We start from the raw sequence: 81829 nt of genomic DNA, 5'->3' as shown, positions 1-81829 counted from the left end.
GACCGAGTTCACATCCAGAAACTCACCCTGACGATCCGGCTCACCCTGCATACCCACCAGGATCCCAGCCCACCAGGCAAACCCGCTCACCCCACACCGAAACGACACCGACTATTTCAGCAGTCTCCTAGGGGGTGGGCGAGCCCAACCCCTGCTCCCTGAGGTGCGAGCGAAGCGAGCTTAGCCCCTGCTCCCTGGGGTGCGAGCGAAGCGAGCCTCGAAGGGCTCGTAGCGCGCCTCACCAGCCCTTCGAGGCTCGTCGCTTGCGCTCCTCGCACCTCAGGGAGCAGGGGTTATGCGGTTCTTTCGGTCAACGACGGCCGCGAGGCCGCAGGTACTAAGGAGCGAGCTTGCGAGCCGACCCCATGCTCCCTGAGGAGCGAGCTTGCGAGCGTCACGAAGGGTCAGGCCCGCAGCACCCCGACGAGATGAACGCCGAGGCCGACCAGGGGTCCGACGACGAGGGCGACGCAGGTCCGGGTCGCGACGTCGAGCGGCAGCAACAACATCGCGATCGCGACCAGGGTCGACACCCACCATCCGGCCGCGTACCAGCGGTGGGCGCCCGCGGCGATCGCGGCGGCGCCGGTCACCGTCAGCAGCGCCAGGCACGTCGCGCCGAGCGTCAGCATCGCCACGACCACACCGTCGAGATCGAAGTCGGCGCCGAACACCGATCGCAGCAACCACGGGCCCACCAGCCACGCGGCCGTCACCCCGACGCCACCGACCGCGGTGACGATCCCGAGGGGAGCACCCAGCGCGGCAAGGCGATGGTCCCGGCGGTCGACGAACCTCGAGATCAGCACACCCTGAAAGCTGTTGAGCGGCACCAGTAGCGGTGCGCGGGTCAGGGTGACGGCGAGGATCAGCGCGCCGATCGTCCGGACGTCGTCGGCGTCGGGGCCGCCACGCAGGTCGGTGGTCAGGTTGATCAGAACGGGGAAGCCCATGACGAGGACGGCGCTCGCGGCGGCGGCGGCCATCGCGGTCAGGGTGTTGCCCGTCAGACGTCGGGGCGCGACGTCGCCGGCGACGTCGATGGCACGGCGGGCCGAGGCCGACACCACGAGCAGCAGGCACCACGACACCGACCCGACGACGGTGACGACCAGGAACGCGGTGACGCCCCAGCCGGCCGCGACCGCGATCCCCGCACCAGCGAGCCGGATCAGCGCGTCGACCGACAGCAGCACCGCGAACGACGACCAGTCCAGCCGCCCCGACAACGCTCCGCACAGGTGCGCGTACACCGCGAAGCTCGCCACGCCGACGGCGAGCAGCAGCACCGACAGGCCGCGATCCGCGGTGAACACCCGTGAGCTCCACAACGGTGACGTCGCGACGACCAGAACGGCCAGGCCGAGCCCGATGCCCGCGTTGACCAGCAACGGGCGTGACCGGGCGAGCCCCTCCGATGCGGCGGTCCGGACCGCCCGCGTCGTCTCCTGCAGTTGCCCGTTCTGCGCCCCGGTCACCAGGCCGTAGGCAGCCCAGAACACGGCGAACACGCCGTAACCGACGGCCCCGAGATGCCTGGCCGCCAAGAGCAGGACGACATATCCCGACGCGGCCGCGACGATCGTCGCCATCGTGACCCGGCCCAGTGAACGTGCGTCGGTGTCGCCTGCCGAACCTGCCGAACCGGCGTCCGGACCCGGCGTCGTCGGATCGGTCGTCATCGAACGGTTCAGGAAGGACCCGGGAACGGCGGCAACTCGGGCGTGAACAGCCAGTCGTCCCAGAGATCCTTGAGCGGCTTCGACGAGTGGGTGGCGGCGAGCGCCATGAAGTCCTCGGTGGTCACCGAGCCGTAGCGGTACTTGTCGGTCCACCGCTGCAGCAGGGCGAAGAAATCGCCGTCACCGACGGTCAGCCGCAGGGCGTGCAGGGTGAGTGCGCCGCGTTTGTAGATCCAGTCGTCGAACATCTTGCGCGGACCGGGATCGGCGAGTGGCACACGCACCGGCGACGATTCGAGTTTCGCGTAGTAGTGACGCGCCCATTCGTCGGCGCTGCGGCCGCCCGAGTGCTGACTCCACAGCCATTCGGCGTAACAGGCGAAACCCTCGTGGAGCCAGATGTCGCGCCAGCGGGCCGCGGTCACCGAGTTGCCGAACCACTGATGCGCGAGTTCGTGGGCGATCAACCGCTCCGCGTGCCGGCTGCCGTCGCAGTGATTGGCCCCGAAGGTGGAGAAACTCTGTGCCTCGATGGGGATCTCGAGTTCGTCGTCGGTGACCACGACGGTGTACTGCGGGAACGGATACGGCCCGAACATCTCGACGAACGCCGCCATCATCTCGGTCTGCTGACCGAAATCGACCCCGAAGTTCTCCTCGAGTCGCGAGGGGACGAGGCCCGAGACCGGAATCGGTTTGGACGCCAACGAGATCTGCTTGTACTGACCGATCTGGATCGACGCCAGGTAGGTGGGCATCGGTTCCACCTGCTCGTAGACCCAGGTGGTCTGCGCGGCGCGGACCCGCTTGGACTCCAGGACGCCGTTGGCGAGCGCGTGATACGGGCTGTCGGTGGTGATCGAGATCCGGTACGGCGCCTTGGCGCTCGGGTGGTCGTCGCAGGGGAACCACGACGCCGCCCCGTTGGGCTGGTTCGCACAGAGCGAGCCGTCGGTCAGTTCCTCCCAACCGACCTCACCCCACGGGCCGCGGATCGGATGCGGACTGCCGTGGTATCGGACGGTGACGGTCATCGCCCCGCCCGGGGGGAGTGGAGTGTCGGGGGTGATGGTCAGCTTGTGCCGACGATGCGAATAGCGGGCGCGCTTGTCGTTGACCGACACCCGTTGCACCGACAGCGAGCTCGCCAGGTCGAGGGTGAAACGCTTGAGCTCGGCATACGACGTCGCGGTCAGGATCGCGGTGCCCTCGAGTCGATTGCTCGACACCTTGTACTCGAGTTCCAGATCGTATCGAGAGATGCGATAGCCCAGATTGCCGTTGTCGGGCAGATATGTATCGAGGACGTCGGCGGGTGCCCCCAGCACGGGTTGCCCGGAGTTGCCACGTGAACCCAGCCCAGACTTTCCCGGCACTCTCGACTCCTACTCCGTTCTGCCCCGGCGGGCTGACGTGCGGCGGCGCGCCTCGACGAGTCGCGTCGGCGACGCGCTGCGACCGGTCACGAAGCGGTTGCGGTTCGGTGGTGACGTCTCGATTCGGCTGTTCACCCGCGACGGGGCGATGCTGTCCCGGACACTGAGAGAGTACCTGGCGGCGGCACAGCCGGCCCGCCCGATCGATTCGAGGAGTGCGGAATGAGCGGATTCGGTAGTGTGGCGCAGTTTCTCGCGCGCCTGATACTCGGCATCATCTTCATCGCCCACGGGTGGCAGAAGCTGGTCACCCAGGGTATGGACGCCACCAAGGCGGCATTCGGCCCGGCCGGCATGGACATCCCCTACCCAGAGCTCGCCGCGTACTACGCGACATGGGTCGAGCTGATCGGCGGCATCCTGCTGATCCTCGGACTGCTGCTGCCGATCGTCGCGACCCTGCTGATCGCCGACATGATCGGCGCGATCGTGTTCGTGCACTGGGACGCCGGGTTCTGGAACATGGACGGCGGTTACGAGTGGCCGCTCGCGCTGATCGCGGGCCTGCTGGCCGTCGGCTACACGTCGGCCGGCCGGATGGGCGCCGACAGCTACATCATGCGACGCCGACGCCGAGACGTCGTCTGACGGCTCACACCAGAGCCAGACCGTCGATGGTGGCCGCGCTCGCCGGAGCGCCGCCACCATCGGCCAGCCTCTCGACCAGGCGCGTGAGCAGTTCTCGCTCCTCGTCGGCATGACGGAGTCCGACACCGTCGATGAGCCCCGGCGAGATCAGTGCGAGGGGATCGGTGTCGTGCCGGTGGACCACCGCCGCGCCGAGCAGACGTTGCGCCTGGGCGGGATCGGACTCCCAGAGCGCGTCGGCGGTCAGCAGGTACAACCGGACGGCCGGCGAATAGTCGTGCAGGTGCACGAGCGCCCAAGCCCAGTGCTTCGCGACGTCGACCGTGTCGGCTTCGGCGCGCCCGTGCGTGCGCACGTACTTGCCGTGGAGTTCACGACACAGGTGGCTGGCGTCGGACCACAGCATGAGATGGGACATGCAGCGGACGCAGTCGTGCAGATTGGACAGGTACATCACCGAATACGGTCCCTCGCGGCGCGATCTGATCTCGCGGAGCACGGAGAACTCGGCCAGCGCGTGGTCGTATTCACCGGCCGAGAGCAGCGCCCGGGCCTCGGCCTGCATTTCCTCGATCACCCTCGACATTGTCGCCGATCCGGCACCCCGGCATCGGCGATTCGGCCGAACCGGGTGAGCACGACCGACACCGGCCGGCCAAGTGGCACCGTCGGGTCGTCCTGGCGGGACTCCCGGCGGGCTGGCATCGTGGCAAGGATGAAGGACGACATCGGTAGCACCCCGGAGGGTTCGGACGGCGAGTACAGCCTGGACGAGGACGACCAACTGCAGCCCGAGGACACTCTGGACGACCGCGGCGTCGACGACGTCCTCGACGAGGGGTACTCACCGCCCGACTATGAGCCCAAGGGTGCCGTCCACGGGCTGACCCCCCGCGAGCAGGCCGAGGGCGAGACGCTCGACGAGCGGCTTGCCGAAGAGGAGCCCGACGTCGGGGCGGTCGATCCGCTCGACGAGATCACCGCCGAGGAACGTGCGCGGACCGACTGGCGCGCACACGATTCCGACCGCGACGAAGAGTTCGAGGAGGACGACGAGGTCGGCGACCGCCGCGCCGGACGACTCATCGCCCCGGACGCCGGGTCGGGCATCGACACCGAGTCCGACGCCGTGGCCGAGGACGCCGGGATCGACGGTGCCGGGGCCTCCGCGGAAGAGGCTGCCGTGCACTACATCTCCGATTCGGACTAGTCGGTCTGACCCGGCCCGCTCGCTTCGCTCCCGGCGCCGGTCTGTTTCGGCCCGCTCGCTTCGCTCCCGGCGCCGGTTTGATTCGGCCCGCTCGCTTCGCTCCCGGCGCCGGGTTGCTCCATCACCTGCGCCAGCGTCGCGACGATGGTCGAGCGGACGGCGTCGGCCGTGAGACCCAGCCCGCTCATCGCCTCGGCGAGCGTGGCATCGGCGAAGAAGCCGAGCAGAAGATGCTCCGTGCCGATGTAGTTGTGCCCGAGATCGAGGGCGGCAGCGACGGTCGACTCCAGGACCGACTTCGACGCGTCGTCGTAGGGCACCACGCTCGTTGCTTCGTCGTCGGCGATGTCCCGCGGTGCCGGGAGCAGCGGCGCGATGGCTGCACGCCAGGCGTCGGCGTCGACGCCGGAGTCCCGCAACACATGGAACACGAGGGACTTCGGTTCGGCCGTGAGGGCCTGCGCGATGTGGGCCGGGGTCACGTGCTCGGCGCGGCCTGCGGCCGCTGCCGCGTTCGCGGCCATCAGTACGTTCGCGGCCCGGGGCGTGAAACGCGAGAACGGGTTGTCCGCGCCGGGTGCATCGTTCTCGCCTGCGGACGACACGCGGTCGACGAACCGCTTCTGAGCGGCCTGTTTGCTCACGCCCATGCTGGTGCCGATCGCGGTCCACGATGCCCCCGAGCGACGGGCCTGGTCGACGAAGTGACCGATCAGGCTGTCGGCGATGTCGCCCAGGTGCTGCGCGGCGACCACCGCGTCGGAGAGTTGGTCCAACGGGTCGTCGTGGACCTTGCGGATGGCATGGATCAGGTCGTCGAGGCGGATGGAGACTGAATTCTGGGGCATGCGTCAACCGTAGGTTGACGAGTTGATCGCGTCAACCCCGAGTTGACGACGACACGTCGAGGCCGATCAAGCGCGTGTGCGTTGACAGGAACGGCAAGCGTCATGACGATGGATGCGGAGATCGGCGAAGTCGTCGCCGGCCGCTCCAGGCTTTGCCACGGGAGGTTATCCAGTGAGCATCACCGAACCGTCGGTTCGTCCCCAGTCCACAGACACCCGGTCCGCCGAGAGCCCGCCGGCGAACGGGGTCGTCACCGATGTCGCGCGTCGCTACCTCGACGTCCGCGCCCTGACCGACACGCTGTCCGAACGGCTTTCGCCCGAGGACCAGACACCGCAGTCGATGACCGAGGCGAGCCCGGCGAAATGGCACCGGGCGCACGTCACCTGGTTCTTCGAGGAGTTCATCCTGCGGCGTGACCCCGCGTACAAGGTCTACGACGACACGTTCCGGTACCTGTTCAACAGCTACTACGAGGCTGTGGGAGAACGGCATCCACGACCTGATCGCGGTCTCGTCACGCGGCCGGGTGTCCGCGATGTGACCCGCTATCGCGAGCATGTCGACGCCGCGATGGTGGATCTCCTCGAGCGCGGCGACCTCGACGAGGCCGCACTCGAACTCGTCGAACTCGGCTTCAATCACGAACAGCAGCACCAGGAGCTGCTGCTCATGGACATCAAGCATCTCTTCTCCACCAATACGTTCGGGCCGGTGTACGTCGATCGCGAACCCGACGAACCGGGCATCGCGAAAGCGTTGGGCTGGCGGCAGTTCGAGGGCGGCGTCAACGAGATCGGCGCGTTGGGCAGCGGATTCTCCTACGACAACGAGGGCCCCCGACACCGGGTGTATCTCGAGGACTTCGAGATCGCCGACCGCGCGGTCACCAACGCCGACTGGCTGGAGTTCATGGCCGACGACGGTTACCGGCGCGCCGAATTCTGGTTGTCCGACGGGTGGGCGACCATCCGCCAGACCGGATGGGACGCACCGGGATACTGGCGCGACGAGACCGGTGCGCGCTCCACCGACCCGTCGGACTGGACGACGTACACCCTGTCCGGTCGGCGGCGCATCGTGCCCGACGAGCCCGTCCTGCACGTCTCGTTCTACGAGGCCGACGCCTACGCCCGCTGGGCGGGGGCCCGGTTGCCCACCGAATTCGAGTGGGAGATCGCCGCCGGCTCACTGGGTACCGAGCGCGGGGCCCTGCTCGACCCGGACCGATGTCATCCCGGCCGCGTCGGTGCGGCGATGATCGGGGATGTGTGGGAGTGGACGGCCAGTGCGTACCTGCCCTATCCCGGCTTCGTGCCCGCCAACGGCGCGGTGGGTGAATACAACGGCAAGTTCATGTCCGACCAGCATGTGCTGCGTGGGGCGAGCGCGGTGACGCCTGTGGGTCACGAACGACTGACGTACCGGAACTTCTTCCCGGCGCCGTCGCGCTGGGTCTTCTCGGGACTCCGGCTGGCCCGATGAGCCTCGACAGCGACACCCCGGTGACGGCGACCACCGGGGACACGGCCATCGGGGGCCTTGCCGCAGACGCACTCTCGGGATTGTGGCAGCAACCGCCGGTCCTCCCGACGAAGTGGTTGTACGACGAGCGCGGCAGCAAGCTCTTCGACGAGATCACCCGTCTGCCCGAGTACTATCCCACCCGCCGCGAGACCGCGATCCTGCGCGCGCGGTCGGCCGAGATCGCCTCGACGACCCGTGCCGACGTCATCGTCGAACTGGGCTCGGGCACATCGACCAAGACGCGTCTGCTGCTCGACGCCTTCGTGGACGCGGCCGCCGACGGTGAGCGTCCGACCTACGTCCCCGTCGACGTCAGCACCGAGGTGCTCACGACGACAGCCGAAGTGCTCGCCGTCGACTATCCCGGGATCGACGTCGTCCCCGTGGTCGCCGACTTCACCGAGCCCGACCTGGATCTCCCGCCCGCCGACGGCCCGCGCCTCGCGGTGTTCCTCGGTGGCACGATCGGCAACTTCGATCCTGCTGCGCGCGCGGAGTTCTATCGTTCGATGGTCGGCTCGTTGTCCCCGGGTGACTACTTCCTCCTCGGTACCGACCTCGTCAAGGACACCGGGCGGCTCGTCGCCGCCTACGACGACAGTGCCGGTGTGACCGCCGATTTCAACCGGAACATGATCGAGGTGCTTCGTGCCGGCCTCGACGCTCGCGGGCTCTACGCCGACGACTTCGAACACATCGCCCGCTGGAATCCGGGCGAGCACCGCGTCGAGATGTGGCTACGTGCCCGGCGGGACGTCGACGCGTACTTCGGTGTGCTGGGCCGATCGTGGCGGGTGCCCGCGGGAACCGAGATCCACACCGAGATCAGCACCAAGTTCCAGCCCGGGGCGCTCGCGGAAGAACTCGAGTCGGCCGGACTGTCCGTCGTGTCGGCGTGGACCGATCCCGCAGGCGACTTCCAGCTCACCCTGACCCGACGCTGAGCAGTTCGCGCACCCGCGGGATGACCTTCGTTCCATAAAGTTCGATGCTGCGCATGAGCTCGGGGTGGCCGAGTGTCCCGTGCGAATACTTCAGGTCGAATCGGCTCAGTCCCAGTGCTTGGACGGTCGACGCGATCTTGCGGGCAACGGTGTCGGGCGACCCGACGTAGAGCGAGCCGCCGGGTCCCGTCGACCGCTCGAACTCGATGCGGGTCGGCGGCGGCCAACCGCGTTCGCGACCGATGCGTCCGACGTACTCGCGGTAGTGCGGCCATAGGGCGTCGCGTGCCTGCGCGTCGGTGTCGGCGACATGTCCCGGTGAGTGCACGCCGACGGGCAACAGCGGCTTGTCCATCTCGCGCAGGGCGCGGTGATAGAGATCGACGTACGGCTTGAAGCGCAACGGGTCGCCGCCGATGATCGCGAGCATGAGTGGCAGGCCGTACGACGCGGCACGCACCACCGACTCCGGGCTGCCGCCGACCGCGATCCACGTCGGCAGGGGAGGGTTCTCGAGTTCGGGGTAGACCGTCTGGGACTGCAGCGGACTGCGCGTGGAACCCGACCAGGAGACCGGTCGGCCGGTGCGCAGTTCGGCGAACAGGGCCAGCTTGTCGCTGAACAGTTCCTCGTAATCGGAGAGGTCGAAACCGAACAGCGGAAACGACTCGGTGAACGACCCGCGCCCGAGGATCACCTCGGCACGACCCGACGACAACGCATCGACTGTCGAGAACCGCTGGAACACGCGGATCGGATCATCGGAACTCAGGACGGTGACGGCCGAACCGAGACGCATCCGGGTGGTGCGCGCCGCGATCGCGCCGAGTACGACCTCGGGTGCCGACACCGCGTAGTCGTCGCGGTGATGCTCACCGACACCGAGGAAGTCGACGCCGACCGTGTCGGCGAGGATGGCCTGCTCGAGCAGATCGCGCAGGGTCTGCGACCCCGAGCGCAATGTGCCGTCGGGTTCGGCGGTGATGTCCCCGAACGTGTCGAGACCGAGCTCGACCTTCTCGATACCTACCGGGTGAGATTCCATGTCGCCCTTCGCGAAGTTGTGATCGTGTGGGGCGAAATCGGAGGAATTGCGCCCGCATTGGTCTCTTCACACGATTTCACGAACATCTTTCCAGTTCGTCACGGTGTCGAGGTCGGTGCTGTGTAATGCTTCATATCGGTTCATGTGCTCGGCGTGCGAGCGCCGATTCTTCTAGACAAGGGAGACACTCCGATGTGGGATTCATTCTGGGACTTCATCTGGTACACGATCGTCATCTTCGCGTTCGTCGCCTACCTGATCGTCCTGTGGCACATCATCAGCGACCTGTTCCGCGACAAGGCGGCTTCGGGGTGGGCGAAGGCGGCGTGGGTGGTCTTCCTGATCATCTTCCCGTACATCACCGCCATCGTGTACCTGCTCGCGAAGGGCAAGGGGATGGCCGAGCGTCAGCGTGAGGCGTACAGCGAGGCCAAGCAGGCGTCCGACGAGTACATCCGGTCCGTCGCAGGCACCTCGCCGACCCAGCAGATCGCCGACGCGAAGAACCTGCTCGACTCGGGCGCGATCACACCCCAGGAGTTCGAGCACTTGAAGAGCAAGGCCCTCAGCGGAACCGCCTGACGGTCCCTCGACACAGACAACGCTCCCCGATGGCGCCGGTCGCCGTCGGGGAGCGTTGTCTGTTTCTCGTGTTCGCGTCAGTCCGCCGACCCGACGCCCACACGCCACAGCGGATTGACCGGACCGTGGCCGGCGCCCAGTGGATACGCAGCGGCCAGGCAGCGGGTCACCCAGTCCTTGCCGAAGCCGACCGCCGCGGGAACGTCGTGCCCGTGGGCCAGCGCGCATGCGATCGCGGCGGCGAGGGTGTCGCCGGCGCCGTGGTCATGCGGGGTGTCGATGCGTTCGTGGCTGAGCTCGATGAACTGGTCGCCGTCGTAGAGCAGATCGGGGGAGTGGTCCGAGCTTCGCAGGTGCCCGCCTTTCACCAGCGCCCAGCGCGGCCCGAGATCGAGCAGCGCCCTGGCCGCGTCGCGTTGCGACGCGGTATCGGTGACCTCGATCCCGGTGATCAGGCGAACCTCGTCCAGGTTCGGGGTCACCACCGTCGCGAGGGGAAACAGGCTGTGCCGCAGGGTGTCGAGTGCCGAGTCGGCGAGCAGCTGGTTGCCGTGCATCGACGCGCACACCGGATCGACCACCAGCGGAACGGATGTGTCCCGGCCGATACCGCTCGTGCGGCACTGCTCGACGATGGCCTCGATGATGGGCGCCGACGCGAGCATCCCGGTCTTCGCCGCGGCCACACCGATGTCACCGGACACGGAGTCGATCTGCGCCGCCACGGTCTGCGGTGAGATCTCCTCGAACCCGCTCACGCCCACCGAGTTCTGGACCGTCACCGCGGTCACCGCGACACACCCGTGCACCCCGAGCAGGGCGAAGGTGCGCATGTCTGCCTGTATTCCCGCGCCCCCGCCGGAGTCCGAACCAGCGATGGTCAGGACCCGTACCGGGGCCGTTCCGGGCGGTGACAGCGGGAGTCCCGTGTAGGCCTGTTCGTCGACCGTGCGCTGATTCGCGTCGACTGTGCGTCGTCGTGCGTCGTCTGTGCGCATCAGGCGCCGCCGGTCGTCTGGAGCGGGAGGTACACGCGGTTACCGGCCTCGGCGAACTCGGCCGACTTCGCGGCCATGCCCTCGGCGATAGTCCGGTCGATGTCGTCCGCGGTGACGAGACCGTGCTCTTCGGCGTACGCACGGACATCCGCCGAAATCCGCATCGAACAGAACTTGGGCCCGCACATCGAACAGAAGTGGGCCGTCTTGGCGGGTTCGGCGGGCAGTGTGTCGTCGTGGTAGGCGCGGGCGGTGTCGGGGTCGAGCGCGAGGTTGAACTGGTCGGTCCAGCGGAACTCGAAGCGCGCCTTGCTGAGTGCGTCGTCGCGCTCTTGTGCCCGCGGGTGGCCCTTGGCGAGGTCGGCCGAGTGGGCGGCGATCTTGTAGGTGATCACGCCGACCTTGACGTCGTCGCGGTCCGGAAGTCCTAGATGCTCTTTCGGAGTCACGTAGCAGAGCATCGCGGTGCCGGCCTGGGCGATCATCGCGGCGCCGATGGCCGAGGTGATGTGGTCATAGGCAGGTGCGATGTCGGTGGCGAGCGGACCCAGGGTGTAGAAGGGGGCCTCCTCGCACAGCTCCTCCTCCAGGCGCACGTTCTCGGCGATCTTGTGCATCGGGACGTGCCCGGGGCCTTCGATCATGACCTGCACACCATGCGATTTGGCGATCGCGGTCAGCTCGCCGAGAGTGCGGAGTTCGGCGAACTGGGCCTCGTCGTTCGCGTCGGCGATCGATCCGGGGCGCAAGCCGTCGCCGAGGGAGAACGTGATGTCGTAGCGGCGGAAGATCTCGCACAACTCGTCGAAGTGCGTGTACAGGAACGACTCCCGGTGGTGCGCGAGACACCAGGCCGCCATGATCGAACCGCCGCGCGAGACGATGCCCGTCACCCGCTTCGCGGTCAGCGGAACGTAGCGCAGCAGGACACCGGCATGGACGGTCATATAATCGACGCCCTGCTCCGCCTGCTCGATGACGGTGTCGCGATACAGTTCCCAGGTCAGCGAGGCGGGATCGCCGTTGACCTTCTCCAGCGCCTGGTAGATCGGAACCGTCCCCACGGGGACCGGCGAGTTACGCATGATCCACTCGCGGGTGGTGTGGATGTCGGCGCCGGTCGAGAGATCCATGATCGTGTCGGCGCCCCAGCGGGTGGCCCACACCATCTTCTCGACCTCGTCGGAGATCGAGCTGCGCACCGCCGAATTACCGATGTTCGCATTGACTTTCACCGCGAAGTTCTTGCCTATGATCATCGGTTCGGACTCGGGGTGGCGGTGGTTGGCCGGGATGACCGCGCGGCCGATGGCGACCTCCGACCGGACCAGTTCGGCGTCGACGCCCTCCCGGGCGGCGATGAACCGCATCTCGTCGGTGATGATGCCGGCACGCGCCCAGGCCAGCTGGGTGCTCGCGCCGTCGATCGGGTCGGGCCGATGCCAGCTGTCGCGGGTGGGGGTGAGGCCCTTCTCGACGTCGATGTGCGCCGCCGTATCGGTGTAGGGGCCGGAGGTGTCGTAGACGTCGAGGTGTTCGCCGTTGGTGAGCTGGATTCGACGCTGCGGCACACGCAGGTCGTCGACGGCGAGGTAGTGCTTGGCGCTGCCCTCGATCGGGCCGAGGGTCAGGAACCCGGAATCGGCGGGTGCGCTGCTGTTGCGGGTGGTGGATACACGTGTGCCCATGGCTGGTCTCCCTACGCCGGCATTACCCGGACAGGTTCGAGCGGTCGGCGACCGCCCGTCGCCATCTCAGCCCTCGGTCATCGTGAGAGCCCCCGCGGTGTAGTTGTCGTGCGTCCGCCACCCTACAGCGCGGAGTTCGTTCGGGTCGTAGGGGTGCGCGCGACCGTCTCGATGTGCGACGACCGGACGATCGGGGTCATCAGTTACGGTTCCGTAAGGTACCGTGTGACCCGGATCACAAGCGGGGCCTATGCCGAGGTTCGGACGGCACATGTCAGTGGTCCGATGTCCACGATCAAGAGGTGAGGAGGGTCGGGTGCTACGCAAGCATCGTCAGCGACCACCACAGTCGGCGAAGTCGATCCTGCAGCAGATCTCGCAGGTGGTGCACAATCCCGACCGCGACCGGTTCGAGCTGTGGGTCGCCGGCGACCTGGTCGGCGTGCTCGGCTATTCGACCGAGACGGTCGACGGTCAGACCACCATCACCGTCCTACACACCGTGCTCTACGACGAGTACACCGGACATGGTCTCGCCACCCGACTCACCCGCACCGTCGTGCACTTCACCCGCGAGCAGGGCGCCCGCCTGCGGCCCGTGTGCACCTTCACCAAGCACTATCTCGACGGCCATCCCGGGATCGTGACCCTCGCGCCGGTGTGATCCGAAGGTAAGCCTCGGCGGCTCCGGAACATTCCTCGCCGGACCCTTCGAGGCTCGTCGCTATCGCTCCTCGCACCTCAGGGAGCAGGGGTTATGCGCTTCCTTGGGATTATGGTGCGGTGGTCGCGCTCCTCGCGCCGGTGTGAGGAGCGGGCTCCGACTCGGCTCAGCCTGCCGACGGCTCCGACAGCAGTGTCTCGCGGAGCACCTTTTTGTCGATCTTGCCTACTGCGGTGACCGGGAGCGTGCGCACGACGCGGACCACGTCGGGCAGTTTGAAGGAGGCGAGTCCGCGGTCGGCGAGGAAGGTGCGGATCGCGGCCAGCTCGAGTGGTCGGGCCGGGGGGTGTTCGTGCGAGAGCACGACTGCCGCACAGATCTTCTCACCGAGCGCGTCGTCGGGCAGCCCGACCACCGCGACCTGCCGGACCGAATCGTGGGCGAGGAGGTTCTCCTCGACGTCGTCGGCGGCGACGTTCTCCCCGGCGCGCACGATGGTGTCCTTGATGCGGCCGGTCACGGCCAGGTGCCCCGACGGCAGCCGGGTGACCTTGTCCCCGGACCGGTAGAAGCCGTCCGGCGTGAAGGACTTCTCGTTGTGCGCCGTGGCGCGGTAGTAACCGCGGATCGTGTAGGGCCCCCGCACCAGCAGTTCACCTTCTTCCCCGTCGGGGACATCGGCTCCGCCCTCGTCGACGACCCGCACCTCGTCGAGCTCCGACATCGGTGCCCCTTGCACTTGGTGCACCAAGTCACGCGGGTCGTCGGTCCGGGTGTAGCAGATCAGCCCCTCGGCCATGCCGAAGACCTGCTGGACGACGGGGCCGAGGGCCGCGTCGAGGGCGACGGCGTCGGACTGTGCCAGCTTGGCGCCGCCCACCTGCAGCAGGCGCAGGGAGCTGATGTCCGCCGGCTCCCACTCGGTCGCCGCGCACCAGAGTTGCGCGAGCGCGGGGACGAGCGCGGTCACCGTGACGCGGTGCCGCTCGATGAGGTCGAAAGTGTTGTCCGGACTGGGGTTGTCGGCTAAGACGACGTGGCCGCCCGCACCGAAGACGCCCAGGATTCCCGGGCAGCACAGCGGAAAGTTGTGCGCGGCCGGCAGGGCGACGAGGTAGGTGTCGTCGGCGGTGAGGCCGGCGACGTCCGCGGACAGCCGGGCGTTGAGGTCGTAGTCGTCGTGCGTGCGCGCGATGAGTTTCGGCAGTCCGGTGGTGCCCCCCGACACGAGGAACAGGGCGGGTAGCCCGGCGTCGGGGGCAGCCGGGAGCTCGACCGAGGCGGGGTCGGCGTCGGGGAGCGGTGTGAATCGACCAGGTTCGCCGGAGATGAAGACCTGCGCGACGTCGGGCACCCGTGACTGCAGCTCGGTCGCGAGCTCGCGATAGTCGAACCCCCGGCGGCCGTCCTCACCGATGTAGGCGACCGCGCCGGCACCGGCTGCGAGATGGGCGATCTCGGTGATCCGGTGCGCGGGCAGCGTCATCACCGGAACGACACCCGCGCGTAGGAGGCCGTACAGGGTGACCGCGAAGTCGAGGGAGTTGTTCAGCTGCAACACGACCCGTTGCGTCGGCCGCAGTCCGGCCGCGACGAAACCGGCGGCACGACGGAGGGTGGCGTCGCGGAACTCGGCATAGGTGAGCGTGCGCGGCCCGTCGGTGGAGGCATCGGTCAGCGCAGGGGAGTCGGGAGTTCGCTCGGCGGCCAGATCGAGGCCGGCGAACAACGGGCGGTCGAGGAAGACGCCGGCGTCGCGGTACTTCTGTGCCTGTGCGTCGGTGTGGGGAGCGAAACCGTCGAGCAGATCGGTCGCGGGGTCGAGATGCGTCGGCATGAGTTCATTCAAACACAGGCAGGATAGGGTAACCTTACCGGTCGATGCAGGGCGGGAGGTCGGCTGTCGACCCGCGGGGGATTGTTTGATTAGGCTGCCCTAAGATTCCCTATGATCATCGGTGCTCGAGTGCATCACGACCGGAGGAACGAAGGACATGTCGCTGACAACCGAATCGCACGCCGCGCAGTTCGTCGACCTGCTCGCGCCGGCCTCGCCGCTGAGCGAGTCCGACGCCGCGCGGATCACGGCCGCCTGGGCCGGCTCCGGCGAATTCGGCGACCATGTCGTCTACGAGCGTGACCGGCGCTGGACCTTCGCGGCGGGTGTCCGCGCCCGCGTGGTGATCACACGCAGTGAGGTCATCGTCGACGATCAGGGCGACCGCACGACGACGTCCTGGCATGGCGACCCCGCCGATGCGCTCGCCGCCGCGACCGCGTCGCTGTCGATTCCCGACTGGCGCGTCTACGGCTGGGTCGGTTTCGACTTCTGCGCGCCCTATCACGGCATACTCGAGCGCGTTCCCGAGGACACGGTGCTGGCGCACCTCATCGTTCCCGAGTTCGAGGCGACCGTCGATGCCGACGGGGTCGACACCGGGTCGCTCGACGCCGAGCGTGCCGGTCGTCTCCTCGAGATCGCTTCGCGAGCAACCGTTTCCGTCGAGTCACGGCCGGTGGACGTGCAGTCCGACCCGGACGACTACCGCGGCCGTGTGGCCACGGCTGTCGCCGAGATCGAAGCCGGCCGGTACCAGAAGGTGATCCTCTCGCGCGCCGTCGACATCCCGTTCGACGTCGACATCCCCGCCACCTACGCCCGCGGCCGTGCCGACAACAACCCCGCCCGGAGCTACCTGCTCTCGCTCGGTGACCTGCAGGCGGCCGGGTTCAGTCCCGAACTCGTGGTCGCGGTGCACGACGACCGGACCGTGGTCACCGAACCACTTGCCGGCACAAGGGCTTTCGGGATCTCCGCGGAGCAGGACGCGGCGGCCCGCGCCGACCTGCTCTCGGATGCCAAGGAGATCGCCGAGCACGCCATGTCGGTGCGCGCGTGCTTCGACGAGATCTCCTCGATCGCCGCTGCGGACACCACGGCCGTGAGTGAGTTCATGGAGGTTCGTGAGCGCGGGAGCGTCCAGCATCTGGCCTCGACCGTGCGCGGGACCCTCGCCGATCATGAAACGCCGTGGCGTGCACTCGAGGTGGTGTTCCCGTCGATCACCGCGTCGGGCATCCCCAAGACCCCGGCCGTGGAGGCGATCGACCGTCTCGAGCCCCGACGCCGCGGCCTGTACTCCGGCGCGATCCTCACCGCCTCGTCGACGGGCGAGCTCGAGGCGACCCTGGCCCTGCGCACCATCTTCTCGTCCGGGCAAGGCGCATGGCTGCGTGCCGGTGCCGGGATCGTCGCCCAGTCCACGCCGGAGCGCGAGTTCACCGAGACCTGCGAGAAGCTGGCCAGCGTCGCCCCGTACGTGGTCCCGCGCTGACCGACCGATACTTTCGACCGAACATCACCACCCCAGGAGCCACCACATGTCCGACCACATCACCGAAGCCCTGCGCGGCATCCTCGAAGAGGACCTCGACCTCGCGCTCGGCGACATCAGCCGCGACTCGAAGCTGATCGACGACCTTGGGCTGGACTCGGTGGCGTTCGCCATCGGCGTGGTGGCGATCGAAGAGCGTCTCGGCGTGAAGCTGTCGGAACGGGAGCTCTTCGAGTCCAAGACCGTCGGCGACCTCGAGGACCTCATCCGGTCGAAGGCCGGCACCCCGGCCTGAGAGGACCCGGACCCGACATGACTGTGGAGACCCCAGTGCAGACGTACGCCGAACTGCTCGACGCCGCGTTCGACGAGCAGGTGACGGCCTGGACGGCGCAGGCCGAGCGGGATCACCGATTCCCGCGGCCACTGCTCGAACACCTCGGTGCCGAGGGCGTCTTCGTCCGCAAGTGGGAGGACCGCAAGGTCACCGACCTCCACGACCATTTCGCCCTCGGCGCACATCTCGGCGCGCTGGGTTCCGCGGCCATCGGAGTGGGTGTGAGCCTGCACGATTCGGCCATCGCCATCCTCCGCCGCTTCGGCCGCAACGACTACCTCAGAGACCTGGCCCAGCGGGCCCTGACCGCCGAGACGGTGCTGTGTATCGGGGCCTCCGAGGAGCGGGGCGGGTCGGATCTGCAGAACTCCGAGACCCGGATCCTGCCGGAGAACGGCGGGTTCCGCGTCGTCGGGCACAAGAAGTTCGTGTCTCTCTCGCCGATCGCGGACCACGTGTTCGTGGTCTGCCGGGGCGTCGACGACGGTCCCGACGTGGGCGGCAACGTGGCGCTGGCCGCCGTCCCGATCGAGTCGGTGACGGTGGGGAAGCCGTATGCGAAACTCGGCGCCGGGCCCCTCGACACCGCGCCGGTGACCATCGACGCCTGGATCCCCGACGAGGCGCTGATCGCCCGGCCGGGGACGGGCCTCGCGATCATCAGCTGGGGATTGGCGCACGAGCGGTACTCGGTGGCCGCCCAGATCGCCGCCGCGTGCGACGTGATGATCGGCGTGACGCTTGCCCGGATGGTGGAGCGCACCCAGTTCGGCAAGAAGCTCTACGACCATCAGGCGCTCCGGCTGCGCGTCGCCGATCTGCAGGCCAGGGTCGACGTCCTACGCTATTCGCTGGCCGGAGTCGCCGCGGAGGGCAAGATCAACCTGCGCACCGCCGCGGCGCTGAAGGCCACCGCTGCCAACCTCGGGGAAGAGGTCGCGTCGGAGTGCCTGCACATCTTCGGCGGGATCGGTTACCTCGAGACCGGATCGCCGATCGGTCGCTGGTGGCGGGACATGAAACTGGCCCGCGTCGGCGGCGGCACCGACGAGGTGCTGTGGGAACTGGTCGCCGCGGCGATGAAACCCGACACCGAGCGGTACCAGGCCATGTTCGTCGACTCCGAACTCCACGGCACCGGCTCGCCGGTGTCCTGAAGCGCTCGAGCCATCGTCCCTCTCACCCAGGCGGTCATCCCATGAACAGCCCAGCCAGCCAGGCACCGGCCGACGCGCGTGTCACCGAACTCGCGCCGCCCGACCACACCTACCTGCACATGGACAAAGACAGCGCGCCCATGCACTGGTCGATGATCCTGCAGCTCGAGAGCAACGGGGCGTTGCTCGGCCTCGACGAGGTGCGGACGCGGGTCCGGGAGCGGGCCGGGCTGTTCGAGATCTTCCGGCTGGGCATCCGCAACGGCCGCTGGCGCAAGCCCGAAGTGGTGCTCGCCGACGACAGCTGGGATGCCGGCGAGCACGTGACCGAGTTCGGGTTCACCGACCGCGCCCATCTCCAGCGACGGGTGACGAAACTGCTCGAGTCGCCGCTGCCGCGCCCGCGCCCGTTCTGGGACATCACCCTCTTCACGCCGTCGGCGGGTGCCGAAGGTGTCGGACAGTGGGTCCTGCTCCGGGTGCACCACAGCATCTCCGACGGCATTGCGGGCGCGGCCTTCGCCGCCCTCCTCGCCGACGGGGAGCCCGACGATCTCGCGGAGTTCGAGCGATTCGCCACCAGTCCGCGCTTCCGGATCAGCGGCATCGATCCCGAGGAACTCAAAGAGGCGAAGGCTGCCTATGGCGACCAGCACGCGGCGGGCGGTGGCAAGAAACGGGCCTGGCCCGCACTGACGAAGTCGGGCGAGCGCGAGTACGCCCTGTTCTCCGCGTCGACCCGGACGCTGCGCAAGGCTGCCAAGGGCAATGGCGCGACCGTTCACGAGTTCCTCCTCGCCGCCATCGGCCGGGCGATCAGCCTCAACCCGCCCGCGTCCCCACAGGCCGACGTCGTCCGCGTGACACTGCCGGTGACCCTCGACGACGAGTTCCGGCACACCGGCAACGCGGTATCCGTCGCGCTCCTCAACCTGCTCGGCAACGAGCCCGATCTGTCGCGTCAGATCGGCCGTGCGCGAAGCGAACTCGAGGCGATAGCAACGCGCAAGCCGGAGCTGTACCTGGCCGCCGCCGACGATCTGCCGCGCGCCCCGCTGTGGGGTCTGCAGCGCGCGATCGTGAACGCGTCGATGTCCCACATGCACCCCGACATCCACATCGGCATCAACCCCGGGTTCTCGCGGGTCCGGTCGGTGCTGGGGCGTTCGATCGTCACCCTGACACCGTTGTCGCCGCTCGCAGGCTACTCACTGTCGGTGACGACCCTGATCCTCGGACACACCACCACGTTCGGCGTCGTCACCGACGCGCAGGCGCTACCCGGATACGCCGAACTATTTGTGTCCGCGCTCGACGAAGTACTTCAGGAGGCCCTCCCGTCGACCTGACGGGGGTGCGAGCTTAGGCTTGCCTTGTAATCCGGGGTCCGAGGGCTGCAATATACAGGTGGCCGTCGGCTCGGCGGGGGCGAAGACATACACGGAGAAAGAACAACATGAGCAACGACGTCAACTACCAGGACCCGGCCGGGGCCGATTACTACTCGGGGGTCGATCACCGCGAGTCGGAGACCGGTTCGTCTCGCCGATCGGGCGGAGTCAGCGTCCCGACCGTCCTGGCGTCGGCAGGCGTCGCTGCCATCATCTCCGCGATCGTCGTGACGATCGGCGTGGTGGGCATCGTGGTGAGCGAGCGCAACGACTCCGCCACCGCCGCACAGCCGACCGTCGTCAACCTCGGTGCCGCGCAGACCGCGCTACCGCAGCAGGGCATTGCCGGCCAGCAGCCCGTCCCGGGTCAGCCCGCACCCGCCGGCGCACCGGCCGGAGCGCCGGCGGCGGCCCCGACGGAGAACGTGCCCGAAGGCGGCGGAGCGATCGGTGGACCGGTCGGTCCTCCCGGTGAAGGAGCCGCGCCGGCTCCGGGTGCGGCCCCCGCACCTGCTCCCGCGCCGGGCACCACGGCCGCCCCGCAGCAGAGCGTTGCCGCCGGCCCGGCCGCGCTGACGCCCGGACAGCTCAACACCAAAGTCCGCATCGTCATGAACTCCAACGCCAGCCGCGCCGCACGCGCCGCCGAACTCGAGGGCGGTGAGCGTGCGCTCCGTCAGATCGACCTCGTCGCCCGCGCGATCACGACCTACGGCAATGTCGGGCTCAGCTACCAGATGGTGGGACCCGTCCAGGTCAGCGGCAACACGCTGACCGCTCCGCTGCAGATCAGCGTGGTCGGCCGCGGTAGCCAGAATCGCTCGATGACGTTCGTGTGGAGCGGCAACAAGTGGAAGCTCTCCAACCGAAGCGTCTGCACCATCGCGGGATTCGTCCTGCTGCCCTGCTCGCTCTGACCGCGCGGGGTGACACGGTCCGGTCCGCCGGACGACACCGACAACCCATTGGGGGATCTTCACGTGATTTCACGACCACGCCTGGGCGCACTCGCCGCGAGTGCACTCCTGTTCGCGGGCCTGCTGGCCGGTTGCTCGAGCTCGGATGACGAATCCGCCGGTGGCACCGTTCAACTCAACTTGCCGGACGGCCGGTCGGTGACGATCCCGGACACCCCGGAACGGATCGTGACCCTGGGAGACCAATGGACCGACGTCGTGCTGTCGTTCGGTGAGACGCCGGTCGGGTACTACGACTACTCGAAGTCGGCGACCGGCGAGATGCAGCCGTGGTACGGCGAGAAGCTGGCCGACGCGACGTTCGTCGACCCCACCAAGGGCGACGACGCGACGACCATCGCCAAGCTGAACCCGGACCTGATCTTCGCACCCGGCTTCGCCTCGGACAGTCCGGAGTTCCAGCAGATCTCGAAGCTGGCCCCGACGGTCAACGCCATCAGCGACCAGGAGATCGATCCCTGGCAGGACATGGTCACGGTGATGGGCACCGTGCTGCACGACCCGGAGAAGGCGAAGTCGATCATCGACGACACCAACGCGAAGATCGCGGCGGTGGCGCAGGAGTACCCGGATCTGAAGGGTAAGACCTACGCGTTCGCGTTCATGTACGGCAACGACCAGCTGTCGGTGCTCGGTGACGAGAACGACGGCGCCGGAAAGCTGTTCACCTCGCTCGGGATGAAGATGGCTCCCAAGCTGGTCGCCGAGTACCAGCGGACCGGCCAGCCGCGGTTCGGGCTGAGCACCGAGAACATCCCGATGCTCGACGCCGACGTGCTCGTCGTGGCCACGGCCACCCCCGAGCAGGCGGAGACCCTGAAGTCGCTGCCCGGGTACAAGAACCTGAAGGCGGTCAAGGACAACGCCGTCACGTTCATGACCCAGTCGCAGATCACGGGTCTCAACGCGCCGACGCCGAACTCGATCCCGTACGTCCTCGACCTGCTGAAGCCGTCGTTCGCCGCGGCGTCCAACTGAGCTCGGTCTGGAACGAACTCGCCCTCCGCGGAATGCGGAGGGCGAGTTGGTTTTCGGGGGCACCGGACCCTTCGTGGCTCGTCGCTATCGCTCCTCACACCTCAGGGAGCAGGGGGTGCCCGTCGCTATCGCTCCTCGCACCTCAGGGGGCAATGGTTATGTCGTTCTTTCGGATTAGGGAGCAGGGGGTGCCCGTCGCCATGGGCTCCTCAGGGAGCGGGGGCCCACCGCTGGTTGAGCAGGCGACGAGCGCAGCGAGGAGCCGTGTCGAAGCCACTTGGCAACAACGACAACGGCCCGAGCCGCACGTGGCGGATCGGGCCGTGAGCCGGCTAGCGGGTTACGGCGCGACGATGTCGTCGTCGTCCGACGCGCCGAAGCTGGTGAACGCGGTGTGCTTGGGCAGGCGGTAGGCCTCGCGGCCCAGCACGGTGTTCAGGATGCGTGCGTTGCGGACCGCGCCGATGTCGAGGTTCGGGGCCGAGACGCCGTGCGCGTGCTCCTCGGCATTGGCGACGAAGATCCGGTTGGTCAGGGCGTCGTCGGTCTCGATCTCGTGGTTGGCGCCGATGACCAGGCGCCCGCGCGAATCCCGGTGCAGCGCAGACTCGATCGGGGCCAGGAAGTCCGCCCTGCGGGCCTGGTAGCCGGTACTGGCGATGACCATGTCGGTGGTGTGGGCCAGCTCGGAGCCGGTGTCGAGGTGACGGCCGCGGACCCGGAGCTTGCCGTCGGCGAGGGTGTCGATGCCCTCGACCTCGACCGAGATCCGCAGCTGCACCGGGTTGAGCTTGTCCTGCAACTGGCGCCGGTACAGCAGGTCGTGCAGGCGCTCCAGGGTGTCGGTGGAAATGCCCTTGTGGAACTGCCAGTGCTGCGGGCGAACCCGATCCCGCGCGGCCTCGGGAAGGCTGTGGAAGTAGTCCATGTAGGCCGGCGTGGTCATCTCCAGCGAGAGCTTCGTGAAGTCCAGCGGCGCGAACCACGGTGTGCGCGTCCACCATCGGACCGCGGGGCCGCCGCGTAGGTTCGCCTCCAGCAGATCGATGACGATCTCGGCACCCGACTGGCCGGAGCCGATGACCGTGACGGTTTCGGCGGCGAGCGCCTTCTCCTGGTTGAACAGGTAGTCGGAGCTGTGGACCACCGCGGGCGAATCCGACGAGAGTGCCTGCGGGACGAGCGGTTCGGTGCCGATGCCGACCACCACGTGTCGTGCGATCACCGTCGAGGAGGTGGTGCCGGTGTGCGTGGTCACCCGGAACGCGTCGGCCTCGGCGTCCCAGGCCACCTCGTCGACGGTGGTGCCCCACCGGAGCGAGTCGAGCCGGGACACGCACCAGAGCAGGTAGGCCTCGTACTCGATGCGGGTCGGGAAGAAGTCCTCGCGCACCAGGAACCGGTACATGCGATCGATGTCGGCCATGTAGTTCAGGAACGACAGCGGATGGGTCGGGTCGACGAGCGTCACCAGGTCCGACAGGAAGCTCACCTGGAGGGTGGCGTCGTCGAACATCAGGCCCGGATGCCACCGGAACTCGTCTCGCGAGTCGACGACCAGGAGGTTCACGTCGTCGAGCGTCGAGGCGAGCGCGGCGAGGCCCAGATTGAATGGGCCGCAACCGATCGCGAGTACGTCTACGTTCTCGACAGTGGTCTTCTCTTCTGGGGTCATTCGGACACTCTCACCATTTCTTCACTGTGGACTTCCGCGCCGGGTGCGGCGGTGCCTTCCGACTCCACCTCGAGCGCGACGCGCAACAGTTCGTCGAACAGCTCGTCGATGTCGCTCTCCGAGGTCTCCGGGTTGAGGAGGGTCAGCTTCAGGCAGGTCTGGGGCTCTTCCTCACCGGGCACCCGGACCTGGGTACGGCCGATGAGTGCCTTGCCGTCGGCGATCAACCGACGCCGCAGTTCGCCGTTGACCGCGTCGAGATCGGTGCACCGATACCGGAACACGACGGTGGTCAGCGTGACCGGTGCGATGAGCTCGAGCTGCAGTTCGGTGGCGATTCGCTGTTCGGCGTACACCGCGAGGTCGTTGCACTTGTCGAGCATGTCACCCAGAGTGCGGCGTCCGTAGGCGAGCAGGGTCGCCGCGACCTTGAGGACGTCGGGTCGTCGCGTCGTCTGCAGCGTCTGACCCAGGAGGCCGCTGTACCCGGCCTCCACGTCGTCGTCGGGGTTGAGGTAGGCCACCGAACGGTTCAGGGACACGAAGCGATCGGCGTCGGACAGCAGCATGAGGCTCGCGGCCGCCGGCTGCCAACCGACCTTGTGCAGGTCGAGGGTGACCGAGTCGGCGCGTTCGACGCCGGTGAGCAGACCGGCGAGACGGTCGGAGAACAGCGAGCCGAATCCGTAGGCGGCGTCGACGTGCATCCAGATCTCGTGCCGCTCGGCGATGTCGGCGATCTCCCCGAGCGGGTCGACGGTACCGAAGTCGGTGGTGCCCGCGGTGGCGACGATCGCCAGCGGGGTCGCCGCGCCGGCCTCGCGGATGGCCGTCTCCAGCGCCTCCGGGATCATCCGGTGATGCGAGTCGACCTCGACCGGGATGACCGCGGTCTCGCCCAGCCCCAGTGCCGCACAGGAGCGGTGGACCGAGAAGTGCGCCACGCGCGAGCAGAAGACGACCGGGCGGTGCAACGCGCCGACGCCGTCGTGCCGCACGTCGATGCCCCGCCGGGCAGCGGTGTGGTCGCGAGCGATCATGAGCGCCAGCAGATTCGAGATCGATCCACCGGGACTGAAGACACCGCCGGCATGTTCGCCGAACCCGGCCATACGAGCCAGCGACTGGACGGTCCAGGTCTCGAGCGCCAGCGTGGCCGGGCCGGAATCGTAGGTGTCGAGTGAGGCATTGGTGGCCGAGGCCAGGGCGTCGGCGGCGACCGCGACCGACAGGGGAGCGGGTTGCAGATGCGCCGCGGCCATCGGATGGGTGAGGTCCAGTCCGAACTCGGCCACCAGGCGGGCGAGCCGGGTCAGCGCCTCGGACTCGCCGATCCCGTTCTCCGGGACTCCGTGCGGACCGAGTAGTGCCGTCACCCCGCCGAGCACGGCGACGGGGTCACCGCTCGGCAGCGGGGCGCCGTGGTGATCGTCGCCGACCGCGGCCGCGACCTCGGCCAAGCCGCGCCCGACGTCGGCCCAGCCATCGCCGGGACGGGCGAATCGCGAGGCACCCCATACGGACTGGCGGTCTTCGGACACTGAGTTCCCCCCTGTTGACTCTGGTGCGCGGTGGCGCGGTGGCAGGCCGGTCATCCGGCGCTGCCCTTCTGTGGTGCGCTCTCGGCGAGGGTTTCGACGAGTGCGGAGACGTTCTGGTGCAACGACGTCGGAATCAGATCGACGAGTGCGGTGAGTACTGCGGTGGCGCGGTCGGCCACCGTGTCGGGGACGATCCCCGGTTGGTGGTCGACCTCGACGCGGGTGCTCTCGTCGTCGGCCTCGAAGGCGATCGAGAGCGGGTAGTTGGCGATCCCGTTGAACACCGACCGGCAGGTGACCGGGGCGTCGGCGGGTTGCGGGATCCCGCGCAGCGGTGCGGGCCGGACCGACGCCATGATCTCGATGACGGGAAAACGGCCGCCTTGCTGTCGCAACGCGGTGAGGATCGGCCCGAAGTCGGTGCCGGAGTGTTCCATCGATCGGTAGATGACTGCGCCCGCGTCCCGGAGAGCCTGCTCGACGGTGGCGTCGGGGTCGATGCGGAACCGCATCGGGATTATGTTGCCGCAGTATCCGACGTTCTGGGGTGACTGCGTCCGACGACGGTTGTCGGCCGGCACCACCAGGACGTGATCGGCGGCGCCGGTCAGGGCATACGCGGCCAGCGAACACACGCCGATCAGCAACGCGTTCGGGGTGGCCCCGACGGTCTGGGCGACTCGGCCGAAAGCGGCCAGCGAGTCGGCCGCAACCAGGGCGGCGACCTTGATGCCGTCGCGGTCGTCCATCGGCGAGAGCCAACTGTCGGCGGCACTCTCGGTGGGCAACTCGCCGCTGAGCGGATAGCGGACGTCCTCGGCGGCCCAGGTCGTGAGGGCGTGGCGCACCGCGTCGTCGGCGGCCGCCGCGACGGCCGCGGAATCGGGTGTGACCGGGCGGGAGTCGGCGGTGACGTCCCCGGGCCACGAACCCGAGACCAGGGTGCCCAGCAGCAGCGGCCATGAGGTGTCGTCGACGGCGAGATGGTGGACGACGAGGATCATCGTGACGTCGCCGTCCGAACCCGAGACCCGAAGCCGGAGCGGCACATCCGACGTCAGATCGAATGGCGTGCGGGTCAGCGAGGTCGCGATCGCGTCGGCATCGTCGACGGGTCCGGTTGCCTCCGCGTCCGGCAGGCCCCAGGTCCACACCGTGCCCGATGCGTCCCACGATCCCGCGTGCGACACGACGCGGCGACGCGGCGTGCCCTCGTTGTCGACCTCGACCACCGATCTCAGGACCCCGAAGCGCTCGACGAGTAGTTCGGCGGAGTCGACGACCGATCGGAGCGTTCGCGTCCCGCCGAACTGCAGGACGAGTCCGATGTTGTGCGACACCGATTCCGGATCCAGGTCGTAGATCCGCCACATCCGCCGTTCGGCGGTGCCGAACTCGCCGAACGGCACGGAGGTCCTTGGTTCGTCAGCTGCGGCCGTGCGGGCGGGTTCGCCGGTCTGCGCGATTCGACGACGCAAGAGCGTCAGTCGCGCTTCGGTCAACGCGGGCATGGCTCCCTCTCGGTCGATGTGGCGGTGGACGGCGTCGACGCTGCTGCGGTCGTGCCACGCAACACATCCCAATCGCGGACGACCTCGATCAGCTCGCCCGCCGCCCACCGCGGCGCCTGGTCCTGGAAGTGATCGGAACGGGGATCACCGCTCACGCCCAGCGGGACGATCCAGCGGCTCGCCCCGCGGTCGGCGAGGTCCCACACGTAGCGTGCGGCGGCACCCGTGATGCACAGGTGGGTGCCGACCGCCGCGGCGTTGGCGAAGACGCACTCGGCGTCCCCCGCCAGGGGCAGGGGAGTCGGACGAAGGTTGGCGAACAGATCCGGGTGCTGCGGCGACGCGCCGACCAGGTCGAATCCGTGGATCGGTGCCAGGCGATGGACGCTGCCCCACGTGGGCGTCGAACCGAAGGTCCCGATCCGGGCCACCACGGCATCGAGGGCGGCGACCGCCACGGCCTCGATGTCGATGCCGATCCCCGCCGTGTTGGCGGCGACGGAGGTCAGCGCGGTCGCGAGACGGGGCTCGGGCACGAACCACGGCTGGAACACCGCCGGGAACCCGTGCGGCCCGCGCAGCGGCGCGAGCACGTCGGTACTCGCGACCCCGAGGACCAATTGGGTACGGAACTCGGCATAGAGGTAAGCGTCGGTGCTGTCGGCGGTCATCGACCGGTCCCACGCCACCAGGCGCTCCCGGATGCCTTCGGCCTGGGCGTCGGCGCCGCGTACACGTGACAGCAACTCCTGGACGACGGTCGCCTGCTCGAGCCGGACATCGGTGTGGATGTCGGCGCAATCCGCCGGAGTCACCGAACCGAGACCGTCGAGTCGCGCGGTGATCCGGTCGGCGCGGAACGGTTCGACGCACTCACTCGTGAGCGGTTGCAACGCAGGCACATCGGACATCCGCTGGTTGGCGGTGACGGTGATGTTGCTGCGGAGGGTCGCGTCGAAGCCGGGGTCACCGAGCGAACCCGCCTCGTATCCGCGCCACTGGTAGCGCTCGTCCCAGCCCGGGACCGGCAACCAGTAGTTCTCGGGCGCGCGGACCGGCACCCGGCCGGCCACGTGGGTGGCGACGGTGCCGTCGGCGTGGGCGATGACCGCGCGGTTGACCGGCTCGACCCACTTCGTCAGGGCTGCTTCGACATCGGCGACGGTGCGCACGAAGAGCAGGTCGATCGGCGCGTCGAAGGTGACCTCTTCGGTGAGCAGCGGGGACCGGATGCTCATCGCGAACGACTCGTCGGGGCCGCCGAAGACGACGGCACCGTTCGGGGTGGTGACGAGCTGCACGGCAACGGGTTCGGCATCCCGGACGAGGATCGTCTCGGTGCTCACCCCGGCCGGCACCCGCCCGCCGCCCGGTACCTCGACCAGGAGCGTGCCGGCCTCGTCGCGCGTCAATCGCTCGAGGTACAGATCCTGATAGTCACCCATGGCATTCGTGATGCCCCAGGCGATGTCGTCGCCCTGACAGAAGTGCGGGACTCCCGGGACGCCGGCAAAGGCGAACCCGGCCATGTCGAATGCTTCGTGCGGACCTGTCGAGGCGAGGTGGAACTGCTGATAGATGCCCGGCAGTTCGAGGAATCGATGCGGGTCGCCGGCGACGATGGGCGCACCGGTCGAACTCCGCTCGGCGGACACACCCCAGGCGTTGCTGCCCGACATCGGATCGCCGAGGTCCACCGCCGGGGCGGGTTGCTCGGGCGACGCCGGGCGGGTGATTGCGAGGATCTCCCCCAGGAACGCCTCATCGGGCATCGCAGGCACCGTGGGGTCGGTCTCCCGCGTCTCGAAGTCCCAGAACCGCAGCGCATCCTGACCGAGCGTGCGGCAGGCATGCAGGCGGAAGAGTTTCGTGGTGAACCGCCCGAAGAGCACGTGATGCATGATGAACACCGAGATCGGCGTCCACGGCCGCCACGGCAGCGGACGATGCGCCAACGCCTCGAGTTCCGGTGCGGCAGCCGGCGTCTCGAGGTCGCCGAGGGTGCTGTTCACGCCGTCGGCGTAGGCGGTGACCAGTTCCCGGGTGCGGGTGGACGATGCGTCGAAGATGCGTTTTGCCGCCACGTCGAGCTGGGCGCGGCGGGCGAAGGTGTCCCATTCGACGCAGCCGGCCCCGAAGACCTCGGCGGTACGTCCCTCGGCGCGCAGCCGCATGAACTCGATCTGCCAGCGCCGGTCCTCGCCGCATGCCCGGCCCTGTCCGTACAGAGCGCCGCGCGGCGTCGAGGCGAGGACGTGCGGGATGCCGTGGTCATCACGCAGGATCTCCACGTCGTCGGGTGCGTGGGTGCGGGTGGTGGTCATCTCCGTCACCGGTCCCTCGGCGGCGCAATCGGATTGACGAGCCGGTGACCCGCGTCGATCAGCGATGCGTAGGAGTCCTCGATGTCGACCATGCGCTTGTTGTTGCGCAGTTGCAGCCCGTTCATGTGCACCGCCCCGAACTCCGGTGCGAACAGATCCCAGCGAGCGAACCTGTCTTCCAGATCGGGGTGGGCGGCGACGAACTCACGCAGGCTCTCGGCCACCAGTGACCAGAACTCGTCGTCGCCGATGATGCCGTGCGTGTGCAGGATCTCGGCGAGTGGACGTAGGAAGTCGTCGAAGACGTCCGACAGCACACCCAGGTTGCGGATCTCGTCCGGTTCGGTGGTCCGGACGCGGGCGCAACTCTCCGGGAGTCCGTCCGCCTCGCCGAACACCGATACCTCCTCGCCGATGTCCTTGAGGATCGCTCGCACCGGGATGCCCTCGGCGAGAACGAGGATGAGGTTCTCCCCGTGCGGTGAGAACTTCAGCTCGTATCGGTAGAGCAGGTAGGCGATGGGGTGCAGATAGGTGCGCAGGTAGCGACGGATCCACTCGGTCGCGGGAACACCCGAACGGTCGATGAACGCGCCGACCAGTGGCTCCCCCAGGTGGTCGACGTGAAGCAGCGCGGCCATGGTCGACAGTTGCTCGTCGGCGGCTGCCAGCGGCACCGGGCTCTGTCGCCACAGCGCGGACAGGATCTTGCGGTACTCCGACCCCGGCTGCGTGATCGGCGTGAACGTCGGACTGCGGTAACCGATCGCCGCGACCTCGAAGATCATCTCGAAGCCGATCGCGGCGAGGTACTGGTCGTCGGCGACGAGTCCACGGACCCAGTTGTTGATCAGCGGCGTCGTCCGCATGTAGTCGGCCGACATCCCGCGTGTGAAACCCATGTTCACGATCGACAGTGCGACCTTGACGTAGTTGCGGGTCGGGGTGGTCGCGTTGAACACCGTGCGGATCGACTGCTGTGCCTGATAGAGGTCGGGGCTCGTGCCGACCTCGACGATGCGCTGGTCGGCGATGTCGGCGGAGTAGAGCTTGCGTACTTTCTCGACCCACTGCCAGGGATGCACCGGGAGGTACCGGTAATCGGCCGGGTCACAACCGACTTCGCGCAGGGCGTCCCCGAAGTCGGACAGCGTCTCGGGTCCGAGCTCGTCGAGGAGCAGCGCGTCGTAGTCGACGTCGCTGACGGTGGCGACGTCACAGTCCTCGCGACGGACGGCGAGCCAGACGAGTCGGAAGTGGTTGCCCACCTCGGGGGCGTAGCGCTCGATGTCGTCCGCGCTGAAACCAAGACGGCCGGCGTTGGCGACGATGCACGGGTGCCCCTCCGTCATCGTCGCCTCGATGGTCTGGAAGTCGGCGTGAGCGAGATCCGTTGCCGGGATGCGTCGTTCGTCCGGACGGTCGGCGCTGATCGCCAGGGTGTTGATGAACTCCTCGAGGTACTCCGGCAGCGCCTGGGGACCGATCCCCAGGAACGGGGCGAGGTCGACGATCATCGCCACCGCGTCGACGGGGAGTTCGGCGCCGTCGCGCACACGACGCAGCGTCGACTCGTCGATCGCCCAGCTGTCCAGGGCGAGTCGGTCGGCGCGGAAGTGGTAGTCGGTGCGGCCGTCGGCGGAGGAGACGACGTACCCGTCGCCACTCGCCACCGGGGCGAGTGCCCGCTCGTGGGAGAACTCGGCGAGGATCTTCTTCGCGATCCTGGTGTGGTACGTCTGGCGATGGCTTCGCGCACCCGACCCCCCGGCCGTGCGCGTCGCGAATCCCGGAATGGTTCCGATGTCCTGGAGAGTCAACGATCTACGCCCCCAGGTCCGTGACCTCGACGGGTCCGACGGACTTGCCGTTGTCGGTCACCTCGAGAAAGTCGGCTCGGGTGCAGTAGCTCAGGTGCGCGGTCTTGTTCCCGACGGGGTAGTCGCCGTCGACGCGGAAGCCGACACTCGCGTTGAGGCGGTGCACGGCCTTGTTGCGGACGTCGGGCTCGACGACGACGCGCGCGGCGCCGACCTCCAGGATCGCGGTCCGCATGATGTGCAGCATCACCGCGCCGGTGAAGCCCGGCAGGGACTGTTCGGCGTGGGCGACCAGCAGGTGCATGCCGATGTCACCGTCGGCGGGTACGTAACCGCTGGCGGGGGCGGCGAGTTCGCTGGTGGCCGGGTCGTAGAGCTCGAACAGGAACTGCGGGCGCCCGTCGTGGTAGCCCAGGCGCATTCCGTGGGGCGTGCCGGCGGTGGCCTCGGCCGACTCGCGAATCATCTTCTCCACGTCGGCAACCGAGCTGTCGAGCATGTCCCAGTACTTGGCCTTGGGATGGGTGAGCCATCCGTGGACCGTCGCGGCGTGCGATACGTCGTCGAGGTCGACCGAGGTCAGGTCGTAGGTCGGGGCGGAGGAAATGGTCATGATGCCTTTGCTCTGGGTGGTGGTCTGTTGGGGTGCCGGAGAAGGTGCCGGATGCTCTCAGCCGCGCGCGATCTCGGCCTCCACCTGTTCGTCGGTGAGTTGCAGGACGTCGAGGAAGGTCTGTGCCACGAACTCGGCGCGTTCCCCGCCGAGTTCGGTGAGTCGTCCGGCGAGCCCCGCGATCGTCCGCCGGGAGAAGATGTCGGCGACCGAGAGGCCGGGTGCGTCGAGCCACTGGCGCGTCAGTGCGACCACCCGGGTGGCCTGGACGGAATCGCCGCCGAGGGAGATGAAGTCCTCGGTGACGTTCACGGGCGGGGTCGGCAGGACCTCGCCGAAGATCAGGGTGAGGGCCTCTTCGACCGGGCCGCGCGGCGCGACGGCCTCGACGGCGTCGTCGTCGGACCGGACGCCGGCGGCGATGGCCTTGCGGTCATGCTTGCCGTTCGGAGTCAGCGGGAACCGGTCCAGGACCGTGATGGACCGCGGGACCATGTGCGGTGGAAGGGCTTCCGACAACCGGGCGCGCAGGTCGGCGTCGTCCTCGGTCGATCCGTCGGTGAGTACCACCGCGGCACGCAGGTCGCGACCGTCGGACCAGGCGACGGCCGAGCCCACCCCGGTCAGACCCAGCAACCCGGCCTCGACCTCACCGAGTTCGACGCGGTACCCGCGGATCTTCACCATGTGGTCGGCGCGGCCCAGGAAGTCCAGGAACCCACCCGGGAGGTAACGCGCGAGATCGCCGGTGCGGTACCAACGCTGTCCCTCGTGCTCGACGAAACGATCGGCGGTGCGCTCCGGGTCGCCGCGGTAACCGTCGGCGACGCCGGCTCCGCCGATCCAGAGTTCACCCGGCACGAGGTCGGGACGGTCGCGGCCGGCGTCGTCGACGACCCGGCAGCGGACGCCGCGGAGCGGAATCCCGTACGGCACGAACGCCATTCCGGCCGGGACGGCATCCGCTTCGCAGATGGTGGAATGGATCGCCGTCTCGGTGGTCCCGCCGAGGCCGGCCACGCGACAATCGGGCAACTGTGCGCCGACGCGCTCGAGCAGCGACACGTCGACCTTGTCGCCGCCCATGATGATCATCCGTAGCGACGCGGGCAGGGGGGCGAGATCGAGGAGCATGCCGAGGATCGACGGCACGCAGTTGAGCACGCTCACCGAGTGCTGGGTGAGCAGCCGCGCCCAGTCGTCGACCTTGGTCTGCTCGTCGTCGCCGGGCACGACGACGGCGCCGCCGACGGCGAGGAGGCCGAAGATGTCGAAGACCGAGAGGTCGAACTCCAGCGAGGACACCTGCAGGCTGCGATCGTCGGCTCCGATCGCATACCGGTCGACGAGGTCGGTGATCGTGGCGACCGCGGCCCGGTGCGGAACCTGTACGCCCTTGGGCAATCCGGTGGAGCCCGAGGTGAACAGGACGTAGGCGAGGGCGTCGCCGCCGATCGCGACCGGGTCGACCGGATCGGTGCGTCGGGCGTCGTCCACCTCGAGCACGGTGGCTTCGGCAGAGGTCCAGGCGGAGGGTTCGGAGGTGAGAATTGCGGCCGGGGTGGCGACGTCGACGATGCGCTCGCGGCGCGCCCGGGGCTGGGTGGGGGCGATCGGGACGTAGGCCGCGCCGGCGGCGAGCACTCCGAGTGCGGCGACGACCTGGTCGCCGCCCTTGGGGAGGTGCACGACGACCGTGTCACCCGGTGTGACCCCGGCTGCGACCAGGGCTCCGGCGACTCGGCGGGCCTCGTCGGCCAATTCGGCATGGGTCCAGGTGCGTGCGTCGGACACGACTGCCGGTGTCCCGGCACGCTCGGCGGCGCGGGCGAAGAAGGTTCCGTGCAGGGTGCCGTCGAAGGTGTCGGTGGCCGGTAGTGGACTCTCCACCGAAAGGCGCTGTGCTCGAACCTCGGCCGTGATCGGGTCCGGCGCGGGCGCATCCCATTCACCGTCGACGAGGAGCCCGAGCAGACGGACATAGTGGTCGAACATCGAACGTGCGGTGGTGAGTTCGAGGTCGGAGGCGCGGACGTCCCAGTTGAGGAGCAGCCCGCCGGCCACCTCGGTCACCTGTGCGTCCAGCAGCACCTGCGGACCCTGCGAGACGATCCACGACGGATCGCCCAGCACGTCGGTTGCCTGTTGCGAGAACAGGTCTCCCAGTCCCAGCGCGCTGGTGAACACGATCGGCGAGACCACCGGTTCGCCCCGGTGGCGACTCAGTTCGCGAAGCACGTCCAGTCCGTTCATCGAACCGTGCGCGGCGGCCTCGTGCATCGATGTCCGCATCGATCGCGCACGTTCGGCGAGCGTCGCCGGCTCACTCAGGTCGACGCCCACGAGGATCGACGACGTGAAGTCGCCCACCACCCGCTCGACGTCCGGATGGACCTGTGGACGATCGAACAACGGCACGGTGAGCAGGAATCGCGATGTGGCCGAATGTGTTCCGACGGCTTCGGCGAACACTGCGGCCACCGCGGCCGCGGGGGTGACGCCGCGCCGGTGCGCGTGCTCCTCGAGTCGCTTCCAGTCCGACGCGGACACCGAATGGTGGAGGCGGACGCTGTGCGGTTCGACATCGCCGCGCATCGCACGTTCGTCGAGCGGGAGTTCGGGCGGGCCGGGGAGTGTGGGAATCCTTTCGCGCCACCAGGTCACGTCGTCGTCGCGGATCTCCCGCGACGTGCGATCCGCGGTGATCGTCGCGAAGGTGACGCCGAGTTCCGGCAGGGACTCGCCGCGGTACAGGCGAGCGAAGTCGTCGACGAGGACGCGGTAGCTCATCGCGTCGGCGGCGATCATGTCGACGTCGAGATGGACACGGGTCGAGTTCCCCGGCAGCAGACTCAGTTCGGCGCGGATCACCGCTCCCTCGTCGACCGGCAGGGCGCGGTGGGTGCCGTCCGCGCGGCGGGCCGCCAGGACCTGCTCGACCGTCTCCGGTGAGTGTTCCCGAAGGTCGTGCACCGCAATGGCTTCGGGGTGTGCCGGGCCGATCTCCTGGGTGCCGTCGGGAAGTACTCGGACGCGCAGCATCGGGTGGCGTTCCAGCAGCGCGGCCATCGCCGAGGTGAAGCGGTCGCGGTCGACGTCGGAACCGTCGAACTCGATGTAGAGGTGAGCGGCGACATTGCCGAACGCGTGGCTGTCCGACCTGCCGATCCAGTAGGCGTGCTGCATCGGAGCGAGGGGGAACGGTCCTTCGGTCGGTTCCGATGACGAAGGTGCGAGGTCGTCGGTGGTCGGCGCGGGCGTGCCGCCCAGCAACGCCGCCCACGCGGTGATGGTCGGTTGCGCGGCGAGGCGGGCGAAGTCGACGTCGAGGCCGCGTTTGCGCCAGGTGCCGGCCAGTCGCATCATCCGCAGCGAGTCGAGTCCCTGTGCGATGAGGTCCTGCTCGGGGTCGATCGACTCGGGGGTCACGCCGAGCGCCGTGGCCACCTGGTCGCGGATGTCCGAAGTCGCGGCGGCGGCCGCGCCGGCACCGGCCGGGTTCGCGTCGCTCGGCCGACCGGCCGAGGAGCGCAGAAGTGCCGCCCAGGCCGTGACCGTGGGTTGTGCGGCGAGGCGGGCGAAGTCGACGTCGAGGCCGCGTTTGCGCCAGGTGCCGGCCAGTCGCATCATCCGCAGCGAGTCGAGTCCCTGGGCGATGAGGTCCTGCTCCGGGTCTATCGACTCGGGCGTCAGGCCGAGGGCCTCGGACACCTCGGCGACGATGTCGGCCGCGGTGACAAGATCCGTGGTCTGGGAATTCGTGGCCATCAGCCGGCGTGCCTCTCGCAGTTCGGTGAGATGTTTACTCAGTCCGGGGAACCCGCATTTAGGGTAGGTTATACTAACTAACCGCTCCGCCCAATCTCTGGGCAATGTCGGCGAGGGCCCCGCGAGCCGACGCGAATTAGGTTAGCCTAAGTTTCACGTATTGGTCTCATCGGATGACGCGGATCACGTAGTCGCGATGATCGACTCGGGGTCTTGTGTCCGAGAAAGATTAGGCTACCCTACCCAAATGGTGCGAGCAGTTGTGTTCGCCGAGACCAGCGGTCGGGGACGACCCGCGGTATGACCACTCGGTCGCTCACACGACCGGAAGACGATCAGACGACCGACGCCAGGTGCTGGCGAGAACGGGAAACGAGAATGTCGCAGAACAGCGTGATCCTGGAGGAAGCGGGCTCGACCAATGCGTTGGCGGCCACCGTTCGTGAGGCGATGCTGGCGGGGGATACGAGTCTGTCCGTCCTGGACTCCGACACCGGCGAGTGGGTGACGGCGCCGTGGCGCGAGGTCCATGCCCGCGCGGAGCAGATCGCGGTCCAGTTGCTGGCTGACAGCGAACTGCACGAGCCGCAGGCGCTCGGCCTCATCGGGGACCCCACGGTGGACCTGATCGCCGCCATCCAGGGCGCGTGGCTCGCCGGTGTTCCGGTCACCATCCTGCCGGGCCCCATCCGGGGGGCCGACGAGGAGCGATGGGCGCAGAACACCTACCACCGGTACGTGTCGATCGGCGTCGGCACCGTCCTCGGCAGCGGAGCCCAGCTCGACCTGCTGTCGAAGGTCGAGGGACGGCTGCACATCGCGCGAGTGGGCGAGTACGGCCTCGGCGCCGACACCACCGACTTCGTCGCCCGTAACGTCAACGGCAACACCATCGCCGTCCTCCAGGGAACCGCCGGATCGACCGGAGACCCCAAGACCGTCGCCCTGACGGCCTCGGCCGTCTACTCGAACGCCATCGAACTGGTCAGCCGGCTCGGCCTCCACCGCACCCGCGACACCGGGTTCAGCTGGCTGCCGCTCTACCACGACATGGGTCTGATGTTCCTGCTCGCCGGGATGACCACCGGCATCCCCGCCTACATCGTGCCGAACACCGCCTTCGCGGCGGCGCCCTTCAAGTGGATGCAGTGGCTCACCGAGACCAAGACGACCGTCACCGCGGCGCCGAACTTCGCCTACGACATCCTCGGCCGCTACGGCAAACTGCTGCGCGACATCGACCTCTCACACCTGCGCGTCGCGATCAGCGGCGGTGAGCCGATCGACGCCGATGCCTTCGACAAGTTCCTCGAGGCGACCGCGCCGTTCGGATTCGATCGTTCCGCCGCGGCACCCGCCTACGGTATGGCCGAATCCGCCTGCGCGGTGACGATGCCCGCGGTCGGCGAGGGGGTGCACTACGACGAGGTCACCGTGACCCCGCCCGGCGGTGGCGAGCCCATTCGCCGCCGGTACGCGATCCTCGGTAAGCCGCTGGGCGGCATGCAGGTTCGCATCGTCGAGCCGAATGTCGACGTCCCGGTCATCGACGGGCGCAACGTCGGACACGTGGAGATCCGCGGCGCGTCGATGATGCGCGGCTACCTGGGCGACGCCGATCTCGGTGCGGGCGAATGGTTCTCGACCGGCGACCTCGGTTACCTGATCGACGATCGGCTGGTGATCTGCGGCCGGGCCAAGGAGGTCATCATCGTCGCGGGCCGCAACCTGTTCCCGATCGAGATCGAGCGCGCGGCCGCCGAAGTCGCCGGTGTGCGTCGCGGCGGCGTCGTCGCCATGGCGCGGGGGGAGGGTTCGGCCCGGCCGGGCCTGGTGATCCTCGCCGAGTACAAGGGGTCCGATCCCGACCAGGCGCGTGCAGAGGTCAACTCCGAGGTCGCGTCGGCGTGCGGGATCATGCCCGCCGAGGTCATCTTCGTCGCGCCGGACTCGGTGCCGCGCACCACATCCGGCAAGATCCGTCGCCTCGAGGCCCGTCAGATGGTCGAGAACGGCACCTTCCAGTAGGTCCGGTTTTCCGTGGTGCGTCGTGTCATGCCGACGGTCACGAGAATGACAGTGTCTCCCCGGCCCGGACCCCGGGCCGGGGAGGCACTGTAGAGAGGTTCAGACATGAGCGAGGTATCCACGAAGGGGCGCGGCTGGCAGGGCGCCGTCATGAAGATCCTGGGCGGTGACGACTTCACCTTCACCCTCACCGGCAAAGAGGCGGTGACGGATCACTATCTGCGACTGCGCTTCCACGGTGGCGGGCTCCTCACCGGTTCCGCGATCCACCCGACCATGTGGGTGCGCCTCTGGTTCGCCGACGGCGGCAAGCTGCATCAGCGCGGGTACACGCTCGTCGATCCCGACCCGGCGACGGACACCTTCGACATCGAGTTCGCGATCCACGACGGCACCGCCGCCCGATGGGCTCAGGACGCACATGTGGGTGACGCCATCGGCGCGACCCTGATGGGCTCGAAGTTCGCGATCCCCGACCCCGCGCCGGCGGGATGGCTCGTCGCCGGCGACACCGCCTCGCTACCGGCGATCAATTCGCTGCTGGACTCGCTCGGCGACTCCGGGGCGGGTGCGACGATCTGGTTCGAGTATCAGCACGAGAGCGACAGGTTGCTGCCGCTGCGCGCCCGCGCGCAGGACACGGTGCACTGGCTTCCGCGTGAGCGCGACGGCGCGGCCCTCGTCGACGCGGTCCGATCCGCCGCCTTCGATGCCGCCGACCACTTCGGTTGGGTCGCACTCGATTCGACGAGCACCCGTGCAGTCGCGGGACTGTTCAAAGGCGAGTACGGGATCCCCAAGAAGTCGGTGAAGTCGCAGGCCTACTGGATCGTCGGGAAGTCGTTCGCCTGACGATCAGTCGGCGACGTCGAAGACCACGGGGGCGTGATCGCTGGCGCCCTTCGCTTTTCGCGCGGCGCGATCGACGACGGCGCCCATGATGCGGGTGTCGAGAGCGGGTGAGCAGAACGCGTAGTCGATGCGCATGCCCTCGTTCCGGGGGAACCGCAGCTGGGTGTAGTCCCAGAAGGTGTACCCCGGGGCGTACGGAAGGGCCGAGTCGACGAGGCCGGCCTCCAGGAACCCCTGCACTGCGGCGCGTTCGGGTGGGGTCACGTGTGTGCGTCCCTCGAAGTACTCGCGATCCCACACGTCGTCGTCGGTCTGGGCGACGTTCCAGTCGCCGGCGAGCATCATGTCCGCGGCGGGGTCGTGGGCCAGCCGCAGGGAGATGTGATTCCGCAGCGCGTCGAGCCAGGCGAGCTTGTAGGTGTAGTGCGGGTCGTCGGGTGTCCTGCCGTTGGGTACGTAGAGACTCCAGACGCGAACGCCGTTGCAGCGCGCGGAGATCGACCGCGCCTCCCGGATCGGCTGGCCGTCGACCGGGTGCGTCGGCACGCCGTCGAAGGAGATCTCGACCTCGTCGAGCCCGACCCGTGAGGCGATCGCGACACCGTTGTAGGCGCCTTGCCCGACGTGCGCGACGTCGTAACCGGCGGCGAGGAAACTCATCAGCGGGAACGCGTCGTCGTGACACTTGGTCTCCTGCATCGCGAGAACGTCGATGCCGGCGGTCTCCGCCCAGGCGACGACGGACTCGGACCGGGCGCGAATCGAGTTGACGTTCCAGGTGGCGATCCTCATCGGATGTCCTCCGACGCGGCCGGCACGTGCGGTGTCACATAGCGATAGGTGTGATGCAGCCAGAAACCCAGGCGGCGATACCACGATCCGGCCAACCGGTTGGTGGACTCGACCTGCAGGTAGACCGAGTCGGCGCCCTGCTCGACCCCCCACGCCGTCAGCGCCGCGACCACCGCGGAGGATAGCCCGCCCCCGCGCGAGCCCGGGTCGGTCCACAGGGCGGTCAACCCCAGCCACCGGTGTCCGTCCGGCGACTCGGTCACCGAACCCCGCCCGATCGCTGCTGCGTCGTCGACGGTCGCGAAGGTCATCGGGCCGTCCCCGGCGGTCACGACGCCGGCCACGGTGTCGAGTCCGCGCGACGCGCGCCCACCGGCGTATGCGCTCAACCAGCGGGTGTCCGGTTGCGGATCGAGTTGTACTGTCCGTCCGTGCATCTCGCCGGTGCGCGCGCGGAGCCCCGGCAGGTCGGCGGTCAGCATCTGTACCTCGACCCCGGGGTCTCCGGGAACGGAGCCCGACGGGATGAGGCGATCCGGGGAGGCGAGGAGCGGAGGGAGGCCGCGGTCGGCGTACCACTCACCGATATGTCGCAGGGTCGCGGCGTCGGGACGTGCGTGGCGTTCAAGGGGCACAGCTGAGTTGGCGCGTCTGCTGAATCCGTGACCGGCCCGCAGGAGCCAGCCGTCGACCCACTCCGTCTCGACACCGGGCCAGGCGAGGGCGACGGCGTGCTCGAGCGCGCGGATCTCGCTGTTGCGCAACGGTTTCGCGGACAACAGACGGACCGAGGTGATCGCCGCGAACGGGATCGACAACTCCTCGTCGTCGCGTCGTATCCGCAGCGGGTCGGAGTCGTCGAGCAGGACGCCCGTCACGTCCAACCGGGCGGCCGCGGGATCTCCCCGCCAATCGGCGGGGGTCGCATCGCCCAGCAGATAGCGAACGACGACGCGGTCGCCCGCGACGGCACCCGACAATGAGACCTCCACGCGGAAGCGAGATCAGTCGTCGTCGTGCCCGAACGGGTCGGCGACCTCGCCGGGCGTCCACGTCAGACCGGGGACCCCCCACTTGTTGCGTTTGATCGCCTTCTTCGCGGCCCGGGCGTTGCGCCCCACGAGCACGTCGACGTAGAGGAAGCCGTCGAGGTGGCCGACCTCGTGCTGGAGCATCCGGGCGAAGAACCCCTCGCCCTCGATGACGACCTCGGCGCCGGTCCGGTCGGTGCCGGTGACGCGGGCCCAGTCGGCACGGCCGGTGGGGAACTGCTCACCCGGCACCGACAGGCATCCCTCGTCGTTGTCGTCGGGATCCGGCATGGTCTCGGGGATCTCGGAGGTCTCGAGGACCGGGTTGATGACCTCGCCGCGGCGGCGGGCCGCCGAGCGGTCGCCGTCGGGGCAGTCGTAGACGAACACCCGGGACCCGACGCCCACCTGATTGGCGGCCAGGCCCACACCGTGGGCGGCGTCCATGGTCTCGTACATGTCGTCGATGAGGCCGACGACCTCATCGGACGGACGGCCGTCCGCGTCGAGGGGGACCGGAGTGGTCGGCTGGTGCAGGACCGGCTCGCCCACGATGCAGATCGGGAGAATCGCCATGGCGATCACCTTAGCGCTGCTCAGGGCGCAGGAACGACGCCGGGTACGGCGTCGCGGATGGCGTCACCGGCAGGGCCGGGAATGCCGGGGAACAGCGTCGACTGCCAGTCGAAGCTGTCGACCGGCTCGGTCACCACCGAGCCCGCGCACGACCCGCGCAGCGACGTCCGCACGTTGGCGATGATCGTCGGGTCGCGCATCTCGATGACGTGGTCGTACCCGGTGTTCGCCAGGGGGACGGGGGAGTATGCGCGGCACTGTGCGGTTCCGTCGAGGCGACCGCCGGTCCATTCGCCGTCGCTCTGCACCACCGAGTACCGGGTGGGGCCGGGGGCGTCGGGACCACGGTTGAGCTCGGTGACCGCGTCGGCGTACATGCAGGTGTCGTAACCGCCGTCGCGCGGCTGCGCGCAACCGCCGGGCGAGCCGTACTGGGCGGTCCCGATCGCGACGTACTCGTCGACGACGTCGGACCCGCCGAGGAACTTCAGGTAGTGCCGGGCGCCGAGCCCGCCCGCACTGTGGGTGACGAGCCCGATCGACTTCGCGGTGCCGGCGAAAGGTGCGATCGTCCGCTGGATCAGCCGGGCGTCGGACGCCACGTCGCGTCCCCCGGCGTGCGCGTACACCACGGTGTTCCCGTCGGCGCGGATCGCCTCGGCCAGCGGACGGAACGTCTCCTCGTTCTGTGCGTTGCCGGCGTAGAGCTGCTGGCCGGGCACGATGACCACGACGCGCTCGGCGGGCGCGGCGGCAGCGGGCGCGGCGAGTGCCGCGGTCGCGCCGGCGGCCGTGGAGGCCAGCGCCGCGATGGCTCCCAACACTGCTCGCCGGGTCCTCGCCACCCCGGATCCGGTTGTCGTCATCCCGACCGTCGTCATCTCTGTCCCCCGCCTCGACCCATCCCGGACGGGGATGAGTGAGGGCAGCCTAACAGCGGCCGCCGTCCGACGGAATGGTCGTGATGCGCGCCGTGGCGAGTCACACCGCGATCGGACCGGCCCGCCGTGGTTAGATTGGCTGCGAACCACACCGCTGTCATTCGTCTCCGTGAGGAGACGTCCGCGCCCGCGTCGCATCGCGAATAGGTGCACGTCAGCGGTGGTGTGAGGTCGTCGACTGGTATCTGAGGGAGTGAGATGGACGGCGCAGCTGCGCGTAGCCAGAAACAGGGCGATCAACCCACCCCCGGCCAGGAAGCAGAGGCCGGGGCGGCCGGCCGGCCGGTCGATCCGCACGAGGTCGGCGCGGACGGTCTGACCCGCCGCGAACACGACATCCTCGCGTTCGAGCGCCAGTGGTGGAAGTACGCCGGCGCCAAGGAAGAAGCGATCAAAGAGCTGTTCGGTTTGTCGGCGACCCGGTACTACCAGGTGCTCAACGCGCTGGTCGACCGGCCGGAGGCGCTCGCGGCCGATCCGATGCTCGTCAAGCGGCTCCGGCGCCTGCGCGCGACCCGTCAGAAGGCCCGTGCGGCGCGCCGTCTGGGCTTCGAGATCACCTGAGACGCTGAACCCGTTCGCCCTCGCGCGGTGCGTTAAGGTCGTCGGTGATGAATGCAGATCGTGAGCCCAATCGCCTGCCGCTTCGTGCGGGGGCGATGATGCTCTTCGCAGTCGCCGTGGTCTTCATCGGCCTCGGCTGGCATTCCGCGGCGACCGCCGGGAACGACGCCCCGACGACCGAGGCCGCGACGACCGTGAGTTCGTCGCCCACGTCGACGCCGGCGTCCACGAGCGCGGCGTCGACCGACAAGCGGCTCTGCGTGATCAACGCCGGCCAGGTCGCGGGCCTCGCCTCGGACGTCACCGATCTGCTGGAGGCCAGGGGCTACCAGATGGCGGAGCCCGGCAACTACACCGCGGGCGGGTTCAGCGAGAACACGGTCTTCCACGAGGACGACACGGACAAGGCCCAGGCCGACGAGGTCGCCGAGGCACTCGGCGGCCAGGTCGCGGTCGAGGAGCGGCCGGCCTCGTTCACCCGGTGCCGCGGCGGCATCCCGGTGGTCGTGGTGACCGCGGTCAGCGGCGCATGACCCGGGCCGAGCCGTGAACCTCTGAATCACGAAACAGCTGAACCGAGAATTACCGAAAACCACTGTCCGCCAACCAAGGAGTGACATGTCCGGACGTTCCACACTCGCCGCGCCCCGCGCTCTCGCCGCGTTGTTCTCCGCAGGACTGATCGGCGTGACACTGGCCGGGTGCAGCCCCGACCAGGAGCCCACGGACGTCCCGGGCACGACGCCGCCCGTCGTCAGCGATGCGCCGCTCCCGCCGGGCGCCGAGGACGACGTCGACGGCGAGCCCAGCGGCCAGATCGCCGTCGCCGAGATCAAGGACACCTCCGGCGAGGTCGTGGGCCAAGCAACCTTCACCGCGGCCACCGAAACCGCCGAGCCGGTCACCATCAACGTGCGCGTCACCGCCGGTGAGCTGCCGGCCGGGTTCCACGGCATGCACATCCACGAGACCGGCACCTGTGACGCGGGCGCCGGCGGCTCGCAGGCGTTCACCTCGGCGGGCGGACATCTGCAGGTGGACGGCAACACCGATCATCCCTCGAGCGGAGATCTGATCTCGATCAACATCCTCGAGGACCACACCGGCCGGACGGTCACCACGACCGACGCGGTGACCATCCAGCAGCTGATCGGCAAGTCGATCATGATCCACGAGAAGCCCGACAACTTCGGGAACATCCCGGCTGACAAGTACCCGGGCGGCCCGAACCCCGACACCCTGCGGACCGGCGACGCCGGCGCACGCATCGCGTGCGGTGTCATCGAAGAGGAGAGCTAGGGGTTCTGGCGCCGTCCGACGCCACCTGAGCACATGACACCGATCGAGTTCGACGGGTCACCGACCCCCACCCTCGGGGTCGAATGGGAGTTCGCCCTGACCGACAAGGGAACCGGCGATCTGTCGAACTCGGCGGCGGCGCTCTTCGCCGCCGTCGGCGAACACCATCCCGACTTCGCGGGCAGAATCCACAAGGAGCTGCTGCGCAACACCGTCGAGTTGGTGACCGGCATCTGCCGGACCGCGGGCGAGGCGATCGCCGACCTCACGGGCACGCTCGGCGTGGTGCGGGGGCTGACCGAGGACCTCGGCGTCGATCTGTACGGCGCCGGTACGCATCCGTTCGCGGAGTACTCGACCCAACTGCTCACCGAGGGTCACCGATACGCGGAGCTGATCGAGCGCACCCAGTGGTGGGGGCGGCAGATGCTGATCTGGGGCGTGCACGTCCACGTCGGGATCAGCCACCGCGACAAGGTGTTACCCGTTCTCGACGCGCTCCTGAACTACTATCCGCACCTGCTCGCGCTGTCCTCGTCGTCGCCGATGTGGGCCGGTCAGGACACCGGATACGCGAGCAATCGCGCCATGATGTTCCAGCAACTCCCGACCGCCGGGCTGCCGTTCCAGTTCGAGACCTGGGAGCAGTTCGAGGCCTTCGTCGCAGACCAGAAGACGACCGGGATCATCGACCATCTCAACGAGATCCGCTGGGACATCCGGCCTTCCCCGCATCTGGGGACCATCGAGGTCCGCGTGTGCGACGGCATGACCAACCTCGGCGAGCTGTCGGCGATCGTCGCGCTCATCCACTGCCTGGTCGTCGACCTGGACCGGCGGTTCTCGGCGGGCGAGAAGCTGCCGACGATGGCGCCCTGGCTCGTCCAGGAGAACAAATGGCGGGCAGCCCGCTACGGACTCGACGCCATCGTCATCCTCGACTCCGACTGCACCGAGAAACTCGTGACCGAGGACCTCACCGCTCTGCTCGAACGACTCGAACCGATTGCGCGCGAACTCGATTGCGTCGACGAGCTGGCCGGCGTCGAGCGCATCATCGCCCAGGGCGCGAGCTATCAGCGGCAGCGTGACGTGCATCGTCGCACCGGGTCGCTACGCGAGGTGGTCGCGTCGGTGGTCGCCGAGCTGGACGCTCCCTGATCTCGGTCGGCGCGAGATCCGGGAGGCAGGGCCCGGGCTCAGAGGGCCAGACCAATGGCGAGCACGACGATTCCGAGAGCGGGAACCACACCCTGCTTCAGTGCGGCCGCGATCTTGTCGGGGCTCGACAGCGCCAGCACAAGTGCCGCGGCCGCCATCGAGGCCGTGCCGGTGATGACGAGTGTTGCGCCGATCGCGATGGATCCGCCGATGACAAAGGCGATCCCGACGAACACGGCGATCGCGAGGAACAGGTTGTAGAACCCCTGGTTGAACGCCAGTTCCTTTTGTGCGCTCGCCTGTTCCACCGTTCCGGTGCCGAACGTCGCGCGTGCGCGCGCGCTCGTCCATGCGATGGACTCCAGATAGAAGATGAAGACGTGGACGAGCGCCGCGATCGCGGCGAGCACCAGACCTGCGATGACCATTTCGTACTCCTCGTTGTCGACGGGCCCGTCGGAGAATAGCGTTCCGACCTTCGGATCGAAGCGAGGTCTCTTCGACGCGGCCGTACACAGTTATCTCGACGAGGTAGTCCGCCCGCGGCTGCGTCCACTGACCGCCGGCATCGTCGCGGCCGATGCCGCCGAGAACTACCTGAACGGGCTGCGATCGGCGCCGACCGATGACACGTCTCCGGCTCGCGAGGGCTGTCTGCTCATCAACACCGCCGGTGCCCCCATCGGGCGCGACGCTGCTGTCGCTCGGCGAGGGGCGTCGGACGATCGGTCCGCAGTCAGTCCCGGTCCGGTGACTCCATGTCCCGCTGATCCATGAGCCCGTCGCGGGCCCGTTGCTCCTGGTATGCGAGCCGGCCGATCCGATGCGCCACGACGGGCGCGGTGATCAGGGCGAAGAGCCCGGCGAGAATCAGCATCCCGCTGTCGACGTTGTCGCCGAGCCGGAGCACGGCGCCCAGCAGGATGAGGAGCAGGCCGAAGGTCTGCGGTTTGGTGGCCGCGTGCATCCGGCTCAGGGTGTCCGGGAACCGGACGAGTCCGATGGCGGCGGTGACCGCCATCAGGCATCCGAGGAGCAGCAGCGTCGCGCTGACGATGTCGATGATCATGTCTGGTCGTCCCGGACTCGGAACCGCGCGATCGACACCGACCCGACGAAGCTGAGGAGGGCCAGGGCCACGATCGCCGGGACCACCGTCGAATCACGGCTGAACGCCGCCCAGGTCCCCAGGCCGCACATGCACAGCGCGATGAGCACGTCGAGTGCGACGAGTCGGTCGAGCGTGGTCGGGCCGCGCAGGATGCGGATCATCGTCAGCACCGCGGCGACGAGCAGCATGGCGGAGGCGATCGTCCAGACGTAGCTCATGAGTCACCTCGTTCCCGCTCGGGCTCGCCCTGTCGACGTTCCGGTTCGGTGTCGTCGATCGACCGGGCGTTGTCCACCGACCGGTCCACCGTGCGGACGTGGTGGAAGTCCTCGTCGATGCCGTGGAACGGACTCGGATGCCATTCGCTGTCCCGCTCGAACGCCTTGATGAACATCCGCTCGACATAGGCGACCTGATCGTAGAAGGCCCGCACCTTCTTCTCCGAACGGACGTCGAAGACGTGCACGTAGAGCATCCGGCGTCGATGGTCGATCTCCAGGACCATGGTGCCCGGCACCAGGTTGAGGTAGTCGACGGCCAGGGTCAGCACCATGTCGGACTTGATCGCGACGCGCACCCGTACCACGGCGCCCAGCGGTGGCCGGCCGGGACGGATGGCCATCCAGCCGATCTGCACACTCGACACGAAGAAGTCGACGATCAGACGGCCGACGAGCTGCAGTACCGACAGGGGATGGATACGGCCCTCGACCGGGACCCGCGGCAACGGCAGCACGGTCAGCACGAGCATCGCCAGCACGATCCCTGCGATCACATTGGCCCAGGACAGCGTGCCCCACAGCAGGACCCAGACGAACGTCAGCCACGCGATGGTCCACAACCGGACCGCGACCTCGCGGCCGTCGCTGCCCAGCCACCTGGGCACACGGGTGTGCGTGCGCAACCACACCAGCGCGCCGACGAAGTGCCAGAAGACGAACAGGAGCGACACGCGCCAGACGTTGATGACCAGGGACAGGACCGGTCCCTTGGTCGAGACGACCGGCGGCCGCCGCTTGGGCGCCGCGGATGCTCCGCGGGCGCGGTCGTCGGCCCGATCCTGCGCGCTCATCGGGTACCACCCACTCCCAGCACGGCGTCGACGTAGACGGCGCGGTCGACGACGTCGGTCGCCGCATGGTCGGTGAAGTCGAAGATCGGCCCGGCCCAGAGGGTGAGCACGAGTCCCGCGGCCACCATCGCCATCGTCGGCAGCACCATCATCACGGGCATCCGACCGACGTCCTCACGGTCGGAGAACGCGGCGTCGTCGGCGCTCTCGTCGATCAGTGCGGACGGGCCCTTGTCGGCGAGATCGCCTTCGGGGGCGTCGGCGCGCGGTCGCCAGAATCCCTTGGTCCAGATGCGGGCCATGACGTAGAGGGTGAGCAGGCTGGTGACCACCGACCCGGCGACGAGGATCCAGGCCAGCACGGACCCGTCCTGGGTGCCCGCCTCGAGGAGGGCGACCTTGCCGATGAAACCGGAGAACGGTGGGATGCCGCCGAGATTCAGCGCGGGTACCAGGAACAGGACGGCCAGCAGGGGGCTGGCGATGAGCCCGCCCAGGCGGCGGAGCGAGGCCGAACCGGCTTGACGTTCGATCAGGCCGACGACCAGGAACAGCGTCGTCTGCACGAGGATGTGGTGGGCGACGTAGTAGATCGCCGCCGACATCCCGAGGTCCGACGACAGCGCGATGCCGAAGATCATGTAGCCGATGTGGCTGACGAGGGTGAACGACAGCAGTCGCTTGATGTCGGCCTGGGCGATCGCGCCGAAGATGCCCACGAGCATCGTCAACAAGCCGGCGACCAGCAGCACCGCGTCCATCGTGCCGCCGGGGAACAGCAGCGAGTGGGCGCGCACGATCGCGTACACACCGACCTTGGTGAGCAGGCCGGCGAAGACCGCCGTGACGGGTGCCGGCGCGGTGGGGTAGGAGTCGGGTAGCCACGTCGACAGCGGGAACACCGCCGCCTTGATGCCGAACGCCACGAGTAGCACCGCGAACAGCGCGTTGCGGGTCCCGTCGGGGACGTCGTCGAGGCGCACGGCCATCTCGGCGAGGTTGAGGGTGCCGGTCGTCGCGTACGCGAACGCGATGCCCGCGAGGAAGATCAGCGACGACACCATCGACACCATCACGTACGACGCGCCCGCTCGGACACGTTCGGCGCTCGCCCCGAGGGTCAGCAGCACGTAACTCGCGGTCAGCAGGATCTCGAACGAGACGTACAGGTTGAACAGGTCGCCGGCGAGGAACGCGTTGCAGACACCCGCGGTCAGGATGAGGTAGGTCGGCAGGAAGATCGACGTCGGCTGCTGGGCCGTGCCGTCACGGATACCCTGCCCGATCGCGTACACGACGACGCACAGCAGCACGATCGTCGAGACGACGAGCATCAGGGCCGCGAGCTGGTCGACGACCAGCGTGATCCCGAGCGGTCCGTTCGGGTAGCCCTTGTCTCCCCAGCCGCCGATCGCGACCGCGAAGGTCCCGTGGCGGTCGGTCAGGTACAGCATCAGGCACGACGCGACGAACGCGACGGTGATGGCGACGATCGACACCGCCCGCTGGATCTTGGGGCTGCGGCCGAGCAGCAGCGAGACGGCGGCAGCGCCCAGCGGCACCAGCGTCGGCAGCGTGATCAGGACGGGGATCCACGACTCCTGCGGGGTCATCGGTCACCCCCGTTCTCGTCGCCGTGCTTCTTCTTGTCCGGCCCGACCACGTCGCGGTCCGGCATCTCGCGCTGGTCGATGACGTCGGGGTCGGCGTCGTCCTCGCCGGACCCGTCGGGAGGTGCGACGGCCGACTTGGGACCTACCTCGTCGGGACCGAGTTCGCCCGGCCCGTACACGTCCGGCCCGTCCTCGCGGGCGGCGGTCTGCGCCGAGGTCTCGGGGTCGGGCTCCTCCTCCGCGCCGCCGATCTCGTCGACGACGTCGGAGTCCGTCGGCATGATGTCGGTCTCGTAGAGCGCGGCGTGCCGGGCGGCGGCCTCCTCCGCGGTGAGCGGATTGCCCTTGTCGTCGAAGTGATCGCCGGTCGGGGTGTCGGAGAGGGTCAGTGGATCGTCGCTGCGATCGCGGTCGGGTGCCGTCCCCAGCGATCCGCTCAAGATCTTGACGTCCTCCTCGTCGTCCTCGACGTCGTCGTCGTCCCGATTGATCACGAACAGCCGGTAGACCAGCGCCAGGACGAACGCGGCGACGCCCATCATGATCACGATCGCGGTCAGGACCATGCCCTGCGCGAGGGGATCGGCGTCGGACGCCCGGTTCTCCGACGACCGGCCCATGATCGGCGGGTTCCCCATGCCGCCCGACACGACGATGATCATCAGGTTGAGCGCATTGCCGACGAGCAGGAGCCCGAACAGCATCCGGACCAGACTGCGTTCCATCAGCAGGTACACGCCGCACGCCGCCATCGCGCCGATGACCAGCATCAGCGAGAGATTGGTGGTCATCGGCTCACCTGCTCGCCGGTGGTGCTCGCGGCGTCGTCCGCCGCGGTGTCGCCACGCGAGTTCTCGATGCGCGCCGCGGTGCGGGCGATCGTGGTCTCCACATCGAGACGCGCGCCGAGACTTCGCAGCACGTCCAGGACGAGCCCGACAACGATCAGGTAGATGCCGAGGTCGAAGAACAGGGCGGTCACGAACTTGATGTCGCCGAGGACCGGGACGGTGACCTCGAAGACCGCCGACGAGAGTGCGGGGGCGCCGAGGAACATCGAGACGATCGCCGTGGTCGCCGAGACGGCCAGGCCGGCGCCCAGGATGCGGCCGGGCTCGATCGGCAGCGCCTCACCGAGTTCGTAGCGTCCGCCCGCCAGGTAGCGGAGGACGAGCGCGAGACCCATCGTCAGGCCGCCGGCGAAGCCACCGCCCGGCGCATTGTGGCCGGCGTAGAAGAAGTAGATCGACAGCACGACCATCGTCGGGAACAGCAATCGCGTCGTGGCCTCGAGAACCATCGACCGGTGGCGCGGGTCGCGCAGTCCGGAACCGAGGAGCCACGTGGTGCGGTCCGGTGGGACGTGATCGTCGTCGTCCCCGTTGTCGCCGGCCTGCAGCCGGGCGGCGTCGGCCACCCGCGGCGCCGCCCCGAAGCGGCGGTTGCGGAAGACCATCGACGCGACGCCGGTGGCGGCCGCGATGAGCACCGACACCTCGCCGAGGGTGTCCCAGGCGCGGATGTCGACGAGCAGGACGTTGACCGCGTTGGCGCCGTGGCCGTACTTGTAGGCGGCCTCGGGCAGGTCGACGTGCAGCGGTTCGGTCGAGCGGGCGGACGCCGCGAACAACCCGATCAGGACCAGCATCGCGCCGAAGGCGAGTCCGATGAGGGCGCGCAGCGGCTTGAACCCGGTGGCGTGCCGCTTCTCCGGTTCGGCGGGCAGCTTGCGCAGTACCAGCACGAAGATGACCAGGGTGAGCGTCTCGACGAGGAACTGGGTGAGCGCGAGGTCGGGGGCGCCGTACAGCGCGAACAGCATCGCGCAGCCGTAGCCGGTGATCCCGACGACGAGCGTCGCGGCGAGGCGGTTGCGCAGCAGCACGGCGGCCAACGACGCGGCGACGATGCACCCGCCGATCACCAGCTGGACCGGCTTGGCGTCGTAGTCGATCTCCAGTCGGTCGCGAGCGCCGGCGAACAGCACGACGGTCGGCAGCAGGATCGCGGTGCACAGGATGACGCCCTGCGTCACCGGCAGTGACCCGCGCTGGGTGTTGCGCGTCAGCAGCAGCGACAGGGTGTCGGCTCCGCGCAGCGTTGCGTCGTAGATGCGGTCGGCGTTCACCAGCGGGCGGAAGCCGAAGACGCGGTCGCGGACCCGGCGGATACCGAGGAACAGCAGGGCGCCGCCGACGATGACGATGATCGAGAACACGACGGGAAGGCCGAACCCGTGCCACAGCGCGAGATGCTCGAGTTCGTGCCCGTACCCGTCGAGGGTCTCGGCGTACGGCTCGAAGAGAGCGCCTAGCTGCGGGCTGAACACGCCGGCCGCCACACCGGCCGCGGCGAGCGCCACGGGCGAGAAGTAGAAGGGCCACTTCGGCGGGTGCATCTTGGCGACCGCCGGACTCGGGGTGCTGCGCACCTTGCGGCCGAACGCGCCCCACAGGAAGCGGAGCGTGTAGGCACAGGTGATGATCGAGCCGACCAGCAGGATGATGTCGACGGCGTGGGCCTGCCACGAGACGAACGCCCCGGTCTCCCACACCGAGGCGAAAGCTGTTTCCTTGCCGACGAATCCGAGGGTGACGGGGATGCCGGCCATGCTCGCCCCGGCGACCGCGGCGGTGATCGCCAGCCCCGGGAGACGATGGCCGAGCCGGGCGAGTTTGCGGACATCGCGGGTGCCGGTGGAGTGGTCGATGATGCCGACGACCATGAACAGCGACGCTTTGAACAGCGCGTGCGCGACGAGCATCGCGATGCCCGCCATGGCGACGTTCGCGTCGCCGATGCCGACCAGCACGGCCATGAAGCCGAGCTGGGACACCGTGCCGAACGCGAGGATGAGTTTGAGGTCGAGCTCGCGCAGCGAGCGCCATCCGCCGAGCACCATCGTCACCAGGCCGAGCCCCACCACGGCGATCTGCCAACTGATCGTCACCGAGAAGGCGGGGGCGAGACGTGCGATGAGGTAGATGCCGGCCTTGACCATCGCGGCCGCGTGCAGGTACGCGCTGACCGGGGTCGGTGCGGCCATGGCGCCGGGCAGCCAGAAGTGGAACGGGACGATGGCCGATTTGGTGAGCGCGCCGATCAGCAGCAGGACCACCGCGATGTCGACGTAGACGCCGGTCGGCGGTGCCGAGACGATCTCCGACAGCAGGTAGGTGCCCGACCGCTCGCCCAGCATGATGATGCCGACGAGCATGGCCAGACCGCCGAACGTGGTGACCAGCAGCGCCTGGGTGGCGGACCGTCGAGCCGTCGCGCGCACCCCGTAGAAGCCGACCAGCATGAACGAGAGCACGGTCGTGAGCTCCCAGAACACATACAGCACCAGCATGTTGTCGGAGATGACGAGGCCGAACATGGCCGCGGCGAACGCGACCATCTCGCCGCCGAACACGGCGACGCGGGGACGGGCGTCGTCGAAGTAGTGGGCGCAGTAGCAGAGGACGAGCGCACCGACCCCGAGGATCAGCACCGACAGGATCGCGGTCAGGGTGTCGAAGCGGGTGGCGATGTCCATCTGGAGTGATGGGACCCAGCTGACCGTCTCGACGCGGGCGGCAGCCGCATCGGCCGGCGGCCAGTTGAGCACGACCCAGATCAGCGCGCCGAGGGGCGCCAGTGCGAGAACGTAGAAACCGCGGGTACCCATCCAATGGATGACTGCGGGCGCGACGAGTGCGCACACTGCCAACGCAGCCAACACAGAGATCAAAAGGGCACTCCGTCTTTCTCCCGGCGGGGTGTCACGGGCGAGCACCCGCGGTGGCTACTTTACCGTTGCCCGTATGTTCCGGTTCGACTGGCTCCGGCGTACCGCCGTCAGCATCGCCGCTGTCCTGCTGGTGTTCGGCCTCGTCGTGGGTTGTGCGGACGAGGAGCAGGCCGGACCGGACGGCGTCCCGTTGCCGTCGGATTTCCCGGCCGCGCAGGTCCCGCTCATCGACGGTCACGTGCTCTCGGCGAGCGGCAGTCGCTCCGACGGTTGGGAGGTCGCGGTGCAGGGCCCGGCCAACGCGGGCAATCAGCTCGAGGCCGCGACCGAGACGCTCACCGAGGCCGGTTACGTCGAATCGCACCGTTCGACCGAGGGTGGACAATCGGTCGTCGTGCTGTCGGCGACCAAGGAGGGTTCGACCTACTGGGTCCAGATCGGCGCGTCCCCGCAGGCCGCGGGCGGTGGGTCGTCGGTCTTCTATCTGGTCAACGTGGAGTAGTCGCACCCCTAGCCTGTCGATCGACGGTCGTACCGATCGGGGCGGCCGTGGTCCACGATCGCTATCGGGCACCGCGTGTGATGCTGCGCTGCGCGTGCCACCGAGCCCGCCCAGGCGGTGAAGGTGCTCCCGGCCCGGGGGCGGGTCACGACCAGAAGCGAGGCCTGCGGAACCGCCTCGCCGACGGCCCTCGACGGGTTGCCGTTCACCAACTGCAGCGTCGTGTCGCGGTCGGGGAAGCGTCGGCGCCAGGGGTCGAGCAGCGCGTCGGCTCGCGCGTACAGCGCTTCGATCCGAGCGGGCGGGGCGTCGTCGGGGATCGCGCACACGATCGCCACGGGGTTGCCGGTGGCATCGGCGTACTCGAAGGCGGTCGACAGCGCGAGGTCGGACGGGGCGTCGGCATCGATGGCCGCGACGACCGGACCGCCCGTCGCGAGGTTGCCGTACGGAACCGTCACGACCGGGCATCGCGACCGGGCCGAGAGCGCGGAGCTGATGCTCCCGGTGGTGAGGCGTTCGATGAGGCCGGGTCGATGATGGCCGAGGACCATCAGATCGACCTGACCCGACAGCCTGGTGAGCAGGGGTATCGCGAAGTCGTGTTCGACGACGGTCTCGATGCGCAGGCCCGGACGCCGGGTGCCGAGACGGCCGGCCAGCGCGGTCAGGTGGGCGGCCGCTGCCTGCCGCGTGGCGGTGACGTCGAAGTCGAGTTCGAACTCGCTGAGTGGTTGCAGCGCAACGGCTGCCGCGAATCCGTGGATCAGTAGCAGGCGGTCCCTGTCGCGGGCCGAAGCGGCCGCCCAGTGAGCGGCCGCCTCGGATTCGGGACTCAGATCGACCCCGACGGCGATGGTGTTCATCGGGCGCGGGTGGCGTCGCCCGTCCGCGTCTCGCCGGCGATGGCGTCGTCCGCGACGGGACCGACCGCCGCCGGTGCCACGGCTGCGGGCACGGCGACGTCGGCGACCGCCGCCTCCTGCGCGCGGCGCTCCTCGTCGCTGCTCATCGTCTTCAGCGCAACCTCCTTGATGAACGCGATGGCGATGAAGCTCAGGGCCGCCATGACCGCCGCGACCAGGAACACCCGGGCGGTGCCGTCGCCGTACGCGCCGCGCACGATGGCCGCGATCGGGGCGGGCAGTTCGTTCAGGTTCGCCAGCCCGGCACTGCCGCCGCTCGACGCACCGGCGCCGATGCCCAGCGCGCCGAGCCCCTTCGCGATGAGGTCGGTGACGTGGTTGGACAGGACCGCGCCGAGCACCGACACACCCGCGGCGCCGCCGAGTGAGCGGAAGAAGGTGACCGTCGAGGTCGCCGCACCGAGGTTGTCCGGGCTGACGTTGTTCTGTACCGCCAGCACGAGGTTCTGCATCGTCATGCCCATGCCGCAGCCCAGGATGAAGAGGAACACGCCGACCACGACCATGTCCGTGTGTGCGTCGATGGTCGCGAGCAGTCCGAAGCCGATCGTCATCATCGCGGCACCGGCCACGAGGAATCGCTTCCACCGCCCGTACCGGGTGATCAGGTTGCCCGACACGGTCGCCGACAGCATCGAACCGATGACCATCGGCAGCGTCAGCAGGCCGGCCGCGGTGGGGGAGTAGCCACGTGCGATCTGGAAGTACTGGCCGAGGAAGACCGCACCGCCGAACAGCGCGACGCCGACGCCGACGCTGGCGAGGGTGGCCAGGGTGGTGGTGCGGTCGCGGAAGATGTGCAGCGGGATGATCGGGCTGGAGACCTTCGACTCGACGAAGATCGCCAGGGCGAGGAGCACGACACCGAGTGCGACGAGACCGTACGAGGTCAGCGAGGCCCAGTCGAAGTTCTTACCGGCCAGCGTCACCCAGATGAGCAGGGTGCTGACGCCCGAGGCGATGAGGGCGGCACCGAGGTAGTCGATGCTGACCTTCTTGCGGACCACCGGGACGTTCAGCGTGCGCTGGATGACGAGAAGGGCGATGACGGCGAGCGGGACGCAGACGTAGAACGTCCAGCGCCAGCCGAGCCAACTGGTGTCGACGATGACGCCGCCGATGAGCGGACCGGCGACGGTCGCGACGGACATCACCGCGGCCATCGGGCCCTGGTAGCGGCCGCGTTCGCGCGGGCTGAACATCGTCGCGACGACGATCACGACCAGCGCCTGCAGGCCGCCGAGGCCCAGACCCTGGATGACGCGGAAGCCGATCAGCATGTCGACCGAGGTGGAGAGCCCGGCGAGGACCGAACCCAGGGTGAACAGGAACAGCGCGCCCTGCACCAGGAGTTTCTTGCTGACCAGGTCGGCGAACTTGCCCCAGATGGGCGTGGTCGCGGTGGACGCGAGTAGGGTCGCGGTGATGACCCAGGTGTACTGGTCCTGGGTGCCATGCAGGTCGGTGATGATCGTCGGCAGGGCGTTGGACACCACGGTCGACGACAGGAACGCGACGAACATGCCGAGCAGGAGGCCGATGAGGGCCTCGATCTTCTGACGATGCGTCATCGGCACGTCTTCGGCCGGCGCCATCGCGGACGCGGGTGCACTCATATGGCGAACCTCCGAGAAAGAGAGCTGCCCGCGACGAGGAGACGGGCGGGCGGCGAATAGGCGCGCGCGGTGGCGCACCCGATTGGTTGATTGATGCAACTATAAGTCGTGATGGTTGCAACCAACAACTATCGGAGGTTATTCCGGGTGTGTTCCGGGACTCACCCGGACGCAGCGGGGAGCGCAGCGGTGCTCAGTCGAGCCGACGCTCGGCGTAGGCCTTGAGGTCGGCGACCTGCGCGGGATCGAGCGACGGCCGAACCCGCTTGCGGGCCTCCTCGACGTCGGCCACGGTCACCGCGGCGGCGTCGATGTCCCGGCGCATCGCCGACAGGGCGGCCTCGCGCAGCAGGGCCGAACAGTCGGCCGCCGAGTAGCCCTCGAGGTCGCCGGCCAACTCATCGAGGTCGACTCCGTCGAGTGGGACGTCGCGCCCGGTGGCGCGCAGGATGTCGCCGCGGGCGTCGGCGTCCGGCGGCGGCACGAAGACGAGCCGTTCCAGTCGCCCGGGCCGCAGCAGCGCCGGGTCGATGAGGTCGGGTCGGTTCGTCGCACCGAGCACCACGACGTCCTGGAGCGGTTCGACGCCGTCCAGTTCGGTCAGCAGCGCGGCGACCACCCGGTCGCCGACACCGGAGTCGGTGGACTGACCGCGGCGCGGTGCCAGCGCGTCGACCTCGTCGAGGAAGATCAGCGAGGGCGCCGACTCGCGGGCACGGGCGAACAGATCCCGCACCGCCTTCTCCGACGACCCGACCCACTTGTCCATCAGCTCGGCGCCCTTGACCGTGTGCACCGACAGCTGACCCGACGCCGCGAGCGCGCGGACGACGAAGGTCTTGCCGCAGCCCGGCGGGCCGAACAGCAGCACCCCACGCGGCGGGTCGACGCCGAGCCGGGCGAAGGTGTCGGGGTGTTGCAGCGGCCACAGGACCGCTTCGGTCAGAGCCTGTTTCGTCTCGACCATGTCGCCGACGTCGGCGAGGGTGATCGAGCCAAGCGCGACTTCGGGGGAATCCGAGCGGGACACCGGCCGGATGACGTCGAGGGCGCCGACGAGATCCTCGGTGCGCAGCGACGGCGCGGACTTCTCGGCACTCGCACGCGTCGCGGCGCGCAGTGCGGCCTCGCGGGCCAGCGCGGCGAGATCCCCGGCGACGAAACCGGGGGTGCGCGAGGCGACCGACGTGAGGTCGAGGTCGCCGTCGGTCGGGACGTTCGACAGGATCGCCGAGAGCAACCGCGCCCGGGTCGCGGCGTCGGGGAGGCCGATGACCAGTTCCCGGTCGCAGAGCGACGGGTCGCGCAACCGGGCGTCGAGGCGTACCGGTTCGGCGGTGGTCGCGATGAGTGCGATGCGGCCGTCGACGATGCCGGAACGCAGTTCGTCGAGGATCAGTGCGGCGACGGGTTCGGGTTCGGCGGGTAACAGCGCGTCGACGTCGGTGATCAGCAGGACCCCGGCGGCCGCCCGGGTGCGGGCCACCGCGTCGGCGACCGTCCGCAGGCGGGTGTTGGCCTCCGTCGCGCCGACCGTCGGGCCGTCGATGGTCACCAGCGTGCGCGACGCGCACACCGAACGGACGAAGGTCGCCTTGCCGCCGCCGGCCGGGCCGGTGACCAGGACGCCGAGACGCGGTGTCGCACCGAGGGTGCGCAGCACCTCCGGCTCGTCGAGGGTGATGGTGAGCCACTCGGTGAGCTTGGTGATCTGGGAGTCGACGCCGACCAGCTCCGACACCGGCCGGACCGGGATCTCGGGCTCCCGGGCGGGCTCGCGGACCGGGCTGGGCGCGGCGGCCGGCCGCGGGCGGGAGTCGGACTCCGACACCATGCCGAGGGCGCCGGGGATCCGGGGTGAACCGGGACCGGTCCGATCGCCCAGCGGTGCCACCTCGCCCGCGGTGGTCGACCACAGCACGGCGGTGTTGGTCTGCACGCTGACCGGCGCCGACACCCGGCCACCCGCCGGCGGGCCGGGCTCGGTTGCCGTGACGGTGAGCAACTCGGTGGTCCAGGTGATCCCGACCGACCTGGCCAGCGCACGCGTGGCCTCGGTGGCGGCGAGCTCGGGACCGAGGTCGCGGGGGAGGAGCGACACGGCGTCACCGACGGACAGGACCTTGCCTAGCAGTGCGCGCCGCAGCGTCGATTCGGTGATCGACTGGGTGGCCAGCGCCGAACCGCTCACCACCACCCGGCTCGCGCCCTGCACCTCGACCGGCGCGAGGACGACCGCCGAGTTCTCCCGGACACCGGCGTTGGAGAACGCGATCTCGTCGAGGAGAGCGACACCCGTAGGCGCTGAGGCTTCGGTCGCGGCCACCACGGCCGCCGTGACCCGTGCGCCGGTGATGGACACCGCGTCCCATTCACGCAGCGACAATGCGGTCAGCACCTCGGGATGCACCCGAATGATGCCGCGTCGCGCCTCGGCCGCTGATGGGTTGTGACGCGCGGTCAGCGTGAGGGAGGCGGGCGTGGTCATTCGGGCTCGCTTTCGGTCGTCTCGCCGGTCGTGCGTGCCGCGGGGACGCCTTGGCCGGTGGGGCGGTTCAGGCCCAGGCGTCCCAGCGAGTTGATGACAGGCCTGCGACGACGGCCACCAGGTGACGTGGCCCGCAGCGCCCGGCGCTGTGCACGACGCTCGGCCGGTTTGTCGTCCCAGTGCTCGGGCCGGGAGGCGACCCAGCGGCGCGCGCGCCACGCGTACGGGATGTGCAGGACGTATCCGGCGATGGCGATCATCATCAGCACGTACGGGAAGGTCACCAACAGTGCCGCGGCCGCGGCGACCAGCACCAGCAGGCCGGTCACCGCGCGAGCCGGGATCGATGCGGTCTTCAGCGAGGACGTCGGGACGCGACTTACGGCCAGGAAGGCGACGAAGATCAGCCACCCGCCGACGGCCGGCAGCGACGTCCACCACCCGTCGCCGAACTGTTGTTCCAGCCCGATGGGCAGGAGCGCGCAGATCGCCGCGGCGGGCGCGGGGACACCGACGAAGAAATCCTTGGTGTACGCGGGTGCCTCGTCGTCGTCGAGCAGGGTGTTGAACCTCGCGAGGCGCAGGACGATGGCGCAGCAGTAGATCAGCGCGAGCACCCAGCCGAGGTCATGCCCGTCGATGAAATAGAAGTAGATGATCATCGCCGGGACCACACCGAAGTTGATCGCGTCGGCCAGCGAGTCGATCTCGGCGCCGATCCGGCTCGTGGCTCCCATCAGGCGTGCGACCCGACCGTCGATGCCGTCGAGGAACGCGGCCGCGACCAGGAGAGCCATCGCGGTGTCGACGTCGCCGTTGATCGCTGACCGCATGGCCGTCAGGCCCGCGCAGATCGCGAGGATCGTCAGCGACGACGGGATGACGATGCGGCTGGCCTGTGCCTGGCGCCGCAGACGCCGGCGCTCCGGCTCCCGCGGAACCGGATGTGTCTGTGCGTGCCGGCTGGCCGAGCGCGCGGTCGGGTTGCGCGCGGTGCGCGAGCCGGGGCGTCGCCGGCCGGGGTTCGTGCCGGGTGAGGTCATGTCGGTCGGGTTCACCGGGCCGGAGTTCACTGATCCAGGTACGCGAACGGGGTCTCGCCGCCGACCGCGCGCTGGCCGACCGAGACGCGGGGCCGGGTGCCGGCCGGGAAGTAGACGTCGACGCGCGATCCGAATCGGATGAGCCCGTAGGTCTCGCCGATCGTCAGCGAGTCCCCGACCGACGGCTCGCACACGATCCGACGGGCGACGAGACCGGCGATCTGCACGACCGCCAGCTCAGGGCCGGGCGTGCCGCCTGCGGCGGTGGTGCGGATGGTCATCGTGGTGCGCTCGTTGTCGCGGCTGGCCTCGGGGAGGTCGGCGGAGACGAACGCGCCGGGCGTGTGGGTCACAGTGGTCACCGTGCCCGCGATCGGCACGCGCTGCACGTGGACGTCGAAGATCGACAGGAAGGTCGAGACCCGGGGCAGCGGCTGTGTGCCCAGGCCGGACTCGGCGGGCGGGACAGCCTCGTCGACCAGGGCGATGGTCCCGTCCGCGGGGGCGACCACCACGCCGGGTTCGGTCGGGGTGACCCGCTTCGGATGCCGGAAGAAGGCTGCGCACGCGGCGGCGGTCAGCGTGGCCGGTCGGGCGATCCAGCGGTGTCGACGCCCGAGGAGCGCGACGGCTGCAGGCGCGGCGACGAACGGCACACCCGCCGGATGGATCGGAGGGATGGTCTCTCGGGCCAGATCGAGAAAATGGGCGACACGGCCGGTGTCACCGGAGCCGTCCGGACGCGGACGTCGGGCCACGATCAACCTCCTCTGGCCTGTGTCCAGGCCGGATAAATGGTGCGCACCGCATCGCCGGGTGCATCGGCGTCCACTCTAGAGCGCCGCGCCCGGAGACCTCGTCGTCAGCGCAGGACCAGCACGTCCACCAGGGTGCCCGCCTCGACCGCCTCGACGTCGGCGGGGACGTCGATGAGCGCGTCGGCCTCGGCGAGGTAGCGCAGGTGATGGGACGCCGGCGGGCCGATCGGGTCCACCCCGACCACCCCGTCGCGAGGCCCGGCGTCGAGCACGCCCCGCAGGAACTGTCGTTTGCCGCGGGGTGAGCGGATGTCGGCACCGAGACGAGCTCGGATTCGTTCCCGGTCGGCGGGCAGTGCCATCGCGGCCCGCAGCGCGGGCCGGATGAAGACCTCGAAGGACACGAGTGCACTGACGGGATTTCCCGGCAGCGTGATGATCGGCACGCGCCGGCCGCGGGAGGAGGGGAAGTGGCCGCACCCCTGGGGCATGCCCGGCTGCATCGCAACCTTCACGAACTCGACGGTCCCGGTCGCCGACAGTGCGTCCTTGACCACCTCGAAGGCGCCGGCGCTGACACCGCCCGAGGTGATGATCAGATCGGCGTCGTCGGCGACCTCGTCGAGCCGCGCGGCGAAGTCCGCGGTGTTGTCGGGCACGAAGTGCAGGTGACGGCCGGCCGCGCCGGCCTCGATGACCGCGGCGGTCAGCATCGCGCCGTTCGACTCGTAGATCTGCCCGTGGCGCAACGGTTTTCCGGGTTCGACGAGTTCAGAACCGGTGGACAGCACGACGACCCGCAGCCGCCGGGCGACGGTGATCTCGGCGAGGCCCAGTGCGGCGAGCAGGCCGATCTGCGGTGCGCCGATCACCGTGCCGGCCGGCAGCGCCCGGGTGCCGGCCTCGATGTCGGAGCCGCCGCGCCGGATGTGCCTGCCGCGCTCGGGTGCTGCGGTGAACGTGACGGTCGGCGCCGCGGCCACCGGGCCCACCACGGCGTCGGTCAGTTCGACCGGGACGACCGCGTCGGCGCCCGCGGGCATCGGGGCGCCGGTCATGATGCGGTGCGCGGTGCCCGGCTCGAGAGTGAGGTCGTCGGTACGGCCGGCGGGGATGTCCGCGGCGACCGGCAGGGTGACCGGCTCGTCGGCGCTCGCGTCCGCGAGATCGTCTGCGCGGACCGCGAATCCGTCCATCGCGGAGTTGTCGAAGCCGGGCAGCGACAGCGGGGCGTCCACGTCGGTGAACGTGGCGAAGCCGAGCGATTCCGGCACGGCGACCTCCGACGGTTCGGCGGGGCCGAACAACGCCGCGACGATGCGCTGATGCTCTACGACGGTACGCATCCGCTCAGCATGCCAGGTGTCGACGGAGACCATGGCGTCGTCCCGGCAGGTGACCGGGCCGTCCTGCGACGCCGCTGGGCGAGGACTACATTCGTGCGCATGGCGCTGGGTCTGCTGTTCGACATCGACGGGGTGATGGTCACCTCGTGGCAGGCGCTGCCCGGCGCGGTCGAGGCGATCGCCGATCTCGCCGACCAGGGCATCCCGCGGATGTTCTTGACCAACACGACGTCCCGCTCGCGTGGCGAGATCGCCGAGGCGCTCAACGAATGCGGTTTCGAGGTGAAGCCGGACGAGATCCTGTCGGCCGCCAAGCTGACCGCCGAACACGTCGCCGCCACCTATCCGGGCAAGCGCGTGTGGGTGCTCAACCAGGGCCCGATCGCCGAGGACATGACCGGCGTGGAGTTGACCGACGACCCGGCGTCGGCCGAGGTGGTGGTACTCGGCGGTGCCGGTTCGGTCTTCACGCACGCCACGCTGTCCAAGGTCCTGGAGATGATGCTCGACGGGATTCCGGTGATCGCGATGCACCGGTCCATGACCTGGTCGACGGCGGACGGCTTGAGCATCGACACCGGGGTGTACCTCGAGGGTCTCGAAAAGGCTTCGGGCGCAAAGATCAAGGCGATCGGCAAGCCCTCGCCGGTCGGTTTCCGGGCGGCCACCGAGGTCCTCGGTCTGGAGCCGACCCAGGTGGTGATGGTCGGCGACGACATGCACAATGACGTTCTCGGTGCCCAGGCGGCGGCGCTGATCGGCGTGCTGGTCCGCACCGGCAAGTTCCGCGAGGAGGCGCTGCATGCGCTGCAGCGTGACGAGTTCGGGCCCTACCCCGACCACATCATCGACTCGGTCGCCGATCTCCCCGAGCTCATCGGCAAGCTCGGCGGAACCTGATCGCCGAGCTCATCGGCAAGCTCAGCGGGACCTGAGCGTCCACAACTCTGCTCCCTGAGGTGCGAGCGAAGCGAGCCACGAACGGGCTCGCAAGCTGCCTCACCAGGCCCTTCGTGGCTCGTCGCTTGCGCTCCTCGCACCTCAGGGAGCAGAGGGGCGAGCGTCTCTCCGCTCCCTGAGGAGCGAGCTTGCGAGCGTCTCCCCGCTCCCTGAGGAGCGAGCTTGCGAGCGTCTCCCCGCTCCCTGAGGAGCGAGCTTGCGAGCGTCTCGAAGGGTCAGTTGGACTCGGCGGCGCGCTTGATCTTGCCCAGCGTCTCGGCCATCCCGAGCTTGAGCTCCTCTTCGAACGACTCGGCGCCGCCGAAGAGCTTGTCGACGAGTACCGACGACACCTTGGTGGTCGACCCGTTGACCTCGCGCCGCTCGGTGACCGTGACCCCGGCGTCCTTCGGGGTGATGGTGTAGCTCCAGATGGTGTGGTTCTCCGCGACCCGGAAGCCGAGTTCCTGGTTCGGGGTGAACCGGACGACCTTGGAGGTGGTCGGCCACACCAGCGGGCCCCGGCGGTTGATGTTGATGGTCTTGGTCCCCAACCCGACGGTGCCGCCGCGGATGATCATCTTCTTGCACTGGGGGCTCCACTCGCCCATGCGCTTCAGATCGGAGATCACCGACCACACCTGTTCGGGCGTGGCGTCGATGTCGATGGATTCCTCGATGAGTGCTGCGGTCATGGTCGCTCACCCTATGTGCTTGTTGGCCGAGGGTCAATAAGCATGTTCGGGTGCCCGAGTCAACCCCGGAAAACGCGTGGACCAGCGATGTCGCGCCGAACTCAGACCAGCAGGGTGATCCCGATGACGGCACCGATGGCCAGGAAGACGGCGGCGGTGATCCACCCGGCGGGGTGTTCGTCGGCGGCCCGGCGGCCGGTGGTCACGGCGTCGTCGGGGGTCTCGTCACTGCGCGGCGCGCCGTCGAAGAGCAGCGTGCCGAGCTTCCCGGGTGTGAGCCAGTCGATCAGCACGAACGACCACATCATCACCGCGATCGCCAAGACCGTGTACGCGACGGTGTAGAGCAGCGCGCGCCACAGTTCCAGGAGTTCGGTGTCGATGACCGAACAGACCAGCACGATCGCGAGGCCGATGACCATCGATGTGGTCAGCAGCACCGCGTTGCGGTTGTGCTCGATCCACACCAGCTGCCGCAGCCGGCCCGGTGTCACCAGGTCGAGGGCGGCGAAGCCGAGGACGAGCACGGCGATCCCCACCAGGCTGAACGATGCCCCCGCGGCCAGGTTGTCCCGCAGCAGTTCCATCCGGCTCCCTCTCGCCTCGCATCGACATCAGCGGGCTGCCGCCCGACTGCAACACCTCGAGCGGGCTGCCGCCCGAAAGGACTTCAGCGAAGGCCTGCGCGCGAGAACGCGCAGGGCCTTCGCTGAAGGACAGTAGCCGGTATCAGCCGACGCTGAGCATGTCGTAGGTGTCGATGTTCTCCGCCAGGCGGGTCACATGGTCCGACGCGTCGCCCAGGGTGTGGCTGATCGCCGTCAGACGGCTCACGTAATGGGCGATCGGGTACTCGGCGGTCATACCGATACCGCCGTGCATCTGGATCGCTTCCTGACCGATCAGGCGCGCCGAGCGGCAGATCTGCAGCTTGGCCCGCGACGCGATGATGGGATCGGCGATCCCATCCGCCAGCGCCGACGTCGCGTAGAGGCTCAGGCTGCGAGCGAGTTCGAGCTGGACGTACATGTCGGCGGCACGGTGGGTCAGTGCCTGGAAGGCCGACAGCGTGACGCCGAACTGCTTGCGCGACTTGAGGTATTCGACGGTCAGGTCCAGGCTCCGCTCCATCGCGCCGACGGCCTCGGCGCACAGTGCGGTCTGGATGCCGACCTCGGCGTCGGCGATGGTCTGCGACGCGTCGCCGGTGCCCAGTCGCGTCGCCTTGACGTCGCTGAACTCGATCTGCGCGCCGCGACGGCGGTCGTGCGTCCGGTACGGCGTCCGGGTGATGCCCTGGGCATCGGCGTCGACGAGGTAGAGGCCGACGCCGTTGTCGTCGCGCGCCGACACGATCAGCTTCGCAGCGCAATCGCCATGTCCGACAAGGCTCTTGGTGCCTTTGAGGACGCCGTCGGCCGACGCGGTGGTCTCCACCCGCGCCTCCGGCCAGCGGTCGCCCGGCTCGGTGTGGGCGAAGGCCATCAGCAGTTCGCCCGACGCCAGCGCGGTCCGCAGCTCGGCGCGGGTCGCGTCGTCGGCGAGGCCGAGGAGCGAGCCGGGGACGAGGACCGAGTCGAGGTAGGGCTCAGGTGCCAGTGCGCGGCCGAGTTCGGTCATGACACTGGTGAATTCGACGGGGCCGGCGTCCATGCCGCCCTCGTCCTCCGGGAAGGTGAGGCCGAGGATGCCGATCTCGGCCAGCGACTTCCACACCTTCTCGCTCCAGCCGAGATCGGTGTCGGTGACCTTGCGCAGCGTCTCGACGTCGTAGGTCTTGGTGAGGACCTCGCGAACGGTGTCGCGCAGCATCCCCTGCTCTTCGGAAAGCTCGAAATCCATGGTGTTCCTTAGTGAAAGGTCGAAAGGTGCGGGGTCGGCGCTCAGAGGCCGAGGACAGCCTTGTCGATGATCTGGCGCTGGACCTCCGACGACCCGCCGTAGATCGTGACCTTGCGGTAGTTGAGGTAGGTCGGGGCGGCGAGCTGGGCCCATTCGGGGGCGCTCACCTCGGCGCTGCCATTCGGAGCCGAGGCGTCGAGCTGGGCGACCGGGAGCGAGTCGGGGCCCGCGATGTCGGCGAGGAGTTCCATGGCGGCCTGCTGCAACTGGCTGCCGGTCAGCTTGAGCAGCGACGATGCCGGGTTCGGCTTGCCGTCGGCCGACGAGGCGGCGACGCGCAGCTGGGTGAGCTCGAGGGCGAGCAGTTCGTTCTCGACCTCGGCCAGGCGGGCGGCGAACAGCGGATCGTCGAGGAGGGTGCCCTTGGCGGTCCGGGTCTGCTTGGCGAGTTCCTTGGCGCGGGCGAGCTTGGCCTTGGTGTAACCGACGCGGGCGATGCCGTTGCGCTCGTTGCCGAGCAGGAACTTCGCCTGGGTCCAGCCGCTGTTCTCCTCGCCGACCATGTTCTCGGCGGGCACGCGGACGTCGTTGAAGAAGACCTCGTTGACCTCGTAGCTGCCGTCGATGAGCTGGATCGGGCGGATCTCGACGCCCGGCGTGTCCATCGGGAACAGGAACATGCTGATGCCGGCCTGCTTCTTGACATCGGGGTTGGTACGCGCGAGGCAGAAGATCCAGTCGGCGAACTGTCCGAGTGTGGTCCAGGTCTTCTGTCCGTTGATCACGTAGTCGTCGCCGTCGCGGACCGCGCGGGTCTTCAGCGAGGCGAGGTCGGAGCCGGCCTCTGGCTCGGAGAAGCCCTGGCACCACCAGATGTCGAGGTTGGCGGTCTTGGCCAGGAAGCGTTCCTTCATCTCGTCGGAACCGAACTGGGCGATGACCGGGCCGATCATGCCGACGTTGAACGGCAGCATGTCGGGGACGAACGCGAGGCTCATCTCCTCGCGGTAGATGTGATGCTGGATCGGGGTCCAGTCCTTGCCGCCGTGCTCCACCGGCCAGCTGGGGGTGGCCACACCGTGCTCGTTGAGGATGCGCGTCGTGGTGACGAGGTCCTCGGGGTACTGGAGCTTGCCCTCTTCGCACCGCTTGCGGACGTCTTCGGGGACCTTGGCGAAGATGCTGCGCAACTCCTCGCGGAAGGCCTCTTCTTCAGGACTGAATTTCAGCTGCATGGGTTCTTCTCTACTCCTGTCGAGGGTGTCCGTACCCCGGGCGGTGTGGTCGAACTGGGGACCTCTGCCGTGTGCACCCAAGCTGGGGAAACCCAACCGAGCCACGAATGACTAAGCGCTTGCTTAGTGATAGGTTGCACTATGCCGCGCGGGCTGGATGCTGTCAATCACGGGCTCGTCGCGATGACCAGTCCGACCGTTCCGAGAAGGTGACCGTGGGCCCGTCTGCCGATCCGACGCCCGAAGTCCGGCCCGTGGCCGCCCGGGCCCGGCTCCTGCGCGCCGCCGTCGAGGCGTTCGCCGCCAAGGGGTTCAACGGGACGACCACGAGAGACATCGCCAACGGCGCGCAGATGAGTTCGGCGGCGGTCTACGTGCACTTCCGCTCCAAGGAGGAGCTGCTGTTCGAGATCTCCGACGCCGGGCATCGCGCGATTCTCGCGGCGATCGACGACGCCGACGATCCGTCGGCGTCCCCCGGCGACCGGCTGCGGGCGATCTTCCACGCCTTCACCGAGCACCACGCGCGCGAGCACGTGGGGGGTCGGGTGGTGAACTACGAACTCAACGCCCTCGCGCCCGACCATCTGGACACGGTGATGGCCATGCGTCGCGAGATCACCAGACGGGTGCGCGAGATCATCGAAGCCGGGATCGCATGCGGGGACTTCGATGTCGCTGACTCGCTCGCCACCACCAACGCGATGCTGTCCATGGGGATCGATGTCGCGCGCTGGTATCGCGACGGGGGGTCACTCTCGCCCGAGGAGATGGGGGGCTTCTACGCGGAGCTGGCCACGCGGATGGTGGGATGGCGACCGCCCGTCGGCGGGTGACTCAGCCCCTGCATGCCGGTTCCGGTTGCGACGGAGAGACTTCGACTGCGTTCCGGGCTGCGGATGCTGCCCGGCGGCGCACTGTCACCGCGAATACCGCCGCAATCATCACCATCGCGAGAACGTAACCGACGTAGCCGATGATGGTGTCGCGCAAACCGATGTGCGAGACGACGATCCCGGCGATCACGGCCGGGACGCTGAATGCGAGGTAGCTCGCCACGAACACCGACGAGAAGACCTGACCGCGCATCGCGGGAGGTGTCGCGGCGGTGATGTTGTCCATCGCGGAGAGGAAGGTGGCGGCCCAGCCCGAGCCGGCCACGATCGAACCGACGATGTAGAAGGGCAGGGATTCGATGAGGACCCCGGCCAGTGAGATCACCACGCCGGCGGCGAGTGCGGGAAATCCGTACGCAGCCTTGATCGTCGACGAGCGATCGGTGATGAACAGGGACGTGACGGCCGCGCAGGCGAAGAAGACGAACAGGATCGCGCCCGCCGCGCCGTGGTTGCCCACACCGAACACACGGGAGACCACCGACGACCCGAGCGAGAGATACAGGCCGCCGAGCGACCAGGTGGCGACGAGCGCGGGAACTGACGCCAGGAACACCGTGCGGACCTCGCGAGGCACGCGCACCTGCGGCGCGAGCGTGCCGGCCAGGTGCCGTCGAGAATCGAAGCCGATTCGCTCGCGGGTCTCCGGGACGACGAGAAGTGCGATCAGCAGTGCGGCGAACAGGCCGAGGATGATCTCGTAGATCAGCACGCGGGGTGCGGGTGCGTACTCGACGAGCACCCCGGCCACGGCGACGCCGCTCGCCAGGCCGACCGCCGGGGCTGCGCCGACGATCGTCGATCCGGCACGGGCCGAGGGCTGCAGATCGACCGTCGTCGCGGTCAAGGTGCCCATCGCCGCGCCGGTGGCCAGGCCTTGCAGGGCGCGCGCGGCGAGTAGGGTGCCGACGTCCTCGGCTACGACGAACAGCACCATGCTCGCGATGAGCAGGACGAGCGCGACGGCGAGGACAGGCCGCCGGCCGACATGATCGGACAGAGACCCGACCGTCAGGAGGCTCACCAGCATGGTCACCACGTACACCGCGAACACGAGCGTCAGTGTGAGCGCGGAGAATCCCCACAGTTCCTGATACACGGGGTACAGCGGCGACGGTGCCGCGGACGCGAACAGGACCATCATGTACGTCGCCGCGATCAGCCAGAACGCGCGATGTGGGTGCAGTGGCGCCACGAGGTCTCCTTAAAGCAAACAGGTTTGCATTCAGAAACTAGCCCGGACTGCGTTCCAAAAGCAATCAGCTTTGCAATAATGGCTTCCATGACGACGGCCCGCACCCCCGACAGCCCGATTTCTGGTGCTCCCGCCTCGCCGACCCGTCGTCCAGGTGGTCGTAGCGCGCGCGTGCAATCGGCGGTCTACACGGCAGTCGGTCAGCTCGTCGGGGCCGGACGCCGCGAGACGATGACGATCCCCGAGGTCGCCGAACTCGCCGGGGTGAATCCGACCAGCATCTATCGACGCTGGGGAACGATCGACGCGCTTCTCGGGGAGGTCGCCGTTGCGGCGTTGACGCAGGGCGAACCCCTGCCCGACACCGGCACTCTCGCCGAGGACCTGTCCGAGTGGGCGCAGATCATCGCCGCCGACATCGCACGCCCGAAGCGCCGCGCCTACCTTCGGGCCATGGTCGCCGCGCGCGAGGACATCGTCGAGGTCTGCCCCTGCTGGGAGATCCGGCGTGGGCACGCCGAACAGATGATCGCGCGGGCGCGGGACCGCGGCGAACCCACGCCGTCGGTCCGACAGGTGCTCGACCACGTGATCGCCCCGCTGTATCACCATGCGGTCTTCGGACTCGAGCTCGACGCCGATCATGCCGCCGGCCTGGTCGATGACGTCTTGTCGATGATCGGAGCTGCGCCGAGAAGGTAGGCCGAGACGATAGGGTCCCGGGAATGAAACACGTTCACGCGTTCACCGACGACGCACTCGGCGAGCACGACGCGGTCGGCGTCGCCCAGGCCATCGCATCCGGAGAGATCTCCGCTTCCGAGGCGGTCGAGGCCGCGATCGCGCGGATCGATGCCGTCAACCCGCACCTCAACGCCATCGCCTTCGACGATCGCGAGCGTGCGCGCAAACGCGCGGTCGACAACGACTTCCCGCTGGGATCGTTCATCGGGGTGCCGTCGATCATCAAGAACAACACCGACCTCGCGGGGCTGCCGACCTGTCACGGTTCGGCTGCGGTGCCCCAACGACCGGCGAAGGCCAACGAGGCGTTCACCAATCAGTTCCTGGCGAGCGGCGTCAATGTGGTCGGCGCGTCGACGATGCCGGCCTTCGGGCTGACCTCGACGACGGAGTTCGTCGACCGCGAGCCGACCCGCAACCCGTGGGACACCGACTACTCGTCGGGCGGCTCGTCCGGTGGTTCCGCGGCGCTCGTCGCGGCCGGTGCACTGCCGATCGCCCACGCCAACGACGGTGGCGGATCGATTCGCATCCCCGCCGCCATCTGTGGGCTGGTCGGACTGAAGCCGAGTCGCGGGCGCGTCGAGGCGTCGAAAGAGACACGGGACGCGCCGATTGACCTCGTGTCGAACGGGATCGTCAGCCGATCGGTGCGCGACACCGCCCGATTCCTCGCCGACACACAGGGTTTCCGGCCCGCGCCCGGGATGCCGCCGGTCGGGCTGGTCGAGGGGCCGGGGACCAAACGGCTCAAGATCGCGCTGATCACCGAGCCGCTGACCGGCTCGCTGCTCGACCGGGACACACAACGGTGTGTCACCGAGGCCGCCGAGCTGGTCGAGTCCCTCGGACATCGCACCGAGATGGTGCCGCTGCCGGTGGACCGGGACTACGTCCGGGACTTCATCGACTACTGGTCACTGCTCGCACTGGCGCTGGACCGATTCGGAAAACGGGTGGTCGACAAGGGCTTCGACCGTTCCCAGGTGGACTCGTTCACCCGTGGGCTCTCGCGCGGCGCGCTCCGGCACTTCTACCGGCTGCCCGGGGCGGTCCGCGGGCTGCGGAGGTCCACGGCCGCGATCCGCGGACTGCACGACACCTTCGACGTGGTCCTCAACCCGACCGTCGTCCACGCGACCCCGGAGATCGGATACCTCGATCCCGCACTCGACTTCGACGAGGCGATGGGCCGGCTGACCCGGTTCATCGCCTTCACCCCGGCCAACAACACCGCGGGCACCCCGGCGATCAGTCTGCCGCTGGGACAGACGGAATCGGGCATGCCCGTGGGCATCCACTTCGCGGCCGACCTCGGCCAGGAACGCACCCTCCTCGAGTTGGCCTTCGAACTCGAGGCGGCCCGGCCGTTCGCGCGGATTCAGGACGCCTGAGATACGTAATTCGTTCCCGCGGTGACGTTTCCGTCGCGCTTATTGGATCCTATAAGCACGACGGAAACTGCGCCGCGGGAGTGTTGGTCGGCCTGGGGACGCGCGACTGACCGAGATGCCGAACTCCGATAGTCTGCCCGGCAGCACCGAATGAGTTCAGTCGACGGGGGTGGGATGAACGGTCATGGGATGGCGCAAGAGTCCGAGACGATCAGCGCCGGACATTGTGGCGTCACGGTGGGCGGAAGTTATCGAAGGTCGTCCGCCGCATCCCGCTTCGCCGGCTACGTGACTACTGTTTCCGCGGTTGCCGGAATCGTCCTCTCCGGGCTGGCGTTTGTTCAACGGGCTCCGTCGGGTCGGGTGTCTGACGGATTCTGGACCGGACCACAATGGGCCGCAACAACACTCGTGCTCGGAGTATCACTCGGGTTGTCGCTCGTGATTGGTGTCGTACTGCTCAGCTTCGTCGGTCGCGGTCCGGCAATCGGGTCGGCCCTGGTCTCGGGGGTCTGCCTCGCCTATTCGGTCCGATCCGAGGCGGTCGATACCATCGCGGCGCTGACGGGAGGCCCGGGCGGACATGACGTGGTACGAACGGTCCTGGCGGCGTGGGCGTGCCTGCTCGTCGCCGCGGTCGCGGCGACGTTTCGACGAGATCGATTGTCTCTAAGAGAGGTCGGCGCAATCGCCGTTGTCGCTCTCGTCGTGACACTGGCGATCGGTCTCATGCCGTTCGAGCGCAGTGGAGCGACGGGGGCCGACGCCATTCGGATTCCCGAAGTGCCGCCTTCGGTCACCGGGGAACCAGCCTACCGAGTGGATGATGTCGATCCCTGGTCGATCACCCCGGCCGGCCCGGGCTTCGCCGCAGTCGTCGATGACATCCTGGTCGCCTACGACGGCACGACGGGCCGACCACGGTGGAGCCTCACTCCCGATGGCGTCGGAGCGGCGAATTGCGCTGAGCGAGGGTTCGATCGCGTCACCAGTACCGGAACGGGAACCGATTCAGTGGTCGTGGTCGGTTGTGACTACGCCCGCGCAGGGCGGGTGGGGTATTTCACGACCGGGATCGATGCGATGACAGGACAGGTCCTCTGGACCAACGATTCGCCGTGGATTCTGATTTCCGACGTACCACGCGCCGGACGCGTCGATCAGCCAGTGGCTGTGATCCGTGACGGCGAGATGGCAGTTCTCGAACCTCGGAGCGGAGAGGTCAGATGGCAGCGACGTGTGTCGCCGCCGACCGGACGTGATGAACCGAACCCGCATCCGCGCTCGGTCTTCGCTGCCGGTCATCATGTGGTCTATGTGACTCCTGACAGGGGTCATGTGAAGGTCGTTGTCTTCGACGCCCTGACCGGAGCGGATCGGACCCATCGCATCGCAATCACGGCGGCGGACGAGCGGTTCGACGTCAGCGTCGGCGAGACAGGCGACTCCGAGTTCGTGGCTCACCTGTGGGACCTCGATGACGTCCCCCGGGCATTGGTGGTCTCCATAGCGAACGGCGGCCACGAGCCGGTGGACAGATGGTGGTGGGGTTCAGATGCTCGAGGGCGCCGGATGACGGGGATCCATGTGAACGCGCAGCCGTCCTGGGGTATGTACTTCGACCAGCCCGGGGCGGTAGTCATCGGACATCTGGATTCTCGCTCGTCGACCCGCGTCACGATCCCGAAAGGTACCGACTGGCCACGCGATCCGATCCCGGAGTCGCAGAGCTGGGTTCTTCTGCACGACTCCGTGGTGACGGCCCAACTGAAGCGACCTCTCGAGAACCAGGGGCGGTACGACCTGACGACGATCCACCCGGACGGTTCGATCGCGTCCGTACCGTCGCCGTGCGGGCAGACGTTGGGTGGCGTCGTACCCGTTCCGGGAGCCGTGCTGGTTACATGCTTCGGCGATCCCGGTGATCTCAGCTCACCGGTGAGTGTGGCGGCACTTCGCCCGGATAGCTGAGCGTGCCCCCACAAATCCACCCCTGTTCCGCACACCCACCGCCTTGCAAGGCAGTGGGTTCACGGAACAGGGGTGGGTTTGCGAATGACCTAGTGCTGCACGGCCTTCTCGGCCCCGATGCCGGTGAGGGAGCGAACCTCCATCTCGGCGTTGCGTTCCGGGGTGCCGTTGTCCGACGGGCTGGTCAGCGTGCCGACGATGCCGAGGACGAAGGCCAGCGGGATCGAGATGATGCCCGGGTTGGCCAGCGGGAACCAGGCGAAGTCGGCGCCGGAGATCATGGCGGTCGACGACCCGGAGACGGCGGGGGAGAAGACGATCAGGACGATCGTGGAGATCAGGCCGCCGTACATGCTCCACAGGGCGCCGCGGGTGTTGAACCGCTTCCAGTAGAGCGAGTAGACGATCGTCGGCAGGTTCGCGGCCGCGGCGATCGCGAAGGCCAGCGCCACCAGGAAGGCGATGTTCTGGCCGTTGGCGAGGATGCCGAGGACGATGCTGACGATGCCGAGGACCACGACGGTGTATCGCGAGACGCGGACCTGGTCGTCCTCACTTGCCTTGTTGCGCTTGATCACCGAGGCGTAGATGTCGTGGGCGAACGACGCCGACGCGGTGATGGCGAGGCCGGCGACCACGGCGAGGATCGTCGCGAAGGCGACCGCCGAGATGATGCCCAGCAGGACCACGCCACCGAGTTCGAACGCGAGCAACGGTGCGGCCGAGTTCTGTCCGCCGGCGGCGTCGAGGATCTTGTCCGGTCCGACCAGGGCGGCCGCTCCGTAACCGAGAACCAGGGTGAACAGGTAGAAGGCGCCGATGAGGGCGATGGCCCAGACCACCGACTTGCGAGCCTCTTTCGCGGTCGGCACGGTGTAGAACCGCATCAGCACGTGCGGGAGGCCCGCGGTGCCGAGGACGAGCGCGATGGCGAGCGAGATGAAGTTGATCTGGCTCGTCAGGGACCCGCCATACTGGGCACCGGGAGCGAGAACGTCACGCGCGGCGACCTTTTCGCTGGTCGAGTCGGTCACCGCGTCCTGTGCCGCACCGAGGATCGACGACAGGTTCATGCCGAACTTGGCCAGCACGATGACGGTCATGATGCCGGCACCCGCGATGAGCAGGACGGCCTTGATGATCTGCACCCAGGTGGTGCCCTTCATGCCGCCGATGAGCACGTAGACGATCATCAGCGCACCGACGACGGCGATGACGATGGACTGGCCGAGGCGCCCCTCGATGTCGAGGAGCAACGCGACCAGGCCGCCGGCGCCGGCCATCTGGGCGAGCAGGTAGAACAGCGACACCGCGAGGGTGGAGATCGCCGCGGCCAGACGCACCGGACGTTGCTTGAGACGGAAGCTGAGGACGTCGGCCATCGTGAACTTGCCGGTGTTGCGCAGCAGTTCCGCCACGAGCAGCAGCGCGACCAGCCACGCGACGAGGAAGCCGATGGAGTAGAGGAAGCCGTCGTAGCCGTAGACCGCGATGGCGCCCGCGATGCCGAGGAAGCTGGCCGCCGACAGGTAGTCGCCGGCGATGGCGACGCCGTTCTGCGGTCCGGAGAAGCCGCGGCCGCCGGTGAAGAAGTCGGCGGCGGTGTTGTTGTTCTTGCTGGCCTTGATGACCACGAACATCGTGACCGCGACGAACGCGGCGAAGATGGCGATGTTGGCGGCCGGGCTGCCGACGGTCGCCGCGAGGACGGTCACGTCGGTGGTGGGCACAGAGTCCACAGCGGGGGTGTTCACAGCGTGGGTCCGCCTTCCATCTCATTGCGGATCGCCTCGGCCTTCGGGTCGAGATTGCGATTGGCGAAGCGTACGTACATGCCGGTGATGACGAAGGTGCTGACGAACTGCAACAGACCGAGGATCAGGCCGAGGTTGATGTTGCCCCAGACCTGGGTCGCCATGAAGTCATGGGCGAAGGCGCCGAGCAGCACGTAGAGGGCGTACCAGATCAGGAAGAACGCGGTCAGCGGGAAGACGAACTTCCGCAGCGTCCGCCGCAGCTCCTGGAACTCCGGACTGGCCTGCATCTCGATGAACTCTTCGCCGGTCGGCGCGTGTGGCGCCGGTGGTGGTTGGTCGACGGTCGACACGTTTCCTCCCAGGGTGACGTGGCCACATGTGTGATGGCTCTACGGAAGTCAGCCTGAATGAGGTGCAGATCACAGACAATCGGGTGGCCTGGGTCACACGCCGAAACCCGCGGTCCGTGCGCCGGACGGTCGGTGAGATCCGACGAACGGCGAACGGTCACCTGTCCGAACGGTCAGGTCGTCCGCTCGTCCGGGGCCCGTCCCGGGGTGCGATCGAGCCCCATCCCGACGCGTTCCGGGACGTGCATCCGGGCAAAGGTCCGTGCGAGGTCGACGGGTACCCGTCCCCGGGTTGCCTTGCTGACCAGCACCATCGTGCCGAACGCGAGTGGGACCGTCACGGCGGCCGGGTAGCCGATCACGACCGCAAGCCACCCGCCCAGCACGTCGTCGTCGACGACCCCGGCGATCGCCAGCATCGTCGCCGACCCCGACGACGCGCCGCCGACGACGAGTCCGGCGATCGCGCCGACGGCCGTGAGTCCACGCCACCAGATCCCGAGGACCAGCAGCGGGCACAGCGTCGACGCGGCGACGGCGAACACCAACCCGACGGTCCGGGACAGTTCCAGGGACGCGGCGGCCAGCGACAAGCCGATCGGGATCAGTCCGCCGATGACCGCGGCCACCCGGAAGTCGCGCACCCGGCCGCGTAGCAGGTCGGTGGCGAGCGCCCCGGCGACCGACACCAGCAGCCCCGACGACGTGGCGAGGAAGGCGGCGATCGCCCCGGCGGCGACGAGCGCGGCCAGGATCTGACCGGCGATCCCGCCGACCGCCGCGCTCGGCAGCAACAGGACCGCGGCGTCGGCGGTGCCGGTGATCAGCAGTTCGGGGACATAGAGCCGTGCGAACACCCCCAGCAGGATGGGGAACAGGTAGAACAACGACAGCAGTGCGATGACGGCCAGCGCGGTTCGCCGCGCCGATCGCCCGTCGGGGTTGGTGTAGAAGCGCACCAGCACGTGGGGCAGACCCATCACGCCGAGGAACATCGCGATGATGAGCGACAGCACCTGGTACAGCGGGTGACTGCCGCCGAAGCCCCCGCCGGGGGCGATCCAGTCCGCGTTCTGTGCCGGCGCGCCCGCGACGACCGGGGTGGCCGCACCGGCGTCGAGGAAGATCGTCGAGCCCGCGGAGATGACGTGGGGTCCGGTGCTGTCCACCGGCGCGTCGTCGACGACGACCCCGTCCAACGTCCCGGTGACCCGCACGCCGGTGGTCTCGGCGACGGTGACCGAGACGTCGGTGGTCACGTCGACGGTCGTCGCGGTGGTGATCCGCGGCGGCGCGGGTTCGCCGACGGGCGTGGGGTCCTGGGCGAAGACGCCGATCAGGACGAGCGCGGGGACCGCGATCGCGGTCAGCTTGAGCCAGTACTGGAAGGCCTGCACGAAGGTGATCGACCGCATGCCGCCGCCCACCACGTTCACGATCACGATCAGTCCGACGCCGACCACTCCGGCCCACACCGGTGCGCCGAGAAGGATGTTGAGGGTGAGTCCCGCGCCCTGGAACTGCGGGATCAGGTACAGCACGCAGACGACGACCACGACGAGCATCGCGGTCTTCCGCGCCGCCGGCGAGGCGAGGCGGAACTCGGCGAAGTCGGGCACCGTGTAGGCCCCGGAACGACGCAGGGGCGCGGCGACGAACAGCAACAGGCCCAGGTAGCCGGCGGTGAACCCGACGGGGTACCAGAGTGCGTCGGCACCGTACTTCGCGATGAGGCCCGCCACGCCGAGAAACGATGCTGCCGACAGGTATTCACCGGACACCGCGGCGGCGTTCCAGCGCGAGCCGACGCTCCGCGACGCCACCAGGAAGTCCGACGTGGTCCGTGAGAAGCGGCCGCCCCACGCGCCGACCGCGATCGTGGCGATGGCGGCGGCGAACAGGCCGATCGCGGTGAGGGCGTGGACGTCGGTCGTCACGGCGTGCCCGGTTCGGACGAGTCCGACAGATCGTCATCCACGAGGCCCATGAAGTCGCGTTCGGCCTGCTCGGCGAGATGGACGTAGAGCCGTCCGGTCAGATACAGGAGTGGGAAGGCGAGTACTCCCAGCATCAGCCAGATGAGTCGAATCCCGAAGACGCCGGCGTCGGCGATCCCCGGAAACACCCAGGCGGCAACGGGTATGGCGGCGGCAACGGCGAGCAGGGCGCCCCCGAGCCGCAGGCCGAGACCGAGTTGGGCGCGCATGAGGCCGCGGACGAGCGCGTCACCGACCTCGGTCTGTTCCTGGACCTCGACGCGGGTGCGGACCATTCGCGCCCCGCGGCGGGAGGCGAGCACCACCCGTTCGCGCTGGGGCGGGTGCTCAGCCATCGTCCCGTGCGGTGGGGGAACGATACTGACGCAGCGGGTCTCGGATGAGGCGGTCCTTGAGTTCGCGGACCTGTCGGCGGCTCACGGGCAGCTCGACGGCCTCGGATGCGCCGTTCGCGCGGACACACACCACCGTGCCGCCGCCGACCGTCCGCAATCCGGTGACCATCGGCAGCGCGACGAGGTAGGACCGGTGTACTCGAGCGAATCCGGTGTCCTGCCAGCGGGATTCGAGCGTCGACAACGGGATGCGGACGAGATGTGCGCCCGAGTCGGCGTGCAGTCGGGCGTAGTCGCCGACGGCCTCGACCCAGGAGATCGAATCGCGCCGGACGAGCGAGGTCACGCCGCTCATCTCCACCGGGATGACCTCGTCCGATGTGGCGCGGCGCTCCGGTCGAACGGTCGGTTGCGCGGGCTCGGGTGCACGCTCCCGACTGTCGAGGCTCGCGCGGACCCGGTCGACCGCCTGGGTGAGACGTTGTTCGCGTAGGGGTTTGAGCAGGTAGTCGACGGCTCCGACCTCGAAGGCGTCGACGGCCCGGTCGTCGTGGGCCGTGACGAACACGATCGCCGGGGGCGAGGCGTATTTCGCGAGGACGCCGGCGAGTTCGAGTCCCGACAGGCCGGGCATGTTGATGTCGAGGAAGATCGCGTCGATGCGGTGCTCGTTGAGTTCGCGGAGGGCGCCGGTGGCGTCGGACGCGGAGCGGACCTCGGCGACGTCGTCCTGCCGGTTCAACAGGTAGCCGAGCTCGTCGAGAGCTGGTGGTTCGTCGTCGACCGCGAGTACCACCAGTGCGGTCATGGAACACCTCCCGCCTCGACGACAGCCCGCAGTTTACCGCCTGGGAGTTCGGGCACCGCCGGAACTCGGGCGTTGCGTTTCACGCCCGGATGCCCGCGCGGAACTTCGGGACACGCATCCCCACCTTGGTGCCGGCGCCGACCGCCGTCTCGACGACGAGTCCGTAGTCGTTGCCGAACGCGGCGCGGAGCCGGTGGTCGACGTTGGTCAGGCCAACGTGGGCACCCTCGCTGTGGTCGAGGGCGTCGAGAGCGCCGCTGCGCAGGAGCTCCGGTTCCATGCCCACGCCGTCGTCCTCGACCGTGATGACACAGTCGGTGCCCTCGTCGGCCGCGACGATGGTGATGGTCCCGCCGCCCTTCGACGCCAGGCCGTGCCGGACGGCGTTCTCGACGAGCGGCTGCAACGCGAGGAACGGCACGACGACGTTCAGGACCTCCGGTGCGACATGCAGTTTGACGTCCAGGGCATTGCCGAAACGGGCGCGTTCGAGGGTGAGGTAGCGGTCGATGTTCCGCAGCTCGTCGGCCAGCACGGTGTATTCGCCGGCGGCCCGGAAGGAGTACCGGGTGAAGTCGGCGAAGTCAAGGACGAGATCGCGCGCCCGGTCGGGGTCGGTCCGCACGAACGAGGCGATGGTGTTGAGCGCGTTGTAGATGAAGTGCGGACTGATCTGCGCTCGCAGCGCGAGGACCTCGGCGCGGTTGAGCCGTGCGCGGGATGCGTCGAGGTCGGCGAGTTCGATCTGGCTCGACGCGTACCGCGCGACCTCGGCGATGGCGCCGAGCATCCCGGGTCCGGGGCGTCGCGTGGTGGCGACCACGAGGACCCCGACCCCGACGTCGTCGGCGAGGAGCGGCTGGGCCACCAGCGCGCGCACGGGCGACTCGGCGCCGCTGGGGTCGGTGAGCAGCACGCGCCGGAGGTCACCCAGCGCGGACGACGCCGCACGGTCGGCGTGACCGAGCATCTCGTCGTCCCAGATGGCGTCGCCGTCCGGCTCGTGGGCGAGGCGGCTCGGTTCGCCGTCGTACAGTGCGACCGCTTCGGCGCCGGTGAGGGTGTGCAGGTGCGGCAGTGCTTCACGCGCCGACTCCGCCGACAATCCGGTCCGCAGGGAGCGGGCGGCGAGCGACGCGGTGTGCAGGGCCAGATGAACCGCCCGCTCGGCAGGGGTGGCCACTCGTCGCCGGGTGCGCACCAGGACGGTGAGTGCCCAGACGACGGTGACGACCAGTATCCCGAACACCACGGCCAGCTCAGCAGACATCGCACCTCCCGCGGCCCATCCTCCCGCATCGGTGGACGCGAACGCCACGCGATCGGTCGACGCCCGGGTCGGGACGGAGGCGTACAACTCCCGGGCGGTTCGATCAGTCGGCGGTTCGCAGGCCGCGCGTGGCCCGGCACAGTGCCGTGATCTGCTCCCACTCCCCGGCGACGGCGACGGCGACCGCCGCCGACCGCACGAGCGCCAGCGGGAAGATGTTGATCGCATTGTCGCCGGACACCGCGGCCGCACTCTGACCTGCCTCCGGCGATCTGCCGACGTCAGTAGGTCGCCCACTCGCCCTGCGCGTACCGGAGAATCCGCGGGTCCATGAGGGTCGACGGTGGCAGGTCCTGTCGCGGCCGGTCGAGCGGGAAAACCGTTGCCGCTGCCAACTGTTCAGGACTGAGGAACCGGAGGGGGCCGGGCGCCGCCACGGTCGGGGTCACCCTGCCCCCGGCGCCGGCCAGGTGGAATCCCCAGTCGCCGAAGGCCGGCACGTCGACGTGGTACGGGGTCGGGTCCAGTCCGGCCGCGCGCATGGTCGAGGCCACGCACCAGAACGACTTCGGCGCGAAGTACGGGGACCCGGCCTGGACCACGGTGCGGCCCGCCTCGGCGAGATGCGCCCGGACCATCGCGTAGAACTCGGTGGAGTACAGCTTCGCGGTGGCCGAGTCGTCGGGGTCGGGCATGTCGACGATGATGACGTCGAACCGGCGGTCGGTGCCGCGCAGCCAGGAGAAGGCGTCGGCGGCGATCACCTCGGCTCGGGGGTCGGTCATCGATCCCCGGTTCAAGGTGGTGAGACGCTCGTCGGTCCGGGCGAGTCGGATCATCTCCGGGTCGAGTTCGACGAGCGTGACGTCGCGGGCGTCGGGGTAGGTGAGCACCTCGCGGAGCGCGAGTCCGTCACCGCCGCCGAGGATCAGTACGGAGTCGTGGTTCCCGGACATCGCCGGATGCACCAGCGTCTCGTGGTAGCGATGCTCGTCGACCGAGGAGAACTGCAGGTCGCCGTTCAGGTACAGGCGGGTGTCGGCCGTTGCGCCGAAACGGTTCTCGGTGATGACGATGTCCTGGTACGCACTACGTTCGGCGGCGACGATGGGATCGCGGTACAGCGCTTGGCGCGCGGTGATCTCGAAGCGGCCGGACAGCATCAGGCCGGCGATCAGGACGGCGACGACGGCGACGGCCGACGCGGAGAGGACGGCCATCTGGGTGCGCGACATCGACTTGCGGAAGATGACGAAGACGAGGAAGCAGCCGGCCGCGGCGTTGACCAGCCCGACCACCAGAGCACCCCGCAACTGGCCGAAGAACGGCAGCAACAGGAACGGGAAGCACAGGCCGCCGATGAGGGCGCCGATATAGTCGACCGCGAACATGTCGGCGACCGCCGAACCTGCCTCCTGGCGTCGAATCCGTTGCAGCAGAACCATCAGCAGCGGAATCTCGGCACCGATCAGGATGCCGAGCACGAAGGCCACCAAGACGAGGGCGGGCGTGTACAACTCCAGGTAGGCGAACGCCGCGTAGAGCGCCATCACCGACAGGCCGCCGATGAGGGCGAGCAGCAGTTCGATGACCGCGAAGGCCGTGACCGATTGTGGCTGGAGCGGTTTCGCGGCGAGTGACCCGATGCCCATCGCGAAGACCATGACCGCGAGGACGATCGACGCCTGCGTCGCGGTGTTGCCGATCAGGAACGAGCCGAGCGAGACCAGCGCGAGCTCGTACACCAACCCGCAGGCGGCGCAGACGAAGACGACGGCCAGCAGTCCGGCGCGGGCGAATCGCGGTCGTATCGCCAGCGCGTCCGGAACGGGTTCGGTCGTCACCGGTTCGGTGTCGGCGGCAGCGGAGTCGTGACCGGTCACGGACAAACGGGGGAGTGCGGGAACCCGGTCACAGGATGGAGGCGGCCACGATGATCGACACCCCGATGTGTGCGACGCCCTGCACCCACACCGCCGGGTGGCTCTCCGGGTGGACCAGCAACTCGCCGAGATTGCCGGGGGTCAGCAGGTCGATGACGAGGAAGGTCACCGCCATCACGACCAGGCCGATCGCCGAGTACACCGCGGTGTAGGTGAGCCCCTCGAGCAGTCGTCCCTCGCTCGCGACGATGGCGGCGGTGACGATCACGGCGACGGCGAGCATGTTGGAACCCACCAGGATGCCGGCGTTGCGGTTGCGGTCCGTCCACAGCTGCGAACGGAGCTTGCCGGGCGTGAGCAGGTCGAGGATGCCGAACGAGACGATCATCAGGATCACGCCGACACCGGCGTAAGCGCCTGCAGCGTAGGCGTTCTCAGCGATATCAGCGAGCATGGTCTTCTCCGTTGGTTGGTCGGACGAATTCGATGGCACGTGCCGGGCGGACGACGATCATTTGCCACCACCGCCGCTCCCGCCGCCGCGGTTTCCGCTGCCGCTACCCGCATAGCGGGGGGTCGGGACCCAGAACGCGCCGACGTAGGGGTGGTAGTGGTGATACCCCGACCGGTAGTCCCGGCTGAGCATCACCCGGGTGGCGCCGGCCGCCAGCGGGAAGAGGCCCACGAGGTAGTCGGGGTACTGGAGGAACTGCGTGCCGGCGATGTTGCCCGCGCCGGCGGCGCCGCTCCGCTGGTCGCTGGGACGTTCGGCGTCGCGGATCTCGGCCGCGACCTGCTCCGGTGTCCCGTCGGCGACATAGGCGTCGACGTCGCCCTCGTCGAGGGAGGTGTCGCGCTCGTAGTTCTGCGTGATGTAGTCGCGCGCCGACCCCCCGATGCCGCCGCCACGGGCAACTCGCGCGGTGCACGCACCGATCAGCGCGAAGATGGTGAGCACGACGATCACGCCGATGATGATGTTGCGGGTCTTGTTCAGACGACGGCGTGGGTCCGGCGGGCCGCCGGGCGGTGGTTGCCCGGTCATGGACGGGCCACCGGACCGCGGTCGATCCTGCTGGAGGTGATCACGACCTCGGCGGCCTTGGGATAGGTGTGCCAGGTGTGCCAGCTGATGGAGTCATCGGTGGACTCCGACACGATCGCGGTGACGGCGTGCGGCTCCCCCGGGAACCGTCCCATCACGCACGGGTGTCCGGTGGCCAGCTGTTCGGTGACGCGGGCGCTCAGCTGTTCGACGAGGGCGGCGAGCTGGTCGGGATTCACCTGTTCCACACGGGAACTGAAGTAGTAACCGCTCTCCTGGAAACTCTCCGGCAGTGCCGAGGTCACCTCCGGCAGGCAGGCGACGGTCTCGCAGATCCGCTGCACCCCGTCTTCGACGAGTACCTGATGGCTCGCGCCGAGCAACCGCACCGACACCGTGATGCCGTCGATCTCGCGATCCTCTTGTGCCAGGGGCTCCTGCAAGGGTGCGCTCAGCGAGAAGCCGAGCTGGCTCGCGCTGGTGTCGGCGTAGGCCACCGCGAGTTGCGCGGCGGGGTCGCCGGGATGTTCGGAATTCTCGGTCATGCGGTGTGGGGTCTCCGTGCTCAGGGCGTCGTGTGGATGGGCGGGCGTCGGGGCCCCCGTCAGGGTGTTTCCGGAGCCGGGTTGGTGGGGTAGATGCGGTAGTCCGCGCGGGACAACAGTTCGCCGCGGGCGCATTCCCAGCCGCTGCCGTAGTCCTCGAAGGACAGACGGTCGTCGCCGGCCTGGTAGTCGTGATAGGCCATCCGGCCCGAGGTCGCGACGCCGGTGGTCCCCGCGGAGGTGAAACGCGCCGAGCCCGCCTCCTCCGACTGGTATCGACGCCCCTCGAGCTCCACGGTGTCGGGGCCGGGGGTGACGGCGGCACCGGGTACCTCGTGCCACAGCACGACCTCGAGGTCGGGATCGTCCTCGACCGATATCCAGGCCTTGGACCCGACACCGGTGTCGAGGAAGTTCTCGGTCCAGGTGTAGCCGTCCTGCGTCAGGCGCAGGGTGCCCCGGACCGCGTAGGTCTGACCGCGCAGTTCGACGAGGTCGCCGGGTTTGAGATCGCGGGGGTCGCCGTAGACGGAATCGTCGTCGGCCGACGAGAACGGATCGCCGGGGCGATAGGTCCGCTCACGCAGGGCGTCCTGCTCGGCCTGCCGGGCCCGCCGATTGCCCAGGAAGTTGAAGATGACGACCACCGCGATGATCGCCAGCAGCGCCACGATGATGATCAGCAGGAATTCCACGGTTCAGACCCTAGGAGACTGCTGAAATAGTCGGTGTCGTTTCGGTGTGGGGTGAGCGGGTTTGCCTGGTGGGCTGGGATCCTGGTGGGTATGCAGGGTGAGCCGGATCGTCAGGGTGAGTTTCTGGATGTGAACTCGGTC

73 protein-coding genes and 1 riboswitch are annotated in these 81829 nt (G+C 68.7%); of the genes, 24 read left to right on the top strand and 49 right to left on the bottom strand.

Going from position 1 to position 81829, the window contains the following annotated elements:
- Positions 1–404: 404 nt before the first annotated feature.
- Together JW364_RS14940 and JW364_RS14935 are read right to left on the bottom strand one after the other, a co-directional pair.
- Positions 405–1682, bottom strand: a complete 1278-nt coding sequence (locus JW364_RS14940; RefSeq protein WP_205333740.1) for a polysaccharide biosynthesis protein — start codon at positions 1680–1682, stop codon at positions 405–407.
- 8 nt (positions 1683–1690) lie between these two features.
- A complete protein-coding gene (locus JW364_RS14935; RefSeq protein WP_205333741.1) occupies positions 1691–3058 on the bottom strand; it encodes a M1 family metallopeptidase in 1368 nt (455 codons plus the stop codon).
- A 222-nt stretch (positions 3059–3280) separates the two neighbouring features.
- Between JW364_RS14935 and JW364_RS14930 the strand changes: the two genes are divergently transcribed.
- On the top strand, positions 3281–3706 hold the full coding sequence (locus tag JW364_RS14930) for a DoxX family protein (RefSeq protein WP_058251379.1): 426 nt from the start codon (positions 3281–3283) through the stop codon (positions 3704–3706).
- A gap of 4 nt (positions 3707–3710) precedes the next feature.
- Here the strand turns inward: JW364_RS14930 and JW364_RS14925 are convergent, their stop codons facing one another.
- Positions 3711–4292 carry a hypothetical protein gene (locus tag JW364_RS14925; RefSeq protein WP_175404303.1) on the bottom strand — a complete coding sequence of 194 codons (582 nt, stop codon included), beginning with the start codon at positions 4290–4292 and terminating at the stop codon, positions 3711–3713.
- 129 nt (positions 4293–4421) lie between these two features.
- Here JW364_RS14925 and JW364_RS14920 point away from each other — a divergent pair, with 129 nt between their 5' ends.
- On the top strand, positions 4422–4916 hold the full coding sequence (locus JW364_RS14920; RefSeq protein WP_078111740.1) for a DUF5709 domain-containing protein: 495 nt from the start codon (positions 4422–4424) through the stop codon (positions 4914–4916).
- On the opposite strand, the gene JW364_RS14915 is transcribed toward JW364_RS14920, so the two are convergent.
- Positions 4913–5764 carry a Clp protease N-terminal domain-containing protein gene (locus tag JW364_RS14915; protein WP_078111739.1) on the bottom strand — a complete coding sequence of 284 codons (852 nt, stop codon included), beginning with the start codon at positions 5762–5764 and terminating at the stop codon, positions 4913–4915. The genes JW364_RS14920 and JW364_RS14915 overlap by 4 nt on opposite strands.
- A 172-nt stretch (positions 5765–5936) precedes the next feature.
- Between JW364_RS14915 and egtB the strand changes: the two genes are divergently transcribed.
- The gene (egtB, locus tag JW364_RS14910) at positions 5937–7250 is read left to right on the top strand and encodes an ergothioneine biosynthesis protein EgtB (protein ID WP_078111738.1); all 1314 of its coding nucleotides are present in this window, start codon (positions 5937–5939) and stop codon (positions 7248–7250) included.
- The gene (gene egtD, locus JW364_RS14905) at positions 7247–8236 is read left to right on the top strand and encodes an L-histidine N(alpha)-methyltransferase (protein ID WP_205333742.1); all 990 of its coding nucleotides are present in this window, start codon (positions 7247–7249) and stop codon (positions 8234–8236) included. The genes egtB and egtD overlap by 4 nt, the downstream gene beginning before the upstream one ends.
- Here the strand turns inward: egtD and JW364_RS14900 are convergent.
- On the bottom strand, positions 8217–9281 hold the full coding sequence (locus tag JW364_RS14900; RefSeq protein WP_205333743.1) for an LLM class flavin-dependent oxidoreductase: 1065 nt from the start codon (positions 9279–9281) through the stop codon (positions 8217–8219). The two genes, egtD and JW364_RS14900, sit on opposite strands and share 20 nt — an antisense overlap.
- Positions 9282–9473: 192 nt before the next feature.
- Here JW364_RS14900 and JW364_RS14895 point away from each other — a divergent pair, with 192 nt between their 5' ends.
- Positions 9474–9863, top strand: a complete 390-nt coding sequence (locus tag JW364_RS14895) for an SHOCT domain-containing protein (RefSeq protein ID WP_058251374.1) — start codon at positions 9474–9476, stop codon at positions 9861–9863.
- Between the two features lie 77 nt (positions 9864–9940).
- Here JW364_RS14895 and thiD read toward each other — a convergent pair whose 3' ends face one another.
- Together thiD and thiC are read right to left on the bottom strand one after the other, a co-directional pair.
- Positions 9941–10861, bottom strand: a complete 921-nt coding sequence (gene thiD / locus JW364_RS14890; protein ID WP_205333744.1) for a bifunctional hydroxymethylpyrimidine kinase/phosphomethylpyrimidine kinase — start codon at positions 10859–10861, stop codon at positions 9941–9943.
- Positions 10861–12549: a phosphomethylpyrimidine synthase ThiC gene (gene thiC / locus JW364_RS14885; RefSeq protein WP_240199121.1), complete on the bottom strand. Its 1689-nt coding sequence runs from the start codon at positions 12547–12549 to the stop codon at positions 10861–10863. Before thiC ends, thiD begins: the two co-directional genes overlap by 1 nt.
- Positions 12550–12556: 7 nt before the next feature.
- Positions 12557–12646, bottom strand: a riboswitch (TPP riboswitch).
- Positions 12647–12865: 219 nt separating this feature from the next.
- On the opposite strand from thiC, the gene JW364_RS14880 reads away from it, so the two are divergent.
- Positions 12866–13213 carry a GNAT family N-acetyltransferase gene (locus tag JW364_RS14880; protein ID WP_058251372.1) on the top strand — a complete coding sequence of 116 codons (348 nt, stop codon included), beginning with the start codon at positions 12866–12868 and terminating at the stop codon, positions 13211–13213.
- 166 nt (positions 13214–13379) lie between these two features.
- Here the strand turns inward: JW364_RS14880 and JW364_RS14875 are convergent, their stop codons facing one another.
- Positions 13380–15050 carry a (2,3-dihydroxybenzoyl)adenylate synthase gene (locus JW364_RS14875; protein ID WP_078111966.1) on the bottom strand — a complete coding sequence of 557 codons (1671 nt, stop codon included), beginning with the start codon at positions 15048–15050 and terminating at the stop codon, positions 13380–13382.
- A gap of 157 nt (positions 15051–15207) precedes the next feature.
- On the opposite strand from JW364_RS14875, the gene JW364_RS14870 reads away from it, so the two are divergent.
- The 6 genes from JW364_RS14870 (at position 15208) to JW364_RS14845 (ending at position 21388) form a co-directional block, all read left to right on the top strand.
- A complete protein-coding gene (locus JW364_RS14870) occupies positions 15208–16548 on the top strand; it encodes a salicylate synthase (protein WP_165630655.1) in 1341 nt (446 codons plus the stop codon).
- A 46-nt stretch (positions 16549–16594) separates the two neighbouring features.
- Positions 16595–16843: an acyl carrier protein gene (locus JW364_RS14865; RefSeq protein ID WP_058251371.1), complete on the top strand. Its 249-nt coding sequence runs from the start codon at positions 16595–16597 to the stop codon at positions 16841–16843.
- Positions 16844–16860: 17 nt separating this feature from the next.
- Positions 16861–18042 carry an acyl-CoA dehydrogenase family protein gene (locus JW364_RS14860; protein ID WP_205333745.1) on the top strand — a complete coding sequence of 394 codons (1182 nt, stop codon included), beginning with the start codon at positions 16861–16863 and terminating at the stop codon, positions 18040–18042.
- Between the two features lie 41 nt (positions 18043–18083).
- Positions 18084–19391 (top strand): wax ester/triacylglycerol synthase domain-containing protein, encoded by a 1308-nt coding sequence (locus JW364_RS14855; protein WP_205333746.1) that lies wholly within the window; start codon positions 18084–18086, stop codon positions 19389–19391.
- Between the two features lie 107 nt (positions 19392–19498).
- Positions 19499–20350 (top strand): hypothetical protein, encoded by an 852-nt coding sequence (locus tag JW364_RS14850; RefSeq protein ID WP_205333747.1) that lies wholly within the window; start codon positions 19499–19501, stop codon positions 20348–20350.
- 63 nt (positions 20351–20413) lie between these two features.
- Positions 20414–21388 (top strand): ABC transporter substrate-binding protein, encoded by a 975-nt coding sequence (locus JW364_RS14845; RefSeq protein WP_058251432.1) that lies wholly within the window; start codon positions 20414–20416, stop codon positions 21386–21388.
- Positions 21389–21728: 340 nt separating this feature from the next.
- Here the strand turns inward: JW364_RS14845 and JW364_RS14840 are convergent, their stop codons facing one another.
- From JW364_RS14840 to JW364_RS14810, 7 genes are read right to left on the bottom strand one after another with little or no spacing between them, the layout of a single operon-like run.
- Positions 21729–23063, bottom strand: coding sequence for a lysine N(6)-hydroxylase/L-ornithine N(5)-oxygenase family protein (locus JW364_RS14840; protein WP_205333748.1), 1335 nt, complete (start codon positions 23061–23063; stop codon positions 21729–21731).
- A complete protein-coding gene (locus tag JW364_RS14835; RefSeq protein ID WP_205333749.1) occupies positions 23060–24604 on the bottom strand; it encodes an aspartate aminotransferase family protein in 1545 nt (514 codons plus the stop codon). Before JW364_RS14835 ends, JW364_RS14840 begins: the two co-directional genes overlap by 4 nt.
- Positions 24605–24654: 50 nt before the next feature.
- Positions 24655–26115 (bottom strand): condensation domain-containing protein, encoded by a 1461-nt coding sequence (locus tag JW364_RS14830; protein ID WP_205333750.1) that lies wholly within the window; start codon positions 26113–26115, stop codon positions 24655–24657.
- Entirely contained in the window at positions 26103–28439 is a 2337-nt protein-coding gene (locus JW364_RS14825; RefSeq protein WP_159369983.1) for a penicillin acylase family protein, read from the bottom strand. Before JW364_RS14825 ends, JW364_RS14830 begins: the two co-directional genes overlap by 13 nt.
- Positions 28440–28444: 5 nt before the next feature.
- The gene (locus JW364_RS14820) at positions 28445–30259 is read right to left on the bottom strand and encodes an IucA/IucC family siderophore biosynthesis protein (protein WP_159369984.1); all 1815 of its coding nucleotides are present in this window, start codon (positions 30257–30259) and stop codon (positions 28445–28447) included.
- Positions 30260–30263: 4 nt separating this feature from the next.
- Positions 30264–30872 (bottom strand): GNAT family N-acetyltransferase, encoded by a 609-nt coding sequence (locus tag JW364_RS14815; protein ID WP_205333751.1) that lies wholly within the window; start codon positions 30870–30872, stop codon positions 30264–30266.
- A 57-nt stretch (positions 30873–30929) separates the two neighbouring features.
- Positions 30930–34640, bottom strand: a complete 3711-nt coding sequence (locus JW364_RS14810) for a non-ribosomal peptide synthetase (protein WP_205333752.1) — start codon at positions 34638–34640, stop codon at positions 30930–30932.
- Between the two features lie 378 nt (positions 34641–35018).
- Between JW364_RS14810 and mbtM the strand changes: the two genes are divergently transcribed.
- Positions 35019–36668, top strand: coding sequence for a long-chain-fatty acid--ACP ligase MbtM (gene mbtM, locus JW364_RS14805; RefSeq protein ID WP_078111733.1), 1650 nt, complete (start codon positions 35019–35021; stop codon positions 36666–36668).
- A 105-nt stretch (positions 36669–36773) separates the two neighbouring features.
- Complete coding sequence (locus tag JW364_RS14800) at positions 36774–37520, top strand: siderophore-interacting protein (RefSeq protein ID WP_205333753.1); 747 nt, start codon at positions 36774–36776, stop codon at positions 37518–37520.
- Positions 37521–37523: 3 nt separating this feature from the next.
- Here the strand turns inward: JW364_RS14800 and JW364_RS14795 are convergent, their stop codons facing one another.
- Genes JW364_RS14795 through JW364_RS14780 form a run of 4 tightly spaced genes read right to left on the bottom strand, consistent with a single transcriptional unit; the run spans position 37524 to position 40785 of the window.
- Positions 37524–38312: an exodeoxyribonuclease III gene (locus JW364_RS14795; RefSeq protein WP_205333754.1), complete on the bottom strand. Its 789-nt coding sequence runs from the start codon at positions 38310–38312 to the stop codon at positions 37524–37526.
- On the bottom strand, positions 38309–39304 hold the full coding sequence (locus JW364_RS14790) for a GNAT family N-acetyltransferase (protein ID WP_205333755.1): 996 nt from the start codon (positions 39302–39304) through the stop codon (positions 38309–38311). The genes JW364_RS14795 and JW364_RS14790 overlap by 4 nt, the downstream gene beginning before the upstream one ends.
- Positions 39305–39316: 12 nt before the next feature.
- Entirely contained in the window at positions 39317–39919 is a 603-nt protein-coding gene (locus JW364_RS14785; RefSeq protein ID WP_159369990.1) for a peptide deformylase, read from the bottom strand.
- A gap of 20 nt (positions 39920–39939) precedes the next feature.
- On the bottom strand, positions 39940–40785 hold the full coding sequence (locus JW364_RS14780) for a triacylglycerol lipase (protein ID WP_205333756.1): 846 nt from the start codon (positions 40783–40785) through the stop codon (positions 39940–39942).
- Positions 40786–41058: 273 nt separating this feature from the next.
- Here JW364_RS14780 and JW364_RS14775 point away from each other — a divergent pair, with 273 nt between their 5' ends.
- The 4 genes from JW364_RS14775 to JW364_RS14760 all read left to right on the top strand — a co-directional run bounded on the left by JW364_RS14775 (position 41059) and on the right by JW364_RS14760 (position 43884).
- On the top strand, positions 41059–41424 hold the full coding sequence (locus tag JW364_RS14775; RefSeq protein ID WP_205333757.1) for a DUF3263 domain-containing protein: 366 nt from the start codon (positions 41059–41061) through the stop codon (positions 41422–41424).
- A 47-nt stretch (positions 41425–41471) separates the two neighbouring features.
- Complete coding sequence (locus tag JW364_RS14770) at positions 41472–41957, top strand: LytR C-terminal domain-containing protein (RefSeq protein WP_065630470.1); 486 nt, start codon at positions 41472–41474, stop codon at positions 41955–41957.
- 85 nt (positions 41958–42042) lie between these two features.
- Positions 42043–42723: a superoxide dismutase family protein gene (locus tag JW364_RS14765; RefSeq protein ID WP_065630469.1), complete on the top strand. Its 681-nt coding sequence runs from the start codon at positions 42043–42045 to the stop codon at positions 42721–42723.
- 33 nt (positions 42724–42756) lie between these two features.
- A complete protein-coding gene (locus tag JW364_RS14760) occupies positions 42757–43884 on the top strand; it encodes a glutamate--cysteine ligase (RefSeq protein ID WP_058251353.1) in 1128 nt (375 codons plus the stop codon).
- A gap of 38 nt (positions 43885–43922) precedes the next feature.
- On the opposite strand, the gene JW364_RS14755 is transcribed toward JW364_RS14760, so the two are convergent.
- From JW364_RS14755 to JW364_RS14725, 7 genes are all read right to left on the bottom strand, one after another.
- Positions 43923–44312 carry a DUF1304 domain-containing protein gene (locus JW364_RS14755; RefSeq protein WP_058251352.1) on the bottom strand — a complete coding sequence of 130 codons (390 nt, stop codon included), beginning with the start codon at positions 44310–44312 and terminating at the stop codon, positions 43923–43925.
- A 308-nt stretch (positions 44313–44620) separates the two neighbouring features.
- Entirely contained in the window at positions 44621–44953 is a 333-nt protein-coding gene (mnhG, locus tag JW364_RS14750) for a monovalent cation/H(+) antiporter subunit G (protein WP_068970673.1), read from the bottom strand.
- Complete coding sequence (locus JW364_RS14745; protein ID WP_068970674.1) at positions 44950–45213, bottom strand: monovalent cation/H+ antiporter complex subunit F; 264 nt, start codon at positions 45211–45213, stop codon at positions 44950–44952. The genes mnhG and JW364_RS14745 overlap by 4 nt, the downstream gene beginning before the upstream one ends.
- On the bottom strand, positions 45210–46067 hold the full coding sequence (locus JW364_RS14740) for a Na+/H+ antiporter subunit E (protein ID WP_058251349.1): 858 nt from the start codon (positions 46065–46067) through the stop codon (positions 45210–45212). Before JW364_RS14740 ends, JW364_RS14745 begins: the two co-directional genes overlap by 4 nt.
- On the bottom strand, positions 46064–47680 hold the full coding sequence (locus tag JW364_RS14735) for a Na+/H+ antiporter subunit D (protein WP_058251348.1): 1617 nt from the start codon (positions 47678–47680) through the stop codon (positions 46064–46066). Before JW364_RS14735 ends, JW364_RS14740 begins: the two co-directional genes overlap by 4 nt.
- A complete protein-coding gene (locus tag JW364_RS14730) occupies positions 47677–48471 on the bottom strand; it encodes a Na(+)/H(+) antiporter subunit C (protein ID WP_065630107.1) in 795 nt (264 codons plus the stop codon). Before JW364_RS14730 ends, JW364_RS14735 begins: the two co-directional genes overlap by 4 nt.
- Positions 48468–51413: a Na+/H+ antiporter subunit A gene (locus JW364_RS14725; protein WP_068970675.1), complete on the bottom strand. Its 2946-nt coding sequence runs from the start codon at positions 51411–51413 to the stop codon at positions 48468–48470. Before JW364_RS14725 ends, JW364_RS14730 begins: the two co-directional genes overlap by 4 nt.
- 73 nt (positions 51414–51486) lie before the next feature.
- Here JW364_RS14725 and JW364_RS14720 point away from each other — a divergent pair, with 73 nt between their 5' ends.
- On the top strand, positions 51487–51915 hold the full coding sequence (locus tag JW364_RS14720) for a hypothetical protein (RefSeq protein WP_058251345.1): 429 nt from the start codon (positions 51487–51489) through the stop codon (positions 51913–51915).
- Between the two features lie 8 nt (positions 51916–51923).
- On the opposite strand, the gene JW364_RS14715 is transcribed toward JW364_RS14720, so the two are convergent.
- From JW364_RS14715 to glp, 6 genes are all read right to left on the bottom strand, one after another.
- On the bottom strand, positions 51924–52781 hold the full coding sequence (locus JW364_RS14715; RefSeq protein ID WP_068970676.1) for a universal stress protein: 858 nt from the start codon (positions 52779–52781) through the stop codon (positions 51924–51926).
- A complete protein-coding gene (locus JW364_RS14710; protein ID WP_068970677.1) occupies positions 52778–54457 on the bottom strand; it encodes an MDR family MFS transporter in 1680 nt (559 codons plus the stop codon). Before JW364_RS14710 ends, JW364_RS14715 begins: the two co-directional genes overlap by 4 nt.
- Before the next feature lie 193 nt (positions 54458–54650).
- A complete protein-coding gene (locus tag JW364_RS14705) occupies positions 54651–56945 on the bottom strand; it encodes an AAA family ATPase (protein WP_068970678.1) in 2295 nt (764 codons plus the stop codon).
- The gene (locus JW364_RS14700; protein WP_223258885.1) at positions 56942–57988 is read right to left on the bottom strand and encodes a phosphatidylcholine/phosphatidylserine synthase; all 1047 of its coding nucleotides are present in this window, start codon (positions 57986–57988) and stop codon (positions 56942–56944) included. The genes JW364_RS14705 and JW364_RS14700 overlap by 4 nt, the downstream gene beginning before the upstream one ends.
- A 26-nt stretch (positions 57989–58014) precedes the next feature.
- The gene (locus JW364_RS14695) at positions 58015–58746 is read right to left on the bottom strand and encodes a phosphatidylserine decarboxylase (RefSeq protein WP_058251340.1); all 732 of its coding nucleotides are present in this window, start codon (positions 58744–58746) and stop codon (positions 58015–58017) included.
- 104 nt (positions 58747–58850) lie between these two features.
- Complete coding sequence (glp, locus tag JW364_RS14690) at positions 58851–60092, bottom strand: gephyrin-like molybdotransferase Glp (RefSeq protein ID WP_058251429.1); 1242 nt, start codon at positions 60090–60092, stop codon at positions 58851–58853.
- 99 nt (positions 60093–60191) lie between these two features.
- On the opposite strand from glp, the gene JW364_RS14685 reads away from it, so the two are divergent.
- A complete protein-coding gene (locus JW364_RS14685; RefSeq protein WP_065630114.1) occupies positions 60192–60992 on the top strand; it encodes an HAD-IIA family hydrolase in 801 nt (266 codons plus the stop codon).
- Positions 60993–61267: 275 nt separating this feature from the next.
- Here JW364_RS14685 and JW364_RS14680 read toward each other — a convergent pair whose 3' ends face one another.
- From JW364_RS14680 to JW364_RS14665, 4 genes are all read right to left on the bottom strand, one after another.
- Positions 61268–61726 (bottom strand): SRPBCC family protein, encoded by a 459-nt coding sequence (locus tag JW364_RS14680; RefSeq protein WP_058251338.1) that lies wholly within the window; start codon positions 61724–61726, stop codon positions 61268–61270.
- A 101-nt stretch (positions 61727–61827) separates the two neighbouring features.
- Complete coding sequence (locus JW364_RS14675; protein ID WP_058251337.1) at positions 61828–62313, bottom strand: DUF350 domain-containing protein; 486 nt, start codon at positions 62311–62313, stop codon at positions 61828–61830.
- Positions 62314–62455: 142 nt separating this feature from the next.
- A complete protein-coding gene (locus tag JW364_RS14670) occupies positions 62456–63568 on the bottom strand; it encodes an acyl-CoA dehydrogenase family protein (protein ID WP_058251336.1) in 1113 nt (370 codons plus the stop codon).
- Between the two features lie 41 nt (positions 63569–63609).
- Positions 63610–64803 (bottom strand): acyl-CoA dehydrogenase family protein, encoded by a 1194-nt coding sequence (locus JW364_RS14665; protein ID WP_058251335.1) that lies wholly within the window; start codon positions 64801–64803, stop codon positions 63610–63612.
- Between the two features lie 209 nt (positions 64804–65012).
- On the opposite strand from JW364_RS14665, the gene JW364_RS14660 reads away from it, so the two are divergent.
- The gene (locus JW364_RS14660; RefSeq protein ID WP_058251334.1) at positions 65013–65639 is read left to right on the top strand and encodes a TetR/AcrR family transcriptional regulator; all 627 of its coding nucleotides are present in this window, start codon (positions 65013–65015) and stop codon (positions 65637–65639) included.
- A 1-nt stretch (position 65640) separates the two neighbouring features.
- Here JW364_RS14660 and JW364_RS14655 read toward each other — a convergent pair whose 3' ends face one another.
- Positions 65641–66894, bottom strand: a complete 1254-nt coding sequence (locus JW364_RS14655; protein WP_058251333.1) for an MFS transporter — start codon at positions 66892–66894, stop codon at positions 65641–65643.
- A gap of 87 nt (positions 66895–66981) precedes the next feature.
- Here JW364_RS14655 and JW364_RS14650 point away from each other — a divergent pair, with 87 nt between their 5' ends.
- The 3 genes from JW364_RS14650 to JW364_RS14640 all read left to right on the top strand — a co-directional run bounded on the left by JW364_RS14650 (position 66982) and on the right by JW364_RS14640 (position 71003).
- Positions 66982–67596, top strand: coding sequence for a TetR/AcrR family transcriptional regulator (locus JW364_RS14650; RefSeq protein WP_068970598.1), 615 nt, complete (start codon positions 66982–66984; stop codon positions 67594–67596).
- 23 nt (positions 67597–67619) lie between these two features.
- Positions 67620–69032: an amidase gene (locus JW364_RS14645; protein WP_058251331.1), complete on the top strand. Its 1413-nt coding sequence runs from the start codon at positions 67620–67622 to the stop codon at positions 69030–69032.
- Positions 69033–69620: 588 nt separating this feature from the next.
- Complete coding sequence (locus tag JW364_RS14640) at positions 69621–71003, top strand: PQQ-binding-like beta-propeller repeat protein (RefSeq protein ID WP_205333758.1); 1383 nt, start codon at positions 69621–69623, stop codon at positions 71001–71003.
- 89 nt (positions 71004–71092) lie between these two features.
- On the opposite strand, the gene JW364_RS14635 is transcribed toward JW364_RS14640, so the two are convergent.
- The 12 genes from JW364_RS14635 to JW364_RS14580 form a co-directional block, all read right to left on the bottom strand.
- Entirely contained in the window at positions 71093–72718 is a 1626-nt protein-coding gene (locus tag JW364_RS14635) for a cation acetate symporter (protein WP_065630162.1), read from the bottom strand.
- Between the two features lie 35 nt (positions 72719–72753).
- Complete coding sequence (locus tag JW364_RS14630) at positions 72754–73110, bottom strand: DUF485 domain-containing protein (protein WP_205333759.1); 357 nt, start codon at positions 73108–73110, stop codon at positions 72754–72756.
- A 173-nt stretch (positions 73111–73283) separates the two neighbouring features.
- On the bottom strand, positions 73284–75047 hold the full coding sequence (locus JW364_RS14625) for a cation acetate symporter (RefSeq protein WP_205333760.1): 1764 nt from the start codon (positions 75045–75047) through the stop codon (positions 73284–73286).
- The gene (locus JW364_RS14620) at positions 75044–75442 is read right to left on the bottom strand and encodes a hypothetical protein (RefSeq protein ID WP_205333761.1); all 399 of its coding nucleotides are present in this window, start codon (positions 75440–75442) and stop codon (positions 75044–75046) included. Before JW364_RS14620 ends, JW364_RS14625 begins: the two co-directional genes overlap by 4 nt.
- Positions 75435–76250 (bottom strand): LytTR family DNA-binding domain-containing protein, encoded by an 816-nt coding sequence (locus tag JW364_RS14615; RefSeq protein ID WP_205333762.1) that lies wholly within the window; start codon positions 76248–76250, stop codon positions 75435–75437. Before JW364_RS14615 ends, JW364_RS14620 begins: the two co-directional genes overlap by 8 nt.
- Positions 76251–76329: 79 nt before the next feature.
- Positions 76330–77520, bottom strand: a complete 1191-nt coding sequence (locus tag JW364_RS14610; RefSeq protein WP_205333763.1) for a sensor histidine kinase — start codon at positions 77518–77520, stop codon at positions 76330–76332.
- A 103-nt stretch (positions 77521–77623) separates the two neighbouring features.
- On the bottom strand, positions 77624–77761 hold the full coding sequence (locus JW364_RS14605; RefSeq protein ID WP_165630638.1) for a hypothetical protein: 138 nt from the start codon (positions 77759–77761) through the stop codon (positions 77624–77626).
- A gap of 40 nt (positions 77762–77801) precedes the next feature.
- Positions 77802–79364: a polyamine aminopropyltransferase gene (locus tag JW364_RS14600; protein WP_068970524.1), complete on the bottom strand. Its 1563-nt coding sequence runs from the start codon at positions 79362–79364 to the stop codon at positions 77802–77804.
- Positions 79365–79431: 67 nt separating this feature from the next.
- On the bottom strand, positions 79432–79857 hold the full coding sequence (locus JW364_RS14595; protein WP_068970523.1) for a DUF350 domain-containing protein: 426 nt from the start codon (positions 79855–79857) through the stop codon (positions 79432–79434).
- 57 nt (positions 79858–79914) lie between these two features.
- Positions 79915–80448 carry a DUF4247 domain-containing protein gene (locus tag JW364_RS14590; RefSeq protein ID WP_137808566.1) on the bottom strand — a complete coding sequence of 178 codons (534 nt, stop codon included), beginning with the start codon at positions 80446–80448 and terminating at the stop codon, positions 79915–79917.
- A complete protein-coding gene (locus JW364_RS14585) occupies positions 80445–80993 on the bottom strand; it encodes a DUF2617 family protein (protein WP_068970517.1) in 549 nt (182 codons plus the stop codon). Before JW364_RS14585 ends, JW364_RS14590 begins: the two co-directional genes overlap by 4 nt.
- Before the next feature lie 59 nt (positions 80994–81052).
- Positions 81053–81688 (bottom strand): DUF4178 domain-containing protein, encoded by a 636-nt coding sequence (locus JW364_RS14580; RefSeq protein ID WP_068970516.1) that lies wholly within the window; start codon positions 81686–81688, stop codon positions 81053–81055.
- Between the last annotated feature and the right edge of the window lie 141 nt (positions 81689–81829).

It is taken from the genome of Gordonia sp. BP-119, from assembly GCF_016924115.1.
GTDB classification, from domain to species: Bacteria; Actinomycetota; Actinomycetes; order Mycobacteriales; family Mycobacteriaceae; genus Gordonia; species Gordonia hongkongensis.
Note: the sequence above shows the minus strand (reverse complement) of the source record. Positions and strands in the feature narration are given on the sequence as shown.

What these genes read in the sequence shown, in the direction of transcription:
- JW364_RS14850 (WP_205333747.1), top strand. Translation starts at nt 19,499, where the DNA reads ATGAGCAACGACGTCAACTACCAGGACCCGGCCGGGGCCGATTACTAC.
- JW364_RS14700 (WP_223258885.1), bottom strand. Translation starts at nt 57,988, where the DNA reads ATGACCTCACCCGGCACGAACCCCGGCCGGCGACGCCCCGGCTCGCGC.
- JW364_RS14865 (WP_058251371.1), top strand. Translation starts at nt 16,595, where the DNA reads ATGTCCGACCACATCACCGAAGCCCTGCGCGGCATCCTCGAAGAGGAC.
- JW364_RS14840 (WP_205333748.1), bottom strand. Translation starts at nt 23,063, where the DNA reads ATGACCCCAGAAGAGAAGACCACTGTCGAGAACGTAGACGTACTCGCG.
- egtD (WP_205333742.1), top strand. Translation starts at nt 7,247, where the DNA reads ATGAGCCTCGACAGCGACACCCCGGTGACGGCGACCACCGGGGACACG.
- JW364_RS14740 (WP_058251349.1), bottom strand. Translation starts at nt 46,067, where the DNA reads ATGAGCGCGCAGGATCGGGCCGACGACCGCGCCCGCGGAGCATCCGCG.
- JW364_RS14770 (WP_065630470.1), top strand. Translation starts at nt 41,472, where the DNA reads ATGAATGCAGATCGTGAGCCCAATCGCCTGCCGCTTCGTGCGGGGGCG.
- JW364_RS14665 (WP_058251335.1), bottom strand. Translation starts at nt 64,803, where the DNA reads ATGCAGCTGAAATTCAGTCCTGAAGAAGAGGCCTTCCGCGAGGAGTTG.
- JW364_RS14720 (WP_058251345.1), top strand. Translation starts at nt 51,487, where the DNA reads ATGTTCCGGTTCGACTGGCTCCGGCGTACCGCCGTCAGCATCGCCGCT.
- JW364_RS14765 (WP_065630469.1), top strand. Translation starts at nt 42,043, where the DNA reads ATGTCCGGACGTTCCACACTCGCCGCGCCCCGCGCTCTCGCCGCGTTG.
- JW364_RS14585 (WP_068970517.1), bottom strand. Translation starts at nt 80,993, where the DNA reads ATGACCGAGAATTCCGAACATCCCGGCGACCCCGCCGCGCAACTCGCG.
- JW364_RS14645 (WP_058251331.1), top strand. Translation starts at nt 67,620, where the DNA reads ATGAAACACGTTCACGCGTTCACCGACGACGCACTCGGCGAGCACGAC.
- JW364_RS14675 (WP_058251337.1), bottom strand. Translation starts at nt 62,313, where the DNA reads ATGGAACTGCTGCGGGACAACCTGGCCGCGGGGGCATCGTTCAGCCTG.
- JW364_RS14810 (WP_205333752.1), bottom strand. Translation starts at nt 34,640, where the DNA reads ATGGCCACGAATTCCCAGACCACGGATCTTGTCACCGCGGCCGACATC.
- JW364_RS14710 (WP_068970677.1), bottom strand. Translation starts at nt 54,457, where the DNA reads ATGAGTGCACCCGCGTCCGCGATGGCGCCGGCCGAAGACGTGCCGATG.
- thiC (WP_240199121.1), bottom strand. Translation starts at nt 12,549, where the DNA reads ATGGGCACACGTGTATCCACCACCCGCAACAGCAGCGCACCCGCCGAT.
- JW364_RS14830 (WP_205333750.1), bottom strand. Translation starts at nt 26,115, where the DNA reads ATGCCCGCGTTGACCGAAGCGCGACTGACGCTCTTGCGTCGTCGAATC.
- JW364_RS14685 (WP_065630114.1), top strand. Translation starts at nt 60,192, where the DNA reads ATGGCGCTGGGTCTGCTGTTCGACATCGACGGGGTGATGGTCACCTCG.
- JW364_RS14915 (WP_078111739.1), bottom strand. Translation starts at nt 5,764, where the DNA reads ATGCCCCAGAATTCAGTCTCCATCCGCCTCGACGACCTGATCCATGCC.
- JW364_RS14745 (WP_068970674.1), bottom strand. Translation starts at nt 45,213, where the DNA reads ATGAGCTACGTCTGGACGATCGCCTCCGCCATGCTGCTCGTCGCCGCG.
- JW364_RS14940 (WP_205333740.1), bottom strand. Translation starts at nt 1,682, where the DNA reads ATGACGACCGATCCGACGACGCCGGGTCCGGACGCCGGTTCGGCAGGT.
- JW364_RS14620 (WP_205333761.1), bottom strand. Translation starts at nt 75,442, where the DNA reads ATGGCTGAGCACCCGCCCCAGCGCGAACGGGTGGTGCTCGCCTCCCGC.
- JW364_RS14895 (WP_058251374.1), top strand. Translation starts at nt 9,474, where the DNA reads ATGTGGGATTCATTCTGGGACTTCATCTGGTACACGATCGTCATCTTC.
- mnhG (WP_068970673.1), bottom strand. Translation starts at nt 44,953, where the DNA reads ATGATCATCGACATCGTCAGCGCGACGCTGCTGCTCCTCGGATGCCTG.
- JW364_RS14735 (WP_058251348.1), bottom strand. Translation starts at nt 47,680, where the DNA reads ATGACCCCGCAGGAGTCGTGGATCCCCGTCCTGATCACGCTGCCGACG.
- JW364_RS14795 (WP_205333754.1), bottom strand. Translation starts at nt 38,312, where the DNA reads ATGAGGATCGCCACCTGGAACGTCAACTCGATTCGCGCCCGGTCCGAG.
- JW364_RS14870 (WP_165630655.1), top strand. Translation starts at nt 15,208, where the DNA reads ATGTCGCTGACAACCGAATCGCACGCCGCGCAGTTCGTCGACCTGCTC.
- JW364_RS14615 (WP_205333762.1), bottom strand. Translation starts at nt 76,250, where the DNA reads ATGACCGCACTGGTGGTACTCGCGGTCGACGACGAACCACCAGCTCTC.
- JW364_RS14680 (WP_058251338.1), bottom strand. Translation starts at nt 61,726, where the DNA reads ATGACCGCAGCACTCATCGAGGAATCCATCGACATCGACGCCACGCCC.
- JW364_RS14730 (WP_065630107.1), bottom strand. Translation starts at nt 48,471, where the DNA reads ATGACCACCAATCTCTCGCTGATGCTGGTCATCGGCGCGATGGCGGCG.
- JW364_RS14780 (WP_205333756.1), bottom strand. Translation starts at nt 40,785, where the DNA reads ATGACGACAACCGGATCCGGGGTGGCGAGGACCCGGCGAGCAGTGTTG.
- JW364_RS14755 (WP_058251352.1), bottom strand. Translation starts at nt 44,312, where the DNA reads ATGGTCATCGCAGGTCTGGTGCTCGCCGCGATCGCGGCGCTCGTCCAC.
- JW364_RS14930 (WP_058251379.1), top strand. Translation starts at nt 3,281, where the DNA reads ATGAGCGGATTCGGTAGTGTGGCGCAGTTTCTCGCGCGCCTGATACTC.
- glp (WP_058251429.1), bottom strand. Translation starts at nt 60,092, where the DNA reads ATGCGTACCGTCGTAGAGCATCAGCGCATCGTCGCGGCGTTGTTCGGC.
- JW364_RS14855 (WP_205333746.1), top strand. Translation starts at nt 18,084, where the DNA reads ATGAACAGCCCAGCCAGCCAGGCACCGGCCGACGCGCGTGTCACCGAA.
- JW364_RS14815 (WP_205333751.1), bottom strand. Translation starts at nt 30,872, where the DNA reads ATGACCATTTCCTCCGCCCCGACCTACGACCTGACCTCGGTCGACCTC.
- JW364_RS14650 (WP_068970598.1), top strand. Translation starts at nt 66,982, where the DNA reads ATGACGACGGCCCGCACCCCCGACAGCCCGATTTCTGGTGCTCCCGCC.
- JW364_RS14900 (WP_205333743.1), bottom strand. Translation starts at nt 9,281, where the DNA reads ATGGAATCTCACCCGGTAGGTATCGAGAAGGTCGAGCTCGGTCTCGAC.
- JW364_RS14590 (WP_137808566.1), bottom strand. Translation starts at nt 80,448, where the DNA reads ATGACCGGGCAACCACCGCCCGGCGGCCCGCCGGACCCACGCCGTCGT.
- JW364_RS14825 (WP_159369983.1), bottom strand. Translation starts at nt 28,439, where the DNA reads ATGACCACCACCCGCACCCACGCACCCGACGACGTGGAGATCCTGCGT.
- JW364_RS14875 (WP_078111966.1), bottom strand. Translation starts at nt 15,050, where the DNA reads ATGCCGACGCATCTCGACCCCGCGACCGATCTGCTCGACGGTTTCGCT.
- JW364_RS14705 (WP_068970678.1), bottom strand. Translation starts at nt 56,945, where the DNA reads ATGACCACGCCCGCCTCCCTCACGCTGACCGCGCGTCACAACCCATCA.
- mbtM (WP_078111733.1), top strand. Translation starts at nt 35,019, where the DNA reads ATGTCGCAGAACAGCGTGATCCTGGAGGAAGCGGGCTCGACCAATGCG.
- JW364_RS14610 (WP_205333763.1), bottom strand. Translation starts at nt 77,520, where the DNA reads ATGTCTGCTGAGCTGGCCGTGGTGTTCGGGATACTGGTCGTCACCGTC.
- JW364_RS14715 (WP_068970676.1), bottom strand. Translation starts at nt 52,781, where the DNA reads ATGAACACCATCGCCGTCGGGGTCGATCTGAGTCCCGAATCCGAGGCG.
- JW364_RS14785 (WP_159369990.1), bottom strand. Translation starts at nt 39,919, where the DNA reads ATGGCGATTCTCCCGATCTGCATCGTGGGCGAGCCGGTCCTGCACCAG.
- JW364_RS14800 (WP_205333753.1), top strand. Translation starts at nt 36,774, where the DNA reads ATGAGCGAGGTATCCACGAAGGGGCGCGGCTGGCAGGGCGCCGTCATG.
- JW364_RS14920 (WP_078111740.1), top strand. Translation starts at nt 4,422, where the DNA reads ATGAAGGACGACATCGGTAGCACCCCGGAGGGTTCGGACGGCGAGTAC.
- JW364_RS14775 (WP_205333757.1), top strand. Translation starts at nt 41,059, where the DNA reads ATGGACGGCGCAGCTGCGCGTAGCCAGAAACAGGGCGATCAACCCACC.
- JW364_RS14670 (WP_058251336.1), bottom strand. Translation starts at nt 63,568, where the DNA reads ATGGATTTCGAGCTTTCCGAAGAGCAGGGGATGCTGCGCGACACCGTT.
- JW364_RS14760 (WP_058251353.1), top strand. Translation starts at nt 42,757, where the DNA reads ATGACACCGATCGAGTTCGACGGGTCACCGACCCCCACCCTCGGGGTC.
- thiD (WP_205333744.1), bottom strand. Translation starts at nt 10,861, where the DNA reads ATGCGCACAGACGACGCACGACGACGCACAGTCGACGCGAATCAGCGC.
- JW364_RS14925 (WP_175404303.1), bottom strand. Translation starts at nt 4,292, where the DNA reads ATGTCGAGGGTGATCGAGGAAATGCAGGCCGAGGCCCGGGCGCTGCTC.
- JW364_RS14595 (WP_068970523.1), bottom strand. Translation starts at nt 79,857, where the DNA reads ATGCTCGCTGATATCGCTGAGAACGCCTACGCTGCAGGCGCTTACGCC.
- JW364_RS14860 (WP_205333745.1), top strand. Translation starts at nt 16,861, where the DNA reads ATGACTGTGGAGACCCCAGTGCAGACGTACGCCGAACTGCTCGACGCC.